General features: G+C 61.8%; 88 protein-coding genes, 1 tRNA gene and 2 pseudogenes. 52 read left to right on the forward strand and 39 right to left on the reverse strand.

Going from position 1 to position 106,251, the window contains the following annotated elements; translation table 11 throughout:
• From ILT44_RS14655 to lpxB, 16 genes and pseudogenes are all read left to right on the forward strand, one after another.
• Positions 1-219: pseudogene (locus ILT44_RS14655) on the forward strand (hypothetical protein); the annotation flags it as partial.
• A 394-nt stretch (positions 220-613) separates the two neighbouring features.
• Positions 614-4,087, forward strand: coding sequence for a DNA polymerase III subunit alpha (gene dnaE / locus ILT44_RS14660; RefSeq protein ID WP_204240343.1), 3,474 nt, complete (start codon positions 614-616; stop codon positions 4,085-4,087).
• Positions 4,088-4,273: 186 nt separating this feature from the next.
• Positions 4,274-5,296, forward strand: a complete 1,023-nt coding sequence (locus tag ILT44_RS14665) for a 30S ribosomal protein S2 (protein ID WP_204240344.1) — start codon at positions 4,274-4,276, stop codon at positions 5,294-5,296.
• Between the two features lie 104 nt (positions 5,297-5,400).
• Complete coding sequence (gene tsf / locus ILT44_RS14670) at positions 5,401-6,330, forward strand: translation elongation factor Ts (protein WP_204240345.1); 930 nt, start codon at positions 5,401-5,403, stop codon at positions 6,328-6,330.
• 71 nt (positions 6,331-6,401) lie between these two features.
• On the forward strand, positions 6,402-7,115 hold the full coding sequence (gene pyrH / locus ILT44_RS14675) for a UMP kinase (protein ID WP_372441169.1): 714 nt from the start codon (positions 6,402-6,404) through the stop codon (positions 7,113-7,115).
• 71 nt (positions 7,116-7,186) lie between these two features.
• Positions 7,187-7,747: a ribosome recycling factor gene (gene frr / locus ILT44_RS14680; RefSeq protein WP_204240347.1), complete on the forward strand. Its 561-nt coding sequence runs from the start codon at positions 7,187-7,189 to the stop codon at positions 7,745-7,747.
• Between the two features lie 88 nt (positions 7,748-7,835).
• Positions 7,836-8,543: an isoprenyl transferase gene (locus ILT44_RS14685; RefSeq protein WP_239468262.1), complete on the forward strand. Its 708-nt coding sequence runs from the start codon at positions 7,836-7,838 to the stop codon at positions 8,541-8,543.
• A gap of 2 nt (positions 8,544-8,545) precedes the next feature.
• On the forward strand, positions 8,546-9,403 hold the full coding sequence (locus ILT44_RS14690) for a phosphatidate cytidylyltransferase (protein WP_204240349.1): 858 nt from the start codon (positions 8,546-8,548) through the stop codon (positions 9,401-9,403).
• Between the two features lie 6 nt (positions 9,404-9,409).
• On the forward strand, positions 9,410-10,591 hold the full coding sequence (gene dxr / locus ILT44_RS14695; protein ID WP_204240350.1) for a 1-deoxy-D-xylulose-5-phosphate reductoisomerase: 1,182 nt from the start codon (positions 9,410-9,412) through the stop codon (positions 10,589-10,591).
• A 21-nt stretch (positions 10,592-10,612) separates the two neighbouring features.
• Positions 10,613-11,776, forward strand: a complete 1,164-nt coding sequence (rseP, locus tag ILT44_RS14700; RefSeq protein WP_204240351.1) for an RIP metalloprotease RseP — start codon at positions 10,613-10,615, stop codon at positions 11,774-11,776.
• Between the two features lie 167 nt (positions 11,777-11,943).
• Positions 11,944-14,349, forward strand: coding sequence for an outer membrane protein assembly factor BamA (bamA, locus tag ILT44_RS14705; RefSeq protein ID WP_239468255.1), 2,406 nt, complete (start codon positions 11,944-11,946; stop codon positions 14,347-14,349).
• Positions 14,350-14,387: 38 nt separating this feature from the next.
• The gene (gene lpxD / locus ILT44_RS14710; protein WP_255549728.1) at positions 14,388-15,452 is read left to right on the forward strand and encodes a UDP-3-O-(3-hydroxymyristoyl)glucosamine N-acyltransferase; all 1,065 of its coding nucleotides are present in this window, start codon (positions 14,388-14,390) and stop codon (positions 15,450-15,452) included.
• A 40-nt stretch (positions 15,453-15,492) separates the two neighbouring features.
• Complete coding sequence (fabZ, locus tag ILT44_RS14715; protein ID WP_204240354.1) at positions 15,493-15,957, forward strand: 3-hydroxyacyl-ACP dehydratase FabZ; 465 nt, start codon at positions 15,493-15,495, stop codon at positions 15,955-15,957.
• Positions 15,954-16,766 (forward strand): acyl-ACP--UDP-N-acetylglucosamine O-acyltransferase, encoded by an 813-nt coding sequence (lpxA, locus tag ILT44_RS14720; RefSeq protein ID WP_372441166.1) that lies wholly within the window; start codon positions 15,954-15,956, stop codon positions 16,764-16,766. Before fabZ ends, lpxA begins: the two co-directional genes overlap by 4 nt.
• 2 nt (positions 16,767-16,768) lie before the next feature.
• Complete coding sequence (locus ILT44_RS14725) at positions 16,769-17,632, forward strand: LpxI family protein (RefSeq protein ID WP_239468264.1); 864 nt, start codon at positions 16,769-16,771, stop codon at positions 17,630-17,632.
• Positions 17,625-18,797: a lipid-A-disaccharide synthase gene (lpxB, locus tag ILT44_RS14730; RefSeq protein ID WP_204240357.1), complete on the forward strand. Its 1,173-nt coding sequence runs from the start codon at positions 17,625-17,627 to the stop codon at positions 18,795-18,797. Before ILT44_RS14725 ends, lpxB begins: the two co-directional genes overlap by 8 nt.
• Before the next feature lie 79 nt (positions 18,798-18,876).
• Here lpxB and gltA read toward each other — a convergent pair whose 3' ends face one another.
• Positions 18,877-20,169 (reverse strand): citrate synthase, encoded by a 1,293-nt coding sequence (gltA, locus tag ILT44_RS14735; RefSeq protein ID WP_204240358.1) that lies wholly within the window; start codon positions 20,167-20,169, stop codon positions 18,877-18,879.
• A 165-nt stretch (positions 20,170-20,334) separates the two neighbouring features.
• Positions 20,335-21,765 (reverse strand): glutamate--tRNA ligase, encoded by a 1,431-nt coding sequence (gene gltX, locus ILT44_RS14740; protein WP_204240359.1) that lies wholly within the window; start codon positions 21,763-21,765, stop codon positions 20,335-20,337.
• A 142-nt stretch (positions 21,766-21,907) separates the two neighbouring features.
• Here gltX and ILT44_RS14745 point away from each other — a divergent pair, with 142 nt between their 5' ends.
• Positions 21,908-24,190, forward strand: a complete 2,283-nt coding sequence (locus tag ILT44_RS14745; protein ID WP_204240360.1) for a ComEC/Rec2 family competence protein — start codon at positions 21,908-21,910, stop codon at positions 24,188-24,190.
• Here ILT44_RS14745 and lexA read toward each other — a convergent pair.
• Entirely contained in the window at positions 24,168-24,872 is a 705-nt protein-coding gene (lexA, locus tag ILT44_RS14750; protein ID WP_204240361.1) for a transcriptional repressor LexA, read from the reverse strand. The genes ILT44_RS14745 and lexA overlap by 23 nt on opposite strands.
• 656 nt (positions 24,873-25,528) lie before the next feature.
• On the opposite strand from lexA, the gene ILT44_RS31635 reads away from it, so the two are divergent.
• A complete protein-coding gene (locus ILT44_RS31635; protein ID WP_204240362.1) occupies positions 25,529-27,874 on the forward strand; it encodes a calcium-binding protein in 2,346 nt (781 codons plus the stop codon).
• Between the two features lie 69 nt (positions 27,875-27,943).
• On the forward strand, positions 27,944-31,306 hold the full coding sequence (locus ILT44_RS31640; RefSeq protein ID WP_204240363.1) for a hypothetical protein: 3,363 nt from the start codon (positions 27,944-27,946) through the stop codon (positions 31,304-31,306).
• Positions 31,307-31,944: 638 nt separating this feature from the next.
• Here ILT44_RS31640 and ILT44_RS14765 read toward each other — a convergent pair.
• The 8 genes from ILT44_RS14765 to ILT44_RS14800 form a co-directional block, all read right to left on the reverse strand.
• The gene (locus ILT44_RS14765) at positions 31,945-33,264 is read right to left on the reverse strand and encodes a calcium-binding protein (protein WP_204240364.1); all 1,320 of its coding nucleotides are present in this window, start codon (positions 33,262-33,264) and stop codon (positions 31,945-31,947) included.
• Positions 33,265-33,473: 209 nt separating this feature from the next.
• Entirely contained in the window at positions 33,474-34,724 is a 1,251-nt protein-coding gene (locus ILT44_RS14770; RefSeq protein ID WP_204240365.1) for a molybdopterin molybdotransferase MoeA, read from the reverse strand.
• Positions 34,721-35,197 carry a cyclic pyranopterin monophosphate synthase MoaC gene (gene moaC, locus ILT44_RS14775; RefSeq protein ID WP_204240366.1) on the reverse strand — a complete coding sequence of 159 codons (477 nt, stop codon included), beginning with the start codon at positions 35,195-35,197 and terminating at the stop codon, positions 34,721-34,723. Before moaC ends, ILT44_RS14770 begins: the two co-directional genes overlap by 4 nt.
• On the reverse strand, positions 35,194-35,994 hold the full coding sequence (gene trpC / locus ILT44_RS14780) for an indole-3-glycerol phosphate synthase TrpC (RefSeq protein WP_204240367.1): 801 nt from the start codon (positions 35,992-35,994) through the stop codon (positions 35,194-35,196). The genes moaC and trpC overlap by 4 nt, the downstream gene beginning before the upstream one ends.
• 9 nt (positions 35,995-36,003) lie before the next feature.
• Positions 36,004-37,017 carry an anthranilate phosphoribosyltransferase gene (trpD, locus tag ILT44_RS14785; RefSeq protein WP_204240368.1) on the reverse strand — a complete coding sequence of 338 codons (1,014 nt, stop codon included), beginning with the start codon at positions 37,015-37,017 and terminating at the stop codon, positions 36,004-36,006.
• A 5-nt stretch (positions 37,018-37,022) separates the two neighbouring features.
• Positions 37,023-37,652, reverse strand: coding sequence for an anthranilate synthase component II (locus ILT44_RS14790; RefSeq protein ID WP_204240369.1), 630 nt, complete (start codon positions 37,650-37,652; stop codon positions 37,023-37,025).
• Positions 37,653-37,710: 58 nt separating this feature from the next.
• On the reverse strand, positions 37,711-39,231 hold the full coding sequence (gene trpE, locus ILT44_RS14795) for an anthranilate synthase component I (RefSeq protein WP_204240370.1): 1,521 nt from the start codon (positions 39,229-39,231) through the stop codon (positions 37,711-37,713).
• Between the two features lie 3 nt (positions 39,232-39,234).
• Positions 39,235-41,130, reverse strand: a complete 1,896-nt coding sequence (locus tag ILT44_RS14800; protein WP_204240371.1) for a SurA N-terminal domain-containing protein — start codon at positions 41,128-41,130, stop codon at positions 39,235-39,237.
• 136 nt (positions 41,131-41,266) lie between these two features.
• Here ILT44_RS14800 and tpiA point away from each other — a divergent pair, with 136 nt between their 5' ends.
• From tpiA to ILT44_RS14825, 5 genes are all read left to right on the forward strand, one after another.
• Positions 41,267-42,034: a triose-phosphate isomerase gene (tpiA, locus tag ILT44_RS14805; protein WP_204240372.1), complete on the forward strand. Its 768-nt coding sequence runs from the start codon at positions 41,267-41,269 to the stop codon at positions 42,032-42,034.
• A gap of 119 nt (positions 42,035-42,153) precedes the next feature.
• The gene (gene secG / locus ILT44_RS14810; RefSeq protein WP_204240373.1) at positions 42,154-42,564 is read left to right on the forward strand and encodes a preprotein translocase subunit SecG; all 411 of its coding nucleotides are present in this window, start codon (positions 42,154-42,156) and stop codon (positions 42,562-42,564) included.
• Positions 42,565-42,669: 105 nt separating this feature from the next.
• Positions 42,670-44,298 (forward strand): CTP synthase, encoded by a 1,629-nt coding sequence (gene pyrG, locus ILT44_RS14815; RefSeq protein WP_204240374.1) that lies wholly within the window; start codon positions 42,670-42,672, stop codon positions 44,296-44,298.
• Positions 44,299-44,358: 60 nt separating this feature from the next.
• On the forward strand, positions 44,359-45,222 hold the full coding sequence (locus tag ILT44_RS14820) for a VOC family protein (RefSeq protein WP_204240375.1): 864 nt from the start codon (positions 44,359-44,361) through the stop codon (positions 45,220-45,222).
• Between the two features lie 54 nt (positions 45,223-45,276).
• On the forward strand, positions 45,277-45,678 hold the full coding sequence (locus ILT44_RS14825) for a DUF350 domain-containing protein (RefSeq protein ID WP_204240376.1): 402 nt from the start codon (positions 45,277-45,279) through the stop codon (positions 45,676-45,678).
• A gap of 32 nt (positions 45,679-45,710) precedes the next feature.
• Here the strand turns inward: ILT44_RS14825 and ILT44_RS14830 are convergent, their stop codons facing one another.
• Positions 45,711-45,980: a helix-turn-helix domain-containing protein gene (locus ILT44_RS14830; protein ID WP_204240377.1), complete on the reverse strand. Its 270-nt coding sequence runs from the start codon at positions 45,978-45,980 to the stop codon at positions 45,711-45,713.
• Positions 45,981-46,303: 323 nt separating this feature from the next.
• Between ILT44_RS14830 and kdsA the strand changes: the two genes are divergently transcribed.
• Both kdsA and ILT44_RS14840 read left to right on the forward strand, forming a co-directional pair.
• Positions 46,304-47,152 (forward strand): 3-deoxy-8-phosphooctulonate synthase, encoded by an 849-nt coding sequence (gene kdsA, locus ILT44_RS14835; protein ID WP_204240378.1) that lies wholly within the window; start codon positions 46,304-46,306, stop codon positions 47,150-47,152.
• A gap of 118 nt (positions 47,153-47,270) precedes the next feature.
• Complete coding sequence (locus ILT44_RS14840) at positions 47,271-48,440, forward strand: MFS transporter (protein ID WP_204240379.1); 1,170 nt, start codon at positions 47,271-47,273, stop codon at positions 48,438-48,440.
• Here the strand turns inward: ILT44_RS14840 and queF are convergent.
• Positions 48,425-48,874 carry a preQ(1) synthase gene (gene queF / locus ILT44_RS14845; protein WP_204240380.1) on the reverse strand — a complete coding sequence of 150 codons (450 nt, stop codon included), beginning with the start codon at positions 48,872-48,874 and terminating at the stop codon, positions 48,425-48,427. The genes ILT44_RS14840 and queF overlap by 16 nt on opposite strands.
• A gap of 147 nt (positions 48,875-49,021) precedes the next feature.
• On the opposite strand from queF, the gene eno reads away from it, so the two are divergent.
• The 8 genes from eno (at position 49,022) to ILT44_RS14885 (ending at position 57,625) form a co-directional block, all read left to right on the forward strand.
• On the forward strand, positions 49,022-50,305 hold the full coding sequence (gene eno / locus ILT44_RS14850) for a phosphopyruvate hydratase (protein ID WP_204240381.1): 1,284 nt from the start codon (positions 49,022-49,024) through the stop codon (positions 50,303-50,305).
• Positions 50,306-50,488: 183 nt separating this feature from the next.
• Positions 50,489-50,803, forward strand: a complete 315-nt coding sequence (locus ILT44_RS14855; RefSeq protein WP_204240382.1) for an FtsB family cell division protein — start codon at positions 50,489-50,491, stop codon at positions 50,801-50,803.
• A gap of 247 nt (positions 50,804-51,050) precedes the next feature.
• Positions 51,051-52,037: a pyruvate dehydrogenase (acetyl-transferring) E1 component subunit alpha gene (pdhA, locus tag ILT44_RS14860; protein WP_204240428.1), complete on the forward strand. Its 987-nt coding sequence runs from the start codon at positions 51,051-51,053 to the stop codon at positions 52,035-52,037.
• 63 nt (positions 52,038-52,100) lie between these two features.
• Entirely contained in the window at positions 52,101-53,552 is a 1,452-nt protein-coding gene (locus ILT44_RS14865; RefSeq protein WP_204240383.1) for a pyruvate dehydrogenase complex E1 component subunit beta, read from the forward strand.
• Positions 53,553-53,556: 4 nt separating this feature from the next.
• Entirely contained in the window at positions 53,557-53,853 is a 297-nt protein-coding gene (locus ILT44_RS14870) for a DUF5076 domain-containing protein (RefSeq protein ID WP_204240384.1), read from the forward strand.
• A gap of 27 nt (positions 53,854-53,880) precedes the next feature.
• Complete coding sequence (locus ILT44_RS14875) at positions 53,881-55,314, forward strand: pyruvate dehydrogenase complex dihydrolipoamide acetyltransferase (protein WP_204240385.1); 1,434 nt, start codon at positions 53,881-53,883, stop codon at positions 55,312-55,314.
• Between the two features lie 125 nt (positions 55,315-55,439).
• Positions 55,440-56,879 carry a dihydrolipoyl dehydrogenase gene (lpdA, locus tag ILT44_RS14880; protein ID WP_204240386.1) on the forward strand — a complete coding sequence of 480 codons (1,440 nt, stop codon included), beginning with the start codon at positions 55,440-55,442 and terminating at the stop codon, positions 56,877-56,879.
• Between the two features lie 290 nt (positions 56,880-57,169).
• Positions 57,170-57,625, forward strand: coding sequence for a GFA family protein (locus ILT44_RS14885; protein ID WP_239468267.1), 456 nt, complete (start codon positions 57,170-57,172; stop codon positions 57,623-57,625).
• A gap of 26 nt (positions 57,626-57,651) precedes the next feature.
• Here the strand turns inward: ILT44_RS14885 and ILT44_RS14890 are convergent, their stop codons facing one another.
• Positions 57,652-59,607 carry a PAS domain S-box protein gene (locus tag ILT44_RS14890; RefSeq protein WP_204240388.1) on the reverse strand — a complete coding sequence of 652 codons (1,956 nt, stop codon included), beginning with the start codon at positions 59,605-59,607 and terminating at the stop codon, positions 57,652-57,654.
• Between the two features lie 298 nt (positions 59,608-59,905).
• Between ILT44_RS14890 and lipA the strand changes: the two genes are divergently transcribed.
• Genes lipA through ILT44_RS14905 form a run of 3 tightly spaced genes read left to right on the forward strand, consistent with a single transcriptional unit; the run spans position 59,906 to position 61,876 of the window.
• Positions 59,906-60,865: a lipoyl synthase gene (gene lipA / locus ILT44_RS14895; protein WP_204240389.1), complete on the forward strand. Its 960-nt coding sequence runs from the start codon at positions 59,906-59,908 to the stop codon at positions 60,863-60,865.
• Between the two features lie 15 nt (positions 60,866-60,880).
• Entirely contained in the window at positions 60,881-61,405 is a 525-nt protein-coding gene (locus ILT44_RS14900) for an AAA family ATPase (RefSeq protein WP_204240390.1), read from the forward strand.
• A gap of 3 nt (positions 61,406-61,408) precedes the next feature.
• The gene (locus ILT44_RS14905; RefSeq protein ID WP_204240391.1) at positions 61,409-61,876 is read left to right on the forward strand and encodes a type II toxin-antitoxin system RatA family toxin; all 468 of its coding nucleotides are present in this window, start codon (positions 61,409-61,411) and stop codon (positions 61,874-61,876) included.
• Here the strand turns inward: ILT44_RS14905 and ILT44_RS14910 are convergent, their stop codons facing one another.
• Together ILT44_RS14910 and ILT44_RS14915 are read right to left on the reverse strand one after the other, a co-directional pair.
• Complete coding sequence (locus ILT44_RS14910; RefSeq protein WP_239468257.1) at positions 61,877-62,365, reverse strand: CinA family protein; 489 nt, start codon at positions 62,363-62,365, stop codon at positions 61,877-61,879.
• Complete coding sequence (locus ILT44_RS14915; RefSeq protein WP_204240392.1) at positions 62,362-63,555, reverse strand: bifunctional 2-C-methyl-D-erythritol 4-phosphate cytidylyltransferase/2-C-methyl-D-erythritol 2,4-cyclodiphosphate synthase; 1,194 nt, start codon at positions 63,553-63,555, stop codon at positions 62,362-62,364. Before ILT44_RS14915 ends, ILT44_RS14910 begins: the two co-directional genes overlap by 4 nt.
• A gap of 112 nt (positions 63,556-63,667) precedes the next feature.
• Here ILT44_RS14915 and dusB point away from each other — a divergent pair, with 112 nt between their 5' ends.
• The 7 genes from dusB to hflX all read left to right on the forward strand — a co-directional run bounded on the left by dusB (position 63,668) and on the right by hflX (position 72,872).
• A complete protein-coding gene (dusB, locus tag ILT44_RS14920; protein ID WP_204240393.1) occupies positions 63,668-64,687 on the forward strand; it encodes a tRNA dihydrouridine synthase DusB in 1,020 nt (339 codons plus the stop codon).
• The gene (locus ILT44_RS14925) at positions 64,684-65,787 is read left to right on the forward strand and encodes a two-component system sensor histidine kinase NtrB (protein WP_204240394.1); all 1,104 of its coding nucleotides are present in this window, start codon (positions 64,684-64,686) and stop codon (positions 65,785-65,787) included. The genes dusB and ILT44_RS14925 overlap by 4 nt, the downstream gene beginning before the upstream one ends.
• 10 nt (positions 65,788-65,797) lie before the next feature.
• Complete coding sequence (gene ntrC / locus ILT44_RS14930; RefSeq protein ID WP_204240395.1) at positions 65,798-67,264, forward strand: nitrogen regulation protein NR(I); 1,467 nt, start codon at positions 65,798-65,800, stop codon at positions 67,262-67,264.
• A gap of 99 nt (positions 67,265-67,363) precedes the next feature.
• Positions 67,364-69,619, forward strand: a complete 2,256-nt coding sequence (locus ILT44_RS14935; protein WP_204240396.1) for a sensor histidine kinase NtrY-like — start codon at positions 67,364-67,366, stop codon at positions 69,617-69,619.
• Positions 69,616-70,986 carry a nitrogen assimilation response regulator NtrX gene (gene ntrX / locus ILT44_RS14940; RefSeq protein ID WP_204240397.1) on the forward strand — a complete coding sequence of 457 codons (1,371 nt, stop codon included), beginning with the start codon at positions 69,616-69,618 and terminating at the stop codon, positions 70,984-70,986. The genes ILT44_RS14935 and ntrX overlap by 4 nt, the downstream gene beginning before the upstream one ends.
• A gap of 235 nt (positions 70,987-71,221) precedes the next feature.
• A complete protein-coding gene (gene hfq, locus ILT44_RS14945; RefSeq protein WP_009491222.1) occupies positions 71,222-71,476 on the forward strand; it encodes an RNA chaperone Hfq in 255 nt (84 codons plus the stop codon).
• 1 nt (position 71,477) lies between these two features.
• Entirely contained in the window at positions 71,478-72,872 is a 1,395-nt protein-coding gene (hflX, locus tag ILT44_RS14950) for a GTPase HflX (protein WP_204240398.1), read from the forward strand.
• A gap of 113 nt (positions 72,873-72,985) precedes the next feature.
• On the opposite strand, the gene ILT44_RS14955 is transcribed toward hflX, so the two are convergent.
• Together ILT44_RS14955 and mazG are read right to left on the reverse strand one after the other, a co-directional pair.
• Positions 72,986-75,970: a hypothetical protein gene (locus ILT44_RS14955; RefSeq protein WP_204240399.1), complete on the reverse strand. Its 2,985-nt coding sequence runs from the start codon at positions 75,968-75,970 to the stop codon at positions 72,986-72,988.
• Between the two features lie 536 nt (positions 75,971-76,506).
• Entirely contained in the window at positions 76,507-77,337 is an 831-nt protein-coding gene (mazG, locus tag ILT44_RS14960; RefSeq protein ID WP_204240400.1) for a nucleoside triphosphate pyrophosphohydrolase, read from the reverse strand.
• Positions 77,338-77,563: 226 nt separating this feature from the next.
• Between mazG and ILT44_RS14965 the strand changes: the two genes are divergently transcribed.
• Positions 77,564-78,004 (forward strand): OsmC family protein, encoded by a 441-nt coding sequence (locus tag ILT44_RS14965; RefSeq protein WP_204240401.1) that lies wholly within the window; start codon positions 77,564-77,566, stop codon positions 78,002-78,004.
• A 584-nt stretch (positions 78,005-78,588) separates the two neighbouring features.
• Here the strand turns inward: ILT44_RS14965 and ILT44_RS14970 are convergent.
• From ILT44_RS14970 to ILT44_RS15005, 8 genes are all read right to left on the reverse strand, one after another.
• Positions 78,589-79,389: an MBL fold metallo-hydrolase gene (locus ILT44_RS14970; RefSeq protein ID WP_204240402.1), complete on the reverse strand. Its 801-nt coding sequence runs from the start codon at positions 79,387-79,389 to the stop codon at positions 78,589-78,591.
• Entirely contained in the window at positions 79,386-80,195 is an 810-nt protein-coding gene (locus ILT44_RS14975; protein WP_204240403.1) for a TatD family hydrolase, read from the reverse strand. The genes ILT44_RS14970 and ILT44_RS14975 overlap by 4 nt, the downstream gene beginning before the upstream one ends.
• Positions 80,196-80,258: 63 nt before the next feature.
• Positions 80,259-81,590, reverse strand: coding sequence for a family 1 glycosylhydrolase (locus ILT44_RS14980; protein ID WP_204240404.1), 1,332 nt, complete (start codon positions 81,588-81,590; stop codon positions 80,259-80,261).
• A gap of 48 nt (positions 81,591-81,638) precedes the next feature.
• A complete protein-coding gene (gene metG / locus ILT44_RS14985) occupies positions 81,639-83,189 on the reverse strand; it encodes a methionine--tRNA ligase (protein ID WP_204240405.1) in 1,551 nt (516 codons plus the stop codon).
• 58 nt (positions 83,190-83,247) lie between these two features.
• Positions 83,248-84,312 carry a DNA polymerase III subunit delta' gene (locus ILT44_RS14990; protein WP_204240406.1) on the reverse strand — a complete coding sequence of 355 codons (1,065 nt, stop codon included), beginning with the start codon at positions 84,310-84,312 and terminating at the stop codon, positions 83,248-83,250.
• Positions 84,302-84,991, reverse strand: a complete 690-nt coding sequence (gene tmk, locus ILT44_RS14995; protein ID WP_204240407.1) for a dTMP kinase — start codon at positions 84,989-84,991, stop codon at positions 84,302-84,304. The genes ILT44_RS14990 and tmk overlap by 11 nt, the downstream gene beginning before the upstream one ends.
• Positions 84,991-86,202 carry a D-alanyl-D-alanine carboxypeptidase family protein gene (locus ILT44_RS15000; RefSeq protein ID WP_372441167.1) on the reverse strand — a complete coding sequence of 404 codons (1,212 nt, stop codon included), beginning with the start codon at positions 86,200-86,202 and terminating at the stop codon, positions 84,991-84,993. Before ILT44_RS15000 ends, tmk begins: the two co-directional genes overlap by 1 nt.
• A 126-nt stretch (positions 86,203-86,328) precedes the next feature.
• Positions 86,329-87,345: a septal ring lytic transglycosylase RlpA family protein gene (locus ILT44_RS15005; protein WP_239468260.1), complete on the reverse strand. Its 1,017-nt coding sequence runs from the start codon at positions 87,343-87,345 to the stop codon at positions 86,329-86,331.
• A 536-nt stretch (positions 87,346-87,881) separates the two neighbouring features.
• Between ILT44_RS15005 and ILT44_RS15010 the strand changes: the two genes are divergently transcribed.
• Positions 87,882-87,971, forward strand: a tRNA-Ser gene (locus ILT44_RS15010).
• A gap of 221 nt (positions 87,972-88,192) precedes the next feature.
• Here ILT44_RS15010 and ILT44_RS15015 read toward each other — a convergent pair.
• The gene (locus ILT44_RS15015; protein WP_204240409.1) at positions 88,193-88,390 is read right to left on the reverse strand and encodes a hypothetical protein; all 198 of its coding nucleotides are present in this window, start codon (positions 88,388-88,390) and stop codon (positions 88,193-88,195) included.
• Between the two features lie 270 nt (positions 88,391-88,660).
• Between ILT44_RS15015 and ILT44_RS15020 the strand changes: the two genes are divergently transcribed.
• The 4 genes from ILT44_RS15020 (at position 88,661) to ILT44_RS15035 (ending at position 91,328) form a co-directional block, all read left to right on the forward strand.
• Entirely contained in the window at positions 88,661-88,942 is a 282-nt protein-coding gene (locus ILT44_RS15020; protein ID WP_204240410.1) for a hypothetical protein, read from the forward strand.
• Positions 88,943-88,951: 9 nt separating this feature from the next.
• Complete coding sequence (locus tag ILT44_RS15025) at positions 88,952-89,935, forward strand: zinc-dependent alcohol dehydrogenase family protein (protein WP_204240411.1); 984 nt, start codon at positions 88,952-88,954, stop codon at positions 89,933-89,935.
• 64 nt (positions 89,936-89,999) lie between these two features.
• Positions 90,000-90,842: a universal stress protein gene (locus tag ILT44_RS15030; RefSeq protein ID WP_204240412.1), complete on the forward strand. Its 843-nt coding sequence runs from the start codon at positions 90,000-90,002 to the stop codon at positions 90,840-90,842.
• A gap of 48 nt (positions 90,843-90,890) precedes the next feature.
• The gene (locus tag ILT44_RS15035; RefSeq protein ID WP_204240413.1) at positions 90,891-91,328 is read left to right on the forward strand and encodes a universal stress protein; all 438 of its coding nucleotides are present in this window, start codon (positions 90,891-90,893) and stop codon (positions 91,326-91,328) included.
• 12 nt (positions 91,329-91,340) lie between these two features.
• Here ILT44_RS15035 and ILT44_RS15040 read toward each other — a convergent pair whose 3' ends face one another.
• From ILT44_RS15040 to ILT44_RS15050, 3 genes are all read right to left on the reverse strand, one after another.
• A complete protein-coding gene (locus ILT44_RS15040; protein WP_204240414.1) occupies positions 91,341-91,661 on the reverse strand; it encodes a c-type cytochrome in 321 nt (106 codons plus the stop codon).
• Positions 91,658-92,062: a hypothetical protein gene (locus ILT44_RS15045; RefSeq protein WP_204240415.1), complete on the reverse strand. Its 405-nt coding sequence runs from the start codon at positions 92,060-92,062 to the stop codon at positions 91,658-91,660. The genes ILT44_RS15040 and ILT44_RS15045 overlap by 4 nt, the downstream gene beginning before the upstream one ends.
• 133 nt (positions 92,063-92,195) lie before the next feature.
• Positions 92,196-93,734, reverse strand: coding sequence for an MBL fold metallo-hydrolase RNA specificity domain-containing protein (locus ILT44_RS15050; RefSeq protein WP_239468271.1), 1,539 nt, complete (start codon positions 93,732-93,734; stop codon positions 92,196-92,198).
• 164 nt (positions 93,735-93,898) lie between these two features.
• On the opposite strand from ILT44_RS15050, the gene ILT44_RS15055 reads away from it, so the two are divergent.
• Positions 93,899-94,594 (forward strand): DUF1003 domain-containing protein, encoded by a 696-nt coding sequence (locus ILT44_RS15055; protein ID WP_204240417.1) that lies wholly within the window; start codon positions 93,899-93,901, stop codon positions 94,592-94,594.
• A gap of 41 nt (positions 94,595-94,635) precedes the next feature.
• On the opposite strand, the gene ILT44_RS15060 is transcribed toward ILT44_RS15055, so the two are convergent.
• The 3 genes from ILT44_RS15060 to ILT44_RS15070 are packed head-to-tail and all read right to left on the reverse strand — an operon-like array spanning position 94,636 to position 98,307.
• A complete protein-coding gene (locus ILT44_RS15060; RefSeq protein ID WP_204240418.1) occupies positions 94,636-94,824 on the reverse strand; it encodes a hypothetical protein in 189 nt (62 codons plus the stop codon).
• Positions 94,825-94,848: 24 nt separating this feature from the next.
• Entirely contained in the window at positions 94,849-97,446 is a 2,598-nt protein-coding gene (locus tag ILT44_RS15065) for a cation-translocating P-type ATPase (protein ID WP_204240419.1), read from the reverse strand.
• 27 nt (positions 97,447-97,473) lie between these two features.
• On the reverse strand, positions 97,474-98,307 hold the full coding sequence (locus tag ILT44_RS15070; protein WP_204240420.1) for a universal stress protein: 834 nt from the start codon (positions 98,305-98,307) through the stop codon (positions 97,474-97,476).
• 175 nt (positions 98,308-98,482) lie between these two features.
• On the opposite strand from ILT44_RS15070, the gene ILT44_RS15075 reads away from it, so the two are divergent.
• A complete protein-coding gene (locus ILT44_RS15075; RefSeq protein ID WP_372441168.1) occupies positions 98,483-100,354 on the forward strand; it encodes a PHA/PHB synthase family protein in 1,872 nt (623 codons plus the stop codon).
• A 26-nt stretch (positions 100,355-100,380) separates the two neighbouring features.
• On the opposite strand, the gene ILT44_RS15080 is transcribed toward ILT44_RS15075, so the two are convergent.
• From ILT44_RS15080 to ILT44_RS15105, 6 genes and pseudogenes are all read right to left on the reverse strand, one after another.
• Positions 100,381-101,454, reverse strand: coding sequence for an NAD(P)-dependent alcohol dehydrogenase (locus ILT44_RS15080; RefSeq protein ID WP_204240422.1), 1,074 nt, complete (start codon positions 101,452-101,454; stop codon positions 100,381-100,383).
• A 148-nt stretch (positions 101,455-101,602) separates the two neighbouring features.
• Positions 101,603-102,007 (reverse strand): Hsp20/alpha crystallin family protein, encoded by a 405-nt coding sequence (locus tag ILT44_RS15085; protein ID WP_204240423.1) that lies wholly within the window; start codon positions 102,005-102,007, stop codon positions 101,603-101,605.
• A gap of 133 nt (positions 102,008-102,140) precedes the next feature.
• Positions 102,141-103,832 carry a methyl-accepting chemotaxis protein gene (locus tag ILT44_RS15090; RefSeq protein ID WP_204240424.1) on the reverse strand — a complete coding sequence of 564 codons (1,692 nt, stop codon included), beginning with the start codon at positions 103,830-103,832 and terminating at the stop codon, positions 102,141-102,143.
• Positions 103,833-103,965: 133 nt separating this feature from the next.
• On the reverse strand, positions 103,966-105,060 hold the full coding sequence (locus ILT44_RS15095; protein ID WP_204240425.1) for an MFS transporter: 1,095 nt from the start codon (positions 105,058-105,060) through the stop codon (positions 103,966-103,968).
• Between the two features lie 26 nt (positions 105,061-105,086).
• Positions 105,087-105,689 (reverse strand): annotated as a pseudogene (locus tag ILT44_RS15100) (TonB-dependent receptor domain-containing protein); the annotation flags it as partial.
• A 60-nt stretch (positions 105,690-105,749) separates the two neighbouring features.
• Positions 105,750-106,251: IS630 family transposase (locus ILT44_RS15105; protein WP_204240427.1), on the reverse strand; the 502-nt coding region annotated here is incomplete at its 5' end.

A 106,251-nucleotide genomic window follows, 5' to 3' on the forward strand; every position in this document is an offset into this window, starting at 1 on the left:
CCGATGGGGCGGCAGGTGCTCAAGAGCGGCGCATTCACGGTGGGCAGTGCGGCCACGAGCTGGGAGCACCGGATCGTCTACAACCAGGCCACGGGGGCCTTGTTCTACGATGCGGACGGCACCGGCAGCAGCACCGGCAATGTGGCGCAGATCCAGTTCGCGCAGCTGAAAGCCGGCACCGCCCTCTCCGCCGCCCACTTCCAGTTGTTCCCCCTGTAAGAGCCGGCCCGCAGGCCGCAACCGATGTGCACATGCGAAGAGCCGGTCCAATCAGGACCGGCTCCGCGCTTTTCAAGACTGTTAAGACTCTGTTGACTCCGTCCTGAGGGTGGCTTCTGCACACGCTTTACACAGAACATCCAATGAACAAATATGAACATATTGGGAACACGGAGATCAAACTATGCTTCGCTTCATCCTCGAGACCACCGCCGAGATCGCTTCACTCGCCATGTTCGGCTCGGCCGTGGCAATCTGGGCTCTAGTTCTTTCTCCCATCGCTTGATACCAGCCGTCCACAGGAGATCCTGTGGATTCACAGGAAGGAAGTCCTTCAATCCTTTCTTAGAAAAGAATCGTGCCACTATGCGTGCCATTGAGTGAGTAGAGTTTCATGGCGCGCATTCTTCAGGATATCAGCTTCGTTCATCTGCACGTGCATTCCTCGTATTCGCTGCTCGAGGGTGCCCTGAAGATCGCGCAACTGGCCAAACTCGCCGCCGTCGACAAGCAGCCGGCGCTGGCTCTCACCGACACCAACAACCTGTTCGGCGGCCTCGAATTCTCCGAGAAGATGGCAGGCTCCGGCATCCAGCCGATTGCCGGCGTCCAGCTCTCGGTCTGCTTCGAAGAGCCGGACCCCGTTGCCCGCATCGTGCCGCAGCCCGCCAGCGTCGTGCTGCTCGCGCAGAATGAGGAGGGCTATCGCAACCTCATGCGGCTCGTGAGTCATGCCTATTTCGGCGTGCCGCTCGGCGAGAATCCGCAGGTTGCAGCTTCCGTCCTGTCCTCTCACAATGAAGGGCTCATCGCGCTGACCGGCGGCTTTACAGGCCCCCTCGATAGAGCCCTGAGGGATGGCGGGCGCCAGGATCTGGCGCAGGCACGGCTTGATGTGCTCAAAAATGCTTTCGGCCACCAGCTCTATGTGGAGATCCAGCGTCACGGGCTGGAAGACGAGCGCCTGATCGAGGGTGAGCTGCTGGCGCTCGCGGATCGCAATGGCCTTCCCCTCGTGGCTGCCAACGAACCCTTCTTCTCCTCGGCGAAGGATTACGAGGCGCATGATGCGCTGCTCGCTATTGCGGAGGGGCAGATCGTCTCCAACCCCGATCGCCGCCGGCTCTCGCCCGAGCATCACTTCAAGACGCGCCAGCAGATGGTGGAGCTCTTCGCAGACCTGCCGGATGCGCTGCAGGCGAGCGTCGAGATCGCCATGCGCTGTGCGACGCGCGTGAAGACCCGCAAGCCCATCCTGCCGAATTTCGGAACGGGACCCGATGCGGCCAGTCTAGACGAAGGCGAGGAGCTGAAGCGGCAGGCGGAGGAGGGGCTTGTCAAGCGCCTCGCTGCGCACGGTCCGGCACCGGGCCTGACCGAGCAGGATTATCACGACCGCCTGGCCTATGAGGTCAACATCATCCGGAATATGAAGTTTCCGGGCTATTTCCTCATCGTGGCCGACTTCATCAAGTGGGCGAAGGATCATAACATCCCGGTTGGACCGGGCCGCGGTTCGGGTGCCGGCTCCCTCGTCGCCTATGCGCTGACCATCACCGACCTTGATCCTTTGCGCTTCGCGCTGCTCTTCGAGCGCTTCCTCAATCCGGAACGCGTGTCGATGCCGGACTTCGACATCGACTTCTGCGTCGAGGGCCGCGAACGCGTCATCCAGTATGTGCAGCAGCGGTATGGCGAAGAGCAGGTTGCGCAGATCATCACCTTCGGCACTCTGCTCGCCCGCGGCGTGCTGCGCGACGTCGGCCGTGTGCTCGAAATGCCCTACGGCCAAGTGGACAAGCTCACGAAGCTGGTGCCGCAGAACCCGGCCAATCCCGTGACACTCGCTCAGGCCATCGAAGGAGAGCCGAAGCTGCAGGCCGCGATCGAGGAGGAGCCTGTCGTCAAGCGTATGCTCGACATCGCGCAGAAGCTCGAAGGCCTCCACCGGCATGCGTCGACCCACGCGGCAGGCGTGGTGATCGGCGACCGACCGCTGCAGGAATTGGTGCCGCTCTACCGAGACCCGAAAACCGGCATGCGCGTGACCCAGTTCAACATGAAGTGGGTCGAGCAGGCGGGCCTCGTAAAGTTCGACTTCCTGGGCCTCAAGACTCTTACCGTTCTGCGCGCAGCGGTCGATCTGATCCGACGGAAAGGGATTGAAGTCGATCTATCGGCCTTGCCGCTCGACGACTATAAAACCTACGAGATGCTTCAGCGGGGCGAGACGGTCGGCGTGTTCCAGGTGGAATCGGCGGGCATGAGAAAAGCCCTCGTCGAAATGGAAGCCGACCGCTTCGAGGACATCATCGCCCTCGTCGCCCTCTATCGTCCCGGCCCGATGGCGAACATCCCGGTCTATTGCGCCCGGAAGCTCGGCAAGGACGAGCACAACAAGAAGGATTGGTATCCCCACGACAAGCTGGAGCCGATCCTGCGCGAGACCTTCGGCATCATCGTTTACCAGGAGCAGGTGATGGAGGTGGCGAAGGTCCTTTCCGGCTACTCGCTCGGCGACGCGGACCTTCTGCGTCGCGCCATGGGCAAGAAGATCAAGGCCGAGATGGATGCCCAGCGCGAGCGCTTCGTCTCCGGAGCCATCAAGGGCGGCCTCGATAAGGCGAAGGCCAACGAGATCTTCGACCTGCTCGCTAAGTTCGCGGATTACGGCTTCAACAAGAGCCACGCGGCTGCCTACGCGCTTGTCGCATTCCAGACCGCCTATCTGAAGGCGAATTACCCGGTCGAGTTCCTGGCGGCGTCCATGACGCTTGACCTGGACAACACGGACAAACTCTCAGAATTTCGCCGCGAGGCGCAGCGCCTCGGCTTCAAGGTTATTCCACCATCCATCAACCGCTCGGGCGTGGTGTTCGATGTGCAGTTTGACGCGGAAGGCAAGGGGCAGATTCTTTATGCGCTTGCCGCGGTCAAAGGCGTGGGCCGACAGGCTATCGAGAGCGTGATCGAAGTGCGCGGCGACAAGCCGTTCAAGGATCTCGCGGACTTCGCCCGGCGCATCAATCCACGCATGCTCAACAAGCGCACGCTGGAAAACCTCATCGCGGCCGGTGCCTTCGACGAGTTGGAGCCGGACCGGGCCAAGGCCTGCGCTTCCATCGACTCGATCATGAGCCTCGCCCAGCAATCCCACGAGGCCGCCAATGGCGGCATGATGGACATGTTCGGCGGCGTCGCATCGGCAGACGTGCAGTTCCGCATCGGACCCTACAACCCCTGGCCGGCGGCCGAGAGGCTGCAGCGGGAATACGATGCGGTGGGATTCTTCCTCTCGGGCCACCCATTGGATGAATACGGCGATCTCCTGAAGAAGCTGCGGGTTCAGACCTGGGTCGATTTCTGCCGCTCGGTAAAAGCGGGCAATTCGGTCGGTCGCGTGGCCGCTACGGTTCTCGACCGGCAGGAGCGCCGCACCAAGACCGGCAACAAGATGGGCATTCTCAGCCTCTCGGATCAGACCGGGCAGTTCGAGGCGATCATCTTCTCCGAAGGTCTCCAGCGCCTCCGCGATGTGCTCGAGCCTGGCGCCGCGGTCGTCCTGATGCTGCAGGCCGGCATTGAGGGCGAAGAGGTGAGAGCGCGGATCGGCATGGCCGAACCTCTGGAAGAGGCCCTCGCCAAGCACCAGAAGGGGATGCGAATCTTCCTGCGCGACGAACGGCCGATCTCGAGTGTCCAGGAGCGTCTGAGGGCCAGAGGTGAGGGCGAAGTATCGCTGGTTCTCATCCTCGACGACGGTGACCGGGAGGTCGAGGTCAAGCTCCCCGGGAAGTACATGGCCTCGCCTCAGATCGCCGGTGCTCTCCGAGCCGTGCCGGGGGTTGTGGACGTGCATATGAACTGAATCGCCTGGAAGCTTGACTTATCCAGGCAGGGGAATGTGCGTCATTCTTGGCTTGCATTCCAGGTCCTTTCCGCATATATGCGCCCCCATCCCACACGCGGAATCCCCTCATGAGCCCATGAGGATCCCCCGGTGGCCGGCAGGGCCGGTCCACTGTTCCGCGGAGGCTTAACCGGAGAATAAACTATGGCGCTTCCCGATTTCTCGATGCGCAGCCTGCTTGAAGCTGGCGCGCACTTTGGACACCAGTCCCACCGTTGGAACCCGAAGATGGGTCAATACATCTTCGGCACCCGCAACAACATCCACATCATCGACCTCGCCCAGACGGTTCCGATGCTGCACCGCGCCCTCCAGGCCGTCAGCGACACCGTGTCCAAGGGCGGACGCGTGCTTTTTGTTGGCACGAAGCGTCAGGCCGCTGACGCGGTCGCCGATGCGGCCAAGCGTTCGGCCCAGTACTACGTGAACTCGCGCTGGCTCGGCGGCATGCTGACCAACTGGAAGACGATCTCCGGCTCGATCTCGCGCCTGCGCAAGGTCGACGAGATCCTCGCCGGCGGCGGCCAGGGCCTCACGAAGAAGGAGCGCCTCATGCTCGCTCGTGAGAAGGAGAAGCTCGAGCGCGCTCTCGGCGGCATCAAGGACATGGGCGGCACGCCAGACCTGATCTTCGTCATCGACACCAACAAGGAGCAGCTGGCGATCCAGGAGGCCAAGCGCCTCGGCATCCCGGTGGCCGCCATCGTCGATACGAACTGTGATCCGGACGGCATCACCTTCCCGGTCCCGGCCAATGACGACGCCGGCCGCGCGATCTCGCTCTACTGCGATCTGGTTGCCCGCGCCGCCCTCGACGGCATCTCCCGCGGTGCTGGCGCCATGGGCATCGATATCGGCGAGTCCGAGAACCCGATGGCTGAAGAGCTCCCGGCGAACGATACGGCTGCTCCGGCCTATGAAGGCGAGCAGTTCGAGCGTCTGGCTGCTCCGCGCGGCGCTCCGGACGATCTGACCAAGCTCAACGGCGTTGGCCCGCAGCTCGAAAAGAAGCTGAACGAAGCCGGCATCTTCCACTATTGGCAGCTGGCCGCCATGCAGCCGGGCGACGTCTCCCAGCTCGACAAGGATCTGAAGCTGAACGGCCGCCTGGAGCGTGATGGCTGGATCAACCAGGCTCGCTCAATGATCGAAGCCGCTGCTGCGTAAGCCTTACGGCGCCGCGACATGCAGCGCCGCTTGAAGATTGATCGAGCCCGGCGTTCCACGAGCGCCGGGCTCCCTCTATGCATAAACCTTTGAAAGGAAAAGCCATGGCGAACATTACCGCTGCGATGGTGAAGGAGCTGCGCGAGACGACCAGCGCCGGCATGATGGACTGCAAGGCCGCTCTCGCCGAGACCAACGGCGACATGGAGGCCGCGATCGACTGGCTGCGCAAGAAGGGCCTCTCGAAAGCCGCCAAGAAGGCTGGCCGTGTGGCTGCCGAGGGCCTTGTGGCCGTCGAGTCGTCGGGCCACACCGCGACGATCCTCGAGGTGAATTCCGAGACCGACTTCGTTGCCCGCAACGACGGGTTCCAAGCCTTCGTCCGTGAAGCCGCCAAGATCGGCCTGATGGGCAACGGCACCATCGAGTCCCTCGAAGCTGCGACCTTCCCCGGCTCGTCCACGACCGTGAAGGACCGCCTGCAGGAGCTCATCGCCACCATCGGCGAGAACATGACCCTGCGTCGCGTCGCGAAGCTCGAGGTCTCCAAGGGCGTGATCGCGACCTATGTCCACAATGCCGTGACCGAAGGCCTCGGCAAGATCGGCGTGCTCGTGGCGCTCGAGTCCGAAGGTGACGTGACCGTTCTCGGTACCCTCGGCCGCCAGATCGCCATGCATGTGGCTGCCACCAACCCGGTGGCTCTCGATGCCTCCGGCGTCGACCAGGCGACCGTTGATCGCGAGACCGCGATCCTGCGCGACAAGAATGCCGGCAAGCCGGACAACGTCATGCAGAAGATCGTCGAGAGCGGCCTGAAGAGCTATTTCAAGGAAGTCACCCTTCTGGAGCAGCCCTTCGTGCACGATCCGTCCAAGACCGTGACCCAGGTGCTCAAGGAAGCCGAGGCCAAGGCCGGCAAGCCGGTGACCCTGAAAGCCTTCGTCCGCTATGCCCTCGGCGAGGGCATCGAGAAGGAGGAGGCTCCGGACTTTGCGGCGGAAGTCGCCGCCCAGGCCGGTCTGAAGGCCTAAATCGAACCTACGAGAACGGCGGCGCTTCAGCCGCCGTTTTCATGAGAGGATTCGAAAAGAGAGGTCTGATGATGGCAACGTTCCGGCGCATCCTGGTGAAGCTCTCCGGTGAGGCCTTGATGGCTCCCGATGGGTATTGGCTCGATCCTCAGATCCTGTCCTCCCTGGCAGAGGATTTGGCACAGGCCACCCGCGCCGGTTTCGAGATCGCCGTGGTCATTGGCGGCGGCAACATCATCCGTGGTGCCCGCATGAGCGCGGCCGGCTGGATCGACCGCCCCACCGCCGATTCCATGGGCATGCTGGGCACGGTGATGAACTCGCTCGCCATCGAAACGGCCCTGAACGCGGCCGGCGTTCCGGCCCGCACCATGTCGGCAGTCTCCATGCCGACCATCTGCGAGACCTATGCGCGCCAGCCCGCTCTGCATCACCTGGATAAGGGGCAGGTGGTGGTTCTGGCGGGAGGCACGGGCAATCCGTTCTTCACCACCGACACAGCCGCGGTCCTGCGTGCCGCCGAGCTGCGCTGTGACGCAGTGCTCAAGGCCACTCAGGTTGATGGCGTCTATTCGGCCGATCCGAAGAAGGATCCAAACGCGGTGCGATTCGACCGCCTCACCCATGACGAGGCCATCGCAAGGGATCTGAAGGTCATGGATACAGCCGCTTTCGCCCTTGCCCGCGAGAGCAGGCTCTCGATCATCGTCGGCTCGGTGCATGCTCCCAGCTCCGTAACCGCTCTTCTCCAGGGGAAAGTGCCCTCCACGGTCGTCGCCCCTTGATCCAAGGGCCTTGATGCTGGACCCTGAGGCGCTTAAGCCCATTTAGATAGTTCGCGTAAGGGACAAAACTGATGGCTACGACTTTTGATCTCGCCGATGTAAAGCGCCGCATGCAGGGCGCCATCACCGCTTTCAAGAACGATTTGGCCAGCCTTCGTACGGGGCGTGCCTCGCCGAATCTGCTTGATCCCATCCAAATCGACGCCTATGGCGCCGTGATGCCTATCTCTCAGGTTGCCACCGTCAACGTGCCGGAGCCGCGCCTGCTCAGCGTCCAGGTTTGGGACCGGGGCATGGTGGCTGCCGTCGAGAAGGCCATTCGCGAGTCGGATCTCGGCTTGAACCCGCAGACCGAGGGTCAGGTCATCCGCCTGCGTATTCCCGAGATGAACGAGCAGCGCCGCAAGGAAATGGTGAAGGTCGCCCACAAATACGCTGAAGAGGCAAAGATCGCTGTTCGGCACGTACGCCGAGACGGTCTCGATCTGCTCAAGAAGCTTGAGAAGGACAGCGCCATCAGCGAGGATGACGGGAAGCGTCACGCCGATCAGGTGCAGAAGACGACCGACCAGTTCGTCGCCGAGGTCGATTCCCTGCTCGTGGCCAAGGAAAAGGAAATCATGCACGTCTGATCCAGGGCGTGCATCGGAACAGATTATCATGAGCGGAGAAGCCAAACGGACGGCCCCGGACTTGGCCTGCAGGAATGCAGGCGAGGGGATGCCGGCCCATGTTGCCATCATCATGGATGGGAACGGCCGGTGGGCTGCTCAGAGAGGGCTGCCCCGCTTCGAAGGGCACCGGCGGGGAGTCGAGGCAATCCGCCGTGCCGTGCGAACCGCAACCGATCTGGGGATCCGCTATCTAACAGTCTACAGCTTTTCGGCGGAAAACTGGCGCCGCCCGGCCCAGGAGGTCTCCGATCTCATGGGACTGCTCAAGCGGTTTGTCAGGCACGATCTCGCCGAGCTCCATGCCAACAACATCCGGGTCCGGATCATCGGTGAGCGGGAAGGGCTGGCCTCCGATATCCGCCTCCTGCTGGACGAGGCCGAGCAGCTTACCCGTTCCAATACGGGTCTGTCCCTCGTGATCGCCTTCAACTATGGCGGCCGCCAGGAGATCGTGAGCGCCATGCGCGCGCTGGCCCGGAGGGTCAAGGAGGGGGGCCTCGATCCGGACGATATCGATATGGATACCGTTGGGGCAGCCCTCGATACCCATGATATACCGGATCCTGATCTGGTTATCCGCACCTCGGGCGAACAGCGGGTCTCCAACTTCCTGACCTGGCAGACGGCCTATTCGGAGTTCGTCTTCCTCCCCTGCTATTGGCCCGATTTCGACGAGACGACATTCAGGTCCGCCATTGACGAGTACTGCAGGCGCGACCGCCGCTTCGGCGGCCTGAGCGCTCGGGCTGTCTGACGATGGTTGCGGACGAAGGCTCCTCCCTACCCTCCAACCCCAAATCAGCTCCCCGCAAGGAACTGACGACCAGGATCTTCTCCGCCCTCGTCATGGTCGCTGCCGCGCTTCTGACGGCTTATATTGGCGGCTTGCCCTTTGCCCTGTTCTGGCTGGCAGCCGGCATCGCTACGATGGTCGAATGGACGGACATGACGAGGATTGAGCCCCGACGACCCGTACAGGTCATTCTCGGTCTCGGGCTCACTGCCCTGACATTCCTCTTCGTGCTGGACGTTGGATTCGGTCTCTTTCTCGCCGCCAGCCTTGCTGTTCTGGTGGTCGGTGTCGTCACTGTACGTGGCGCTGAAAACAAGCTCTGGGCGGCCTCCGGATTTATATATGCGTCCCTGATCGTCCTCGTTCCTCCGATCGTGCGTGAACACCCTGACCTTGGGATTCTGGGCCTGCTCTGGATGTTCGCAGTGGTATGGGCAACCGACATTGCAGCTTATTTCACGGGCCGGACTTTTGGCGGACCCAAGCTCTATCCGGCTATCAGCCCGAAGAAGACCTGGTCGGGCTTCATCGGCGGTGTCGTTGCCGCCGCCCTGGGTGGAGTTCTCGTGGCAATGGCCGGCCATCATTATGGTGCTGGCCTGCCTTTCGGCCTGCCAGGAACCATTGCTCTGTCCATCGTGGCATCCATTGCGAGCCAGATCGGAGATCTCGGGGAATCGGCTCTTAAGCGCCATTGCCAGGTCAAGGATTCAAGCCATCTCATCCCAGGCCATGGCGGCGTGATGGATCGGATCGACGGCTTCTGGGCGGTATGCCTCATCGTTGCTGTCGTTCTTCTGACCGTTCATTTGACCGCATAGGCATTGATGACCCGTTCCCTCACGATTCTCGGAGCCACCGGTTCGATTGGTCGCTCGACGGCAGATGTGGTGCTCGCCCATCAGGACGAGTTCCGGGTGGAGGCCGTCGTGGGTGGCCGCAATGCCCTGGCCTTGGCCGAGGTCGCCCGGCGGCTCGGCGCAAAATTCGCGGCCCTTGCAGAAGAGGGTGAAAATGAGGCCCTCGCACAGGCGCTCTCCGGGACTGGGATCGAAAGCGGCGCAGGACAGACCGCTGTCTTTGAGGCCGTCGAGCGCGATGCCGATGTCGTCCTTGCCGCCATCAGCGGGACCGCAGGCTTGGCGCCGACCCATGCCGCGCTCAAACCGGGGAGGCGCATCGCCCTAGCCAACAAGGAAAGCCTCGTCTGCGCTGGCAACGCCTTCATGGCCGATGCACGCCGTCTCGGCGTCACGATCATGCCCGTCGATTCCGAGCACAATGCCCTGGACCATGCCCTGGCGGCCGGCCTCAACCGAGATGTGGAGAAGGCCGTGATTACCGCCTCCGGTGGCCCTTTCCGGACTTGGTCCCGGGAACGGATCGCGAAGGCCAACGCCAGGGAGGCATCGGCCCATCCGGTTTGGTCCATGGGATCGAAGATCAACATCGACTCGGCGACCTTGATGAACAAGGGGCTTGAGTTGATCGAGGCCCATCACCTGTTCGGCCTCGAGGCGGAACGCTTGGACGTGCTTGTTCATCCGGAAGCCGTCGTTCATGGCCTAGTTCAGTGGAAGGACGGGGCTGTGACTGCGGGGCTCGCCTTGCCTGACATGAAGGTCCCCATCGCCAATGCCCTTCGCAACGAAGGCCGCCTGAAGATGGATCTGCCGCGTCTCGATCTTGCCTCTATTGGCCGTTTAAGCTTTGATCGGCCCGATGAAGGACGGTTCCCGTGCCTATCCTTGGCTATAGCAGCGCTCAGGGCTGGAGGAGCGCTGCCTACGATTCTGAATGCCGCCAATGAGATTGCCGTCGAGGCCTACATGGCGGACATGATAGAATTTTATGATATTTCAGATATTGTTGAGAGCGTCTGCTCAACTTTTTCTGGAAGAAGAATTCCGGCACCGGCGACCGTTGTGGAAGCACTGGCCATCGATCAGGAAGCCCGGAAAACGGCGCGACGGCTCTTGCCGGGCCATGCTAAAGCAGCGCGGCTGTAACCGGGCGCGAAGGGAATTGTGATGGACTTCATATCTACAATTGGCGGTGCAACAGGCTCCCTGTTCCTGACCCTGATATCCTTCCTTGTGGTGCTCACAGTGGTAGTTTTTATCCACGAGTTCGGCCACTTCTGGGTCGGCCGGCTGTGCGGGGTTGGGGTCACTGCCTTCTCAATCGGCTTCGGACGCGAGCTCGTTGGCTGGACAGATAGGAAGGGAACGCGGTGGAAGATTTCCGCGATTCCTCTCGGTGGCTACGTGAAGTTCGTCGGCGATCTCAACGCCGCGAGCGTCCCGGACCAGGATCAGCTGGATCGAATGCCGGTTGATCAGCGGGCCATCAGCTTCCCGCATCAGAATGTGGCCAAGCGCGCCGCCATCGTTGCGGCAGGGCCGATCGCCAATTTCATCCTGGCGATCGCAATCTTTGCCGGCTTCAACTACTTCAACGGGCGCCAGGTGCTGGAACCGCGGATCGAGGCGGTTCAGTCCGGAAGCGCAGCCGAGAAGGCCGGGTTCCAGCCCAAGGATCTGATCCTGACCGTCGACGGACGGCGCATCGAGACCTTTGCCGACATGCAGCTGATCGTAAGTTCCAGTGCCGGCGAGCCCCTCACGTTTACGGTCGACCGCAAAGGCGAGATTGTTGCCCTAACGGCAACTCCGAACTTCGTCGAAAGGACCAGCCCCTTCGGCAAGCAGCGCATAGGACTGCTGGGTGTGGAAGCCTCCCGCGACCCTTCCGCGATCAAGCGCCTGACATATTCTCCCTGGGGAGCGGTCAAGGCGGCCGTGGTCGAGACTTGGAACCTCGTCGAGCGGACCCTTAATTTCATCCGACGCCTCGCGATGGGGTGGGAATCGACCGATCAGCTCTCGGGCCCGATAGGTATCGCCAGGGCCTCCGGTACGGCGTTCGATGTGGGAGGGGTCTACAGTCTCGTCAGCCTGATCGGCTTCATGTCGGTCTCTATCGGTCTCATTAACCTCTTTCCGATTCCCCTCTTGGACGGCGGGCATCTGCTGTTTTATGCCATTGAGGCCGTGCGCGGGCGCCCTTTGAGCGAGAAAGCCCAGGAAATCGGCTTCAGAATCGGCTTTGCCCTCGTGGCGATGCTCATGCTGTTTGCCACTTGGAATGATCTTGTTCACCTTGGCACCAGTTTTATGAGCCGGGGATCGTGACAAGGACGCCACGCAGGATAAAAATCGCCACTCCGTTGTGGAAGGGCCGTTTGCAATAGCGGCGAAAGTTTGTACAAGCGCTCCACACGGATAAGGTTGGGGACACTCGTCTTCCAACCTGCGGGGACACCTCCGCTTAGGACAAAAGATAAAGAACGGGCCAGTTGATGATGTCGACGACCACTCCCCGCCGGAAGAAACCGGCTACCACCGCCGTTATCGCAATCAGCGCGTTGATGGCCGGAATTACCGCCGCGGAGAGCGCCTTCGCGCAGCAGGTAGCCCCGAGGAATCGCCGCGCATCAGCTGTGCAGGGTCCCATCGTCAATCGGGTGGTGGTCGAAGGAAACAAGCGGGTCGAGAAGGCGCTCATCGAGGAACAGCTTCAGGCGCGCGCCTGGGCTCCCTACAATCAGGCTGCCGTGGACGCCGACGTCCAGCGCATCCTTGAGGTCTACCGCCGTTCCGGCCGGGGGCTGGCTCAGGTGACCCCGCGCCTGGTCGATCTGCCCAACGGAACGGTGGACGTCGTCTACACAATCGTCGAAGGCGACAAGACCGGCGTCAAGGAAATCCGCTTCGTCGGCAACAGCCAGGTTTCGTCCAGCCGCCTGCGCGGCGTCATGCAGACGACCGAGACGAATCTCCTGAGCTTCCTCAAGAGCACCGATGTCTATGACCCGGACCGTCTCTCGAACGATCTTGAGCTGATCCGCCGCTATTACCTGAAGAACGGCTATGCCGACTTCCGCTTGGTGTCCAGCGACGTCCAGTTCGACGCCAATGGCGGCGGCTACGTCATCACCATCGCCGTCGAGGAGGGTGAGCAGTACCGGTTCGGCAATGTGAGCGTCGATCCGCGGCTTCCAGGGGTGGACGCCGAGGCAATACGCCGGGGCGTCACGACTTCGGCCGGCTCCGTCTACAATGCCGAAGCGGTCGAGAGATCGGTCCAGGCTCTCACGACGAGCGCGGCCCGCCAGGGCAACCCGTTCGCCCTGGTTCGTCCGGTCGGCACCCGCGATCCATCGACCCGCACGGTCAATCTGGCTTACGTGGTCGAAGAAGCCCCGCGGATCTACATCGAGCGCATCAACGTGCGCGGCAACAGCCGCACCCGCGACTATGTCATCCGTCGCGAATTCGAGCTCGGTGAAGGTGATGCCTACAACCAGGTGCTCGTGGACCGTGCCGAGCGCCGCCTGAATAACCTTGGCTATTTCAAACGGGTCCGCATCTCGAACGAGCCCGGCTCCTCGGCCGACCGTGTCGTCGTGAACGTGGATGTCGAGGATCAATCCACTGGCTCGTTCGCGATCTCGGGCGGCTATTCGACGGCGGACGGCTTCATCGGCGAAGTCTCCGTCACCGAGACCAACTTCCTGGGGCGCGGCCAATTTGTGCGCTTGGCAGGCCAGCTCGGCCAGCGCAGCAACGGCATCGATTTCTCCTTCACCGAGCCGTATTTCCTCGGCTATCGCATGGCGGCGGGTATCGATCTGTTCTCGAAGTTCAGCGACCAGACCCGGTACTCCCGCTACGAGAACCGGATGACCGGCGGCACCCTCCGTCTCGGTCTGCCGATCACGGAAGATTTCACGATCACCGCGCGCTACTCGCTCTATCAGCAGGAGCTGGAGATCCCGAACGACGTCGAGCAGCCCTACAATGACTGCTCGGTTCCGATCCCTGGCTACACCCGCCTAGCCGGAGGAGGGGTTGCAAACGGTGCACCAGGCGAGATCCCGTCACGAGCCTTCTGTGAAGGCAATGGCGAAGCTTCGCTGGCTATCAAGCAGTCTCAGGGCGAGACACTGACCTCGCTCGCGGGTCTCACCTTCAACTATAACACCCTCGACAGCATCCGTGAGCCGCGCAATGGCTTCTATGCGGAAGTGAAAACGGACTTTGCCGGTCTCGGCGGTGACTCGCACTACTTCCGTGTGACCGGCGATGCCCGTTACTATCGTGAGCTGTTTGAGGATGTCATCGGTATCGCCCGCATCCAGGGTGGCCACATCATGGGCTTCGAGGGGGGCGACGATGGTGGCCTTAATGGCAATCTTCGCATCGTCGACCAATTCTTCATGGGTCCCTCCCTGGTTCGTGGATTTGCTCCCAACGGTATTGGCCCGCGTGACATCTCGAGCTTCGACAGCAATGCGAACGCCATCGGCGGCACCACCTATTTCGGCGGCTCGCTTGAGGTTCAGTTCCCGATCCCGCTCCTGCCGCGTGAGCTGGGCCTGAAGGGCGCCGTCTTTGCCGATGCCGGTACGCTCTACGGCTATGAAGGACCGACTGTCTTCAATACCGGCGGCAGCATCCTTGACCCGCTCGATGGAAACTGCAGGCCGGTCGGTGACAGGCCGCAGAACTGCATCGAAGTCCTCGACAGCAGTATAATTCGCTCGTCAGTCGGTGCCTCGCTCCTCTGGAGCTCGCCGCTCGGTCCGATCCGCTTCGACTATGCCTTCGCTCTCTCTAAGGAAGAAGGCGTGATCAGGGATGGTGTTCGGGTTGGCGGCGACCGCACTCAGGCGTTCCGCTTCACGGGCGGCACGCGCTTCTAACCGGGGAGGGCGCCTGACAGCGCCCTCACTTGTTCTTCATGGCTGAATCGAATTTTTTCCCGCAAAGCCAGACGTTGAACCTGCGTCAGGTGGCGGAGATGGCGAATGCAACGCTCCCCGACGGCACCGACGGGGAGTTTTTGCTTCGAGGGGTTGCTCCCCTCGAGAACGCCGGTCCGAGCGACCTCGTCTATATGGACAATCCTGCCTATGTCAGCGCATTGACTGCAACGCGGGCAGCAGCCTGTCTTGTGACACCGCGCTACGCAGCCAAGGTGCCTTCCCATACGGTGGCGCTCGTGACGCCGCAGGCCTACCGCGTCTTCGCTCAGATCCTTGCCGTCCTGTTTCCATCGGCGATGCGGCCGGAAACCTCCTTTGCCGCGACTGGCATTTCCCCAGGCTCATTCGTGCACCCCTCTGCGAGGCTGGAGCATGGGGTCAGGGTCGATCCCGGTGCCGTGATCGGGCCACATGCGGAAATCGGATCGGGATCCTTGATCGGAGCCCATTCGGTCATTGGCCCCAATGTCAGGATCGGGCGGGACTGCTCCATCGCGGCGAACGTGACCGTTACCCACGCCTATCTCGGCAACCGGGTCATTCTTCATCCCGGTGTGAGGATCGGCCAGGACGGCTTCGGGTTCGCCATGGGACCGCAGGGACACCTGAAAGTGCCGCAGGTCGGCCGTGTCATCATCCAGGACGACGTGGAGATCGGGGCCAACACGACTGTGGACCGGGGCGCCAGCCGCGACACCGTGATCGGAGAAGGCACGAAGATCGACAACCTCGTTCAGATCGCCCACAACGTGGTGATCGGGCGCCATTGCGTAATCGTGGCTCAGGTCGGCATCGCCGGCTCCACCACAATCGAGGATTATGTGGCCATCGGTGGCCAGGTGGCCGTGAAGGGCCATGTCCGCATTGGGATGGGGGCACAGATTGCAGCCACCAGCGGCGTCAACGGCGATGTTCCGCCGGGTGCCCGCTGGGGGGGAATTCCGGCGCGCCCCATGCGCGAGTGGTTCCGCGAGATCACAGCTCTGAAAAAGCTTGCATCCCAGGGCGATTCCGCCAAAGACGACGACGCGTCTTCATAACGTTCGTTGAAGGCATTCACTACCGTTCGGAGTTCCCATCATGTCCGAAGCGCCCACCACGCTTCAAACCGCCGATATCATGGAGATCCTGGAGCTGCTGCCCCACCGGTATCCGTTCCTCCTGGTCGACAAGATCATTGAGATCGATGGGGACAATTCCTGCATCGGCATCAAGAATGTCACCTTCAATGAGCCACAATTCACGGGCCATTTCCCCTCGCGCCCGATCTTTCCGGGCGTGTTCCTGATCGAGGCGATGGCTCAGACGGCGGGGGCCATCTGCGTGAAGGCCAAGATGGCGCAGCAGGCCAAGCCTAAGCAGGTGTTCTTCATGACGATCGACAAGGTGAAGTTCCGCAAGCCGGTGGAGCCAGGCGACCGAGTGGAGTTTCACATGCGCAAGCTGAACAACCGCCGCAATATGTGGTGGTACAAGGGTGAGGCGAAGGTGGATGGCATCCTCGTCTGCGAGGCCGAAGTCAGCGCCATGTTGGTGAGCGATTGATGGAAACGATGATTCACCCCTCTGCCATCATCGAAGATGGGGCAAAGATCGGCGCCGGCGTGAAGATCGGCCCATTCTGCACGGTTGGCCCTGAGGTCGAGCTAGGCGAGGGCTGTCAGCTCATCAGCCATGTGGCTGTCGCCGGACGCACCACCATCGGCCCTCGGACACGAATTTTTCCATTCGCCTCCATCGGCCATATCCCCCAGGATCTGAAGTACAAGGGCGAGGCCTCGACGCTTGAAATCGGCGCCGAATGCATGATCCGCGAAGGCGTGACCATGAATCCCGGCACCGAGGGCGGCGGCCTGCGCACCGTGATCGGCGATCGCTGCGCCTTCTTGGCCAATTCGCACGTGGGCCACGACACCAAGGTCGGCAACGACTGCATCCTCTCCAACAATGTGATGCTGGCAGGCCATGTCACCGTTGGCGATTTCGTAATCTTCGGCGGCGGCTCTGCCGTGATCCAGTTTGCTCGGGTCGGCTCTCATGCCTTCGTGGGCGGCATGTCGGGACTGGAGAACGACCTCATCCCCTATGGCATGGCCATGGGCAACCGGGCGCATCTTGCCGGTCTCAACATCATCGGCCTGCGCCGCCGCGGTTTCACCCGCGAGCAGATCCACGACATCCGGCGCGCTTATCGCCTGCTGTTTGCGGATGAGGGCACCCTATCCGAGCGGGTCGATGACGTGGCCGGCGAGTTCGACAGCCATCCCTTCGTGCACGAGATCCTCGACTTCATCCGTGAAGGCAAGGATCGCGCGATCTGCACGCCGCGGGACCCCGTCAGCACGGCCGGGTGACGATGCCAAAGGGCCCCATCGCGATCCTCGCCGGGGCCGGGCAACTTCCCATCCAGCTCTTGAGCCATCTCGAGCGGACGGGGCAGGAGGTCCGGGTGCTGGCGTTCCGCGGCTTTGCGGAAGCCGAACTGCAGCGCCGCGCCAACGCCACCGTCGATCTTCTCGACCTCAAGACCATCATGAGCACCCTCGAGGAATGGCGGCCGCAGGCCGTTTCTCTCGTCGGCGCCGTGCGCCGGCCCGGCTTTTCAGCGCTTCTCAGTGCGTATTCTCTCCTGCGCAACATGCATGAGGTGAAGGATGTCATCGCCCGGGGGGATGATCAGGTGCTGCGCGGCGCCGTGATGCTCCTCGAGGAGCGAGGGCATCGGGTCGTCGGCGCCCATGAGCTGGCTCCGAACCTCGTCGCAGACCGCGCCCTGACAGGCAACCTGCAGCCCGGAGCCGATGACCGTGAGGCTATCGCCGTTGGGCTTGAACTCCTCGCATCGCTGTCCGCCTTCGACATCGGGCAGGGAGCTGTCATCGCCCGCAGGCATGTTCTGGCGATTGAGGGGCCCGAGGGCACGGACAGGATGATGCGGCGGGTGAGATGGCTGCGCCAATCCTGGTTCGGCCTGCGCCGCCGTGAGGAAGGCGGCGTGCTGATCAAGGCTGCCAAGCGCGGTCAGGATCTGCGGGTCGACATGCCAACCGTTGGTCCCCGTACCGTCATCGAAGCGGCCAAAGCCGGCCTTTCCGGGATCGCCATTGGAGCAGGCTCAACCTTCTTGCTCGAACAGGAGAATACCTTGCGTACGGCTGACCGCCTCGGCCTTTTCGTCGTCGCTGTCGATCTGCCGTGGATGGAGATTCCCATTGGCTGAGAGCAAGGCGCTGACGATCTGGATCGTGTCCGGAGAGGAATCGGGCGACCAGCTCGGTGCGAAGCTGATGCGGTCGCTCAAGGCGCGCCTCGGAGCCGACCGCGTGAGCTTTGGCGGTGTGGGTGGCCACGCGATGGCCAAGGAAGGCCTGAGCAGCCTGTTTCCACTCGAAGAGATCGCGGTGATGGGGATTTCCGCGGTGATCGCCCGGCTGCCTTCGATCCTCAAGCGCATTCGGTTCACCGCCGATGCCGTAGTTGCGGCAAACCCTGACATGCTGGTCATCATCGACAGCCCGGATTTTACGCACCGCGTGGCCAAGGCGGTGCGGCAGCGTGCGCCGCAAATCCCGATCATCGACTATGTCAGCCCTTCCGTCTGGGCCTGGCGGCCAGGCCGCGCTCCGAAGATGCGCGCCTATGTGGATCACGTTCTGGCCTTGCTGCCCTTCGAGCCTGAGGCGCATCGGCGTCTGGGTGGGCCACCGACGACTTATGTCGGCCATCCGCTGATCGAGCGCCTCGGCGAGATCCGGCCGGCTCCCAGAGAGCGCAATCTCGGGGACGGCCAGCCCATCAAGCTGCTCGTCCTGCCCGGAAGCCGTCGCTCGGAAGTCAGTCGCCTCATGGAGTCCTTCGGGGCAGCTTTGGCATTGCTGAAGGAACGTTCTACGCATCCCTTCGAAGTGACGATTCCAGCCGTTTCGCATCTCGTGCAGGAAATCAGGGCTCGGGCTGAGACCTGGAATGTGAAACCCCGCATCGTGGAGGGTGAGGCCGCCAAATGGGCAGCTTTCCGTCAGGCGGATGCCGCTCTTGCCGCTTCCGGCACAGTGACACTCGAACTCGGACTGTCCGGTGTGCCGATGGTTGTAGCGTACCGGGTCTCGAAGATGGAAGAGGTGCTGAAATATCTCATCAAGGCACCCTCCATCGTGCTGACCAATCTTGTTCTCGGTGAAAACATCATTCCGGAGCTGATCCAATGGGACTGCACGCCCGAGAAGCTAGCCGAGGCGCTCCTGCCGCTTCTCACCGATACCCCTGAGCGTCAAAAGCAGATCGAAGCCTTCGATAAACTCGACGCTCTCATGAAAATTGGCGACGAGGCACCGAGCGAGCGGTCCGCACGGATCGTGGAAGAGGTGCTGGCGGCTCGCACCTGAGTGCCGCGCTGTTACACCCGGCAGCAGATACAAAAAGGGGCCGAAAGGCCCCTTTTAACTTGCAGCGTTTCCGCTTGTCTTATCCGCGCTGGGCGACCGTCACGTAGTCACGCTCGGCGAAGCCGGTGTAGAGCTGGCGCGGGCGGCCGATGCGCTGGGACGGGTCCTCGATCATCTCGCTCCACTGGGCGATCCAACCGACCGTGCGGGCCAGCGCGAACAGCACCGTGAACATGGAGGTCGGGAAGCCCATCGCCTTCAGCGTGATGCCCGAATAGAAGTCGATGTTCGGGTAGAGCTTCTTCTCGACGAAATACTCGTCCTTGAGCGCGATCTGCTCGAGTTCCACGGCCACGTCGAGGAGCGGATCGTCCTTGATGCCGAGTTCGTTGAGAACCTCGTGGGTGGTCTTCTGCATAATGCGCGCGCGCGGGTCGTAGTTCTTGTAGACCCGGTGCCCAAAGCCCATGAGGCGGAACGGATCGTTCTTGTCCTTGGCCTTGGCAATGTATTCCGGAATGCGATCCGGCGTACCGATCTCTTCCAGCATCTTCAGAGCCGCTTCATTCGCGCCACCATGGGCAGGTCCCCATAGGCAGGCAATGCCGGCGGCGATGCAGGCGAAGGGATTGGCACCCGACGAACCGGCGAGACGCACCGTAGAGGTCGAGGCGTTCTGCTCGTGATCAGCGTGCAGAATGAAGATCCGGTCCAGCGCGCGAGAAAGCACCGGGTTGACCTTGTACTCTTCGGCCGGAACCGCGAAGCACATGCGCAGGAAGTTGGAGGTGTAGTCCAGATCGTTCTGCGGGTACACGAAGGGCTGGCCGATGGAGTACTTGTAGGCCATCGCCGCAAGCGTCGGCATCTTCGCGATCATGCGCATGGAGGCGATCATGCGCTGGTGCGGATCCGAGATGTCTGTGGAGTCGTGATAGAAGGCCGAGAGGGCTCCGACGGAGGCGACCATGATCGCCATGGGGTGGGCATCGCGACGGAATCCGGTGAAGAACCGGTTCATCTGGTCGTGCACCATGGTGTGCCGCGTGACGCGATAGTCGAAATCGGCCTTCTGGGCCGCAGTCGGCAGTTCCCCATAGAGGAGCAGGTAGCAGGTCTCGAGGAAGTCGCCATGCTCGGCGAGCTGGTCGATCGGGTAACCGCGGTAGAGCAGGATGCCCTTGTCGCCGTCAATATAGGTGATCTTCGACTCGGTGGCTGCCGTCGAGGTAAATCCGGGGTCGTAGGTGAACATCCCAGTCTGGCCATAGAGCTTCGAAATGTCGACGACGCTCGGGCCGATCGTGCCTTCTTTGACCGGCAGCTCCACGGTCTTCCCGTCGACTGAAATGGTGCTGGTGCTGGAACTCATGCGTCATGGCCCTTTCAAAAGGAGGCCGGGCAGAACCTAGAGCAACCAGGGGAGCGGAGTAGGCCCTCGGGGCTGCGAAACCAGGGTTTGCCGGTCGGTTTATGGCGCCTTCGGTAGCTTATCCGTAGGGAGGGAGCAAGCACGTCTAAAGGCGAGATTCACTCACTATGCAGCGGGCGCATCCTTGATCTGGTCGCGCAGCCGCAACAGGGTTTCGTCCTTGCCGAGAACCGCCATCACGTCGAAAAGCCCGGGCGATGTCGCCCGGCCGGTGAGAGCCGCGCGGAGGGGCTGCGCCACCTGGCCGAGTTTCGCCCCGATGGTTTCCGCATGCTGACGCACAACGGCTTCGACGCTCTGCGCCGACCAGTCAGAAACAGCTTCGAGCTTCTCGGCAATGCCGACAAGGCGAGGCCTTCCATCTGCCATCAGGCTGGCGGCCTTCTCGTCGAGATGCAGCGGGCGCTGGGCATAGAGGTAATAGGCGCTGTCGAGGAGCTCCACCAAGGTCTTGGCTCGCTCCTTCAGGCCCGGCATGGCGGACGTCAGCTTCTGACGCAGGGCCGGTTTGAAGGTGCGACCGAGATGGTGCTCATCCTTGTCCAGTTCCGGCAGCAGATCCTCCAAAGCCTGCACCAGCCGCTCGTCGTCGGTCTGGCGCATGTAATGCCCATTGAGGTTCTCAAGCTTCGCGAAGTCAAACCGGGCCGGTGAGCGGCCGATACTCCCGAGATCGAACGCATCGATCATCTCCTGAGTGGAGAAGATCTCCTGGTCGCCATGGCTCCAGCCTAGGCGCACCAGATAGTTTCGAAGAGCCTCCGGCAAATAGCCCATGCTGCGATAAGCCTCGACACCCAAGGCGCCATGACGCTTGGAGAGCTTGGCGCCATCCGGTCCATGAATAAGGGGAATATGCGCCATCTTCGGCACATTCCAGCCGAGTGCCTGATAGATCTGGGTCTGTCGCGCGGCATTGGTGAGGTGGTCGTCGCCGCGGATGACATGCGTTACATCCATATCGTGATCATCCACCACCACGGCCAGCATATAGGTCGGCGTGCCGTCGGAGCGCAGGAGCACGAGATCGTCGAGGTCCTTGTTCTGCCAGACGACGCGGCCTTGGACCTCGTCCTCGACCACTGTCTCGCCCTCGGCCGGCGCCTTCAGACGGATCACCGGCTTCACACCGGCCGGCGCCTCGGAGGGGTCGCGGTCACGCCAGCGCCCGTCATAGCGCAGGGGACGACCTTCCTTGCGGGCGGTCTCGCGCATCTCCTCCAGTTCCTGCTGGGAGGCATAGCAATAATAGGCGCGGCCTTGCGCAAGGAGGCTCTCGGCCACCTCCTTGTGACGGCCCGCGCGGGAGAACTGATAGACCACGTCACCGTCCCAATCGAGACCGAGCCATTTCAAGCCGTCAAGAATGGCGGCGATGGCCGCATCCGTCGAACGCTCCCGATCCGTGTCCTCGATGCGCAGAAGCATCTTGCCCCCATGCCGCTTGGCATAAAGCCAGTTGAACAGGGCCGTGCGTCCTCCTCCGATGTGCAGGAAGCCGGTGGGAGAGGGGGCGAAGCGGGTGACGACGGTCATCGCAGGGGAACCTTGACTAAAAAAACTTTGGGCCGTGCGGCTTCAAATCCGCAGCATCATCCGACTCAATCCACAGGGCGGTTTGGGCCGGAGCGTGCGGTCGTCTAGCATGCAACGGAACCCGCGTTAAGCCGAAGCCACGATGCAGGACAACCAAGAAGTGCCCCGCAGGATCCCGCGCCGCGCTGCGCGGGTTATGGCTTTGCCTTGGTCCTCAGGCATCAGCATCGCATGGAGGCTCGGGGATGGCCGAGGCTGGGTTTCCCGATGCATTGCCCGCGAGATCGAGCAGCGCCGGCTATTCCCCTGGATCGCCGTGTGCTTTGGCAGCGGCATCCTCCTGTTCTTCCAGGCCGACGGGGAACCCGCTCTCTGGGCGCCGCTGGGAGCCTTCGGCCTTTGCTCTGCGGCAGGCATTGCACTGCGCAGGAACATGCCTGTTCTGACGGCGCTGATTGCCTTTGCGGCCCTTTTCGCGGGCTTCTCGGCAGGTGTGATCCGCGCCCGGAGCGTGGCGGCTCCAGCTTTGAGCCGCATCACCATCACAACCATCGCGGGCTTTATCGAGGCGGTCGAGGACCGGGAAGAAGGGCAGCGGCTTCTCATTCGGGTCGCGGAGATGAAGGACGTGGCAGTGACCGAACGTCCACGTCTCGTGCGTGCTTCCGTGCGCAACGGGGCAGGGCTGGGGGCTGGGCAGTTCATCACCGGTACAGCCCGCCTGCTGCCGCCCCCTGAAGCGGCGTGGCCCGGCGGCTACGACTTCGCCCGCGACGCCTATTACAAAGGCATCGGCGCCGTGGGCTCCATGGTCGGGCCTGTACGGCGCCTTGATCCGCCGCCGCAACAGGATTGGTCCCTGTGGCTGGGGGCTCGTGTGGACGAAGCTCGCAATGCACTGACCCAACGCATCGCTTCGTCGATCGGCGGCGCGGCCGGTGCCGTTGGCGCTGCGCTTGTAACAGGCAAGCGCGGGCTCATTCCGGAGGCCACGAACGATGTCCTGCGCGGAGCGGGGATTTATCACATCGTATCGATCTCCGGACTGCACATGGTGCTGGCGGCCGGCACCTTCTTCTGGCTCGTGCGGGCACTACTGGCTTTGGCGCCGAGTGTCGCGCTGCTCTGGCCGGTCAAGAAGATCGCCGCTGTAGCAGCCATGATCGGAGCGACGATCTACTGCGTCTTTTCAGGCTCCGATGTTGCCACCGAGCGCTCGCTCATCATGACGCTCGTGATGTTCGGCGCGGTGCTGGTCGACCGTCCTGCCCTGAGCATCCGCAATCTCTCGATCGCTGCCCTCATCGTGCTCGCCCGCGAGCCAGAGGCGCTTTTGGGTCCAAGCTTCCAGATGTCGTTCGGAGCTGTCGCCGCCATGATGGCCCTCGTGCCGCTGATGCATCGGAGGCGAGCGGAAAGGGGCTCCGTCGCCCTTGTGGAAAGAGGCCTGCACTGGGCTGGTCAGGCAATGCTCGGGCTCGTGACGACGACGCTGGTCGCGAGCATCGCCACCGCTCCCTTTGCCGCCTACCACTTCCAGTCGCTCAACCCTTATGGCCTGATCGGCAACGCGCTCGCTCTGCCGCTTGTCTCGCTGGTGGTCATGCCTTCAGCCGTTCTCGGCGTGCTGGCCTATCCATTTGGCCTCGACCGCCCGGTCTGGCAGGTGATGGGCGCTGCAGTCGAGCAAGTGCTTGAGGTCTCAGCCTGGGTCGGTGGCTTCAGCGGCTCGACAATCGTGGTGCCTGCGCTAGGTGTCGGCGCTCTGGCCTTTCTGAGCCTCGGCCTGCTCGTTCTGACCATCCCGGCCTCCGCCCTCCGCTGGTTGGCCGTCTTTCCTGCTGGTGCAGGACTTGCCTTTGCCGCCGTGCCGCATCGATATGACATCTTTATCGATCGAGAGGGAGCCGGTGCTGCCGTTCGCAGCGGCAACGGGCGGCTTGCCCTCGTGGGACGCCCATCCGATTTCGTGGTCGAGCAATGGCTGCGTGCCGATGGCGATGGCAGAAATACCGACGATTCCAGCCTGAGACGGGAGACCCGATGCGACAGCGCCGGATGCGTTGTCCTCACAGGACATAGATGGCCTGTCGCCTTCGTCCAGGATTATGCGGCGTTCGAGGAGGATTGTCGTCGGGTCAGTGTGATCATCACGCGCCTGCAGGCCCCGTCGACATGCCGGCCCCCATTCTTGCTGGACAGGGAAGCCTTGAGCGCGCGCGGGGCGACCACACTTCACTTCGGGCCTCAAGGCATCGAGGTCATGTCCGTGCGGAAGGGGCGGGAGGTGATGACTTGGTCCGGCATCCCGTCAACCCATGCCAGGCAGGCCGAAGGATTGCCTGCTCAGGGGAGAAGGTCGGCAAGACCAGTCCCTGAGCAGGATCTTCCTGAAGACGACGTCAGTAGCGACGAACCAGACTGACGAGCTTGCCCTGGATCTTGACCCGGTCAGGGCCGAGCACGCGAGTTTCGTAGGCTTGGTTGGCCGCTTCCAGCGCGATGGAGGAGCCTCGGCGCCGGAACCGCTTCAGGGTTGCTTCCTCGTCGTCAATCAGCGCGACGATGATGTCACCTGTGTTGGCATTGTCCTGCCGGCGGATCACGACGAGGTCGCCGTCGAGGATGCCTGCCTCGACCATGGAATCACCCCGCACTTCAAGCGCGAAATGATCGCCCTGGGCCAGGAAGTCGCCCGAGAGGGTGATCGAATGACTGCGGGTCTGGATCGCGGAGATCGGTACGCCGGCGGCGATCCGGCCCATGACCGGGATCGACATTTCACGGTCGCGCTGTTCGGAAGCAGGCGGGGGAGCGGCCTTCGCTTTTCCGGCCAGACCGCCTTCCACCACGCTTGGCGTGAAGCGCCTTTGGCTGCCGGCACCGCTGGTGCTCTCGGGAAGGCGGATGACTTCCAGCGCCCTCGCACGGTTCGGCAAACGGCGGATGAAGCCGCGCTCCTCGAGCGCCGTAATCAGGCGGTGGATGCCGGACTTCGATTTGAGATCGAGCGCGTCCTTCATCTCGTCGAAGGACGGCGGGACCCCGGTTTCACGCAGCCGCTCATGAATGAAGCGGAGCAATTCGTGCTGTTTACGCGTCAGCATGGCTGGCCCTTACTGCTCCTCAGAGGAGCGATTCTGAAACAAATCGAGAACAAGGTAGCCGTTCTTGCTGTGTTCCGCAAGAGTGTGGTTAAGGTTGTTGCTATTTGTCAGTTGGATAGAGGATGGATTGCACCTTAGGGGGCCCTTGCGGCCCGCCCAGCCTAATCCCGCATAAGCACGATGCTCAGGCTAATTGAGTGCCTTATCCAGTCCTATTGGCGGTGGGGCCGATGCAGGAGCAGGAGTTCCAAAACCCGTCGCACCTGCCATACATCTCAGCAAGGCATCGGAGCGTGCAACCTAGTTTCAAAGTTGAAGTCTCCAGAAGCGGAATTCATAATGCCTAGAGAAGAATTTAAAGGCCACGTTTGAAAGCATTACTAATGCAATGAACAATTAAAAATCAGTTAAATACCATCTAGTATGTTGAATAATACAGATATCAGAACCACAAAACTTAATCGTTAACCATATTCTCTCTATAACATTCAAATTTTTTTTAGGGTGGTTTCTTGATAGATCCCCCTGAATTACGGCTTGAGCAGTGCCGTAAACCAACATTGATCCTTTGATGAGGAGAGGGTTGCCTTTCGCTCGGGTTTGATGCCATAAACGCTGTAATATTACATTAAGTAAGATTGCGAGTGGAGAGCGACATGGCTGGTGGGGTAGCAACTTCTTGGAACGAGGCAACCCTCGTTTCGTTCACGCTCTCAAGTCAAGCTCATCCGAGCACTGCCGTGCAGAACGCGGACGGCACCTACACTACCGTGTGGATGGAATATGATCCTGTTCTCGCGCGAACCGTGATCAAGGCGAAGCTTACATCCTTCGACGGGGAAGTCATTCGGGATACCTTCGTCCTTAGCAGTACAGCTGCTTCGGGCGGCGGCTTAGGCAATCCTACTGTGACAACCCTGCCGGATGGACGCTTCATTGTCAGCTATTCATCATCTGATGGGCGGATTTATACGAGCCTCCTGAGCCCCCAAGGTTTCCCCCTCGGTGAAACTCAAGTCAATGCAATCATCACGGGATCGCCTCAGAATCCGGAGGTTGTTCCGATTGCCACAGGCGCATCGGCCGGTGGCTATATGGTCGTTTGGGAAGGCAATGGGGATATCAAAGCCCAGATATACAACGCCAGCGGCCAAAAGGTTGGGGGTGAGTTCCGCTTCAACACTCCTGCGAGTCCTCCTGGTGGAAGAGTTGTCGAGAGTGGAGTTCAAACCGCTACCCTCACAGATGGCCGAAGTGTTGTTGTCTATAAGCAATTTAGCGAAGGTGTTGATCCGGAAACAGGGGATGACTATTCGGTCCTCTTCTTAAGATACCGGATCATCAACCAAGACGGTTCTATCGGTGCAGAAATCAATCTGCCAACTGCAACAGAGAGCACTGACGTAAATGTCTCCGCGCTTGCAGGTGGTCGGTATCTGATTACGTGGGTAGAGGGCCCAAGAACCCGTGCGCTGGTTTACAATTCAAACGGGTCTATCGCGAACGACTATTTCATAAGCCCTGAAAACACAGGTACTGAGCAAAAGCCCATCACAGCCGTCCTCCCCGGTGACTTCATAGCCGTGGCTTGGCTGGACTATAATGGTAGCAGTTTCACACTGCGCGCTAAGGTGCTGAATATCGACGGCTCGACACATAGACTTGAATTCGTCGTCGCAACAGGCGTCGGCGATTTTGCGCCTGAAGTCATTTCTCACAATGACGGCCGGTTCACGATTACTTGGCGCACCGACTCTGGTGCTCTCTATACGCAAACCTGGGATACCCGCAGGACGGGCTCCGATGGGTGGTTCAACTGGAGCGGCAGCGACGCTGCAAACGACAGCTATGTCGGGACAACAAACTCGGATCGCCTTTCCGGCGGAGGTGGTCACGACCGCTTGTCCGGCTACACCGGCAATGACTCGCTGACCGGCGGAGCCGGGAACGACACTCTCAAGGGCGGAAGCGGTCACGATACCCTGAATGGCGATGATGGCAACGACATTCTCTACGGAGATTCCGATGCATCCGATGTGCTCCGTGGTGGAGCGGGCGATGACACCTATTACATCCATTATCGCGGCATAGAAGCGGGTCACCAAATAGAAGAAGATCTGAATCAGCAAATTGGTGGCACGGATAAGGCGTACATCTACAGAGGAGACTTCGCCACTGTAGACGACATTAAGTCATATAGAGCTTTCTTGACGCTTCGAGGAATTGAGAGCGTCATCGTTGCTGACAACAACGACCCAACGAATATTCAATTCTCCGACAGTTTCGTTCGCGAGCACCTTGGCTCAGAACTTAATGTTGGTGTTCTCTCGGCACTAGACACTGACGGAGATACTCTAACCTGGCAACTGATCGACGATGCGAATGGCATTGTTTATCTCGAAGGGGCCGAGATCAAGGTTAAGGACCATACAAAGCTTGACTTCGAGCAGTTGGAAACACGCGACTTTACCTTTACGGTCAGAGTTACTGATGGTTTAGGAAACTCTTTTGAGAAGTCCTTTACCGTTGCTGTCGAAAATATCGTTACAGAGCGTGTAACTGGGACCAGCGGGAACGACGCCATCAAAGGTGGTGGCGGCAAAGATCGGCTTACTGGTGGTGATGGTAATGATACCCTATCAGGTGGAGCAGAGACGGACACACTAACTGGGGGTGCGGGCGAAGACGTCTTCCTCTTCGACTCGCGCTTTGCAAGTTCGAATATAGACACCATTTCGAACTTCGAAGTTTCTGCTGACAAGATCCACTTGGAACGAGACATTTTCACAGCATTTGCTGAAAGCGACGTCGGCAAAAACCTCGACATCAATGCCTTCGTCATCGGAACGACAGCTCTTAGTACTGAGGATCGTATTATCTATGACCCACAGTCAGGAAAGCTGTTCTACGACAGTGATGGAAGCGGTGGCGTTGCAGCGCGGCACTTTGCTACTCTCGGGCTAAATCTCAACCTGAATAACGGCCATTTCTTCATAGTGTAACTCTTTGCCAAAGGCTGATCGGCTCTGCCCGTGCTAAGAGAAACATGATAACGTAAGGAAAATCACAAGATGCCTCAGAATCTTACAATCCAAGCTGTCACTACCGATGGTGGTCGGCAGAGCGGCAATTTCGGTGTTTATATCAATGAGAACATTTCTTCTGGCACTAAGATTGGCAAGCTAATTGGCATTGACTTTCCAAATACTAATTTCACCATCGTTGCTGAGAACGATTATGGAGGACGCTTTGGAATCATTAAGGAAGGTTCCGATTACTTTCTGATCGCCTTGAACGGTGGGAGTGTTAATTTCGACTTTGAGGACCCCCAATTCGAGGCATTCTTCAGTCAGGTAACGTTCAAGATGTACAACGGTACGACACTTGCACATCAGGTAGTCGTTGATGTTGAGCTAAATGACATTGTCAATGAAACGCCAACCAACACACAGCCAACCACGCCGGTTGTTCAAGGAACCGTAGCAACAATCGACGAGAACATCGATGGTACTCCCACTACACTTGTCGCTCGTGTGCAGTCGACCGACGATGGCGTCGGAGGCACATCCTTGCGTTATGCACTGGTCAGTAATCCTGGAAATCTATTTTCGATTGATCAAGCCACGGGTGAGATCAGGTTCACAGGAGGTCGGCAAGACTACGAGACCAATGCAAATCTTCAGGTCGAGAATGCCGGGACGCCACAGGAGCGCAAGTTTTTCAACGTGACCGTCAAGGCTTTCGAGAGTGGCACAGGCGGCTTGGAGTCCGGCACCACTCAGGTGAAGGTCTACCTGAATAATGTGAATGAGGCTCCGAGAGCATGGTTAAGCACCGAAGGCAACAATCAAGTTACAATTCAAGAGAACCGACCTCCAAACTTCCAGATTGCTCAACTAGGAGCTACTGATCCTGAAGGGAATCATCCGCAATGGAGCGGTCCATTCACTTATCGGATCGACATAACCGATCCGACCACCCCCTACGCATCGCTGTACGACATCATTAACATCGGAACCGCACAAGCGCCTGTCTGGACCCTAGTGGTTAAAGGAACGATCGATTACGACTCGCTCCCTGCTGGCGAGAAGCGCCATACGATTAAGGTTATTGCAAGAGACAGCGCGGGTGCAGAAGGCGGCCAATACTTTATCATCAACCTTACAAATGACCCGAGTGACGATCAGCCGGCTAACACTGCTCCAACGGCACCTTCTATCGTCAACAACACGGTCCTCGAACTGACTGAACAGCAAGCCGGCGCTGTGAATGTGGCGACGGTTCAATCGACCGACGACAATGTGGGTGGCACAACGCTGCAATACGAACTTGTCAACACAATCAACGGTCTGTTCTCGATCAACCAGACAACAGGTGTCATCACCTTCAATGGTACAGCCTATAACTACGAGACGGGCGCCAACCTGCAGGTTGAGAATGCCGGCACTATGCAGGAGCGCAAGTTCTTCGAGGTGCAGGTGCGTGCGCGCGAAAGCGGCACCGGCGGTCTGACCTCAAACGTGACCACCGTGAAGGTCTACCTCAATGATGTGAACGAGGCGGTCAGCGATGCCACTTACGCACCTAACACCATGAACGAGGCCGCGCAGGCTGGAACGGTGGTTGCAGGCTCTCCAACTGTAATTGACCCGGATACGGCTCCCGTCAATCGTAATTTCCGCTATATAATGGTTGATGAAAATGGCAATGAGATTCAAGGTCCATCGAACTTTGCTGTAGACGCTATCACAGGCGTTATCACGGTCGGTGCACTCGGTCTGCCCAACGTGAGCCAGCCGACGGACGTTCAGGTGCGTGTGCGGATCAGGGACCACGGCGGTGATGGCTTCTCTCACACTGAAGTTGTCACTGTCAGGGTCAACCCTGCCGATGTGAACTCACCGCCGACCGCGCCCACAATCGTGAATGGGACACTGCAGGAACTCACCGAGAACGCGGCTGGCAATGTTGTCGTGGCTCGGGTTCAGTCCAGTGACGATGGTGTCGGTGGCACCACCTTCAGTTATCAACTTGCCAACAATCCAGGTGGTTTCTTCTCGATCGACGCAACGACCGGCGAGATCACTTTCATTGGAGGGGCCCAAAACTATGAGACCAATGGGAGCCTTCAGGTTGAGAATGCCGGCACTCCACAGGAGCGCAAGTTCTTCAATGTGACCGTCAGGGCTGTTGAGAATGGCACCGGTGGCTTGTCTTCCAATACAACACAGGTGAAAGTTTATCTGAATGATCTAAACGAAGCGATCACCGACGCTACCTATATCGTGAATGCGATGACCGAGAATGCTGCGGTTGGCGCATTGGTAGGGACGCTCCAGTCAGTGGTCGACCCGGATACGGTCGCGACGAACCGCAATTTCCGCTATGCGCTTGTGGACGGGAACGGCAATGAAATCCAAGGGCTGTCTAACTTCGCCGTGAATGCCACTACGGGGGAGATCACGGTGGGCCAACTTGGTCTGCCTGACGTGAACCAGCCGACGGATGTTCAGGTGCGGGTGCGGATCACCGACAAAGGCGGCGTAGGCTTCTCCCATACCGAGGTTGTCACCGTACAAGTAAACCCGGCGACAGTTCCCCAGAACCAGGCTCCCAGCGACATCGTCGTTCTCAGCGGTGGCACTGTTCAGGAGCTTGCTGGAATTGGCTCCACAGCGGCCGTGCTGGGCACCCAAGATCCAGACGATACGAGCGGCTTCCTATACTCAATCGTCAATCCTGATGGGCGCTTCGCGATCAGCGGCAATCAGATTGTGGTTGCCAACGGCGTGATGCTTGATGCTGAACAGAGCGCTTCGCATGTTGTCAGAGTGCGTGTGACAGACAAGTCTGGGACGGGGCGCTCATATGAGGAAAACATCACCATCAATGTCGCCGATCTTAATCCTGAGACGATGACGGTTGGGAGCGCTAGCGCGCTCAACGACATCATCAAAGGCAGCAAAACCGGCAACTTCAAGGATACGTTCTTTGGTGGCGCCGGCGATGACAAGCTCTGGGGCGGGTATGGCAACGACACGCTTTGGGGTGGCACCGGCAAGGACGTGTTTGTCTTCGATGGCAGGCTTGGTACGGCCAGTACGGATCGGCGTGTGAATTACGATACGATCAAGGACTACAGCGTCAAGGACGACTCGATCTGGCTCGACAACGACCTGTTCAAGTCGAACAAGAAGCTCTATGCCTCGATCAAAAAGGGTACGGAGAATGCGCCCTTGAAGATGGCAAGCAAGTTCTTCACCGTGGGCGACAAGGCCAAGCAGGCGGACGACTACTTCGTGTATGACGCCAAAAAGCGTGTCCTCTACTACGACGCCGATGGCTCCGGTTCGAAGGCCGCCATCGAGATGGCAACCTTCACCAACAACAAGGCCTTGAAAGCATTCACGGTGAAGGAGCTGTTCTTCATATAACCTGCGACAGCAACGTTACATCGGCCGACCCCGGCCCTCCTGAGGAGGGCCGGGGTCAATCTTTCTTGAATTCTGGCGGCTTCAGTATGAGTTTTGTCGGCTTTGTGCACAGGACGTCAGATCGAAGCATTAAAGATTTTTCGTTGAGGTCGACTAGGTAAGACGTTCAAAAGCGCGCTAGGAGAGAACGACAGTTGATACCCCGTAACCGCGTACACCTTCAAAGCACGGCCTTTAAGCGGACGCACCCTGGGTGACTGACGCTTCTCTCTTTAAGCGACACGTGTCAGGTGCGAACCAAAGATTCCCCGCAGGGAAAAAGTCTGTTTCTTCATTTTTTCACGATGTGCCGGACAACGCGTCCCGAGCGATGCCGATTTCTGATGTATTCTTCCCATGAATCTTGAATGTGTAATCAGTTCGGAAAGAAAGCCTCGTTTCGAAGTGCGCAGAACGCTGCTGGATATAGGATGTATTCCAGCTGAGGATGTAGAGCCGTCTTGCACCTGATAAGGCCACGGGGCTCATGGAGCGGGATAAACTCGACTCTGATCAGTGCAGGGGTCGAGAATTACTTCGCCCATGTAAAAACCCGCCTTGAGGTCAACCAAGGCGGGTTTTCAGAAGTTCAATAATGTTTAGACGATGAGGAAATCCGCGGCCGCCAGCTTCAGATTCTTGTCCAGCGTCGCGAATTTGATAGCCGCAGCCGCCGCTCCAATGCCGTCCGCATCATAGGAGAGGGCGCCGGTGGTCTTGTTGTAGATGATCCGGTCGTCCGCGTCTTTCGCCGCTGTACCTGTGACGAAGTAACTGAAAGGAAGTTTACCAGCACCCAGAGCGGTGAAAACGAACTTGTCGAGCACGATGGTATCATCTTTTACCGAGAAGCCGGCGATCTTGTCGATACCAGAGCCCAAGACTGAGTCGAAAACAAAGGCATCACGCCCGGCATCACCCTCAAGAACATCGCTGCCTAAGCCACCGCTCAGCCGGTCATTGCCTGCGCCGCCCAGAAGCTTGTCGTTGCCGCCGCGCCCCTCGAGGAGGTCATTGCCCGCAAGTCCATCGAGCGTATTCTTGCCCGAATGACCAAGGAGCACATTGGCCTTCGCTGTGCCTTTGAGGTTCACGGTCTTGCTGGCTTTCAGGGTCTCATCGGCAGCAAGGCCTTCGAAAAGCCTGTCGCTGGATGACAAGGTGGTGGTCTTCGAGACGACGCGGCTGTCAAGACCACCGGAATCGATGATGATGTCGACTTTTTCCTTGAACTTGTAGACGTCGTTGCCCTTGCCACCCTTCAGGATGTTCGGCCCGTCGCGGCCGCGGTCATCGCCGCCGATGAGTGTGTCGTTGCCGTCACCGCCATCGAGCACGTCGATGCCTTCGCCACCGTCGAGATAATCGTTACCCGCATTGCCATAGAGCAGATCGCGGCCCACGCCTGCCGTGACGCGCTCGCCGGCCGCGCTGCCGACGAAACGGTCGTCATTAATCCTGGTGGCATCCGAGTTCATCTCAACCAGAATGGTTTGGTTGGCCCGTCCCCAGTTTGCAAATACTGTCTTTGAGAGGTCGAGATCGACTTGTTCCGGGGCACTGCTGAAATGGATTGTGTCGGCACCGAAGGTGGAACCGTTAACCTGGGAGACACCAAATGAGCTATTGGCATTGTAGCTGAGAGTTGTTGCTGAAGCCGGAGACAAAAACGATAAGACGTCAATTCCAACAATGGAATTAAGGTGGGCAGAGCCAAGGAGGTTGATGAAATCCAACTGTTGGTCCGCGAAGTCACCTGCACCGTTCGTGCCGTAGATGCTGGTTCGCGCTACGCCCTCATTGACAACGAATACATCGTTGCCACCCAACCCATTGTAGATCAGGCTGTCACCTGGGAGAGGGCCAGTAACATTGAACTGATCGCCGCTCTCGCTGCCGTTGATAATATGAACCGCCATATTTTGCCCCTTCTGCCTGTATAAGGCTTGGTTATGCTGTATATATAACGTTGCATAATTTGCGTTGCCGAGCAATTCCACATTGCCGTCGCAGCAAAAGAGCCTGCAAATGCGAGTCCATTCAGCTGTTCAGAAGCGTGGCTTTTCGAAATTAAAGTTAAAGTATTCTGGGGCAGGTACGATCTCGATAGATCATTGCAATCCTAGCCCTAGCAAAATCTTTCCAGCCGGATGATCCGGCAAGGCTCGCCCGTTGAGGCCGCTGGCGCGTGGGGTGGGCGGACGAGCAGGGCGTCCGAACGTTCAAGAATGCTCAGCATCGAAGAATCTTGGAGGAGATGTGGCATCGCGACTGGTAGCATGAGCCGCGTGGGGCCTTGAGCGAGGCTCAACGGCAAGTCCTGCAAGGTCAGAGATGCGCGCATGTAATCCTGGCGTTCCCGGTTGGGCGGGAGGTCGGCGCCCAGGATCGCATCCTCGGTAGGGTCGACGGCCGCATTCTGGTCGCCGAGGAGGGCGCGAATCGCTGGAATCAGGAACAGAACGGCGCAGACGAGGGACGAGACCGGGTTACCGGGGAGGCCCAGCAGCAGGGTCGAACCGAGGCGTCCGTGCATGAGCGGCTTTCCAGGCCGCAGGGCCACGCGCCAGAAGCCGAGATTCATACCCTGGCGGATCAGGGCTTTCTGCACGAGGTCGTGCTCGCCCACCGAGGCTCCACCCAGGGTGACAAGGATGTCGGCATCTCGGGCAGCTTGAATTCGCTCCTCGAGCACCTCAAGATTGTCACGAGCAATCCCGAGATCGATAGCCTCGGCACCGGCCTTCTCGGCCATCAAAATCGTAGCCGGAAGGCTGGAGGCCGTGATTTGATCCGGGCCTACCAGCTCACCCGCCCGTACGAGCTCGTCACCAGTGGCGAGAATGGCGACCTTTGGCCTGCGGTGGACGGGCAGCGTCCCGTACCCCATGGCAGCGGCGAGGGCGATGTGGCGGGAATCGAGGCGCAGGCCTGCCTGCAGAAGAATGTCGCCGGCGCGGAAATCCAGGCCGGCTGGCCGGATGTGGCGGTTGGGGCGGGCTGCCTCCTTCACCACGACCAGATCGCCAGCGCGATCTGTGTCCTCCTGCAGCACCACGGCATCGGCACCGTCCGGAACGGGTGCACCGGTGAAAATCCGAACTCCCTGCATGGCCCCGACAGTGCCGGAGAAGCGGGATCCGGCCGCGCTCGTGCCGATCACACGGAGCCTAGAGGGAGCTTGGGCAACGTCAGCGCTGCGCACTGCATAACCGTCCATGGCAGAAGCCGGGAAGGGTGGCTGGTCACGCCGGGCGCTGACATCATCAGCGAGGGTCCGGCCAGCGCAGGCGGTGAGGGGCACATGCTCGGTCGCGAGCGGCTTCTCGACGCTTGCCAGCACCCGGGACAGGGCATCCTCGACCGAGATCAGGCTCATGGTGCCTCAAAGTCTCCTGACCGGCCGCCGCTTTTCCGGCGCAGGCGGATGTTCTCGATCCGCATGGCCTTATCGGCCGCCTTCACCATGTCGTAAATCGTGAGGCATGCGACGGAAACAGCGGTCAGTGCCTCCATCTCGACGCCGGTCTGGCCTGATACCTTCACTTCGGCGCTCACGCGCACCCCGGGGAGGCTCTCGTCGAGGGTACAATCCACCTTGACCTTGGAGATGAGAAGGGGGTGGCAGAGGGGAATGAGCTCGTGGGTTCGCTTGGAGGCCATGATGCCGGCAAGCCGCGCGGTTCCGAGCACGTCTCCCTTCTTGGCATCTCCCTGGCGGATCAGGGCCACCGTTTCCGGCAGCATGACCACGCATCCCTCAGCAATGGCGGTGCGGCTCGTGACATCCTTGTCCGAAACGTCGACCATGTTGGCCTCGCCCGCCGCATCGAGATGCGTGAGCTTTGTCATGCAGCCTCGCCGAACAGGAGTTTGCGGGTCGCCGCTGCCACATCCGCCTGCCGCATTAGGCTCTCGCCCACGAGGAAGGTACGGATGCCGACCCTGGTCAGGCGCGTGATGTCTTCGAGCGTGAAGATACCGCTCTCGCCGACGATGATACGGTCGGGCGGAATCAGAGGCGCCAGTTCCTCGCTGACGCCCAGCGAGACCTCAAACGTGCGAAGATTCCGGTTGTTGATGCCAATAAGCCTTGTGCCGAGGGGCAGGGCGCGTTCGAGTTCAGCCCGGTCATGCACTTCGACCAATACGTCCATGCCTAGATCATGGGCGGTGTCGATCAGAGCCCGCGCCTGCTCGTCCGTGACACTCGCCATGATCACGAGGATGCAGTCGGCGCCCCACGCCCGCGCCTCGTAGACCTGATAGGGTTCGAACAGGAAGTCTTTGCGCAGAGCCGGCAGACCGGAGGCTTCGCGGGCTTGAGCCAGATACTCGGGTTTGCCCTGGAAAGACGGCTCGTCGGTGAGGACGGACAAGCAGGTCGCCCCGCCTTCGGCATAGGCGCGGGCGAGACTTGGCGGATCGAAATCCGCCCGGATCAAGCCTTTTGAGGGACTTGCCTTCTTCACCTCGGCAATAAGAGCAGGACGCCCCTCGGCGAGATGGCACGCGATGGCCTCGGCAAAGCCACGAGGCGGCGAGGCTTCATGGGCCTGGCGCTCCATCTCGGTCTGTGGAACGGCAGCCTTGGCGGCCGCGATCTCCTGGCGCTTATAGGCTTCAATCCGGCTGAGAACGTCGCTCATTGGCTTTTCTCAGCTGTTCGAGACTTTGACGAGCCGCTCGAGAGTCGCCTTCGAAGCGCCGCTGTCGAGAGCCCGGGATGCCCGCTCAAGGCCATCGCGGAGGTTGGCCGCCTCGTCTGCCACGACAAGGGATGCGGCTGCATTGAGCAGGGCGACATCCCGATAGGGAATGCGGGCGCCATCCAGCACAGCGCGCAACTGGGCCGCATTGTGCTCCGGATCACCACCCCTAAGGTCATCCAGGGAAGCGGTCGGAAGGCCAACCTCCTCGGGCGTGACCGTGAAGCGCCGGATGGCGCCGCTCTCCAGGGCGGCTACGAAGGTCGGGCCTGTGGTCGTCATCTCGTCGAGCCCATCCGAACCATGCACGGTCCAGACCTTTTGGGAGCCGAGCTCCTTGAGAACATGCGTGAGCGGCTCGAGCCAAGCCTCTGAGAAGACGCCGAGAAGCTGACGTTTGGCGCCGGCAGGATTCGCGAGGGGCCCGAGCAGGTTGAAAATGGTGCGTGTCCCGAGCTCGACGCGGACCGGCGCAACATGGCGCATGGCAGCGTGATGGGTCTGAGCGAACATGAAGCAGAGCTTCGTTTCCGCAAGGCACCGCTTCAGTCCCTCCGGATCGAGCCCAAGCTTCACGCCGAGCGCCGAGAGCACATCCGCAGTGCCCGACTTGGAAGAAGCCGCCCGGTTGCCGTGCTTGGCGACGGGAACCCCGCAGGAGGCGACGATGATGGAGGCAAGCGTCGAGATGTTGTAGCTGCCTTTGTGGTCGCCGCCGGTGCCGACGATGTCGATGGCCTTTTCCGGAGCGTTGACCCGGAGCATGCGCCCGCGCATGGCCGTGACCGCGCCGACAATCTCTTCGAGAGCCTCGCCACGGACGCGCAGGGCCATCAGGAAGGCGCCACCCTGGGCTGGCGTCACCTCGCCGGAGAGCAGGTCGTCAAAGGCATCCCGCGCCTCGTCGCGCGTCAGCGACGCACCCGTGGCAACCTTGGCGAGATAGGATTTGAAGGATTCCATCGGGTTCACCGTCCTGCTGGTGCGGCTATGCCGCCGGTCGCGCGGTGCTTGGCATTCCAATCCGCCGCGAGTTCGAAGAAGTTGCGCATGATCGTCACCCCATGTTCCGACAGGATGCTCTCGGGGTGGAACTGCACGCCGTGGATCGGCAGCGAGCGGTGTGACAGGCCCATAACGAGACCGTCCGAGGTCTCGGCCGTCACGAGCAGATCGTCTGGGCAGGTTTCGCGATCCACGATCAGTGAATGGTAGCGGGTCGCCTTAAACGAGCCGTTGATGCCCCGGAAGACGGCTTTCCCCGTATGTTCGACATCCGACACCTTACCATGCATCGGCAGAGGGGCTCGCGAGACCGTGCCGCCGAAGACTTGGCCGATGGCCTGCAGGCCCAGACACACGCCGAAGGTCGGAATCTCGGGCGATGCACGTTTCACGAGATCGAGGCAGATTCCCGCCTCGTTGGGCGTGCAGGGACCGGGGGACAGCACAATTGCATCGGGCGGATTGGCGAGCACTTCGTCGGTTGTGATCGCATCATTGCGCACCACGTCGACGGAAGTCGCAAGGGGACCGAGCAGATGCACCAGGTTCCAGGTGAAGCTGTCGTAATTGTCGATGACGAGAACGCGGGTCATGGCGCGCCGACGTTCGCGTAAGCGGCGGTTCCGGTCAAGGGAAGCCTTGAAACCGAACTCATTGTCCGACCCTCGCCTGGCTGGCGAAGCGCACGGCCTCTTCGGCTGCGCGGAACAACGCCTTCGACTTGTTGATGCACTCCTGCTGTTCGGAGGCCGGATCGGAATCGTAGACGATCCCGGCTCCCGCCTGAACCGCCATGCGGCCTTCCTTCACCACGGCTGTGCGCAGCACGATGCAGGTGTCCATCTCGCCGTTGGCGCCGAAATAGCCGATGCAGCCGGCATAAGGACCGCGCTTGTCCTTCTCCAGCTCGTCGATGATCTGCATGGCACGCACCTTCGGCGCTCCCGAGACCGTGCCGGCTGGAAAACCCGCGATGAGCGCGTCGAGGGCATCGAAGCTCGGGTCGAGCCGTCCTTCCACGTTCGAAACGATGTGCATCACTTGGCTGTAATATTCGAGGAAGAAGGAATCCGTGACCTGCACGGAGCCCATCTCTGCCACGCGACCGACATCGTTGCGCCCGAGATCGAGCAGCATCAGGTGCTCGGCGCGCTCCTTCTGGTCGGCGAGCAGGCTTTCCGCATGGGCCCGGTCCTCGGCCGCCGTGGCGCCGCGCGGGCGGGTGCCAGCAATAGGGCGGATCGTGACCTTGCCGTCGCGCACGCGGACAAGGATTTCCGGCGACGAGCAGACGATCTGGAAGTCTTCGAAGTCAAGATAGCAGAGGAAGGGAGCCGGATTGACCCGCCGCAAGGACCGGTAGAGCGCGAAGGCGGGCAGGGGGAAGGCCGACTCGAAGCGCTGGGACAGTACCACCTGGAAAATGTCGCCGGCGCGGATGTAGTCTTTCGCTCTCGCGACCATCGCTTCGAACTCTTCCGGGGTCGTGTTCGAGACCGGAGGGTCGAAATGGATCCGTGTCGGATCGCTGCGGTCGTCCATCGGCAGTGGGCGCTCGAGGGTGGCCGTCACCTCGTCGAGGCGCGAGAGCGCGGTCTCGTAGGCCGCCATGGCCGAGACGCCTCCTTGCGGGCGCACGGGCGTAATGAGGGAAATCTCGTCCCTCACCGCGTCGAACACCACCATCACGGTGGGACGGATCAGGATCGCGTCCGGGACTTCCAGCACGTCCCGATTGGGCTCGGGCAGGCGCTCCATGAGGCGCACCATGTCATAGCCCAGATAGCCGAAGAGGCCGGCCGCCATGGGCGGCAGATCTTCGGAGAGGGGTAGAGCGCTTTCCTGGATCAGCGCGCGCAAGCTCTCCAGGGGCGGGCGTTCCTCGATGCGGAATTCCTGCATGCGGCTCAAGGCACCCCGATCGATGGAGGCCACACCGTCCTGACAGCGCCAGACGAGATCGGGATCAAGCCCGATCATGGAGAAGCGGCCGCGGGTCGCTCCTCCTTCGACCGATTCCAGCAGAAAAGCCGATCCCTTCCGCTCATGCCGCAGTTTCAGGAAAGCCGCGACAGGAGTCAGCAAATCACCCACAAGGGTGGCACGCAGGACGCCGGCCTCGCCAGCTTCGTAGGCTGTGACGAACGTCTCGAAGTCGGGCGTCACCGTCATGGCTTACAATTCGCCGCCCGTCGCCTGACGCAACGCCTGCTGGTTGATGGTGACCCCGAGGTCCTGACGGACTTGGGCGATGTATTCGCTGATCAGATCGTCCCCTAAGCTGTTCCGGAGCTGGTTCTCCGTGTTCTGAGCCTGCTGGGTCGTGGTGACCAGGGGTGGCACGGTGGCCGAGGTCACTTTGAACACGGCGCGGCCCTCCGTTCCGCTGGCCGCATGGCCCGCCTTGCCGACCGGCACGGCAAAGATGCGGTTGACCGTCTCGGCGGCGAGATCGTCCTTGGCGGCGCTACGGGCGAGATCGTCTGCATTCTTGACCAGCGCACCGGCTTCCTGTGCCAAGGCTTCGATGGTCTCGTTCTTTTCCAGACGCTCCACCATCTGGCGAGCCTTCTCCGTAAGACGCTGAGCGACCTGATCCTCGCGCCACTGGGCGGCGACCTGATCACGGACTTCGTCGAGGTTCTTCTGTCGGGAAGCCTCGATGCCGGTGACATCATACCAGACGTAACCGGTGGCGGTGCGCAGCGCCTCGTTGTCGACACCGATGTCAGACGCAAAGGCCGCCTTCACGACCGCGTCCTTCTCCGGGACGCTGACGGGGCTGCCAGCCTTGTCGAGACCGTTGGCATCCACCGCCGGGACCTGAGCCAGAGCCAAGCCCTTCTCCTTGGCAATGTCCGCAAGAGGCTTGGCACCCGCGCGCAGGTCCTCGATCTCATCATGGATCCGTTCGATCTGGGCCTGGGCGCGCTCCACCGCGATAGCCTGGCGCAGCTCCGCCGACACCTCCTCGAAAGGCCTCACAGCCTCCGGCTGGATCTGCGTTACCCGCACCAGCACCGGGCCGAACCGGCCGGCGATGGGTGCGCTGACCGCGCCCTGATCGAGGCTGAAGGTCGCCTCGGCCACCGCCTGATCGAGCATTTCGGCCTTGGTGAAGGTGCCGAGCTCCAAGTCCTGCGGGGAGACGTTGCGCTCCGTCGCGATGGCCTCGAAAGTCGCGCCTTCCTTGATCTTGGTGGCTGCAGCCTCGGCTTCGGCCTGGGATGGGAAGGTAATCTGCTGGATCGTCCGGCGCTCGGGACTTCCATACCTCGCCTTCTGTTGCTCATAGCGCTGGCGGGCATCCGCCTCAGACACGGTGTCCGGCTTCGCGAGGGCCGCCGCATCGAGGGCCATGACGGACACGGCGCGATATTCTGGGGCCACAAAGACGTTCCGGCGCTCGTTGAAGAAGGCCTGAAGCTGCTCTGCGCTGGGGGTGGGGATCTCGCCGGCCATAGCCGGCGTCAGGAGGGCATAGGTTGCCGCACGCCGCTCGCTGGCATAACGATGCAGAGCCTCTTTTGCCGCCGTCGGCACGTGAACGTCTCCGGCGAGGGCCTCCGCCAGGTGAAGGCGAGCCATGGCAGCGCGCTGCTCCTGCACGAAGCCGGCCTCGGAGAGGTTCACATTGCGCAGGGCTTGGTCGAAAAGGGCGCGATTGAACTGGCCATCGGCTCCCTTGAAGGCCGGGTTGTTCATGATCGAGGCCGCGACGAGCTGGTCTGAGACGGAGAGGCCCATCTCCCTGGCTTTCTCGGCCATGACGGCTTCGGTCACTAGGTTGTTGACCACCTGCTGGTCGAGACCGAAGGTGCGAGCCTGCTCTGGGCTGATGACGGTGCGGAACTGGCGCCCGAGCCGCTGCAGCTCGTTGGTATAGGCATTGCGGACCTGCTCGACCGAGATTGTCGTGTCGCCGACCGCAGCCACGGTGGAAGCAGGTGTTGCACGAAAGATGTCGCCGATGCCCCAGATGGCGAAGCTGACGATCAAGGCGCCGAAAAAGATGGTGGCGATGGCTTTGCCGACTACAGTCTGCCCAGCCTTGCGCATGTTCCGAAGCATCGTGAACCCGTTTCCTGAAAACTCGTTAAACCTGCCGATAACCGATCAGGGGCTCTACGAAAAGGGCAAGTCTGGTTGAAAGAAGGCTTAAGCCTCTGCTAGTGCCAAGTTATCAAGCGTGACAGGAGTGCCTTACATGAGCGTCGATAGGCCGCGCCCGCTGGTTGCGGGTAACTGGAAGATGAACGGGTCGAGAACCTCGGCCAGGGTGCTGGAGGAGATTCATGCCGGCTACACTCCGGGTCTCAAGGCCAAGGTCGAGCTGGCCGTCTGCCCGCCTGCAACCCTTATCGCTCCCTTCGCAAAGCGCTCCATAGGCTCCCGGGTCGCAATCGGCGGCCAGGACTGTCACGCCAAAGAGTCCGGCGCCTTCACGGGCGACCTTTCAGCCGAGATGCTTGCCGATGCCGGGGCGACCTACGTGATTGTCGGCCATTCCGAGCGCCGGCAGTACCAAAAGGAAAAGGATGCGGATGTCTGCGCCAAGGCGGTTGCCGCCCATCGGGCAGGGTTGACCGCCATCGTCTGCGTCGGCGAGACCCGTGACGAGCGCGAATCCGGCAAGACCCTCGCTGTGGTCAAGAAGCAGTTACGCGGCTCGATCCCGGTCGATTCGAACAGCCATAACATCGTCGTCGCCTATGAGCCGGTCTGGGCCATCGGCACAGGTCTGACCCCAACGACGGCCGACGTGGCGGAGGTTCATGCCCTGATCCGCGACGAGCTGCGCCGCCTCGTCGGCAAGGCGGATGCGCCGAAGGTCCGCATCCTCTATGGTGGCTCGGTGAAGCCGTCTAACGCCGTCGAACTGATGGCCGTCGAGAATGTCAACGGCGCGCTGGTGGGCGGCGCAAGCCTCGTCGCCGCCGATTTTCTGGCGATCGCAGGGGCTTATCTCGGGTAAGGTCGAAAAGGCGGCTTGCGGGTCTTTGATCCTGCGCCCACCTATGCTACAGGCCGCCGCAACGAACGGATTGCGAGCGGCTGTCGCCCTGTGCGCAGCCGCTTGAGGTTTTTGAAACGATGCAAACAGTTCTCATCATCATCCACCTGATCATCGTGCTGGCACTGATCGGCGTGGTTCTCCTGCAGCGCTCCGAGGGCGGCGGCATGGGTCTCGGCGGCGGTGGAGGCGGAGGCGTCTCCGGCTTCATGACCGGGCGTGGACAGGCCAATGCGCTTACCCGGGCGACGGCGATCCTCGCCGGTCTATTCTTTGTCACCAGCATCGCATTGACGATCATGGCGACCACGACGAGGGCGCCGCGCTCGATTCTCGACGGCGCCGCTCCGGCTGCGCCAGGCCAGCAGGCTCCGGCCGGCGGGCAGGGCGGCGGCAATGTGCTCGAGCAGTTGCAGCGCCTCCAGGGCGATCAGCCGGCCAATCCGGCTCCTGCCCCCAGCGCTCCGGCACCGGCAGCGCCTCAGCAGTAAACGAAGCCAGGGCCGGACCTTCCGGCCCTCTCTTTTTGTGGATGGATTTCGGGTTGCCCGGTTCGCGATTGCGAATCGGCGCCTGATGTTTATGGATAGGGGTCCATGACGCGGTACGTATTCATCACCGGCGGCGTGGTGTCTTCGCTCGGCAAGGGTCTGGCTTCGGCAGCCCTCGGAGCACTTCTCCAAGCACGCGGTTATAAGGTTCGGCTTCGCAAGCTCGATCCATATCTCAACGTCGATCCGGGGACGATGAGTCCCTACCAGCACGGCGAGGTCTTCGTGACCGACGACGGCGCTGAGACCGATCTGGATCTCGGACATTACGAGCGCTTCACCGGGGTGCCGGCCACCAAGGCCGACAACATCACCACCGGGCGCATCTATCTCGACATCATCACCAAAGAGCGGCGCGGCGACTACCTCGGCGCCACCATCCAGGTGATCCCGCATGTCACCAACGCCATCAAGGACTTCGTGCTCACAGGCAACGAGGGCTTCGATTTCGTCCTCGTCGAGATCGGCGGCACAGTCGGCGACATCGAGGGCCTGCCGTTTTTCGAGGCCATCCGTCAGCTCGGCAACGATCTGGAGCGCGGGCAGGCGATCTATGTCCACCTGACCCTGCTGCCGTTCATCCCGTCCGCCGGCGAGCTGAAGACGAAGCCGACTCAGCATTCCGTTGCGGAACTGCGCTCGATCGGCATCCAGCCCGACATCCTGCTGTGCCGCACGGACCGCGAGATCCCGAAGGACGAGCGCCGCAAGCTTGCCCTTTTCTGCAACGTGCGCGAGACGGCGGTCATCGAGGCGCGGGACGCCCGCTCCATCTACGACGTGCCGCTGGCCTATCACGAGGCCGGACTCGACAGTGAGGTTCTGGCGGCTTTCGGCCTGGACACCGCCAAAACCCCCAATCTCTCCCGCTGGACCACGATCTCGGATCGTGTCCATAACCCTGAGGGCGAGGTCACCATTGCCGTGGTGGGCAAGTATACCGGCCTCAAGGATGCCTATAAGTCGCTCATCGAGGCGCTTCACCACGGCGGCATCGCCAATCAGGTGAAGGTGAACCTCGAATGGATCGAGAGCGAGATCTTCGAGAATGAGGATCCGGCCCCGTTCCTAGAAGGCATTCACGGCATCATGGTGCCCGGCGGCTTCGGCCAGCGCGGCGCCGAGGGCAAGATCCGGGCGGCCCGCTTTGCCCGTGAGCGCAAGGTGCCGTATTTCGGCATCTGCTTCGGCATGCAGATGGCTGTCATCGAGGCGGCGCGGTCTCTCGCTGGGATCAAGGACGCCAGCTCCACCGAGTTCGGCCCGGCCTCGGAACCCGTCGTCGGCCTGATGACCGAGTGGCTGCGCGGCAACGAGCTCGAGAAGCGCACGGCGAGCGGTGATCTTGGCGGCACGATGCGGCTCGGTGCCTACCAGGCCTCTCTCAAGCCCGGCAGCAAAGTGGCAGAGATATATGGCGGCACGGAAATCTCCGAGCGTCACAGGCACCGCTACGAGGTGAACATGTCCTATCGTGACCAGCTCGAGGCAAAGGGCCTGCGCTTCTCGGGCGTGTCACCTGACGGAATCCTGCCCGAGATCGTGGAATACGATGACCATCCCTGGTTCATCGGCGTTCAATACCATCCCGAGCTGAAGTCGCGCCCGTTCGACCCGCACCCGCTCTTCAAGAGCTTCATTCACGCGGCCGTGGAGCAAAGTCGGCTTGTTTGATGTTAACCTGAGCCGTCGCGCCCGAATTCTTTACGGGCGCGACCGACAGGGAAGAGCATGATGACCCGCCGGATCGACCATCTCGTCGTTGCCGTCCAAGACCTCGACCAAGCTGGGCATGTCTATCAGCGCCTCGGTTTTCAGGTTGGCGCGCGCAATCGCCACCCCTGGGGCACCGAGAACCGGATCGTCCAGTTCTCCGATTCCTTTATCGAGCTGATCACTGTAGGCGAGGGCGCTGCCATTGCGCCCCATCAGGCGAGCGCCTTCAGCTTCGGCACCTTCGTCAAGGATTACCTGCGGGATCGGGAGGGCATGGCCATGCTCGTTCTTGACAGCCAGGACGCCAAGACGGATGCAGCTCTCTTCGCCGAGAAGGGGATCGGATTCTTCGAGCCGTTCCATTTCGAGCGCACCGGGCGCCGAGCCGACGGCAGCGAGACCAAGGTTGCCTTTACCCTGGCCTTTGCATCGGCCGAGAACTCCCCCAAGGCTGGGTTCTTCGTCTGCCAGCAGCACTATCCTGAAAACTTCTGGAACCCAGAGTTCCAGCACCACGACAACCAAGCCACGCGGATTTCGTCCGTCACCCTGTCAGCTCCCGAGCCTGAGAGGCTCCGTGCCTTCCTGGCGGCGTTCACGGACGTGCAGCCAAGGAGCCCCGACGGCGACGACCTGTCCTTCCGCTTGGGCGAGAGCCACATCGACGTCCTGACCCCCGATGATGCTGCTGAAATCTACGGCTCCATCGAAGCCGAACTTGACCAGCCGTCCTTCGTGGCCTTCGCCATCCGCGTCGAGGATATCCAGCGCCAGGCAAGATGGCTCGATGCGGCGGAGATTCCTTACCAGCACATCGGCAGCCGCCTCATCGTACCCGCCAGTGCCGCCTTCGGCGTCGCGATCGCATTCGAGCCAACCTAATATTAACCATGTTCCCTTAAGCGGTTGTAAGATCAACTGGTAGGGGACTGACCCTTGGCTTCTTCTCTCGCGGGCTTGCCCGACTTCCTGATCTTCTTCGTGCTCGCTGTCGCTCTGGTGGGGCTGTATCTGGCCATTTACACGCTTGCGACCATGCATAACGAGTTCGCCCTGATCCGCGAGAACGTGATCTCCGCGGCGACTGCCCTCGGCTTCAGCCTTGTGGGGTTTGCCCTGCCGCTCGCCAGCGCCATCGTTCACGCACAGACGATTATCGACTGCCTCGTCTGGGGTCTCGTCGCGCTGGCCGTACAGATCGTCGTCTACTGGCTCGTAAGGATCGTCATGCCGAACCTTTCCCAGCGCATCGCGGCTGGGGAGATGGCCGCAGCCCTGTTCCTCGGAGCATCATCCCTCTCGGCCGGGATCATCAATGCGGCCGCGATGACGTTCTGAGATTCGGAATGCGTGGGGAAGCTTCTCTTCGTTCAGGAGCCGGCCTCTACCATTCTTGCGAATTGCATGGCCTCCGCGCGCATGGAAGGCGGCACCAGCATCGGGTCCTGATGGCGGACCGCATAGAGCATCGCGATCCGTTCGATGGCTCTGAGATAGATATCCGGGATCTCGGCCTCGCCCCATTCGAAAGCCTGGTAGTCACGCAGACTCATGTCGATTTCATGCGCCATTCTGCTCTGGGTGAAACCAAGAGCCGTGCGGATCGCAATGAGCTCCTGCATCTTTTCACGTTCTGACATCAGAGCGCCTCCCGCGCGCTTTGCACTGAATTGTTGGTTTTCTTGTTCATTGTGTGCAGGCAAATTTTCTTATTGTTTGCTGGCCTATACATAATGTTCAGCTAATTACCTAAAGTAAAGTTACCTTGGGTCTAAGGATAAGCTCTCTTCGACACTTTGGTTAAATTTGAGCATTGCCGACAAACCAAAAGGGAGATCTCTGTTTCTGTTGCAGATGCAGGAGATGACCCGTCGCACCCGAAAATGGTAGGACATTGCACATCAGCGATAGGCAGGTCACATCGCCGCTTTGCCTTCGGCGCCAAAAAGGCTAGTGACGGCTCATGACTGATACCAGACAACATCCCGCCGTAGTCGAAGCTGGCTCTGTCCGTTTCGGAAACCATCTGCCGCTCAGCATCATCGCCGGGCCATGCGCCATGGAGAGCCGCGATCATGCTATGGAAATGGCGTCCGCCCTCAAGGAGATTGCGGACAGGTTAGGTCTGGGCCTCGTCTACAAGTCGTCCTTCGACAAAGCCAATCGCACCGCGATCTCCAGCGCCCGCGGCATCGGGCTGGACAAGGCGCTCGCCATCTTCGCCGAGATCAAGGAGAGGTTTGGTCTGCCGGTGCTCACCGACGTGCATGAGAACGACCAATGCGCTCCCGTCGGCGAGGTTGTGGACATTCTCCAGATTCCGGCCTTTCTCTGCCGCCAGACCGATCTCCTGATCGCGGCGGCCAAAACCGGCCGGGTGGTCAATGTGAAAAAGGGGCAGTTCCTGGCGCCATGGGACATGGCGAACGTCGCCGCGAAGGTAACGGCCGCCGGCAATCCGAACGTGATGCTCACCGAGCGCGGCGCCTCCTTCGGCTACAACACCCTCGTCTCCGACATGCGCTCCCTGCCGATCATGGCCGAGACGGGCGCGCCGGTGATCTTTGACGCAACCCATTCCGTGCAACAGCCCGGAGGGAAGGGCACAACCTCCGGCGGACAGCGGGAATACGTTCCCGTTCTCGCCCGCGCAGCGGTGGCGGTCGGTGTGGCCGGCGTCTTCATCGAGACCCACCAGGATCCGGACAAGGCTCCCTCGGACGGTCCCAACATGGTGCCGCTCAAGGAGCTCGAGGCCCTGCTTGCCCGGCTCAAGGGCTTCGATGAGCTAGCCAAGAACCGGCAGGCTTGAGAGCCGGCCTGTTCCATGTTCTCCCGGGAGGGCAGGCCTGCATTCCTGCGACTCCCGGAACGGTAAGCCCGTGATAGGAAGCCAAGGCTCTTTTCACGGTATTGTCCGTTAGGCTCCCATGTCGTCCCGCAACCTGATCCTGATCCTTGCCACCAGCGGTTTCGCCAGCACCTTCTCCGGCCGTGCGGTCGAGCCCATGGTCGGGGTCATTGCCCGGGATCTGAGTTCCACGCCCCAGACCATCGCGCTGCTCTCCGCCGCCTTCGCGCTGCCCTATGCCTTCATCCAGCCGATCCTCGGTCCGATTGGCGATGCGCTGGGCAAAGAACGAGTCATGAAGGTGTCACTGGCGTTGCTCTTCCTGGCTCTGGCCTGCTCCGTCTTTGCGCCGAACGCGGCGACATTGTTCACTCTTCGCATCATCGCCGGAGCTGCCGCAGGCGGAGCGGTGCCGCTCTCCATTGCACTGATCGGTGACCGTGTGGACATGGCCCATCGCCAGGTGGCCCTGAGCCGCTACCTCGTGGCCGTCATTATCGGCCAGTTGGCGGGATCCTCTTTGGCAGGATTGCTCGCAGAGCTGATCGGTTGGCGTGGCGTCTTTACCCTCTCCACCATCATGGTCGGGCTGGCCTTCGCCGCTACAGCAATCGGTTTCAGGGGAGCGCTGCCGGGTGGGCGGTTCGATCTGGAAAACGCACTCCGGCGCTACCAGGATATCCTCTCCAATCCCCGAGCCTTGACCCTCTTCAGCCTCGTCTTCGTCGAGGCCATCGCCATTTTCGGCATCTTTCCCTATGTGGCGCCGCTCCTCGAGGAGCGCGGCGGGGGTGGGCCGACCGAGGCCGGCTTCGCCATCGGGGGCTTTGCCCTTGGCGGCTTGGTCTACTCCGCCCTTGTGACCTGGATGCTGAAGCGCCTCGGCATCGGCCGAATCCTCTTAGGAGGTGGTCTCTTTGCCGGTGCCGCCCTGATCGTTCTCGGGCTGGGCGGGGACTGGAAGCTCGATGCCGTGGCCCTGCTGCTCATGGGCCTTGGCTTCTACATGCTCCACAACACCTTCCAGGCCCAGGTGACGGAGGTGGCGCCGGGCGCGCGTGCCTCCGCGGTCGCGCTCCATGCGTTTTCGTTTTTCTGCGGTCAGGCGCTGGGCGTCGTCCTCATGGGGCTTGGTCTGCGCAATATCGGGCTGAGCGGAGCCACCACGATAGCAGCTCTTGTCATTGTGGGTGTCGGCCTGACCGCATCTTTCCTGCTGACCCGGCCGACCGCTCAGCGGGCCCGGTAGGGCGCCACGCCTTGATCAGGCAGCCACAGGTTTTTCGGAAGATCTCCCGTCTGCCAGAACACGTCGATCGGAATGCCGCCACGGGGATACCAATAGCCGCCGATACGGAGATAGCGGGGCTCAAGGAGATCGGCCAAGCGCTTGCCGATGGCGACCGTGCAATCCTCATGGAATGCGCCATGGTTGCGGAAGCTGTGCATGTAGAGTTTCAACGACTTGGACTCCACGAGCCAGGGACCCGGGACGTAATCGATTACCAGAATCGCGAAGTCGGGCTGTCCCGTAACCGGGCAGAGCGAGGTGAATTCCGGCACCGTGAAGCGGGCCAGGTAATCGGTGTTGGGATGCGGGTTCGGCACCCGGTCGAGCTGGGCAGCTTCCGGGGAAAGGGGCAGGGCGCTCGCCTGGCCGAGCTGGGGAGTGGTTTCCGTCATTTGGAATTGACCTTGAATTGACACGGGGAAAGCTCTTGCCGTCCTTGCTCACCTCGTCATTTCGGTCAATAAGCCAATCCATGACTTGAGGCCGCACCCGTTCCCCGGGTCACGCCGGCCGCACTTCAGCCAGCAGGAGCCTGCTCTATGACAGCGATCATCGATGTTTTCGCCCGCCAGATCCTCGACAGCCGAGGCAACCCCACCGTCGAGGTGGACGTCACCCTCGAAGACGGCTCCATGGGTCGTGCCGCAGTTCCTTCCGGCGCCTCAACCGGGGCACACGAGGCGGTCGAACTCCGCGACGGCGACAAGTCGGTCTATCTCGGCAAGGGAGTGCTCAAGGCCGTCGATGCGGTCAACAACGAGATCCTCGACGCCATCGGCGGCATGGATGCCGAAGAGCAGGTCGCCATCGACGAGACCATGATCGAGCTCGATGGCACCCCGAACAAGGCGCGACTTGGCGCAAACGCCATCCTTGGCGTCTCGCTCGCTGTTGCCAAGGCTGCGGCCGATGCGGCAGCGCTGCCGCTCTACCGCTATGTGGGCGGTACCCAGGCCCGCATTCTCCCCGTTCCGATGATGAACATCATCAATGGCGGCGCCCATGCGGACAACCCCATCGACTTCCAGGAATTCATGATCCTGCCCGTCGGCGCCCCGAACCTCGCGGAAGCCGTGCGCATGGGTGCCGAGGTGTTCCACACCCTCAAGAAGGCGCTGAAGGATGCCGGCCACAACACGAATGTGGGCGACGAAGGCGGCTTTGCTCCGAACCTACCCTCCGCCGAGGCGGCTCTCGACTTCATCATGAAGTCCATCGAGCAGGCCGGCTACAAGCCGGGCAAGGATATGGTGATCGGCCTCGACTGCGCCGCTACCGAGTTCTTCAAGGGCGGCGCCTATCGTTACGAAGGCACAGGCCAGAAGCTGAACCCGCAGCAGCAGGCCGAATACCTCGCGAAGCTCGTCTCCGCCTATCCCATTGCCACCATCGAGGACGGCATGTCCGAGGACGATTGGGAAGGTTGGAAGGCCGTGACCGACCTGATCGGCTCCAAATGCCAGCTCGTGGGCGACGACCTCTTCGTTACCAACGTCGAACGTCTCTCGCAGGGCATCAAGAGGGGGGTCGCCAACTCCCTTCTCGTGAAGGTGAACCAGATCGGCTCGCTCACCGAGACGCTCGCCGCCGTCGACATGGCCCACCGCGCCGGCTACACCGCCGTCATGTCCCATCGCTCGGGGGAGACGGAGGATTCCACCATTGCGGATCTCGCGGTCGCCACCAATTGCGGACAGATCAAGACCGGCTCGCTTGCCCGCTCGGACCGGCTGGCCAAGTACAACCAGCTCATCCGCATCGAGGAGGAGTTGGGCTCCCAGGCGCGCTATGCGGGTCGGGCGGCGCTGAAGGCGCTGGCTTGATCTGATCATAGCAGCAGATTTTCACTCTACGTCATGGCCGGGCTTGTCCCGGCCATCCACGTTTTAGGGGCCTGCAGACGTGGAAACCCGGCACGAGGCCGGGCATGATGCTGACGATAACAGCCGCCTCGCGCCCGCAATCCTCAATATCTCCTTAACCATGCCGTTGTAAGACTCACTCGTATGGTGATCCGCAGACGCGCAAGACGATTCCTGATTCCGCTGATGCTCTACAGCGTCTCGGCGGCCGTGGCTGGTTATTTCGTTCATCATGCTCATAGCGGCGCGCGTGGTATCGAAGCCCGACAAAAGTATGAAACCCAGGTCGCTGAACTTTCCGATGAGCTTGCGGGTTTAAAAACTCAGCGCTCCGACTGGGAGCGTCGCATCGCGCTGTTGCGCAGCGATCAGATTGACCGTGATCTGCTCGAGGAAAGAGCACGCGTAATGTTAGGACGTGTGCATAAGAATGACCTCATCATCATAACGGGCCCATGATCGGGCATAACTCTAAAGTTCTGCTTAACTGAATTCGAGTTAATCGTGGAATAGTCAAATATTACAGGTACTTGCACGATTCATTGTGCACCGCAAAACTGCATTTAGGCCACTCGATTTCCGGTTTCGACTGCGCTACAACTTTCGTCGAGGAAACCCTTCGGAGGACCCGATGGCTGTTGCTGCCCGCAAGGCGGGCCGTGTCGGTACAGGCGCGGCTAACAAGACCACTTCCACCAAAGGCTCCATGCGCGGAGCCACTTCCAATTCCCCACAATTCGACAAGAACCAGGACCTTTCGGCCTACAATGAAATGCTTCTGATCCGGCGCTTCGAGGAGAAGTCCGGCCAGATGTACGGCATGGGCCTGATCGGTGGTTTCTGCCATCTCTATATCGGCCAGGAGGCCGTCGTCGTCGGCATGCAGATGGCGACGAAAGAGGGCGACCAAGTGATCACCGGCTACCGGGATCACGGTCACATGCTCGCCTGCGGCATGGATGCGAAAGGCGTCATGGCCGAGTTGACCGGACGCCGCGGCGGCCTGTCGAAGGGCAAGGGCGGCTCCATGCACATGTTCTCCAAGGAGAAGCATTTCTATGGCGGCCACGGCATCGTCGGCGCACAGGTGTCGCTCGGCACCGGCATCGCCTTCGCGAACCATTATCGCGAGAACGGCAATGTCTGCCTGACCTATTTCGGCGACGGTGCGGCTAACCAGGGCCAGGTCTACGAGAGCTTCAACATGGCGCAGCTCTGGAAGCTGCCTGTGGTCTATGTGATCGAGAACAACCGCTACGCCATGGGAACGTCTGTGAGCCGCGCCTCGGCGCAGACCGATTTCTCGAAGCGCGGCGTGTCCTTCGGCATTCCCGGCGAGCAGGTGGACGGCATGGATATCCGCGCCGTCTACGCGGCCGGCCAGCGAGCTGTCGAGCATGCCCGCACCGGCAAGGGCCCCTACATCCTCGAGATGCAGACCTATCGCTATCGCGGCCACTCCATGTCCGATCCGGCGAAATACCGCACGAAGGACGAGGTGGCCCGCATGCGCGAGGAGCACGACCCGATCGAGCAGGTGCGCCGCCGTCTGCTGGAGAGCTGGAAGTTGTCGGAAGACGAGCTGAAGGCTATCGACAGCCGGGTGCGCGAGATCGTCAACGAGGCAGCCGAGTTCGCCACGCACGATCCGGAGCCCGATCCGTCCGAGCTCTACACCGACATCCTGCTCTAAGCGGCGCGCTCGCGCCGCTTCTCCCCGAATCTCGCCGCTGCGACAATCAAAACAGGTCTTTTAATGGCGATCGATATTCTCATGCCTGCTCTCTCGCCGACCATGGAGCAGGGCAAACTGGCCAAGTGGCTTAAGAAGGAAGGCGATCAGGTCAAGCCCGGAGACGTGCTGGCCGAGATCGAGACCGACAAGGCGACCATGGAGGTCGAGGCAATCGACGAAGGCGTCCTCGCCAAGATCCTGGTCTCCGACGGCACCGACAATGTGGCCGTGAACACCCCCATCGCGATTCTCGCGGGCGAGGGTGAGGACGTGTCGTCGGCCGCTTCGTCGGCAAGGGCTCCCGCCGCCCCGGCACAGGAGGCTCAAGCGGCACCGACGCCTGACATGCAGCGGGAAGGAATGGCAGACCGGCCTTCTCCTGACTCCATCCCCGGCACCGATACGAGTCCGGTCGCGGAGCCTGCCGCTCCCTCCGTCATCACGAACCGCACCAGCTACAACGCCATGGCGGAAATCCCCGAGGGCACGGAGCTGGTCAACATGACCGTTCGCGAGGCTCTTCGTGACGCCATGGCCGAAGAGATGCGCAAGGACCAGAACGTTCTTGTCATGGGTGAAGAGGTGGCTGAGTATCAGGGCGCGTACAAGGTCACGCAAGGCCTGCTGCAGGAATTCGGCGCCAAGCGCGTGATCGACACGCCGATCACCGAGCACGGTTTTGCCGGCGTCGGCGTCGGTGCGGCCTTCACGGGCCTGCGTCCCATCGTCGAGTTCATGACCTTCAACTTCGCCATGCAGGCGATCGACCACATCATCAACTCGGCGGCTAAGACGCTCTATATGTCCGGCGGCCAGCTCGGTGCTCCCATCGTGTTCCGCGGCCCTAACGGCGCAGCGGCCCGTGTCGGCGCGCAACACAGCCATGACTATGCGGCCTGGTACTCGAACGTGCCTGGTCTCAAGGTCATCGCGCCTTATACGGCATCCGACGCGAAGGGTCTGCTCAAGAGCGCCATTCGCGATCCGAACCCGATCATCTTCCTGGAGAACGAGATTCTCTACGGCCAATCCTTCCCGGTGCCGAAGCTCGACGATTTCACGGTGCCGATCGGCAAGGCGCGCATCCATCGCGAAGGCAAGGACGTGACCATCGTGTCCTTCTCGATCGGCATGACCTACGCGCTGAAAGCCGCGCAGGAACTGGAAAAGGAAGGCATCGACGCCGAGGTCATCGACCTGCGCACGATCCGCCCCATGGACACGGACACCATCGTCGCCTCGGTGATGAAGACGGGCCGCTGCGTCACCGTGGAGGAGGGCTTCCCGCAATCGGGCATCGGCGCCGAGATCGCCATGCGCATCATGGAAAACGCGTTCGACTACCTCGACGCACCCGTAGCCCGCGTGACCGGCAAGGACGTGCCCATGCCGTATGCGGCCAACCTCGAGAAGCTCGCGCTGCCCAACGTGGCCGAAGTGGTGCAGGCGGCGAAGGCCGTTTGCTACAGGTGACCTCATGACTGGACGGAAGTTCGAAGCCCTCAACGTTCCGCCTGACGTGCTCGAAAAGGGTGGCGTCGAGATCCTGAGGGCTTCGGTGGTCGATGGAGCGGTGAGCATCGCGCTGCGCCGCGCCTTCGACGATCCGTTCACCTGGGGCGTGCTCCTGGTGGATCTCGCCCGACACGCCGCGCGCGTCTACGCCATGGAAACGGAGTTCTCCGAAGAGGAGGCTCTTGCCGAGATCACGGCGGGCATCCAGGCCGAGCTGGACGATCCGTCGGACCCTGGCTCGACGCAGGCTATCAACTGAACCTTTTGATCAGGATCCATAAACGCCATGCCCATCAATATCCTGATGCCCGCCCTGTCACCCACGATGGAAAAGGGCAACCTTGCCAAGTGGCTGAAGAAGGAAGGCGACACGGTGAAATCCGGCGACGTCATCGCTGAGATCGAGACCGACAAGGCCACCATGGAAGTGGAGGCTGTGGACGAAGGCATTCTTGCCAAGATCGTCGTGCCGGAAGGCACGGCGGACGTTCCTGTCAACGAGCTTATCGCGCTGATTGCCGGCGAGGGCGAGGATCCGAAGAGCGTCAGCGCTCCGGCTGCTGGCGGTGGTGCTCCGCCCCCGGCTCCGAAGGCAGAGGCCGCACCTGCCCCGGCCGCGCCAACAGCAGCGCCTCAACCGCAGGCCAATACCGTTCAGGGTGATCCCAACGCCCATATGTCATACGCCCGTGTCGACCAGGCTCCTCAAGGCCCGGCGCAGGCCGCCAAGCCCAATGGGGCAGGGCAGCCGCAAACAGGCGGAACCCGGATCTTCGCCTCGCCGCTCGCCAAGCGCATCGCGCGTGAGGCCGGGATCGACATCGGATCGATCCAGGGCTCCGGCCCGCATGGCCGTGTCGTCGAGAAAGATGTGCGCGCAGCCCTCCAAGGCGGCGGTGCGAAGCCTGCTCCTGCTCTGGCGGCCACCGGAGCCCCCGCACCGGCCGCCAAGCCGGCTGCGCCGCAGCTTGCTCCGAGCATGGGGGCCGATCAGGTCAAGGCCATGTTCGAGGCCGGCTCCTACGAGGAAGTGCCCCTCGACGGCATGCGCAAGACCATCGCCAAGCGCCTCGTCGAATCGAAGCAGACGGTGCCGCATTTCTACCTGTCTCTGGATTGCGAGCTCGACGCGCTCATGGCGCTGCGCGAGCAGATCAATGCGGCCGCCGGCAAGGACAAGGACGGCAAGCCCGCCTACAAGCTCTCCGTCAACGACTTCGTCATCAAGGCGCTCGCCATCGCACTCCAGCGTGTGCCGGCTGCCAATGCGGTCTGGGCCGAGGATCGCATCCTGAAGATGAAGCACTCGGACGTGGGCGTGGCCGTCGCCATCGAAGGCGGACTGTTCACGCCGGTGGTGCGCAAAGCGGAGCAGAAGACGCTTACGGCCATTTCGGCCGAGGTGAAGGACATGGCGGGCCGCGCCCGCACCCGACGCCTGAAGCCGGAGGAATATCAGGGTGGCTCCACGGCTGTCTCAAATCTCGGCATGTTCGGCATCAAGAACTTCCAGGCTGTCATCAATCCGCCCCAGGGCACGATCCTTGCGGTCGGCGCCGGTGAGCAGCGGGTCGTGGTGAAGAACGGCGCTCCCGCCGTCATCCAAGCCATGACCGTAACGCTCTCTTGCGACCACCGCGTGGTCGACGGTGCGCTGGGCGCGGAGCTCCTAGCGGCCTTCAAGCAGCTCATCGAGAGCCCGATGGGGATGCTGGTTTAGTAAAGAACGTCATCCCGGTTTCTGCTGCGCAGCAGAAACCGGGATCGTACGACGAGAATAGCGCCTTATCCTGATAGCGATCCCGGCTCTCGCTCTGCTCGGCCGGGATGACGAGTAGGAAGACCATGGCAAACCAATACGACATCATCGTCATCGGCGGCGGGCCTGGGGGCTATGTGGCCGCGATCCGTGCGGCGCAGCTCGGGTTCAAGACCGCGGTCGTGGAGCGCGAGCATCTCGGCGGCATCTGCCTCAACTGGGGCTGCATCCCGACCAAGGCGCTGCTGCGCTCGGCCGAGATCTTCCACTACATGGAGCATGCCAAGGATTACGGCCTGTCGGCGCAAGGCATCGGTTTTGACGCCGCCGCCATCGTGCAGCGGTCGCGCGGCGTCTCCGGCCGCCTCAACGGCGGCGTCGGCATGCTGCTGAAGAAGAACAAGGTCGATGTGATCTGGGGCGAGGCTGCCATCGCCAAGCCCGGAGAGGTCGTGGTCACGGCGCCGAAGAAGCCCGCCATGCAGCCGCAGAACCCGGTGCCGAAGGGTGTGCTGGAGCCCGGCACCTATCAGGCCAAGAACATCATCGTCGCGACGGGCGCACGTCCCCGCGCGCTGCCCGGAATCGAGCCGGACGGCAAGCTGATCTGGACCTATTTCGAGGCCATGGTGCCGCCGGCCATGCCCAAATCCCTCATCGTCATGGGCTCCGGTGCCATCGGCATCGAGTTCGCCTCCTTCTACCGCACCATGGGCGTGGAGGTGACGGTGGTCGAGGTGATGCCGCAGATCCTGCCCGTCGAGGATGCCGAGATCGCAAGTTTGGCCCGCAAGCGCTTCGAGAAGCAGGGCATGAAGATCCTCTCGGGCGCCAAGGTCACGAAGGTGGAAAAGGGCGCCAACTCCATCACCGCCACCATCGACGACGGCAAGGGCGGCACGCAGACGATCACCGCAGAGCGGATGATCTCGGCCGTCGGCGTGGTCGGCAACATCGAGAATCTCGGTCTCGAGAAGCTTGGGGTGAAGATCGAGCGCGGCGTCGTGGTGACGGACGGCCTTGGGCGCACTAACGTGCCCGGCATCTACGCCATCGGTGACGTGGCCGGCCCGCCCATGCTGGCGCACAAGGCGGAGCACGAGGGCGTCATCTGCGTCGAGACCATCAAGGGCCTGCACACGCATGCCATGGACAAGGCGAAGATCCCAGGCTGCACCTACTGCAATCCGCAGATCGCCTCGGTGGGCCTCACGGAAGCCAAGGCGAAGGAGCAGGGTTACGACATCCGCGTCGGCCGCTTCCCCTTCATCGGCAACGGCAAGGCCATCGCGCTGGGCGAGCCGGACGGCCTCGTCAAAACGATCTTCGACAAGAAGACCGGTCAGTTGCTGGGCGCCCACATGGTCGGTGCAGAAGTGACCGAACTGATTCAGGGCTATGTGATCGCCATGAACCTGGAGACGACGGAAGAAGACCTGATCCACGCCGTCTTCCCGCACCCGACCCTCTCCGAGACCATGCACGAGAGCGTCATGGACGCTTATGGACGGGTGATCCACATCTGAGTGCAGATCCTTATCTTCCTATCCAGCTCCTCCGCGGCTGCAACGACGCTCTCGGGCTCTAAGAAGCTCAACCGGCCTTACTGCTGGCTGAGCTTTTTGTCCGCCTCCTTGCTGTCGCCGGCAGCGTTCCGCTTGGCTGATTGCCGCGTTCGAACTCCTCACGTGCGGGAGAGAGGTTACAGGCAGAAGGAATCTTCCCAGGCAGGATCGATTATCTAACACTCCCGTGCATTGACACCTCCAAAGGAGAGGCGGCAGGCTTGCTCACCGAAGGGCAGGGGGAGGGAGCAATGGGGAATCCTGATCAGGTGCACAAAGGCGAGTGCCGATGCGGGCAGGTGCGGTTCCAGGTTCGCGGCAAGCCGATTGTCACGATGGCCTGCCATTGCACGGGCTGCCAACGCATGACCGCCAGCGCCTTTTCCCTGAGCGCTCTCTATCCGAGTTCGAGCCTAGAAATCATGCAGGGCGAACCGGTGATCGGCGGGCTTCACGGCGCAACGCGGCACTTCTTCTGTCCGCATTGCATGAGCTGGCTCTTTACCCGACCGGAGGGGCTCGACGAATTCGTCAATGTCCGGGCCACGATGTTGGACAATGCAGAAGACTTCATTCCATTCATCGAGTTCTACACCAGCGAGGCGCTGCCTTGGGCCAGAACCCCGGCAGCTCACAGCTTCGAAACCGATCCTTCGGATGAGCAATTTGCGGAGCTGGTCGAGGAGTTCGCGCGGCGATCCAGCTAACGTGATGAAGGTAGCGCTCGGCCCGCTCAATACTCGGGCACGAGCCGATGTGCGATCAGAGGCAGCTGTACCTCGTACTGAAGCCCTGCCGGATCGAAGCTGAGACGCGCCTGTCCCTGGCACTGGGTGGGGAGGACGCGGTCGAGTAGCGCTCTTCCGAAGCCGCTATGCCCCGGCTTCTCGACAGGGGGGCCACTCCGCTCCGCCCATCTGAGGTGAAGCTCACGCCTGCCGTCTATGACAGAAAGGTCCCAGGTGACGAAGACGCATCCCTTGCGCACGGACAGCGCTCCATACCGAGCCGCATTGGCCGTCAATTCGTGAAGCGCCATGCTCAGCGGGATGGCGAGGTCGGCTGCGAGGCTCACCTCTGGGCCTTCCAGCCTGAAGCGCTCCCGTCGTCCCTCGCCGAACGGCCGGAGCTCGCACAGCAGCATCTCGCGCAGGGATGCCGTCTGCCAGTAGTCGTCGGTGAGGAGCGCCTGCGTCTTGGCAAGAGCCTCGATCCGCGACGAGAAGGAGCGGTTGAATTCCCGGATGCTCGTCGTCGTGCGTGTTGTCGCGCTCGCGAGAGCCTGGACGATCGCAAGGGTGTTGCGGACGCGATGATGCAGTTCGCGAACCAGCAAAGCCTGACGCTGTTCGAACCGCTTCCTCTCATCGATATCCTGAATGACTCGTACGCTGTATTGAAATTTGCTCTGCTCGTCGAAGACCGCCGTCGACGAGACATTCAGCCAGGCGCTGGATCCGTCCTTGCGGATATAGCGCTTCTCCAAGCTATACGTTTTCAGCTCGCCCGCGATCTGTCGTTCGTAAAGGGCACGTTCAGCCTCCGTATTGTCCGGGTGGGTCAGATCGAAGATGCTCGAGTTCAACAGCTCATTTCGTGAATAGCCGGTGATGGTCAAAAGACCCTTGTTCACGGTCAGAAATCTTCCGGCTGCATTGGTCTCGGCTATTCCGATGCTGGCGTGCTCATGGGTCGCCCAGAGGCGCTCTCGGCTTTCCCGTTCCGCTCTCGCTTGAGCGGCATTCTCAACACAGACCGAGGCGATCTGGGCAAGCTGGATGAGAATGGCCTCGTCGTTGGATGTGAACTCGCTGCCTTGTTTGTCCGACAGCATCATCACGCCCAGCGTGCCACCTTGCGGGCCTGTGACCGGCACGGCGAGCACGCCCTGGGTCACCAGGAAGTCATCCTCCGCCGTGCGGACGCCCTGCAGGTCTGAATGCGAATTCAGCTCAGCCTCGTTCAAACGAAGTGGGCAGCCCGACTGAAGGACATGGGTATAAATGCCGGCACCACTCCTCTCGAGAGCCGATAAGGAATAGCCGCGGTATTTCTCCGAAACCGAAACGACGACAGGATTATTCGGCCACAGGGCGTAGGGAACAGTGTGTGTTGCTGCCCAATGGGCTCCGACGATCAGCCGGGCCTGTTCCGTGATGTCTTGGAAGATGACTTCAGGTGTATCCGCCGCTGCTATCCTTGTGGACACGGTTGCCAGCGCCTTCAGCTGCTCCTGGTACCAGTGCGCCTTGGCCAAAAGCCCTTGCCGCTCCTGCTCGATCAAGATCCGATTCGTAATGTCATTGTGCCTCACGACGGCATAGGCGGCTCCCTGATGGACCAAGCGGGAGGCGCGAAGCTGAAACCATCTCTGCTCTGTCGGAGAGTGGCAGGCGTAGTCGAGCGAGAAGGCGGGCTGACCTGACAAGACAGACCGAATGCCTGCCGCAGCAGCCCTGGCACAAGCCGCATCTACGCCGCTGACACGATCACAGATGTCGAGATAGTTCGCTCCAATATGGTCCTCGCCCCCGGCCTGGTTGGCCTGCCCGAACTCATGCCAGGCCCGGTTGACGGCGATGATGGTGCCAGCTTGATCAAGGACGGCAACCGGACCGGCCAAGGCGTCCAGGATGCACTGGGCAGGAGGAGCCGCCACGAACCCGTTCTGCTCCGACGTCCGGTTCATCAATTTCGTTCCAACACCTTGATGTGAATAGGTTAGTAACGGGTATCGGCGCGATCAGTTCAGGCAGGGTTCGAAGGTCCTTGTGCTGACATTCTGCGCAGCATCCTTCGGCCGTGGACGGGTGATCGCGGCAGGTTGAGGTGCCGAGCCTCCCGGGTCCGGGCTGGAGAGCTGACAAAGATCCCAGAACGAAAAGCAGCCCTGCCCTCTGAGCATTTGCGATTGAGCGCCGAAAGCCTTAAATCAGGCGCACGTCAGGAAGGGGCGGGGTCCCTTCGCCCCAAAAGGTTCAAGCTTCATGGCCGTCGTTCTCGACCTACTGAACAAGGATCAGCGTCCTCGCCACCCGGAGAAGGCGCACCGGCCGGACCAGCCGGTTCAGCAGCGCAAGCCCGAATGGATCCGCGTGAAGGCTCCGGGCTCGCCAAAATGGGCCGAGACGAACCGAATCGTGCGCGAGAACAAGCTCGTGACGGTCTGCGAGGAGGCGGGCTGCCCCAATATCGGCGAGTGCTGGGAGAAGAAGCACGCCACTTTCATGATCATGGGCGACACCTGCACCCGCGCCTGCGCCTTCTGCAACGTGAAGACCGGCCTGCCCCAGGCGCTCGACCCGCACGAGCCCGAAAATGTGGCCAAGGCGGTAGAGAAGCTCGGCCTGGAGCATGTGGTCATCACCTCCGTGGATCGGGACGACCTAACCGACGGCGGCGCTCGGCACTTTGCTGACGTCATCCATGCCATCCGCGCCCGTTCGCCCAAGACCACCATCGAAATCCTCACCCCCGACTTCCTCAGGAAACCGGGCGCGTTGGAGGTCGTGGTTGCGGCCAAGCCCGACGTGTTCAACCACAATCTCGAGACGGTGCCGTCGAAATACCTGAAGGTGCGCCCCGGCGCCCGCTATTTCCACTCCATCCGCCTGCTGCAGCAGGTGAAGGAGCTCGATCCAACCATCTTCACCAAGTCCGGCATCATGGTGGGTCTTGGCGAGGAGCGGAACGAGGTGCTCCAGCTCATGGACGACCTGCGCTCGGCGGATGTGGATTTCATGACCATCGGCCAGTACCTGCAGCCGACGAAGAAGCACCATCAGGTAATCCGCTTCGTCACGCCGGATGAGTTCAAGGCTTATGAAACCACGGCCTATGCCAAGGGTTTTCTCCTGGTCTCCTCGACCCCGCTGACGCGATCCTCGCATCATGCGGGCGAGGATTTCGCCAAGCTGAAGGCGGCCCGTCTCGCGAAGCTCGGCTAACGAACCGGACGAGGCATGCAGCGCATTCTGGTCATCGGCAGCCCGGGCGCGGGCAAGAGCACCCTGGCGAGCCGCATCGCCGAGCGCCTTGGCCTGCCGCTGATCCATCTCGACCATGAGTACTTCGGCCCCGGCTGGACGACTCCGACGAAGCCCGAGTGGCGGGAGCGCGTGAAGGCGCTCGCCGCGCACCCGACCTGGGTCATGGAAGGGAACTATGCCAGCACCTTCGACATCCGCGTGCCCCGAGCTACCATAATCGTCTGGCTCGACCTGCCGCGCTGGCGCTGCCTCAGCAGCGTGCTGTGGCGGGTTGCAAAGAACTATGGTCAACAGCGCTCGGACCTGGGGCCTGCCTGCGTCGAGCGCTTCGACTGGTCCTTCATGCGCTCGATCTGGTCCTATCCGAACAAGATGCGTTCAAAGACCGCCCGCATGCTGGAGCGTCTGCGCCCGGATCAGCGCGTTTACGTGCTGCGCTCCCGATCGGAGATCCCGGCTCTGACAGCCGAGCTTTCAACCTTCAAAGAGGCTGCCTGAGCCATGCCGACCTTCCGCACCATCCGGACCGTGAAGCATACGCCGGCTCAGATGTTTGCCCTCGTGGCCGATGTCGAGCGCTATCCGGAGTTCCTGCCCCTCTGTGAGGACCTGCGGGTGATGCGGCGGGTCCAGAGCGGGGAGGGGATCGAGACCCTCGTGGCCATGATGTCGGTGGGCTACAAGGCCATCAAGGAAAGCTTCACGACGCGGGTGACTCTGGACGATCCCCGCCGGAAAATCGCGGTCGAGTATGTGGATGGTCCGTTCAAATACCTGGAAAATCGTTGGACCTTCCGCGAGACGCCCACCGGCTGCGACGTGGAGTTCTACATAAACTACGAGTTCAAGAGCTTCGCCCTCGGCCTCCTCATGGGCAGTGTCTTCGACAAGGCCTTCCGCAAGTTCACGGAGGCTTTTGAGGAGCGGGCGGACGAGATCTACGGCGTGCCCTCCAGCGCGCGGGTCTGATCAGCGGATCGCCTGCTCCAGAAGCGACAGGGCATCCTCCACAGCCCGACGGCGGACGCTCTCCCGCCCCAGGTCGCCATAGCGCCGTTCGAGATGAACTGTCTCGGCTCCTTTTCGAGCCAGACCGAAATGGACGAGGCCTACAGGCTTCTTCGCCGTTCCGCCGGTTGGACCCGCCACTCCGGTGATACCTACCGCGACATCGGCGTAGGAATGAGCCAGCGCCCCCTCGGCCATGGCGCGGGCGACGGGCTCACTCACGGCCCCATGGGCGGCGATGAGGTCCGACGGCACACCGACCAGCTCCGTCTTGGCCTCGTTGGAATAGGTGACGAAGCCGCGCTCCACCACGGCCGAGGAGCCGGAGATTTCGGTCAGCAGCGCGGCCACCAGCCCTCCGGTGCAGGACTCGACTGTGGCGATCTTCAGGCCCTTGTGCCGATAGGCATCGAGGAGGGAGGCCGCACGGTCCTTGAGATCAGTCATCATGCGTTCTTCTCCGGCAGGCGGATGGTTGCGGCGGCTTGAGCGGCGATGCCCTCGCCACGGCCGGTGAAACCGAGCTTCTCGGTCGTGGTCGCCTTGAGCGAGATCTGATCGAGGCGCAGACCCGCGATCTCCGCGATCCGCTGGCGCATGGCCTCCCGATACGGCCCGAGCCGCGGCTTTTCGCAGAGCAGGGTGGTATCGAGATGGTCGACGGTGCCGCCGCGCTCTCGCACCAGGTTTACGGCATGCGCCAGAAAGCGGTCTGAGGAGGCGCCGCGCCATTGCGGATCGCTCGGCGGGAAATGAGTGCCGATGTCCCCGTCGGCGAGGGCCCCTAGGATCGCATCGGTGAGAGCATGGAGGATTACATCGCCGTCCGAATGAGCGACCACGCCCCGGTCGTGGGAAACCCTGATCCCGCCAAGCCACACATGGTCACCTTCGCCGAAGGCATGAACGTCGAAGCCGGTGCCCAGTTTGGTTATGTAAGTCATTGATCCACTTTTCAAACGCCGCTCGGCGTCCAGGAAGTCGGCTGGATGGGTGAGCTTGATGTTGCCGCTCTCGCCCTCGAACACATGAACCGGCAGCCCGGCCCATTCCGCAAGAGCTCCGTCGTCGGTGAATTCATGGAGGTTCGCCCCGGCAGCTTTGCGATGCGCGTCCAGCAGCAGAGAGAACCGGAAGGCCTGCGGCGTCTGGATGGCTCTCAACGATGCCCGGTCCGGTGTCGAAACCACCTCGGATTGGCCCCCGATCACCTTGATGGTATCGGTCACAGGTACCCCCGGAACGGCAGCGCCCCATCGTCCGGCCGCCTCTATCGCTCTGTCGATGAGCTGCGGGCCCACAAAGGGGCGGGCTGCGTCATGAACGAGAACGAGACCGGGATCTGAATCGCTCAAGGCCTCAAGCCCGTTCCGCACCGAATCCTGCCGCGTCTCGCCCCCGTCGATGCATGGCAGAAGTGCCGCTGAGATGGGTGCAATGGACCTGACGCTTGCCTCATAAAGGCCTCTGTCGTCGGGGTGGATCACCACGAGCGTATGGCCGATTCCGGGATGGGCCAGGAAGCCGGCGAGGGTTCGAGCCAGGACAGGCTGCCCCTGTAGAAGCCGGTATTGCTTCGGGACTCCTTCGCCCGCTCTTGATCCGCGTCCTGCGGCAACGATAAGGGCGGCGATTGACATTTTAAGAAGGCTCTCCGCAACGGGCTTTCTCCTTACCGTGACGGGGAAAGGAGGCCAATCCCTTCACGGGGGGTCTTGCACCCGATCTCAAAATGGCTATTGATTAGGCACAATGGAATTTGATCAAAAAATAGGCGCAGACGGCTTCAGCGTTGGGTCGGTGCAGGTCCGATCCGCTGCCATCCTCGCCCCTCTATCAGGGGTGACGGATGTTGCCTTTCGGCGCATTGCCAAGAGCCTGGGAGCCGGTCTCGTCGTCTCTGAGATGGTGGCGTCAGACGAACTCGTTCAGGGTTCAGAGGAGGCGCAGCTGCGCGCGGAGGGCAGCGGAATTGAGCCGCACGTGGTCCAGCTGGCCGGCTGTGAGCCCCACTGGATGGCGGAGGCCGCCCGGGTGGCCGAAGGGGCAGGGGCGCGCATCATCGACATCAACATGGGGTGTCCGGCGAAGCGGGTGATCGGCGGCTATGCGGGCTCCGCGCTCATGCGCGATCTCGACCACGCTGCCCGCCTCATCGAGGCGACCGTGCGGGCAGCGAGCATCCCCGTGACCGTCAAGATGCGGCTCGGCTGGGATCATGACACGATCAATGCAGCGGAACTCGCCCGGAGGGCGGAAGCCCTCGGCGTGAAAGCCGTGACGGTGCATGGCCGCACTCGGCAGCAATTCTATAAAGGGCAGGCCGATTGGAACGCCATTGCCCCGGTCGTCCAGGGTGTCAGCATCCCGGTGATCGCCAATGGGGATATCGGCTCGCTGGAGGAGGCAAGGCGCTGTCTTGCCGCCTCCGGTGCCGCTGCTGTGATGATCGGCCGCTCGGCGGTCGGGCGCCCATGGCTCGTCGGCCAGATCGGTGCGGCGCTTCAGGGCCGAACGATCCCCGATCCGTCTGCTGACGAGATGACGGCAATCGCCATCGAGCATTACGAGGGCCTCCTGTCCCTCTATGGCGAGAAGACAGGGCTCCGCCATGCCCGCAAGCACCTTGCAGCTTATGCGGATGTGGCCGTCCAATCCGGCTTCGATGTTGCGCCAGGCGTTCGGATGGCCCTTGTCACATCGGAGGAGCCTCGGGCTGTGATCGCCCTGCTGCGCTCCCTCTACAATCGACGGGAGCGGGAGGCGGCATGACGGCCCTGCCCATCAACGACCTGATCATGAACGCCCTGCCGATTCCGGTGCTGACCATCGGGCCGGAGCATCGGATCGTCCATGCCAATGCGGCGGCCGAGTCGTTCTTCGAGATGAGCCTGCGCATGATGCAGCGCCAGAAGCTGAGCGACCTTCTGCCCTTCGGCTCTCCGGTCATGGCGCTGGTCGAGGACGTTCGACAACGAGGCTCCAGCGTCAGCGAGCATCGGGTGGATATCGGCAGCCCGCGCCTCGGTGCCGAGCGCATCGTGGATGTCTCGGCCTGCCCTTTGGGCGATGACAGCGACAATGTCATCGTCATGCTGCAGGAGCGGACCATCGCCGACAAGATGAACCGGCAGCTGACCCATCGCGGGGCCGCCCGTTCGATTACGGCTCTTGGCGCACTGCTGGCCCACGAGATCAAGAACCCGCTCTCCGGCATCCGCGGCGCCGCGCAACTCCTTGAGCAATCCGCCAATGAGGACGACCGTCTCCTGACGCGGCTCATCTGCGACGAGACCGACCGTATCGTGAAGCTCGTGGAGCGCATGGAGGTCTTTGGCGAGGAACGGCCGGCGGAGCGGGGACCCGTCAACATCCATGGCGTGCTCGATCACGTGAAGCGCCTGGCGCAGTCGGGGTTTGCCCGCCACATCCGCTTCGCCGAGAACTATGATCCGTCACTTCCGCCGGTGCTCGGCAATCGGGATCAGCTGATCCAGGTCATCCTGAACCTCGTCAAGAATGCCGCCGAGGCGGTTGGCATCGATGCATCGGATGGCGAGATCATTCTCTCGACGGCCTTCCGCACGGGCGTTCGGCTCCAGGTGCCCGGGTCCCAGGAGCGGGTGAGCCTGCCGATCGAGCTGAGCGTCATGGACAACGGCCCCGGCATTCCGCCTGAGCTGATGAGCGATCTCTTCGATCCCTTCGTGACCACGAAGGTCCAGGGCAGCGGCCTGGGCCTCGCCCTTGTCGCGAAGATCGTGGGCGACCACGGCGGCATCGTGGAATGCGAGCCGGCGCCGCGGCGGACTACCTTTCGAATTCTCCTACCCATGCACCGCGCCAACGACGGCCGCGGGGCCGATCTATGAGGCTTAGACGATGCCGAGCGGACACATCCTTCTCGCCGATGACGATGCCGCCATCCGGACCGTCCTCAACCAAGCCCTCTCGCGGGCCGGATACGAGGTCCGCTCCACGAGCAACGCCGCTACGCTCTGGCGCTGGGTGTCTCAGGGGGAGGGAGACCTCGTCATCACGGATGTGATGATGCCTGACGAGAATGCCTTCGATCTCCTGCCCCGCATCAAGAAGGTTCGCCCCGAGCTGCCGATCATCGTCATGAGCGCCCAGAACACCTTCATGACGGCCATCAAGGCCTCCGAGCGCGGCGCCTATGAGTATCTGCCCAAGCCGTTCGACCTGAAGGAGCTGGTGGCCGTCGTCGGCCGTGCCCTTGCCCGTCCGCGGTCTGCGCCTTCCGGCGCGAGCCCGTCACCCGAAAACGAGGAGATCCCGCTCGTCGGCCGCTCGCAGGCGATGCAGGAGATCTACCGGGCTCTGGCGCGGCTCATGCCGACCGATCTGACCGTGATGATCACAGGCGAGTCCGGTACGGGCAAGGAGCTCGTCGCAAAGGCGCTCCACGACTACGGCAAGCGGCGGCAGGGCCCATTCGTGGCCGTCAACATGGCGGCGATCCCGCGGGAGCTCATCGAGTCGGAGCTTTTCGGTCACGAGAAGGGCGCCTTCACCGGCGCGACCGCTCGCAATACCGGCCGGTTCGAACAGGCTGAGGGCGGAACGCTCTTCCTCGATGAGATCGGCGACATGCCCATGGAGGCCCAGACCCGCCTCCTGCGCGTCCTGCAACAGGGGGAATACACGACCGTCGGTGGTCGCGTGCCGATCAAGACCAATGTCCGCATCGTGGCCGCCACGAACAAGGACCTGCGCGTCCTGATCCAGCAGGGGCTCTTCCGCGAGGACCTCTATTTCCGACTCAACGTGGTGCCCTTGCGGATTCCGCCCCTGCGGGAGCGGGTCGAAGACATTCCGGATCTCGTCCGCCACTTCTTCGTACTGGTGGAGAAGGAAGGCCTCGCACGCAAGCAGCTCGATGTGGAGGCGATGGACCGGCTGAAGCGCTACCGCTGGCCAGGCAATGTTCGCGAGCTTGAAAACCTGGTGCGGCGCTTGGCTGCACTCTATCCCCAGGACACGATCACCGGCGCGATCATCGATTCCGAGCTCGATTCCCAACCCCTGCTGCCCCCACAGCCAGCCGGGAAGGCGTCACAGGGGGGGCAGCAGGCCTCCGAAGGCCTGTCCGACGCTGTTGAAAGGCACCTGAACGAGTACTTCTCCGGGTTCAGGGATACGCTTCCTCCACCCGGCCTGTATCACAGAGTGCTGCGCGAGATCGAAGGGCCACTGATCGGGGCCGCCCTGGCGGCTACCAGGGGCAATCAGATCCGCGCGGCGGAGCTTCTCGGGGTCAACCGCAATACCCTGCGCAAGAAGGTGCGGGATCTGGAGCTCATGGTGGTGCGATCCAATCGGGCATAGTTCCGCGGATCTGTAATAATTTGACCACAGTGTTGTGTTGGTGCATCACCCCACGACAGGGTGCGTTCCCAAAGCACCTGATTTTGCGGGGCCTCGATCTTGATCGAACAGGACAGCATTGCACAACGTCAAGCAGCCGAGCCGTCCCAGAGCGGTCTCGGATGGCTGGGCTACGGGGCGGTCCTGTCGGCCCTGGCATCGGCTCTCGCCACGTTCCTGATCCTCGCCGGCGCCACCCCCATTCTGCCGACGCATAACGTCGTTGTATGGGTGTTCCTGCTGAACGGTCTCCTCATCGCCCTGCTTCTCGGCATCGTTGCCTGGCAGGCGCGGAAACTGGTGCGGGAGCGGAGGGCAGGGGCCGCGGCAGCCGGGCTCCATGTGCGGATCGTCGGCCTGTTCAGCCTCGTAGCCGTTTTGCCGGCCATCCTGGTGGCGGGTGTCGCGACGGTCACTCTCGAACGGGGCCTCGATCCCTGGTTCACGGGAACCCTCAAGAATCTGATGACCAATACGGTCTCCATTGCCCGCTCCTACCGTGAGTTGCAGTGCAGGAGTCTCGCCCGCGAGACGCAGCTGATGGCGGCGGACCTCAACCGCGCCAAGATTCTCTACGACGCTGACCGTAATCTCTTCCGGGAGTTCATGAGTTCTCGTGCGGTCTTCCTGGGTTTTCCCCTCGCCATGATCGTCGATCCCGACGGTACAGTCGTCGAGCGGATCGAAGTGAAGAAGCTCGACAACGTCCCACAGCTGACGCAGGCGGATCTTCAGGAGGCGAGTTCGCAGGAGGCTCTTTGTCTTTTCACGCGAGCAGGCGGCAACATCTTCCGGTCGGCCTTGAAGCTCGATGCACATGGAGGACGTGTCCTCTACGTGGCCCGCGAGGTGGATCCTCGATCCTTCGAATTCCCGCAGGAGGCCGAGGCAGGCGTGGCCATCTACGAGGCGCTCGACCAGAAGAAGGCCGGCATCCAGATCGCCTTTGCGTCGATGTTTGCCCTCATCGCCCTGATCGTGCTGCTATCGGCGGTCTGGTTCGGGCTGAATTTCGCGAACCGCCTCGTCACCCCGGTCCGGCGCCTCATCCATGCAACCGACCAGGTGGCGACCGGCAATTTCTACGTTCAGGTTCCCGTCAAGCGGGGCGAGGGGGATCTCGGTCATCTCGGCGAGACCTTTAACAAGATGACCTCGGAGCTGCGGCGTCAGCATGATGGCCTCACCACAGCCAGCGAGCTGATGGATCGTCGGCGGCGCTTCACGGAAGCTGTTCTGGCCGGTGTCTCCGCCGGTGTTATCGGCGTGAACGCCCGGGGGCTGATCACGATCATCAATCCGTCCACGGAGGACCTGCTCGGAACATCGCGTGAAGAGCTGCTCGGCAAGCCTATCAACCTGGTTTTGCCGGAGGTTGCTCCATTGGTCGAAGAGATGAGCCATGGACGTCAGCGGCTGATGCAGCAGCAGATCCATATCGCGCGCAAGGGCAGGGAGCGAACGATCAACGTCCGCGTGACCAGCGAGCAGACCCGCAGCGAAAAGCGGGACCTGGTGATCACCCTCGACGACATCACGGATCTCGTGCTGGCGCAGCGGACCGCGGCCTGGGCGGATGTGGCGCGCCGCATCGCCCACGAGATCAAAAATCCCCTGACGCCGATCCAGCTCTCCGCGGAGCGCATCCGCCGCAAGTACGGCAAGGTCATCACCACAGACCGGGAAGTGTTCGATCAATGCACGGATACCATCGTCCGGCAGGTCGATGACATCAAGCGGATGGTCGACGAGTTCTCGTCCTTCGCCCGCATGCCGAAGCCGACCATCGGCGACGAGGATCTGGCTGAGACGATCCGACAGGTGGTCTTCATGATGAAGATCGCGCATCCCGAGATCGAGTTCATCGATCAGATCCCACCCGGATCGCTCGTCGCGCCATTCGACCGCCGGCTTGTCTCCCAAGCCGTCACCAACATCGTGAAGAATGCGACAGAGGCTATTACGGCGGTGCCCGAATCCGAACGGGGGCAGGGGCAGATCGCTGTTCTTCTGGACGACACGCATCCGGAGTATGTGATCTTGGCCGTGACGGACAATGGCAAGGGTTTTCCGGTTGAAGGACGGCAGCGCCTTCTGGAACCCTATATGACGACCCGCGAGGGGGGAACCGGCCTGGGATTGCCGATCGTCGCAAAGATTCTGGAAGACCATGGGGGCGGAATGGAACTCGCGGATAATCCCGCTGGAAGGGGTGGACAGGTTCGCATGTGGATCCCCAAGACGAAGCAAGTTGCATCGGAAGAGACATCATCGGCCGCTTCCAGCCGAAATGACTCTCGCAGGGCAAGCCTATGAGCGCTGATATTCTCGTAGTCGACGACGAGGTCGACATCCGTGAGCTCGTGGCCGGCATCCTTGAGGATGAAGGACACCGCACACGCACCGCAGGGACGTCCGACGAGGCTTTGGCCGCCATCGAGACGCGGCGTCCTCACCTCGTGTTCCTGGACATCTGGCTGCAGGGAAGCCGGCTGGACGGCCTCCAGGTGCTGGAGATCATCAAGAGCCAGCACCCCGACCTGCCTGTGGTGATGATCTCGGGCCATGGCAACATCGAGACGGCCGTTTCGGCCATCAAGACCGGCGCCTACGACTTCATCGAAAAACCGTTCAAGGCGGATCGACTCGTGCTGGTGGCGGAGCGCGCCCTGGAGGCTTCACGCCTGAAGCGTGAGGTGCGCGACCTGCGCTCCCGCTCCGTCCAGGCGAGCCGCATTGCCGGCAGGTCCATCGTGATCAACCAGCTTCGCCAGGCGGTCGAGCGCGCGGCGCCGACCAACGCCCGCATCCTGATCACCGGTTCACCCGGCTCGGGCAAGGAACTGACCGCGCGGACCATTCATAGCCTCTCTACACGTGCCAACGGCTCCTTCGTGGTGCTCTCGGCGGCGACCATCACACCGGACACCATGGAGGCTGAACTTTTCGGCACGGAAAGCGGTGCAGGCGGGGGGCGTCGCGTCGGCGCCCTGGAGGAAGCCCATGGCGGCACCCTCTATATCGATGAAATCGCCGACATGCCGCGGGAGACGCAGAACCGGATCCTGCGGGTTCTGGTGGACCAGAACTTCCAGCGCGTCGGCGGGACGACCCGCGTGCATGTGGATGTTCGCATCGTCTCCTCGTCGAGCCGTGACCTGCCGGCTGAAATCGCCGCCGGGCGATTCCGCGAGGATCTGTTTCATCGTCTGGGCGTGATCCCGATCCGGGTGCCATCCCTGGCCGAACGCCGGGAGGATGTGCCGGAGCTGATCGAGTTCTTCATGGAGCAGATCTCGTCGACCACGGGACTGCCCAAGCGTCGCATCGCGGAAGACGCCATGGCAGTGCTCCAGTCGCACGACTGGCCCGGCAACGTGCGCCAGTTGAGGAACAACGTCGAGCGCCTGATGATCCTCACTTCAGGCGACCCCGATGCCGAGGTCACGGCCGACATGCTGCCCTCGGAGATCGGTGCGCTGGTTCCGAGCACGCCGGGTGGGGCAGGGGGCGAAAAGCTCATGAGCCTTCCTCTTCGGGAGGCGCGTGAGATCTTCGAGCGTGAATACCTCCTGGCGCAGATTGCCCGCTTCAGCGGTAACATCTCCAGAACGGCGGAGTTCATCGGAATGGAGCGCTCTGCTCTTCACCGGAAGCTGAAATCCCTGGGCATCGGTGGTTGATGGCCTTTCGCCGATGTTCCCGAGCGACAGGAGCTTCCTGAGGGGCGGGAACTAAAACCTACCAATCCACGGGAAAATTCGCTCCGAGGGGGTAGAACCGTTGCGCCCCCCTTGCCGAACGCGGCTGTTCGCCCTGTAATAGGAAGGCCGGTCACCGACCGCACGAAAGCGGACAATCATATCCAGGCGGCCCCATAGCCAAGACCGGCGGCGATGGGCTGGCGAGGCAACTTCAATGGCGGGCGATCGCGCGCAGAATCTTCAGGACACTTTTCTGAACTATGTCCGGAAGCAAAAAATACCCCTCACGATCTTTCTCGTGAATGGAGTGAAACTTCAGGGGGTTGTCACCTGGTTCGACAATTTCTGCGTCCTGCTACGCAGGGATGGTCACTCCCAACTGGTTTACAAACACGCCATTTCCACCATCATGCCAGGACAGCCTGTCCAATTGTTCGATCAGATCGACGAGGCTGGCGAGAAGGCTTGAGGTGACGGAACGGCGTACTCCGGGGGAAGAACGTCTCGCTCAGCTTGCGGAACCTGAAAAAGAGGTTGCGGCAGGGACTCGGACACTTGTGGTCGGGCCATACCTGACGCGGAAGCGGCGCATTTCCACGGATTCTGAAGGCGAGGGGGGAAACCCGCGCCCTCCGGAGGCGCGTCTCGACGAGATCACGGGTCTTTCCCTCGCCATTGATCTGACCATTGCCCGTTCGCTCATCGCGCCTTTGTCCTCGCCACGACCGGCCACCTTCATCGGAAGCGGCAAGGTCGAGGAACTGGCCGGCTTCATCCGGGCGGAGGAGGTCGGGCTTGTCGTCATGGATTGTGCGCTGAGCCCCGTGCAGCAGCGCAACCTCGAAAAAGCCTGGGGTGCCAAGGTCATCGACCGGACGGGGCTGATCCTCGAAATTTTCGGTCGGCGCGCCCGGACGAAGGAGGGCACCCTTCAGGTCGAACTGGCGCATCTGTCCTACCAGAAGGGTCGGCTGGTCCGCTCGTGGACGCACCTCGAGCGCCAGCGCGGCGGCTTCGGCTTTCTTGGTGGCCCTGGCGAAACCCAGATTGAGGCTGACCGACGCCTGATCCAGGAACGCATGAACCGGATCGAGCGGGATCTGGAAGGCGTCGTGAAAACGCGCTCCCTGCACCGGACGAGCCGCCGGCGGGTGCCCTATCCGATCATAGCCCTCGTCGGCTACACCAATGCGGGCAAGTCGACCCTATTCAACCGCATGACGCAGGCCGATGTCCTGGCCGAGAACATGCTGTTTGCGACCCTCGACCCCACGTCCCGGGCTATCGAGCTGCCTCATGGCGAGAAGGCCATTCTGTCGGATACGGTCGGCTTCATCTCGGACCTGCCGACCATGCTGGTCGCAGCCTTCCGGGCCACCCTGGAGGATGTCGTCGAAGCCGACGTGCTGCTGCATGTGCGCGACGTCTCCCATGGGGAGACGGAGGCTCAGGCGGGCGACGTTGCCGTGGTCTTGCGGGAGCTCGGGATCGATCCGGACGATACCAGGCGCATCGTCGAGGTCTGGAACAAGGCCGACCTGCTCTCCAACGAGGATCGTGAGCGGCTTTCCGCCACCTCACAGCGAACCGGGGAGGAGAGGCGGCCAATCCTCATCTCGGCCCTGACCGGCGATGGCATTCCTGAGTTGCTGGCTACCATTGAGCAGCATTTGGCCATGGGGCGGCCGACCTACGAGGTCGATGTCGCGCCCGAGGATGGGCAGGGACTCGCCTGGCTGCACGAGAACACAGAGATTCTGGACCGCCAGGCAACCGAGAATGGACACACGATCCTTCAGGTCCGCCTGGTCTCCGGCAAGGAGCCCCGGTTCCTGAACCGCTTCCCCGATGCCAAGGTCGTATGAGAACAGGCCGGTCTCGCGCTCGGCCTTTTTTCACGGATAAGGGGCGAGGGTGTGAAAAGGCGCCGCTGCGGGAAGCCTGTTGCGTCCCGCTGACCTACCCGCAGGTCCCACGATCAGATGATCATGAAATCCTTCTCGGTCACCGCGCCGCTCTTGTTTGTCGTGGCAAACACTATCGGCGCGAGCGCGCCGTTGCCGTCGGGATCATACAAGAACTTCTTGTCCTTATAGCCGATATAGTCATCCTTATCCTTGGCCTCGCCAAGAAAGAAGAACTTCTTGTTCAGCTTGATCGGCTTGTTGAAGGAGGCCTTGCCCAGTTTCTTGAAGATGAGATCATCGAGATAGATCGTGTCGTCCTTCGCATAAAAGTCTGTCTTGTCGATGTTCTTCTTCAAGGGTGCCCTGAACACGAAGAAATCCTTGCCCTTGCCGCCGGTCAGAACGTCGTTGCCCACGCCGCCATCGAGCGTGTCGTTGCCTGCGCCGCCGGCGACCTTGTCCTTCCCTAAGCCGCCTCTGAAGTGGTCATGGTCGGCCGAGCCCGCTGTTACTTCCGGCACCATGTCAAGGATGTTGATATTGAACGCCTTTTCGAAAGTTCTCCCACCTTTGTCCGTGGTTTTGATCCTCACGAGATGCACAGGCATCTGCTCGGTATCGAGCCTGAAGCCGTTCGCCACCTGGAGCTGGTTGCCGACAATCTTGAATCGGCCGTCGCCATCGACGATCGAGTAGGTATGCTCGTCACCCGGAGTGTCTGTGGTTCCGAGAACGCCCACAACCGTGCCGTTGCGGGAAAGCTCGTGAACGGACCGGGTGCTTAAAGAGATATCGGTCGGCGCAGGGTTGGCAGGTGCCTTATCCACGATCGTCGTGACGACCTTGACTTCGTCGTTGCTGACAAAGTCATTGTTTATATCCTTCACCTTGATGGTGAAGTGCGTCGTGATGGGAGCGCCGAATTCGTTACGGTTGGTCGGATCGAAGGTCGTGGCCAGCATGGCGGCGTTGATCTGGTCTGCCGTCCCGGTGAACGTGTGGACCCGCGTGCCGTCCTCCCGAAGGATCGAGCTGTCGCTCCTGCTCTGCAGAACCCCGTCGGCATCCTTGAACGAGATCTCGACCGTCAGCGTGTCGTTCTCCGCGTCATCGATGGTGACGCCCCTGAATGCGAAGACGGCAGGGCCCGTGTCGGTGGCTTGGGTTACCGCCTTGTCATCGGCAACATCCACAGTCGGAGCCTCATTGTCCGGAGGCGGCTCGACGATCTCTGTCCTGACCTGTACCCCCTCGCTTCCTACCACCTCCTGTCCATCGTTCAGTAGAATGCTGAAGGCCGTGGTGATCACTTGACTCACCTCACCCGGCGGGTTCGCGTCGAAGGTCAAAGCGTCGAGGATGGTGTTGAGCTGGTCCTGGGTTCCTTCGAAGACATACTCGATCCACCCTTCAGACAGTTCCTGGCCTGCGACGTCGGTTCCTCCCAGCTGCCCGTGAGCGGCCAGGAACGCGATCCTCAGGGTCAGGACGTCGTTGGGATTGGGATCGGCCACCGTGACGGACGTGAAGGGGTTGACCGGGTCAGAGTGGTTCGTGGTGTTCGTCACGACATGACCGCCCGGCACGTCGATGGTCGGCGGCAGGTTCGCCGGCGACATCGTCGTCGTCACCGTCACGGTGCCGTCGATGGGCGTGGGTGTGGTGTGCCCGACATCGGCTATGGCGAACGAGAAAACCGTATCGCCGGCGACATTGGTCGGATCGAAGGCGAGGTCGTCCAGAAAGGCGTTCAGAGCGGTCTCGGTGCCCGTGAACGTATAGCTCCGCACCGTGCCGTTCACATGAGGCCCCGTGGCCGTTATCCCGGAAGGAAGGCCGCTCGTCGAGATCGTGCCCTTGCCTTCCTCGAACGAGATGGTCAGCGTGACCAGTTCCAGGGAAGGAGTGTCTCCATCCGACACGGTCACCCCACCGAACGGCTTGACCGCGACTCCCTCGGCGGACGTCGCCGTTCCCGACGCAGTGGCGCTCGGCGGGGCATTCGTCGTCGTAACCGTCACGTTGCCCGTGCCGGCTGTTGGCGTCGTGTACCTGAGATCAGTCACCGCAAACGAGAAGGTTGTAGTGCCGGCCGCATCCATGGGATCAAAGGTAAGGCTGTCCAGAAAGGCGTTCAGCGTGCCTTCCGTGCCCGTGAAAGTGTAGCTCCGCGTACCGCCATTCACGTGAGGGCCGGTTGCCGTCACGCCGGCAGGAAGGTTGTTCGTGGAGATCGTGCCTTTTCCGTCCGCGAACGAGATGGTTAGCGTCACCGGCTCGCGCGTATCCGTGTCGCCGTCTGACACCGTCACGTTGCCGAAAGGGGTGACGGGTGCGCCGCCTGCGGACGTTGTCGTTCCCGATGCGGATACGCTCGGAGGATTGGGGTTTGCGGCGGGAGCCACGAACACAGAGAAGTTGCCGGATACAGCCGTTTGGTTCCCTGAATCCGTCACGTAAAATGCCAAGTTGGCCCCGAATGGATTCAGCAACGTGAATTCCAGGTTGTCCAGATAAGCATTCAGAGCGGCTTCGGTCCCCGTGAAGCTGTAGTGAGAAAGCCCGTCGGAGCCCTCGCCGTAACCCGTCGTCACCCCATCCCTTTCGACCGCGTTGATAGTACCCGTGGTTCTCTGAAAATAGATCGTCAACGTGACCTGTTCATCGCTCCATGTATTGTCGCCATCCGACACAATTATTCCGCCGAAGGGCTTGGCGGGGGTCCCTGCGAAATAAGGGACGACAGCGTTCTCCCCGCTCACAATGGGCGCATTGTTCGTTGGTACGCGGTACACTCGTAAAATGTCGCCATTGGGACCGGTGCCGGGAATTGGCGTAGGGTCCGAGTCGGATATCTCGAAGCGGAAAACAGAAGTTGCATCTGTTGTATTGTCCGGCAGATCCAGCACTAGGCTGTCCAGATAAGCGTTCAAGGCGCTTTCGGTGCCCGAAAGGCGGTACTGCACGCTCCCACCGAGCGTGGTCATCCGCGCCGTCACCCCGTTTGGAGGGCTGCTGATGTCGATATTGGCCCCGAATTCGGCGTAGATGGTCAAGTGCAGATTCGATTGGTTTTGGGCCTCATACCCGTCCGAAACAAAGACTTGGCTAAACGGTCGAACCGGAGCGCCGCCGGGCGACCTAGAGACACCCATGACGAACACGCTTGGCTTGTTGGCTCCCGCATCAGCCGATGCCATACTCGTCACAGGTTCTGCCGAAGGCTGGACGCCATGAAGCATATCGCCATCATGCCCGTACAAACCCTGATCTGCGGGGCCGAAACCATCCTGATAGCCTAGAGGACGGATGCCTATGCTTCCCAATTTGTCGACATAGACGGGGAGGCGGCCCTGCAAGGCAACGTGCGGCTCCCAATGGAATGCTGTGTTTGAGATGGGCGAAAGTCCGTCATACCAGACAGCCTGCCCGCGCCTGCCCCCGCCACTCATTACCGCCCTCCAAGACGAAATGAGTTTATATATCAGTGCTTGTTAGGACTATTGTCAATGAAATCTGCCACATTCTCCACCTTCAACTATCGCGAGATAGAGAATTCGAACCGTGGGCAGCAGATTCACGATTCACCCGTTCAAGGCCGCTCCGCGTTCTTTGCGGCAACCCAAAGCTCCTCCATCTCCTCGAGCGATGCCTCGTTAAGGCTCCGGTCCTGCTTCCCAAGCGCCTCTTCGACAGCCCTGAAGCGGCGCTCGAACTTGGCATTGGTGCGCCTCATGGCCCGCTCCGGATCGATTCCGTAATGACGGGCGAGATTGGTAACGGAAAAGAGCAGATCACCGATCTCATCCTCGATCCTCTCTCTTCTTCCAGTTGAGGATGCTTCTTTAACCTCCTCCAGCTCCTCGTGAATCTTGTCGATGACCTGCGAAGGCTCGGGCCAGTCGAAACCGACCTTCGCGGCTTTGGCCGTCAGCTTCTGGGCTCGCGTCAAAGCGGGCAGGGCCGTCGGAATTCCTCCGAGGAAACCGGCTTCATGAGCCTCTGGTGGCAGCCCCATCTTTTCCCGCGTTGCGCGCCGGTCCGCCTTTTCCTGGCTTTTGATCGAATCCCAGAGGCTTTTCACTTCCTCTGGCGAAAGAATCTTGGTGCTGCCGAACACATGCGGGTGCCGCCGGATGAGCTTTTTCGTGATCGCCTCAACTATGTCTCCGAAGGCGAATGCGCCCTGTTCCTCGGCCATGCGGGCGTGGAAAACCACCTGAAGCAGCAAATCGCCGAGTTCATCCCGCAGATCCGCCAGGTCGCCGCGCTCGATAGCATCCACGACCTCATAGGCCTCCTCGAGCGTGTAAGGCGCAATCGACGCGAAATTCTGTTCGAGATCCCAAGGACAGCCGGTTCCGGGAGTGCGCAGGGCCGCCATGATCTCCAAGAGGCGTGTGATGTCATTGGATGGCTTCATGGTGAAATCCCGCTCGCTGAGCCTGTCTCATAGCGCATCATGCGGAAAAGTGGATCTGGTTTTCATTGGCGTGGCCCTTTGGGTCGCTGACGCGGACCTCCGGTTCCGGTCATACGATGCGCTCGCCTGAGGACAAAACTCGCGGCCAGCTCGATATGCGCCATTTCCTTCTAGAAACGGTATATGAATCGAATGGAATCCCTTGGAAAGGCTGAGGAAGAATACGATGAGAGCGCGGGTCAAATTGGTCGATGGCATGATGTTCGTAGGCGAATCCGGGAGCGGCCATGCCGTGGTGATGGATGGAGCTCCTGAATATGGCGGACGCAACCTCGGCATCCGTCCCATGGAAATGCTCCTCATAGGCCTTGGCGGCTGTACGGCCTTTGACGTGGTTCAGATACTCAGGAAAGGCCGTGAGAAGGTCGTTGATTGCGAGGTTGAAGTCACCGCTGAGCGCACAGAGACCGATCCGAAGGTCTTCACGAAGATCCACCTTGAATATCAAGTGACGGGCGAAAACTTAGCACCAGCCAAGGTGGAGCGGGCGATCCAGCTTTCCAAGGAAAAATACTGCTCGGCCTCGATCATGCTCGGCGCCGTGGCCGAGATCACCCATAGCTGGACGGCTCTCGACAGAGCAGCAGAGCCGGCGGCTGCATCCTAGAATATTGAGCCTGGACTGCCGTGCAGTCCAGGCTTCGCAGCATCCGTCAGCGCTGACACAAGCCGAGCGATGATCAATTTGGGGCGATCATCGCAGGCCAGAAATTTCAAAGACCTCACGAGCTCATCCATTCCACGTGAGCGGGGGAGAGCCCGCAACCCTCAACATCAAATTCGCATAAGATATATTATGGAACATAAATATACATATCACTCAGCCACCTCCGCTACCGTTGGTTCGCTAGCGCTGGGTGTGTGGTTTCGCGCAAAGGGAGAAAAACCATTCGGCATACGGCGTATCCCTTGCCAGCTGCCGATTGTAATCCGGCGCGCCGTCACTCCACCAAACCGGACCACGTTCACCGAGAGCCCGCTTAGCCGCATCAACTCGCCTACGAATTCCAGCCAGGGCCTCCGGATCGTCCCTGGCGCTGCGGACTGCCCGACGCGCTGCCATCAGCTCCTTTACGAGGCGCTCACGCTCTTGAGGCTCAAGAGCTGGATTGCTCAGGCGCCACAAACGACCGCGAACTACAAAATAGCGACCATCCGGTGTATGCGGGTGCTGGTCGGTACGTCGCCTCATCATGGTGCTTCAATCTGAAGCCCGTCATAGGCCGGCTCGATATGCGGCGGCAGCTCGCTGCGAAGCACCTCGTAATCGAGATCCGTGTGCAGGTTTGTGAGAATGGCGCGCTTCGGCTTGACCTTCTCGATGAAGTCCAGAGCCTCCGACACGGAGAAATGCGTCGGATGCGGCGTGTAGCGCAGGGCGTCGAGGATAAGAACGTCCAAGCCCTCCAGATAGCGCAGGCTCTCCTCGGGCATCTCGCTCACGTCTGGCGCATAGGCGATGCTCCCGAACCGGAATCCTAAGGTGTCGATGTCCCCGTGGACCATTCTGAACGGCACAGCCTCGACGATGCCGCCAGGCCCTGGCACCGAGGTCATCACGCCGGGCCGCAGATGGTTCATCTTCAGGATTGGCGGATAGCTGCTTCCGGCCGGCGTGTCGAAGCAGTAACCGAACCGCATCAGCAGCAGTTCGCTGGTCATCCGGTCGGCATAGACCGGGATCCGGTGGCGCTGGACGATGGCGAGCGGGCGCAGGTCGTCAATCCCGTGAATGTGGTCGGCATGCTCGTGGGTGTAGAGAACGGCGTCCAGGCGGCGAACATTGGCTTCGAGCAGCTGGTCGCGCACATCCGGGCCGGTATCGACCAGCACGGTCGTAGCAGCGCCGCTTGAGCCGATCCGCTCCACGAGCACGGAACAGCGCCGGCGCCGGTTCTTCGGGTTGGCCGGATCGCAGGCGCCCCAGCCCACCCCGACGCGCGGCACGCCGGCGGAGGATGCGCAGCCGAGAATCGTCAATCTCAAGGTCATGATGCGAGCGCCTGCCTGTACTCAGCGTCGGCAGCCGCGGCCTTGGCGAAGAGCCGGTAAAAATTGGCCGTTGTGATCTCAGCAACCGTTTCATCGGACACGCCTATCACCTCGGCGAGTACATGGGCCGTATGGGCAACGAAGGCCGGCTCGTTGGTTTTTCCGCGGTGGGGGACGGGAGCCAGGTATGGTGCATCCGTCTCGACCAGCAGACGATCATGCGGCACGGCGGCCGCGATCCGGCGAATCTCCTCCGAGTTCCGGAACGTCAGAATGCCTGAGAAGGACACGTAGAAGCCCAACTCGACGCCAGTTTGGGCGAGCTTCTCGCCGGACGAGAAGCAATGGAGAACCGCATCGAAGCGCCCTCGCCCCATCTCCTCGGACAGGATCCGGATCATGTCCTCGTCGGCATTGCGGGCGTGGATGACAAGGGGCAGCCCCGTTTCGCGGGCGGCCTCGATATGAGTGAGAAAGACCCGTTGCTGAACGTCCCGAGGGCTCTTGTCGTAGTGATAGTCGAGACCGGCTTCACCGATAGCGACGCAGCGAGGATGGCGTGAGAGCTCGACGAGACGCTGAGCAGGGACATCCGGCTCTACCGCCGCATTGTGAGGATGGGTGCCGATTGTGCAGAAAACGCTCTCATGCGCCTCGGCCAGAGCCCGATAAGTGTCGAAGCGCGCCACATGGGTTGAGATGGTCACTATCCGACCGACGCCAGCCGCTGAGGCGGCAGCCAGAACCTCGGGAAGGTGGCTCTGAAAATCCGGAAAATCCAAGTGGCAATGGCTGTCGACCAACATCGGTGAAGGCGCCCTCCTCTACGGCTAGCGGCACGGCTGCATAGATCGGATCGATGCCCTCGTCTAGCGATGCCCGCCCTGGGCCGTTGCCACTGGCTCGTCGTCCTCTCTCGTTTCCTTGCGCAGCATCTTGCGCAGCCGTTCCTGGTGCCTGCGGACTTGGGTTTCGTCGTGCTCCTGCGGCCGGACGACAGGAACGGTGAGGCACACGCTCTGGGCTGGCAGAACATCGCACCAAGCATGGATCAGCTGCTTGTAGCAGCGCCCCACGGGACGGATATTGCGGTCAAGATCGTAGAGGCCCACGGGCGTGACGCGGTTGTTCTCTTCCCGGAGAGCCACGTCCCAATCCACCTGGTCGGTGAGTGAGTACCACGTGAAGCCCACAATCGGCACGCCGGTATTGCGCACGTGAAGCACGTTGGCCCATTGCTTCCAGAGCCAGTCCACGGCTTCCTCGCCCGTAGGCCCCTCCATGAGATTCGTCTCGGTATGCATGACCGGTAGCTTGTAACGATCGTAGTATTGCCGGGTGATCTCGTCGTAGCCGAACACGTCTCCGGCCGCCTTCGTCAACCCGTCCGCTGCGACCCTGTGCTCGTTGGTGACGTAATAGTCGTTTCCCATGATGCAGTGGTGACGGAGCGACGAACGGCTCAGGAAGAAGTGGTACTCGTCCCGCGTCATCCCATTATCCATCAGGAATTCGTACATCTCGGAGTCGAGCCGCCGGCCATAGTTCAGGTCGAGAGACAGGAAGCGGCGGGCATTCATGATCTCGGCGGGCTTAATGGCAGCCGGGTTCTCCGCGTGGAAATACTCTGATGACTCACTCTGGATGAAGAGGGCATCCGGGCGAACCTTCAGGATCCTTTCCATGGCCAGGACATTGGCCTTCACGATGTGCTTGAGCGCCGTCACGAAGGCCTGATCGCTGCGCATCTGCTCGTTCCACCACCCATAGGCAGCCGAGAACTGGGCACAGATGAACATCTCGTTGATCGGCGTATAGAGCTGAACCCAGGGAAAGCGGCGTGCGAAGTCTTCCGCGTAAGCCGCGAAAAGGTTTGGGAAATCTGGGTTCTGGAAGTTCCCGATCCAGTCGGGGACGCCGAAATGGCAGAGGTCGACGATCGGAATGAGGTTGCGGCGATGGATCTCGCCGAAGGTCATGTCCGCAAAGGACCAATCATAGCGGCCGGGACCAAGAAAGCTTGTGTGAAGCGGCGGCCCGTAGCGCAGGACCTGGATGTCGAGCTCGTCAAGGAGATCGAAGTCGGTCCGCCAGTGCTTGTAGTGGCCGCACTTCTCCATCTGATCGATACGAGTGCGGCCATTGTTGATCGTCGGGATGCTGTTCTCGATCCCAGTGGCGAACATGAAGGTGGTGTACATCGAACGCTTCCGCTTGGGGCCCTTATCAGGCCGATCAAAGCGGACGCGTCAGGACGCCTCCGCTTCGAGATAACGCGGGAAAATCGGAGCCGGTTGCGGAAGGGCCGTCCCGGCTGCCAGACGGTGCTCCGGCCCGATCGCAGCAATTCCCCTGCCCTCCGGCGCAACCGCCAGCAGATCGAGAAGCTTGGCCGCGGCGCTCGGCACGAAGGGCTGCGCCAGGATGCCCACCGCGCGCAGAACCTCGGCCGTTACATAAAGGACGGTGTTCATGCGCGCAGGATCGGTCTTGCGCAGCACCCAAGGCTCCTGGGACGCGAAATAGCGGTTCGCCTCCGCCACCACCGCCCAGATTTCGGACAAGGTGGTATGGACGGCGAAGTCCTTCATGGCCGCCCTCGCCTTCACCGGCAAGGCATCGGCCAGCCAGAGCATATCTTGGTCGGCCTGGGTGAATTCGCCCGGCTGCGGCACCGAAGCGTCGCAGTTCTTGGCGATCATGGATAGGGAGCGCTGCGCCAGGTTGCCGAGATCGTTTGCCAGATCCGCGTTGATACGGGTGACGATGGCCTCATGGGAGTAGTTGCCGTCCTGCCCGAAGGGCACCTCGCGCATGAAGAAGTAGCGCAGCTGATCGACGCCGTAGATATCGGCCAGATCGAACGGATCGATCACGTTACCGACGGACTTCGACATCTTCTCGCCCTTGTTGAAAAGGAAGCCGTGGCCGAAGACCCGCTTCGGCAAGGGCAGATCGGCCGACATCAGGAAGGCCGGCCAATAGACCGTATGAAAGCGCACGATGTCCTTGCCGATGATGTGAACGTCCGCCGGCCAATAGCTCCAGCGGGGATCGCTCTCATTCGGGAAGCCGCAGCCGGTCACATAGTTGTTCAGCGCGTCGATCCACACATACATGACGTGCTTCGGATCGCCCGGCACCGGCAGGCCCCAGTTGAAGGTCGTGCGGCTGATCGACAGATCCTGCAGGCCGGACCGGACGAAGCTGGTGATCTCGTTACGGCGGGTTTCCGGGCTGATGAAGTCCGGTTGGGCCTCATAGAGCGCAAGCAGCCGGTCCTGATAGGCGGAGAGGCGGAAGAAATAGCTCTCCTCCTCGATCCATTCGACCGGCGTCCCCGTCGGCGCGCGCCAGCTGCCATCGGGCTGCTTCGTCAGCTCGCTCTCGTCGTAATAGGCCTCGTCCCGGACCGAGTACCAGCCGGAATACTTGGAGAGATAGATGTCGCCCTTCTCCTGCATCCGGCGCCAGAGCTCCTGGGTCGAGGGCAGGTGATCGGCGTCTGTGGTGCGGATGAAGCGGTCGTAGGAGCAGTCGAGCCTGTCCGCCATGGCGCGGAACTTCGTCGCCATCTCATCGACGAAGGCTTTCGGCGTCGTGCCGTTCTTGTCCGCCGTCTGCTGGATCTTGAGGCCGTGCTCGTCCGTGCCGGTCATGAAGAAGACGTCATAGCCGTCGATGCGCTTGAACCGCGCGATCGCGTCGGAGGCGACGATTTCATAGGCGTGGCCTATATGAGGAGCCCCATTCGGATACGAGATAGCCGTGGTGATGTAGAATTTCTGCTTGTCGGCCATGTCGAATCCCCGGTCCTGAACTTCTAAACCTCTTCGGCTCCTGCGGTCGGCGGAGGCTTCAGGCCGCTCGCCGAACGGCGTCGGCAAGATCGTCGAACATCGTCAGGATGAAGGGCCGGCGATCGAGGTTGAACACGTCGATCTCGCGCGCCGAACGGCCGATCTTCTCACATACCTCCACCAAAGGCGCAAGGCGGGAGGCGCCGAGACCCGCCTGCTCCCGGAGCCGCTCGGATACCCAACGCTGGACGGTTTCCAGGGCCAGATCATAGCTGTCGTCCGCGTCCCGCCGAGCGAGAGCCTCCGCAAGGGCAAGGACCTGTTTCGTGTCGGTTCTCGGCAGGCTGTCCAGGAGCCTCGTGACCTGATCGATGAAGGCCACCTTCTCCGCATCGAGCAGCTCGAGGGTGCGGCGCACCGAGCCCTCTCCATAGCGCAGGGCCTGAGCGACGACGTCGTCAGGGATATCCGACCACGGCGACCCGAGCGAGGCGATAGCTGCCCGGATCTCTTGGCTCTCCAGGGGACGTAGCAACAGGCGCCGGCAACGGGAGCGAATGGTCGGGAGAACCCGCTGAGGAGCATGGCTGACGATCAGGAAGAGCGAGCGGGGCGGCGGCTCCTCGATCACCTTGAGAAGCGCGTTGGCACTCGAGATCGTGAGATCCTCGGCACTGTCGACGATGGAGACCCGATAGCCTCCATCAGCCGCGGTGGAGCCGAACATGGTGAGCGCCCGCCTGACGGCATCGACGGGGATCGTCGTCGAGGCCGCCTTCTTGTCCGTCGGCGGAGACCGTCTCAGCACGGCGAGGTTGGGATGGGACAAAGCCGCTACTTGCCGTGCAGCCCGAGAATCGGCCGGCACGTCCAGACTGGCAATACCCCTGTCGTTCGCCGTCAGAGGGTCGAGAACGGCGCGAGCGACCCGGTAGGCAAGGGTTGCCTTGCCAATCCCTTGAGCGCCGCCGATCAGCCAGGCATGGTGCAGGCGGCCGCTGCGGAGCCCCTCCAGGAAAGCCTCCTCGCCTTCCTGATGGCCGAAAAAGGCAAACTGTTCTCGCGGGTGGGGAGCTCCCTCGAAACCATCGGGCTCGACCACATCCTGATCGTCACGCGACATCGAGCGGCCTCACTGCATCCTCGGACAGCCGGCTCCGGGTGATCTGGGGCAGCCTCGCGCGCAGGGCAGCCCAGATCGCCGCCTCGACCTCGTCGGGCTCCTGATCCGCATTGATCACCACGCACCTTTTCGGCTCGCTGCGGGCAATGGACAGAAAGGCTTGGCGCAGAGAGTGGTGGAAGGAGGCTTCTTCCCCCTCGAACCGATCGGCTCCTTCCCCCCTGCCCGCGCGCCGCTCCCCGGCCCGAGCGAGGCCGACTTCGGCAGGCAGATCGAGGATGAAGGTCAAGTCAGGCCTGGTACCCCGGAGCGTCACCCGCTCGAGCTGATCGATCAGCTCCTTGTCGATATTTCCGGCGGAGCCCTGGTAAGCCCTGGTCGAATCCGCGAAGCGGTCACAAAGGACATGAGTGCCGCGCTTGAGAGCCGGAACAATAGTCTTATCCAAGTGGTCGATGCGGGCTGCTGCGAACAGAAGAGCCTCCGCAAAAGGCCCGAGATGCTTGGCACGACCGCCTAAAATGAAAGCGCGGATCTCCTCCGCATGGGGAGATCCGCCCGGTTCGCGGGTCACGAGAGCCGGCTGGGCAAGCTCTCCCAGACGACGCTTGAGCCTTTCGATCTGTGTCGACTTGCCCGCGCCCTCCCCGCCTTCGAAGGTAATGAAGCAACCCGCCATCAAATGCTTTCGGCGAGGCTCGTGAATGCGCGGCGGACCCAACCCGTGCTGAATTCCAGCAGGCCGTCGAGGGCTCGCTGGCTCAGCGTGCCCTGCTGGACGTCCTCATTGGCATAGAGCGGCATATCGAGAGCCTGCATATCACCACGACTGACTTGAAGTCGGGCCACCTCGGCCCCTTTCTGGATCGGAGCCTTCAGAGGACCGGTATAGACGATACGAGCCGTCACCCGTTCGCCGTCTCCACGGGGCACAAGTACACGAACAGGCCTCTTGGAGACAAGCGGCAGCGACCGCATGTTCCCACCGAAAACCTGAGCCTCACCAACAACCTGGCCTTCCGTAAAGAGCTGCTGGGTCTCGAAGGCCCTGAAGCCCCAGTCCAGGAGTTTCCGGGACTCGGCCGCCCGGTCCTTTGCCGTCTTCAACCCGTTCATGACCACGATCAGGCGCTGATCGTTCTGAACGGCCGAACCGATAAGGCCAAAGCCGGATTCATCGATATTGCCCGTCTTCAGTCCGTCCGCTCCAATATCGGCGAAAAGCAGCGGGTTGCGGTTTTGCTGGCGGATCTTGTTCCAGGTGAACTCCCGCTCCCCGAAGATCTTGTAGAGGTCCGGATAGGTTTCGATGACGTACAGAGCGAGCTTGGCCAGATCGCGCACGGTGACCTTCTGCTCGGGATGCCCGTAGCCCGTCGCGTTACGGAAGGTGGACTTGGTGAGGCCGACCTGCTTGGCCCGCTCGTTCATCATGCGGGCGAAGTTCTCCTCGGTTCCGGCAATTCCTTCGGCAAGAGCGATGGCGGCATCGTTGCCGGATTGCACGATCAGGCCGCGCACCAGATCTTCCAGCCGGATCGGGGTGTTTACCTTGGCGAACATGGAGGAACCGCCCGAACCGCTCCCGCCTTTCCGCCAAGCGTTTTCGGAGATCGTGAACTCGCTGTCGAAATTCAGTCGGCCGTTCTTGATCTCGTTGAAGACCACCTCGGCTGTCATGACCTTCGCCATGCTGGCAGGCGCCGTCAACTCGTCCGCATTCTTCTCGAAAAGAACCGCATGGCTTGCAGCATCCATCAGGATGGCCGTGGGCGCCATCGTCTGGAAGCCCTGCGCCTGGGCCTCCTGCAACCACGAGGGCGCAAGTGACAAACCGCTGAACATAAAGGTGATTGCCGCCATCATCTTGGCGGCTTGAAGGTGACGCATCGCAAGCATTCTCCAGGCTCTTCCCCTAGGAGACCCCGAATCTGTGGCGCGTCAATAACAAATCAACATCCAGCTACGCTGACCTGTGTGCGATATCACGTAGCCCGTAAAGGATGGTGCCAAATTCTACCGGAGCACAAACTTCTGTGAGGCTGGAGCGGTGAATGAGCCGTTTCTCTGGAAACCACCCTGGGACGTGCCAGCAGGCGTTTCGTAGAGGCTGGCGACCACCGGCCGGGAGACTGGGACCTGGCCAGGAGCCACCGAACTGACACGGGCCACAGGGCTTGCTGCTCCCGGGATCGTTCCAAGATCGAAGGGACGCTCAGGTGGGAGAGGGATATTGCTAGCAAGGGTGCCGGATGCGGCATTGGATTGGGATGCCCGTGCGGGAGCCGGATAGGCGTCGCTGTCAGGCTCAAAGGTGCGCAGTGCAATAGCCTGCCGCGGAGCGCTCGGCTGCGGAGCAGCCTGGGCAATCATGGTCGGAGCCGTATTGGTCAGGCTGGCCGGTTGACCGTCCGTCCTGAGGCTCGCCAGAAGGATCCGGTCGTCGCTGCCATTGGTGGAGGCACGGCCCACATACTCGACCTTCACCCGTGCCGTGCCCTGCTGCCGGAAGCCGAGAGCCATGGCAGCCCGCTCGGAAACGTCGATCACCCGGTTGCCATGGAATGGCCCGCGATCGTTGACGCGGACGATCATGGAGTGACCGTTCTGAAGGTTTGTGACGCGGGCATAGCTCGGCAGCGGCATCGTCGTATGCGCAGCCGCGATCGAATCGCGATCGAACACCTCGCCGTTCGCGGTCATGCGCCCGTGGAAATTAGATCCATACCAAGAGGCGAGCCCCTCTGCCGGGCGCGAGGTTTCGTTCGGAACATAGGTGCGGCCGGCAACCATGTAAGGCTTGCCGACCATCTCCCGTCCGCCGCCCTTCGGAACCGGCTGCCCGTCAGCAACCACCTTCGGGCTCGGAGCAACGCCGTACTTGGGATCGATTCCACCCCTGACGTTAGAGGAGCAATTGGCGACCATCAAGGCTATGGCGGTCACGCCGGCAACGCGCAGCAGAGTCCATTGATCGAAGGATGGGATGATCCCCTTCAGACCGGTTTTCTCTTCAGCGCGGTTACAAAGCATGTCGTCTCGTATCCTGTTATACGCACGGAGCATGGCTTCGTCCCCTGTGCCCGGACTCAAGCCAAAGTGCTTTTATTGCCCTTAAAGGAAGGTTAAACGGCCGCGCTTGTCAATGGCAAAGCTGACGAGCTGCAGATGTCAGGCTCGAACCATGGAAAACATAATGATAACAAATAGATGGCGCGGATGAGCGAGTTCGATCTTTGAAGAGCGCTCTTGAGGAGACGCTTTGATCCCTGTCTTCCTATTCCGCGAGCAGCGAGGCCGAAGCCGCGTAGGCCTCAATATATTCATTAGTCTTGTCAGACACTTAATCACCCTTTCTCTTCTTAAATCACCTCCTCTCCCTTGCAGAAGGCCTTGGCAGGCTCATCAAACGCGTCCTGGAGCCTGCAAGATACGACGTGGTTAATGAAATCGTTTCTGCATCAGGCTTTCAGCGGCTTTCGCTGATGACGGGACAGATCTGGCGAGTTGACGGCCAAGGGGTGACGGCCTTACAGAATGACGCACGTCAAGGTCCGCCTTGGATGCAAGGAGGGGTGGCCGAGTGGTTTAAGGCAGCGGTCTTGAAAACCGCCGTGGGTGCAAGCCCACCGTGGGTTCGAATCCCACCCCCTCCGCCATTGTTCTGCTCCGGCCAGGTAGAGCGTAAGCGACGAGCCGACGGGTTCTTGGATCAAGCGCGCGACGTTGATACCGCCGCCCGGTTCGTAGCGCTCGTTGGATGTGCTCATCTGGTGAATGGGGCGCGCTGCTTCGGTCTCGCTGGATCCATCGATTGCTGGATTGAGGGTCAGGGTTACGATCGGCTTCATATTGCAACCGTCCCGCTGGATCCTGGCTTCTATCGCGATCTGCGAGAGAGATTTCTGCTGATGGTCCATTGCGATGGCCAGAATGCCAGGATGGCGACCACGGCCGTGATCAACAGAAGAGTCACCATCACCTGTGCAATACCGAAGATAGAAGCATCGCGCGCGACGAACCAACTTGTCACAAGACCTGCGGCGATCAGAAAAACCCGGACAATCCAGCTCAGCATGGCGTCCTCCGTTTCCTTTGCCGATCCTGTCCCTCGGTCGAGAGCCGGGGACTGATCAATCCAGGGGACAGGATCGGACCGTTTTTGTCGGGGCACTTTGATGCAGATCAAGGCTGATCACGGCCGGGAGACCGACGATGCCCCCGAAGTTGCTCCCGATGACGGCAACTGAGACCGCCAAGCTGCCCCGCGCCCACCAAAGTGCTCTGCTCAACTGTAGGCACGGGTAGACGGTTCGAGAAGCAGCCATGATGACGAGCGGAGGGCTCCATGACAGCCAATGTCGAGCATTCCCATGGCCCAGATGTGCCAAGCCCGGAACTGGTCTATGCACCAGACATTCTTCCAAGGCTCCAATTCTTGCTGGCCGCTCTGGCCGATATCGATGTGGTCCATGAAAGAAGCCTGGAGACAATCAAAAACACTCCAGCCGATGATAACCGCAAGGATGAGATAATCTCTGCCCTTCGGCGGGCCCATCGCGAGCAGCGCTCCTCTTATGTCCAGGAACTCCTCGCGCTGAGGGAGCGGATGGACACCGCGTTTCATTGAGGCAATGCCATGAAGGCAATGGTCCTCCACAAGGTCCGCACGCCGCTCATCATGGAAGAGCGGTCGTTCCTGTCGCCCGCGCCGAACGAGATCCGCGTGCTGGTAGAAGCCTGTGCAGTGTGCCGCACCGATCTCCATGTGGTCGACGGCGACCTGCCGTACCCCAAGCTTCCCGTCATTCCCGGCCATGAGATCGTGGGACGGGTGGAGGCGATCGGATCCGGAGTCCGCAACCATAAGCTGGGGGAGCGCGTGGGCATTCCCTGGCTCGGCCATACCTGCGGACACTGCCCCTTCTGCATCTCCGGACGTGAGAACCTCTGCGACGAGCCGCTGTTCACTGGCTATACCCGGGATGGGGGCTTTGCGTCCCATGCAGTCGCCGAAGCAGCCTACGCCTTCCTCTTGCCGGATGACGACAATCCCGTTGCCTTGGCTCCGCTCCTCTGTGCTGGCCTGATTGGTTGGCGTTCACTCTTGGCCGCCGGTCCCGGTGAGAGGATCGGCATCTACGGCTTCGGTGCGGCGGCTCACGTCATCACCCAAGTCTGCATCTGGCAGGGACGGCGCGTCCTTGCCTTTACGCGTCCGGAGGATGTCGCCGCGCAGGATTTCGCCCGCTCGCTCGGCGCTGTATGGGCCGGTGGCTCGGACGAGGCGCCGCCTGAGCGCCTCGACGCGGCGATCATCTTCGCGCCCGTGGGCGATCTCGTGCCTCTGGCGCTCCGCGCTGTGCGAAAGGGCGGCCGCGTCGTCTGCGGCGGCATCCACATGAGCGACATTCCGCAATTCCCCTATCGGCTTCTCTGGGAGGAGCGGCAGATCGCATCCGTCGCCAACCTGACCCGTCAGGATGCCTTGGATTTCCTGGCGATCGCTCCCAAAGCCCGGATCAGAACAACGACCGTGCGCTATCCGCTGGAGGCCGCCAATGAAGCCTTGGACGACCTGCGGTCAGGACGGCTCCAAGGGGCTGCGGTCCTGATCCCCTGATGCAGGACAAAAGCAGATGTCATCGGATTCAAAGCCAGAACGACACGTTGAGAGGGAGGAATCCATGCTCCAGAACATTCGCAGCATCCTGATCGGGATTACGGAGGAAGGGGATGCGGAGGAACGCTCGTCCGCCCTGGCCTACGGGCTTTCGCTCGCCCGGCAGGCGAACGCCCATGTCACCGTCCAGGCTGCCTCCCTGAAGCTCACGCTGACCCATGCCTTCGTCAGCGCCTTCGCGGAAGGGCTGGTGGCCGCCGAGAACCGCCGGCTGGATGCGCTTGCGCGCGCGGCCGCCGACTCGTCGCAACGGGCCGCCGCCGCATCGGGAGTGACCTGCACCACACAGGCGCCGCAGCTTGCCTATCCGGACCTCATCAGGAGTTTCAGCTCCCTTGCCCGCGCCCATGATATGACGGTTCTCGACGCGGAGCCGATTGCCCTGGCCGTCGACCGCGGACTGATCGAGGCCGTGCTCATGGACAGCGGTCGGCCCCTCATCGTCGTGCCGCAGGGTCGCGAAGCCTTCGCAGGAGGCAGGATCGTCGTGGCGTGGGACGGCAGCGCCAAGGCGGCGCGGGCCCTCAACGACGCCCTGCCGTTTCTGCGGGCCGCCACGCAGGTCGAGCTGGTCAGCGTCACGGGCGAGAAGGATCTGGCGCACACGCAGCCGGGCGCGGAGATCGCTCCGCATCTTACCCGCCATGGCATCACGGTCGATGTCCTGGCGCTGCCGGCCATGGACGGGGACGTGGCCGAAACCTTACGCAACCATGCCCACCTGACCCGTGCCGACATGATCGTCATGGGCGCCTATGTCCATTCACGCCTGCGCGAAATGGTGCTCGGCGGCACGACCCAGTCACTGCTCAGGAACACCCCGGTGCCTCTGTTCCTCTCCTATTAAAGGCAGAGGCCCGATATTCGCGCACGCTCTTCACCGAGGGAGGTCCGCATGTACAAGAACATCCTGATTGCCACCGACGGCTCGTCCCTGGCGAAACGTGCCGTCGAACACGGGGTCAACCTCGGCAAGGCGCTGGATGCCAAGGTCCTGCTCCTGACGGTCACCGAGCGCTTCCATGTCTTCGCGCTCGAAGCCGATCAGATAGAGGAAACATCGGACTCGTTCAGGGAGCATATGCAGAAGCAGGCGGAGCGCACTCTGTCGGAAGCGTCCGGGATCGCGCGCGACCTGGGTGTCGAGGCCACGACGCTTCAAATGGAGGACGACGCGCCCTATCGGGCGATTATCCGCATGGCCGAGGATCACGTCTGCAACCTGATCGTCATGGCTTCGCATGGACGCGGCGGGGTCTCGGCTCTCCTTCTCGGGAGCGAGACCATGAAGGTCCTTGCCCACTCGAACATCCCGGTCCTGGTCGTGCGGTGACGAGGCTAGGCCCTAGCCTTGGACGGAATTCAGGTAGGCAAGCAGGTCGTTGATTTGGGCCGGATCGAGCTGGAACTGGGGCATGGAGGGGTGGCCTGTCGTGATGCCCTCGGCAAAGGCCTCCGCGAGGTCCTCGACGGGATAGCGGGTGTGCAGGGTCCGGAAAGGCGGCGCTTCCGGGATGGGACTCTCGCCGACACGGCCGATGGCATGACATTGGGAGCAGTTCGTCTGCGCGAACGTGAACCCGCGCTGCACCCGTCCCGACTGAGCTATGGCGACCGACGAGGCGAAAGCGAGGAAAAGACCTAAAAGCGTGAGGCGCCTCATCATCGATGCTCCCCTGCCCTGCCGGGTTCCGCCGGCGTCACCGAGACGACCTGGAACGTATAGGGCTTCCCATCTTCGTCCTCGATGGTGATGTATTCGCCTTCGGCAAAACGGTGCTGATGCAGGCGATAGCCCGCCTCCTCGTCGCCGGGACGATCCTGGTTGTAGTCGATCATCCAGGTCGCTCCGCCGGCTCCGCCGGGCCTATGGACCAGGACACCCTGACGCTCGCCCTCACTGGCCCAGAAGCGGCGGACCCGGCAGTGATCCCGTTTCACTGCCCATTCGTCCTGATCGAGATGCCCTTGCCGATCGAGCGGCGCGGTGATGTCGTAGCCGTAACGGGAACTTCCCTCGGGGAACTGCTTGCTGCGGGCCAGGTGTAGCGTGACGTGATGGAGCATCGGTCCCTCCCCGGTATGGCCGCGTCTTTCAATAAGACATGCCATTGTGGCAGAGCTTAGGGAGGCCGTCGCTCTGCCACCTTGATCCTGATCAACAAGCAGCAGTACCGGGAACACGAAAGCCGATCCGAGGCTATTCGCGGGCTCCATGCTTCAGGGCATCCCTGATGCGCCGGATGATGACTCCCTTCGCGTTCCGGCCGGCTGCTGCCTCCATGGCGTCATTGATCTCGAGAAGCAGCTCCGCGTAGTCGTTGTGCCAGTCCCGGTGCCCAGCACTCGCGCTCGGCAGGCGCTCCTCATGGCGTTCGATCCTGACAGCCCGGTCGCCAGCCAGATCATAGACGTCATCGATCTCCGGTATGATCGCGCCGGGCACATGGTCGAGTTCGGCGAGGGACGATTGCAGCGCCTTGAGCGGCGCATCTTCCCCATGCACGAGGAAGACCCCGCGTCGGACCGGAAGGCGCTCGACCAGCCAGGCCTTCAGCTCGGGCCTGTCCGCATGCCCTGAGTAGAGGTCGAGCGTCCGCATGCGAGCACGGACCTTGACCTCCTCACCGTGGATCCGGACCTTCGAGGCGCCGTCCTGCAAGATCCTCCCGAGCGTTCCCTGCGCCTGGAAGCCGACGAAGAGAACGGTGGCTTCGTCCCGCCACAGCCACGCCTTCAGGTGATGCCGGATGCGGCCCGCCTCGCACATGCCGCTGGCCGCAATGATGATGTGGAAGCTGTGAATGCGATCGATGGCCTTGCTCTGCTCGACGGTCTCCGTGAAGCGGACCCATCGGGATTCGAGCGCCTGCACCAGGTCGGAGCCGTTCCTGAGTTCCCCGGCATGCCTCTTGAAGATGCTGCTGGCCTTCGAGGCCAGCGGCGAGTCGATAAAGATCGGAATGTCCGGCAGTTCGCCCGATTCCATCAGTTCCATGAGATCGACGAGAAGCTCTTGCGTCCTCTCGACCGCGAAAGACGGAATGAGCAATACCCCGCTCGGATGCATCGCCGCGCGGACATCGTCGCGCAGCATCCGGCGGCGGTGTTCGATGGTGGTGCCGGCCCGGTCCGTATCGCCATAGGTTGACTCGAGGAGGACGTAATCGAGGTCCCTCGGGCCGTCCGGGTCCGGTTGCAGGAGCTTGTGGTCAGGGCCGATATCGCCGGAGAACAGCAGGCGCGTCGGCCTCTCGTCACCGCCATGCGTCACCTCCATCTCGATGGAGGCCGAGCCCAGAAGATGACCCGCATTCCAGTAGCGGGCCCGGAAACCGGGAGCGACATCCTGCCATTGGCCGTAAGCCACTGGCCGGAACTGCGTGAGGGACGCGACGGCATCCTCTTCCGTGTAGATCGGGGACACCGTCTCTCGCCCGCGGCGGCGGTTGCGGCGGTTGAGTTGGTCCACCTCCATTTCCTGGATGTAGCCGGAATCCGGCAGCATGATGGACGCAAGATCGGCCGTTCCGGCCGTTGCGTAGATCGGGCCGTCAAAGCCTGCTTTCACGAGCTTCGGCACGAGGCCGCTGTGGTCGATGTGGGCATGGGTGAGGCACAGGGCGCTGATGCCGGCAGCGCGGAACGGGAAGTGCTGATAATTGAGTTCCCTCTCCTCCTTTGAGCCTTGAAACATTCCGCAATCGACAAGGACGTGGGCTGCTTCCGTCTCGAGCATGAAGCAAGAGCCGGTCACGGTTCGGGCGGCGCCGTGGAAGTGAAGGCGAAGCGACAAGGGAACCTCCTGAATGCAAGGAAGCGTCAGCTTAGAAGAATCGCACCTTGGTACACCCTCGTCGAGCCGCTAGGTTTGATCCATGCCAAACCAGCGGAACGGCGATCATGACCTCTCAAGCAGCGTCATCCAACGACATCTGCTCCATCACAGGCAAGACGTACCCCCGAAGAGACTTTCTCCTCCTCGATCACTTACATCCGGCTCTCGCCGAGAGGATCCGCCAGGATCATCCGGCTCTGGCTGCCGACAGTCGCATAAGCCGGGCAGCGGTGGACCAATACCGCCTACGCTATGTTGAAGAACTGCTCCGCCAGGAACGCGGCGAATTGACCAAGCTCGACAGCGAGGTCGCCCGCAGCCTTGCCGAAGGCAGCATGGTCTCGGCGAATGTCGAGGAGAGCTACGATGAGCGCCGCACGCTTGGCGAGCGCCTGTCAGACGGGCTTGCCTCTTTCGGCGGCAGTTGGCCGTTTCTCATCTTCTTCGCCATATCGCTTGGCGTGTGGATCATCATCAATGTCGCACGTGGTCAACAGGCCTTCGATCCTTACCCCTACATCCTCCTGAACCTGCTTCTGTCCTGCCTCGCGGCCGTTCAGGCCCCGATCATCATGATGAGCCAGAGGCGCCAGGAATCGAAGGACCGGCTGCGCTCCCTCAACGACTACCGGGTCAATCTGAAGGCGGAGCTCGAAATCCGGCACCTGCACGAGAAGATCGACCATCTGACCACGCGGCAATGGGAGCGGCTCGCGGAAATCCAGGAACTCCAGATCGAGCTCTTGCAGGAGCGCCGCTGAGCATGGATCGGGGCCACGATGGCTGCGGGGCTCCTCGAGCGCTACCTCGCCTTCTTGCCGAGGCGGCGCATGGCCTCGATCCATGCTGCCCGTTTGCCGTCACCCATGCCCTCGATCATGCCGATCAGCGTATGCCGGCTCGGACCGATGCCGACCAGTGACAGGATGCTGCGCTTGAGGCTCTTGAGACTGTGCGCCCCTAAGTACCATCGGAAGACGAAGGCGGGCATGCCCGTGGATGATGGCGATGCGTGTCATGCCGCTGGCCGCTGCGTAGTGCCGAGCGTCAATGGGAGCCGGAACCGCTTGGCGAATCCGTACCAGCCGCCAGCCATGAGCGCGATTGGCAGAGTGATCGCCAACCACGAGAGAGTCGGCGGCGAGAGACGGAGGATGGTGGCAAGCTGTGGAATGTAAAGAACCGCGGTGACGATGACGGCGGCCCCAGCTCCAATCCCCCAGAAGGCAAGCCTCCTCCTGTCGAAGAAGGAAGTGCCCGGCTCTGCCGCGTCGGCGAAGGCGAGGACGAGGTTGCCGAGCACCAGGGCAGCGAAAGCCGCAGCCCGCGCCTGCGTCTCGGGAACGCCGGCATTCAATGCCCAGACATAAAGGCCGAGGACCGCCCCGAGAACGACAGTCCCCTGGAGGAACCCGAAGGCGATCTGGGAGGTGCCGAACAACGGCTCGGCAGCAGGCCGCGGCGGCTTCTCCATCGCGTGCCGCTCGCTGGGCTCCCCCTCGAAGACAAGCGAGCAGACCGGATCAATCACAAGCTCCAGCAAGATCACGTGCATCGGATACAGGATCGGCGGCAGGCCCATGAGCAACGGCAGAAGGGCTAGCCCGGCGATGGGCACGTGAACTGCCGTCACGTAGGTGAGCGCCTTGCGCAGGTTCGTGAAGATGCGCCGCCCGAGGCGCACGCCGCCGATGATCGACACGAAACGGTCGTCGAGGAGGACAAGGTCCGCGGCCTCCCGCGCCACGTCGGTGCCGCGCTGCCCCATGGCAATGCCGATGTGGGCGGCTTCGAGCGCCGGCGCATCGTTGACGCCGTCCCCGGTCATGGCGACGACCTCACCGTTGGCCTTCAACGCCTCGACCAGGGCGAGCTTCTGCTCCGGCATGATGCGGGCAAAGACCCGGATCCGCCGCACCCGTTCACGCAGCCCTTCCGGATCGAGTTCGGCCACCTCCCTGCCGGTGAGCACGCCGGCGCTCACGTCGATCCCCGCCCGGCGGGCGATCTCCAGGGCCGTGGCCGGGTAGTCGCCCGTGATCATCGCAACCGTGATCCCGGCCCGTTTCGCCTCGGCGACGGCCTGGGGAACATCGGATCGAACCGCATCCTCAAACCCGATCAGGCCCTCGAACCGGAACGCCAGATCCACTGGAGCCCGCGCGTGGTCCCTTTCATCGCGGGCGGATGCCACGCCCAGAACCCGCAGGCCGCGGCTCGCCAGTCCTGCGACCACGGCATCCATCGCGGCCCGTTCGTCATCGCCCATGCGGCAGAGACGGAAAATCGCCTCCGGCGCTCCTTTTGCGGCATACAGAACGCCACCCGAGGGGTTCAGCCAAACCTGGATGAACGCCAGCAACTCGGGACGGAGCGGATAGGTGCGCAGCGGGGTCTCGGCCCAAACCGATTCAGGGAGAACCCGCATTCCCAGTATGCGGACAGCCCTGTCCATGGGATCGACCGGGCGGGCGGCGGATGCAAGCAATGCCGTCCGGAGCGGCTCGGCGGCAGCGCCGGAAAGCCTGGCATGGCCCCGCAGATCCTGCACCTCTCCGCCCCGCCAAGCCGTGGTGAGCACCATCCGGTTCTCGGTCAACGTCCCGGTCTTGTCGACGCACAGGAACGTGGCGGCTCCGAGCGTCTCGATGACCGCGGCGCGGCGCACGAGCACCTTGTGCCGGGCGAGGCGGAAGGCCCCGAGCGCCATGAAGATCGCCAGCACCATCGGGAACTCCTCCGGCAGCAGCGCGATGGCCAGCGTGATGCCGGACAATGTGCCGCCGATCCAGTCGTCCCGCAGCACCCCGTACGCCACGGCGACGATGGCGCAGAATGCGAGCGCGAGGATCCCGAGTTTGGCGACGAGCGCGCCGGTCGTCTTCTGGAGCAGCGTCGGCTCATCCTCGATGGCGGCCAGCGAGGCGCCGATGCGCCCCAGCCGCGTCGAGGGACCGGTGTGCAGGATATGAACCGTGCCCTGCCCGCGTACGTTCAGGGTCCCGCCGAACAGGTAAGGCGTGTCGTCTCCCCCCGGCTCGGGATCGCCAGCCTGGTCCGTATCGGCCGCTGCCGGACGTTTGGACACCGGAACCGACTCGCCGGTGAGGGTCGACTCGTCGACCGTCAGCGCGTCTCCCGCGATCAGGAGACCATCGGCGGGCAGACGTTCGCCCTCACCGACCAAGACAAGATCGCCCGGCACGAGGTCGCGGGCCGGGACGCGCCGCTCGGTCCCACCGCGGATCACCCGGGCGAAGGGTTCGGCCAGTTCGCGCAGGGCCGCCAGGGCTTGCTCGCTCCTGGCCTCTTGCAGCACCACCAGGCCGATCGTCACGACGGCACCGGCCGTCATGAACAGGCCCTCTCCAATGTCGCCTAGCACCAGGTAGAGCCCGGCCGCGGCCAGCAGAAGCAGGAACATCGGCTCGCGCAGGATCCCGCGGACGATGTCAACCAAGCCGCGGGAACGCTTGCCTGTGATCGCGTTGGGACCATGCTGCGCGAGGCGGCGCTGCGCCTCGGCCTCGTCGAGGCCCGTCAAACCCGTAGTTACGACCACCGCGCCGTCCGCATCATGGCCGCCCGGCGCGGTTTGAGCATCCACGGCCATGTGCGCCTCCGGTTGGCACGGTCCGCCTCAATGGGCCACCAGGATCGGGCTTTCGGAGGCGGTGAGCATGTCCCGCGTCGCGCCGCCAAACACCTGCTCCCTCAGGCGGGTGTGGCCATAGGCTCCCATGATGACGAGATCCGCGGAAATGCGGCGCGCCTCCTCGAGGATGACTTCGGCGACAGCGCGGTCCCGGCTGTCAGCGGTGACGACCTCCGCGACGACATTATGGTGGGCGACATGGGCCTTCACCTCCGCATATGACCTCGTATCCGCCGGAGGATCCACGACCAGGACGACCACTCGGGCTGCCTGCTCGACGAAGTCCAGCCCCTCGCGGAGGGCGCGCGCCGCCTCGCGGCTGCCGTTCCAGGCAACCAACACGGTTTGGATCGGCCCCTGCCGGTGGCGACCGGGCGGCACGAGGAGAAGCGCGCGTCCACTGCCGAAGAGCACTGCTTCCACCAGGTCCGGCCAGACCGCTGTCTCGGCCCCGCCATAGGGACGCGTGGCAATAAAGAGATCGGCGCAACGGGCCTGGTCCACGACCTTCCCGGACAACGCACCGAACGTCTCGTCGAATCGGCGCAGCTCGCCCGTCACCTGAAGGCCGGCCAGTCGCTCCGTCAGCCGCTTGGCCGTGGCATCGCCCTCTTTCAGGGCTTGGTCCTGGAGCTCGGTCAGAACCTGGATCGCGGCCGCTCCGCCATCCATGGGAATGGCGACCGTGAGGTCAGGAAGTTGGTTGGTAAAGAGCCCGATCAGATGAGCCCGCCCGGGCGATGCGAGGGCTTGTCCATGTTCCAACCGGATCTCGTCTTCGGGGCTTCCATCGAGATGCACCATGATGTCCTTGATCATCGCTCTCTCCCTCTGCGTGCCCGGACACAGCCGTTGTGCCGCAGCGACTATCGATCATCATGTGGTCGAAATCGGGATGGATGCTTTGATCTGACGCAATTCGCCTGAGAACGCCCCGGAATAATGTCGAGTGATCCACCGACCTCGGCATGCGGGGTTAAGCCCGGAGGCTGCAATGCCGTCCCATACGTCTGGTGCACTTACAAGCGGTCACGCGCCAAAGGCCCAAGCCGCCCCACTTCCCCAGCGGAGGCCAGATCGGCTTCCTGAACGAACCGTGCCTTCGCCCACCCTTCAGTCCCAACCGTCCGATGATGCCGAACTCCATCGGATCCGGGATGCTCTCGATCATGCCGCCCATGCGAGCCTGGCGCGACTCACTGGCGGCCTGTCGCCGGCCGCAGTCGTCGACGCCTACATGGACTGGGCCGTCAATCTCGCCATCTCGCCGGGCAAGCAAGTTGAACTCGCGGTGAAGGCAGCCCGCAAATGGGCGCGGCTGACCCAGTTTGCCTCACGCTGCGCCAGTGGCGGAGGCACATGCGAGCCGTGCATCGAGCCGCTGCCCCAGGACAAACGCTTTGCCGGAGCCGACTGGCAGAAATGGCCTTTCAATCTCATTCAACAAGGCTTCCTGCTCCAGCAGCAGTGGTGGGACAACGCGACAACCGGGATCGACGGCGTCACCAAGCAGCATCAGGCTGTGGTCGAGTTCATCTCTCGCCAGATCCTCGATATGGCATCACCTTCGAATTTCATCGCGACGAACCCGGTCGTGCAGCGGCGTATCCTGGAAACGGGTGGCCAGAACCTCGTGCAGGGCTTTCGCAACTTCCTGGACGATTGGGAGAGGATTGCCCGCTCGAAGCCTCCCGCAGGCGTGGAGGCCTTCCAGGTGGGACGGGATGTAGCCGTCACGCCAGGCAAGGTGATCTACCGCAACCGTCTTATCGAGCTGATCCAGTACGCACCGACCACCGCAAAGGTTCGCCCGGAGCCGATCCTGATCGTGCCCGCCTGGATCATGAAGTACTACATCCTGGACCTCTCACCCCAGAACTCCCTCGTCCGCTACCTCACGGACCAGGGCTTCACAGTGTTCATCATCTCCTGGAAGAACCCGACCGCGGAAGATCGGGACCTCGGCATGGACGATTACCGAGCGCTTGGCGTGATGGCGGCGCTGGATGCCGTGGACGCGGTCGTTCCTGGTCATAAGGTTCATGCGGCCGGTTACTGCCTTGGCGGCACTCTTCTCTCCATTGCCGCCGCCGCGATGGCACGCGACGGGGACAAACGACTGGAAACCCTATCCCTGCTTGCTGCGCAGGCCGACTTTCGGGAGGCCGGAGAGCTCACCTTGTTCATCAACGAGAGTCAGGTCCACTTCCTTGAAGACCTGATGCGCAGCCAAGGCTATCTCGACACCCGGCAGATGGCCGGGGCTTTCCAGCTGCTGCGCTCGAACGACCTGATCTGGTCGAGGCTCGTGCGGCACTACCTCATGGGCGAGAGGACGCCCCTGAACGATCTCATGGCCTGGAATGCCGATGCAACCCGCATGCCATACCGTATGCATGCGGATTACCTGAGGCAGCTTTTCCTGGACAACGACCTCGCCGAAGGACGTTTTCAGGTCGACGGCCGTCCCATCGCCATCAGCGACATCCGGGCGCCGATCTTTGCTGTCGGCACCAAGAGCGATCACGTGGCGCCCTGGCGCTCCACGTTCAAGATCCATCTGCTCGCCGATACCGACGTGACATTCCTTCTCACGACGAGCGGCCACAACGCCGGCATCGTGGCCGGACCGGACAACGCGAAGGGGAGCTTCCAGATACTGACAAGATCCGCTACGGGCCAGTTTCTGGATCCCGACACATGGACCAGGATCGCACCTCGCTTCGAGGGTTCCTGGTGGCCGGAATGGGCGCGCTGGCTCGCCTTACATTCCGGAGAGCTTACGGATCCACCTGCATTGGGCGCACCCGCACATGGCTATCCTGCCCTGTGCGATGCACCTGGCACCTACGTGATGCAGGCCTGATCGGAAGCTTTGACATCTCCCCAACCCTATGGGGTGACCGCCACCTTCAGCACGCCGTCACGCTGGTGGGCGAAGAGGTCGTAAGCCTCCTCGATCTGATCGAGCTTGAAGCGATGCGTCACAAGAGGACGCGTGTCGACGCGCCCCGACGCGATGGCAGCCATGAGCCGTCGCATGCGCTCCTTGCCGCCGGGGCAGAGAGTCGTCCGGATGGTGTGGTCGCCCAGGCCTGCCAGGAAGCCGTCGAGCGGGATCCTGAGATCGCCCGAATAGACTCCGAGCGACGACAGCGTGCCGCCGGGGCGGAGCACCCGCAGCGACGCCTCGAAGGTCTCCTGCCTTCCAAGCGCCTCGATGGAAACGTCGACGCCCCGTCCGTCGGTGAGACGCCTGACTTCTTCCACCGGGTCGACCTTGGTGAAATCGACCACATGGTCCGCACCCATCCGGCGCGCCATCTCCATGCGCTCCGGCACACTCTCGACCGCGATGATCGTGGTCGCACCCATCAGCCGGGCGCCGGCCGTGGCGCACAGCCCGATCGGTCCTTGCGCAAACACAGCCACGATGTCGCCAATGCGGATCCGGCCGCTCTCCGCGCCGGAAAAGCCCGTCGACATGATGTCGGGGCACATCAGCACCTGCTCGTCGGTGAGCCCGTCCGGTACCGGAGCGAGGTTGGCCATGGCGTCGGGCACCCGCACGTACTCGGCCTGGCATCCGTCGATGGTGTTGCCGAAGCGCCAGCCGCCCAGCGGCTTCCACCCGTGCTTGGTGCCGGCCCCATCCTGGGAATGGCAGCCGCACAGGCAAGCCTCGCTTTGCCCGCTCGGCGTGATCGCGCCGGCGATGACCCTTTGGCCTTCCCGGTAGCCCTGCACGGCCGAGCCGAGCTTCTCGATCACGCCGACAGGCTCATGGCCGATGGTCAGCCCTCGGGCTACCGGATATTCGCCCTTGAGGATGTGGACGTCCGTGCCGCAGATCGTGGTGGTGGTGATGCGGATGAGCGCATCGAGCGGACCGATATCCGGGATCGGCTTCTCGTCGAGGACGATGCGGCCGGGCTCGACGAAGACGGCTACTTTCATCTTGGGCATGATCATCTCTCCCAAGTCTGGTCCTCGTTGATCATAGCACCTTTAGCGCTGGGACTCCCATCCGCGGCCTGTCGGGCCGCCGGCCGGGGATGGCCGATCACTGGCTTTGCTTCATGGGCGCGGCATCCCCGATCGCGCGGGCCAACCTTCAGCCGGATTTCGTGTCGTCGGGTTGGCCCGACATATCGTTTGCCTGCCGTCCTCCCTTTCCGCCAGCAGCGCCTTGACCGCTTGCGCCCCGCTCTTGAACCTGGATGCGTCGGGAGCGCTCCTGCCGTCCGGTCTTCGGCACGGTCACGGTCAGGGCGCCATTCTCGAAGCTGGCCTGGACCTGCTCTGAGGCGACGGCATAGGGCAGCCGCAGCGAGCGCTGGAAGGTGCCGTAGGAGCGCTCGACGAAGTGAAAGTTCTCCTGCTCGTTCTTGCGCTCGAATTTCTTCTCGCCCCGGATGGTGAGCACGTCGTCATCGAGACTGACATCGATGTCCTGCTCGCTGACGCCGGGCAGTTCCGCCGTGATGCGGATCTCCTTGTCCGTCTCCGACACGTTCATGCTGGCGTTGACGAAGGTGCCGACATCACCTTGGCCCTGGCTGCCGCAGACCCTCAGATTCTGGCTATTCTTTGAGATGTGCGGCGCCGATTAGATCGACGCCGCACATTGAATATTACAACGAAATTTCGGCCTAAGCCGCTTTCACTCCAGCCAAGAAGGCATTGACCTCGCGACCAAGGTTGGTCGAGTGGCGGGCAAGCTCCTGGGCCGATCCGAGCACCTGGGACGCGGCTGCCCCTGTTTCTCCAGCACCCTGCCGGACATTCACGATATTGCCCGTGACCAGCTCGGTGCCGCGGGCGGCCTCCTGAACATTCCGCGCGATCTCCGAGGTTGCGGCGCCCTGCTCTTCCATGGCTGCCGCGATGGAGACCGAGATCTGCGACATCTCCGTGATTGTCTGAGCGATGCTCTGGATGGCAGCAACGGCCTGCTGGGTTGCCTGCTGGACGGAATGAACCTGGAGCGAAATCTCTTCGGTGGCACGGGAGGTCTGGTTCGCCAGTTCCTTCACTTCCGAAGCGACAACGGCAAAGCCCTTGCCCGCCTCGCCGGCACGGGCAGCCTCGATCGTAGCGTTCAGCGCCAGCAGATTCGTCTGGCCCGCGATGGTGTTGATCAGGGCGACAACATTGCCGATCTTGTCGGCCGAGGCGGCGAGGTCCTGAACCGTCGCATTCGTGCGCTGCGCATCCCCCACAGCCCGGTCTGCGATCTGGGACGAGGCGGCCACCTGGCTTGTAATCTCTCGGATGGAGATGGATAGTTCCTCGGTCGCGGCCGCGACGGTCTGCACGTTGGCCGATGTCTGCTCGGCCGCAGAGGCTACGGTGACGGATTGAGACGTCGTCTCGTCGGCAATGGATGTCATCGACTGCGCTGTCATCTCCATCTGTGAGGCGGCGGACGAAAGCCCCTGCGTCAGAGCCGACACATTGGCCTCGAACTGCTTCGTGAGATGATCGAGGGCCTCGGCGCGGCGGGCCTTGGCGTCGGCCTCCTGCGCAGCGGTTGCATCAGCCTCCTGTTTTGCGATCAGCGCTTCCTTGAACACCTGCACGGTCCGCGCCATGGCTCCGATCTCATCCCGGCGAATGGTGCCTTCAATGCTTGTCCGCAGGTCGCCTGCCGCAAGGTTGCTCATCGCTGCGGACAGCTTTTTGACGGCAATGGAGACGCCTCTGCCCAGGAAGAAGCCTGCGACAGCCAATCCAAGAGTCGCGAGCCCGGCGAACATGAGAAATGCATTGCGCTCCTTTGCAACGAGCGCATCCAGATGATCGACGAAGACCCCCGTTCCAATGGCCCAGCTCCAGGCGTGGAAGCCAGCGGCATAGGCCACCTTCGGGTACTGCTCGGCATCACCCGGCTTCTTGGGCCAATCGTATTCGAAGAAGCCGCCGCCGGACTTGGCGACCTTCACCAGCTCGATCACGATGGAGCGGCCGGAGACATCCTTGAGGCCCGATTGATCCTTGCCCTGCATGGCAGGATTGATCGGGTGCATCACGGTGACGGCGTCATAGCCGTGGATGAAGACGTATTCCGATCCTGCATAGCGAATGGCCCGGAGAGCATCCGCTGCCCGCGCCTTTGCGTCGGGCTCACTCATCTCTCCGCGCTGCGCCCTCGTGTGAAAATCGGCTACGATTGCGTAGGCGCTCTCCGTGAGATGTTTCAGCTCCTCGAATTTGCGCTCACGGAGAAGGTTCGAAATGGCGTTCGAGCCGAACAGCGCGAGTCCAATCAGCGCGACGAAGGAGAGAGCGATTGCAACATAGAAGCGCCCTCCGACAGTTAAGGCAAGTTTCCTAGTAATCACAGCGTTATGCCCCCGGAATGAAGCGGGGCTTTTACAAATTAACCTTCTAAGGAAAAATTAAAACAGCGACTTCCTCTTGGTTATCTGAAAGATGGATCTGCACCCGACTCTCAGAACTGTCGGGCCGCCGGCATCATAGGGCGGTCATTCCACCGTCCAAGTCAGCCTGACCATCGAATTCGGTCTTCAAGCCTTTTGCAGGCGGAGAGGGACACAGGCTGCCGCAGCATTCGACGTCAGGCAGAAGATAGCGGAGGCAGCAGAGCTTCCGCTGACGGACAGTATGCTCGCCTTGCGGCAGGTAACGCACCAGATCGAACATGGGATTCGGCCGACCGTTTCCGCCAAGCCGGGTCTCCAAAAGACTGCGGCCCTCACTGAGCGCATCCGGACGCGCACCCCAGAACCTGACACAGGCCCCTCCCAGGAGCGCGCAGGCAACGCCGAGAATCATCCCTCCCAGCCCGTTGATCACTCCAAGCGAAGCGAGGTCGAGACCGGCATCGACAAGGAAGGGTCCGAGCATGACAAGCCCCCATTTCTGTGTTGCTGCATACAGGGCCGCAAGGGCAAAGCCCTTGCGCATCTCAAGGCGACCGAGAGCCTCACGCAGGGAGGGCTGATGCGTACGCATTGCCTCCGGTTTCGAGGCAGGCGACAACAGAAAGGGCAGTCCGAGCAGGCCGAGGAGCACAGCCATCACGAGCATCGCTCCCATCCAATCGACCTGCGCGACAAGCACGAGGAAGAGCCCGGATCCAATGGCCGCCCCGAGATAGGCTCCGCCCACCTGCGCGGCATTGCCCCAGCCATGATGCTGCTGGGAGAGGCTCTCCACCGCATGGCCGTCGCAGGCAATGTCGACCGTCGATGCAGTAAAGGCGATCATCATGAAGGTGGCCATGATCGGCCAGACGTTCACCGGGCCGACAATGCCAGCCAGAACCAGCCCCGCAGCAGAGATCAGGCCGCCGACGAGGACGATCGAGCGTGAACGGCTCGGACCGATTCGCGGCAGCCGATAGCGTTCGAGGGCCGGTGCCCACAGGAACTTCAGAACCCAGGGCACGACTGCCAGATAGGTCAGGCCGATATGATCGAGCGATATCCCCCGCTCGCGCAGAACGCTCGGGAGAGCGCTGAACGTCACTCCCCCGATGATGCTCTGCCCCACATACAACCCGCCAATTGTCAGGACGATCGCGACGGGTGAATCGAGGCGGCGCATGAGATGCTCATAAACTGCCACTTCGGTCACCACCTGTAACGGAGGCTCGCAAGGACCTCTCGGCCCTCGTCGAAGTAGCAGTAGTTGGAGGTGCAGACCTGACCGTCCTCGTCGAGCAGGTTGTTTGCATTGACCTGAAGCTGCAGGCCCTTGAGGCTTGGATCGATGTTGTCAAGATCGTAGCGGAGCGACGCGTCGAGATAGCTGCGGGGATCGTTCTCGATCACAGAGCGGTTGAGATTGTCGCCGAAGCTTGAGCCGACATAGCGAACGCCACCGCCAATCCCTAGTCCCCGCGCCGGCCCGTCCTGAACCGTATAATCGAGCCAGAGCGAAGCCATGTGGTAGGGCACGCTCGTCAGCCGGTTGCCCTCCGTTTCAGGGGTCAGCTTCAGGATGCGCGCATCGGTATAGGAGTAGGAAGCCTGGACACTGAGTCCTTGGGCCAGTGAAGCGACACCTTCCAGCTCGAAGCCCCGCGAGCGGAGGTCGAGCTGGACCTGCCGGTTCGTGGCATCGACGACCTGATAGATGACGGCGTTGTCCTGACGGAGATCGAAGCCGGCGGCCCGGAGCGACGCATTCAGCCCCGGCAGGTCATATTTCACACCGGCTTCGATCTGCTCGCCTGTTGTCGGTTCGGCTACACCGCCATCGAGAACAGTGCCGGGATTAGAGCGCTTTTGGGCTCACTGTAGGGCATAGCCGGCGTGCCTGATCCAGCCTCGGGCATCCTTTGCGGTGATGGTGTCGAGGGCTGGTTTGAGTTCTGCCTCCAAGGCTTCGAGAGTACGTGGCGCTTTCGCCTTGAGCCGCTCTTTCATCTTGCCCCAGGCGGGCTCGATCGGATTGAACTCGGGCGAGTAGCGCGGCAGGTACAGCAGTCCGATCCCGGCTCGGGCGAGCAGCTCCCGCACTTGTGTGGCGTGATGCGGGCGCAGGTTGTCCATGACCAGGATTGCATCCGGCTTCACCTGCTGGAGCTTGGGCACCAGCACCTGTTCGAGATAGGCCAGCAGCACCGGCGTGGAGGTGGACGCCTCGATGCTCATCGTGGCGACCAAGCCCTCACAGGCGAGTGCTCCTAACACCGTCAGGCGCTGCCACGAGCCAAGGGGAATGGAGCCATAGGCGCGCTGCCCGCGCGGCGCCCGCGCATGGGTGCGGGCCATCTTGGTGGTGACCCCGCTT

Origin of the sequence: Microvirga arvi (genome assembly GCF_016892765.1) — a bacterium.
Taxonomy (GTDB): domain Bacteria; phylum Pseudomonadota; class Alphaproteobacteria; order Rhizobiales; family Beijerinckiaceae; genus Microvirga; species Microvirga arvi.

What these genes read in the sequence shown, in the direction of transcription:
- dnaE (WP_204240343.1), top strand. Translation starts at nt 614, where the DNA reads ATGGCGCGCATTCTTCAGGATATCAGCTTCGTTCATCTGCACGTGCAT.
- ILT44_RS14665 (WP_204240344.1), top strand. Translation starts at nt 4,274, where the DNA reads ATGGCGCTTCCCGATTTCTCGATGCGCAGCCTGCTTGAAGCTGGCGCG.
- tsf (WP_204240345.1), top strand. Translation starts at nt 5,401, where the DNA reads ATGGCGAACATTACCGCTGCGATGGTGAAGGAGCTGCGCGAGACGACC.
- pyrH (WP_372441169.1), top strand. Translation starts at nt 6,402, where the DNA reads ATGGCAACGTTCCGGCGCATCCTGGTGAAGCTCTCCGGTGAGGCCTTG.
- frr (WP_204240347.1), top strand. Translation starts at nt 7,187, where the DNA reads ATGGCTACGACTTTTGATCTCGCCGATGTAAAGCGCCGCATGCAGGGC.
- ILT44_RS14685 (WP_239468262.1), top strand. Translation starts at nt 7,836, where the DNA reads ATGCCGGCCCATGTTGCCATCATCATGGATGGGAACGGCCGGTGGGCT.
- ILT44_RS14690 (WP_204240349.1), top strand. Translation starts at nt 8,546, where the DNA reads ATGGTTGCGGACGAAGGCTCCTCCCTACCCTCCAACCCCAAATCAGCT.
- dxr (WP_204240350.1), top strand. Translation starts at nt 9,410, where the DNA reads ATGACCCGTTCCCTCACGATTCTCGGAGCCACCGGTTCGATTGGTCGC.
- rseP (WP_204240351.1), top strand. Translation starts at nt 10,613, where the DNA reads ATGGACTTCATATCTACAATTGGCGGTGCAACAGGCTCCCTGTTCCTG.
- bamA (WP_239468255.1), top strand. Translation starts at nt 11,944, where the DNA reads ATGATGTCGACGACCACTCCCCGCCGGAAGAAACCGGCTACCACCGCC.
- lpxD (WP_255549728.1), top strand. Translation starts at nt 14,388, where the DNA reads ATGGCTGAATCGAATTTTTTCCCGCAAAGCCAGACGTTGAACCTGCGT.
- fabZ (WP_204240354.1), top strand. Translation starts at nt 15,493, where the DNA reads ATGTCCGAAGCGCCCACCACGCTTCAAACCGCCGATATCATGGAGATC.
- ILT44_RS14725 (WP_239468264.1), top strand. Translation starts at nt 16,769, where the DNA reads ATGCCAAAGGGCCCCATCGCGATCCTCGCCGGGGCCGGGCAACTTCCC.
- gltA (WP_204240358.1), bottom strand. Translation starts at nt 20,169, where the DNA reads ATGAGTTCCAGCACCAGCACCATTTCAGTCGACGGGAAGACCGTGGAG.
- gltX (WP_204240359.1), bottom strand. Translation starts at nt 21,765, where the DNA reads ATGACCGTCGTCACCCGCTTCGCCCCCTCTCCCACCGGCTTCCTGCAC.
- ILT44_RS14745 (WP_204240360.1), top strand. Translation starts at nt 21,908, where the DNA reads ATGCAGGACAACCAAGAAGTGCCCCGCAGGATCCCGCGCCGCGCTGCG.
- lexA (WP_204240361.1), bottom strand. Translation starts at nt 24,872, where the DNA reads ATGCTGACGCGTAAACAGCACGAATTGCTCCGCTTCATTCATGAGCGG.
- ILT44_RS31635 (WP_204240362.1), top strand. Translation starts at nt 25,529, where the DNA reads ATGGCTGGTGGGGTAGCAACTTCTTGGAACGAGGCAACCCTCGTTTCG.
- ILT44_RS31640 (WP_204240363.1), top strand. Translation starts at nt 27,944, where the DNA reads ATGCCTCAGAATCTTACAATCCAAGCTGTCACTACCGATGGTGGTCGG.
- ILT44_RS14765 (WP_204240364.1), bottom strand. Translation starts at nt 33,264, where the DNA reads ATGGCGGTTCATATTATCAACGGCAGCGAGAGCGGCGATCAGTTCAAT.
- ILT44_RS14770 (WP_204240365.1), bottom strand. Translation starts at nt 34,724, where the DNA reads ATGAGCCTGATCTCGGTCGAGGATGCCCTGTCCCGGGTGCTGGCAAGC.
- moaC (WP_204240366.1), bottom strand. Translation starts at nt 35,197, where the DNA reads ATGACAAAGCTCACGCATCTCGATGCGGCGGGCGAGGCCAACATGGTC.
- trpC (WP_204240367.1), bottom strand. Translation starts at nt 35,994, where the DNA reads ATGAGCGACGTTCTCAGCCGGATTGAAGCCTATAAGCGCCAGGAGATC.
- trpD (WP_204240368.1), bottom strand. Translation starts at nt 37,017, where the DNA reads ATGGAATCCTTCAAATCCTATCTCGCCAAGGTTGCCACGGGTGCGTCG.
- ILT44_RS14790 (WP_204240369.1), bottom strand. Translation starts at nt 37,652, where the DNA reads ATGACCCGCGTTCTCGTCATCGACAATTACGACAGCTTCACCTGGAAC.
- trpE (WP_204240370.1), bottom strand. Translation starts at nt 39,231, where the DNA reads ATGACGGTGACGCCCGACTTCGAGACGTTCGTCACAGCCTACGAAGCT.
- ILT44_RS14800 (WP_204240371.1), bottom strand. Translation starts at nt 41,130, where the DNA reads ATGCTTCGGAACATGCGCAAGGCTGGGCAGACTGTAGTCGGCAAAGCC.
- tpiA (WP_204240372.1), top strand. Translation starts at nt 41,267, where the DNA reads ATGAGCGTCGATAGGCCGCGCCCGCTGGTTGCGGGTAACTGGAAGATG.
- secG (WP_204240373.1), top strand. Translation starts at nt 42,154, where the DNA reads ATGCAAACAGTTCTCATCATCATCCACCTGATCATCGTGCTGGCACTG.
- pyrG (WP_204240374.1), top strand. Translation starts at nt 42,670, where the DNA reads ATGACGCGGTACGTATTCATCACCGGCGGCGTGGTGTCTTCGCTCGGC.
- ILT44_RS14820 (WP_204240375.1), top strand. Translation starts at nt 44,359, where the DNA reads ATGACCCGCCGGATCGACCATCTCGTCGTTGCCGTCCAAGACCTCGAC.
- ILT44_RS14830 (WP_204240377.1), bottom strand. Translation starts at nt 45,980, where the DNA reads ATGTCAGAACGTGAAAAGATGCAGGAGCTCATTGCGATCCGCACGGCT.
- kdsA (WP_204240378.1), top strand. Translation starts at nt 46,304, where the DNA reads ATGACTGATACCAGACAACATCCCGCCGTAGTCGAAGCTGGCTCTGTC.
- ILT44_RS14840 (WP_204240379.1), top strand. Translation starts at nt 47,271, where the DNA reads ATGTCGTCCCGCAACCTGATCCTGATCCTTGCCACCAGCGGTTTCGCC.
- queF (WP_204240380.1), bottom strand. Translation starts at nt 48,874, where the DNA reads ATGACGGAAACCACTCCCCAGCTCGGCCAGGCGAGCGCCCTGCCCCTT.
- eno (WP_204240381.1), top strand. Translation starts at nt 49,022, where the DNA reads ATGACAGCGATCATCGATGTTTTCGCCCGCCAGATCCTCGACAGCCGA.
- ILT44_RS14855 (WP_204240382.1), top strand. Translation starts at nt 50,489, where the DNA reads ATGGTGATCCGCAGACGCGCAAGACGATTCCTGATTCCGCTGATGCTC.
- pdhA (WP_204240428.1), top strand. Translation starts at nt 51,051, where the DNA reads ATGCGCGGAGCCACTTCCAATTCCCCACAATTCGACAAGAACCAGGAC.
- ILT44_RS14865 (WP_204240383.1), top strand. Translation starts at nt 52,101, where the DNA reads ATGGCGATCGATATTCTCATGCCTGCTCTCTCGCCGACCATGGAGCAG.
- ILT44_RS14870 (WP_204240384.1), top strand. Translation starts at nt 53,557, where the DNA reads ATGACTGGACGGAAGTTCGAAGCCCTCAACGTTCCGCCTGACGTGCTC.
- ILT44_RS14875 (WP_204240385.1), top strand. Translation starts at nt 53,881, where the DNA reads ATGCCCATCAATATCCTGATGCCCGCCCTGTCACCCACGATGGAAAAG.
- lpdA (WP_204240386.1), top strand. Translation starts at nt 55,440, where the DNA reads ATGGCAAACCAATACGACATCATCGTCATCGGCGGCGGGCCTGGGGGC.
- ILT44_RS14885 (WP_239468267.1), top strand. Translation starts at nt 57,170, where the DNA reads ATGGGGAATCCTGATCAGGTGCACAAAGGCGAGTGCCGATGCGGGCAG.
- ILT44_RS14890 (WP_204240388.1), bottom strand. Translation starts at nt 59,607, where the DNA reads ATGAACCGGACGTCGGAGCAGAACGGGTTCGTGGCGGCTCCTCCTGCC.
- lipA (WP_204240389.1), top strand. Translation starts at nt 59,906, where the DNA reads ATGGCCGTCGTTCTCGACCTACTGAACAAGGATCAGCGTCCTCGCCAC.
- ILT44_RS14900 (WP_204240390.1), top strand. Translation starts at nt 60,881, where the DNA reads ATGCAGCGCATTCTGGTCATCGGCAGCCCGGGCGCGGGCAAGAGCACC.
- ILT44_RS14905 (WP_204240391.1), top strand. Translation starts at nt 61,409, where the DNA reads ATGCCGACCTTCCGCACCATCCGGACCGTGAAGCATACGCCGGCTCAG.
- ILT44_RS14910 (WP_239468257.1), bottom strand. Translation starts at nt 62,365, where the DNA reads ATGATGACTGATCTCAAGGACCGTGCGGCCTCCCTCCTCGATGCCTAT.
- ILT44_RS14915 (WP_204240392.1), bottom strand. Translation starts at nt 63,555, where the DNA reads ATGTCAATCGCCGCCCTTATCGTTGCCGCAGGACGCGGATCAAGAGCG.
- dusB (WP_204240393.1), top strand. Translation starts at nt 63,668, where the DNA reads ATGGAATTTGATCAAAAAATAGGCGCAGACGGCTTCAGCGTTGGGTCG.
- ILT44_RS14925 (WP_204240394.1), top strand. Translation starts at nt 64,684, where the DNA reads ATGACGGCCCTGCCCATCAACGACCTGATCATGAACGCCCTGCCGATT.
- ntrC (WP_204240395.1), top strand. Translation starts at nt 65,798, where the DNA reads ATGCCGAGCGGACACATCCTTCTCGCCGATGACGATGCCGCCATCCGG.
- ntrX (WP_204240397.1), top strand. Translation starts at nt 69,616, where the DNA reads ATGAGCGCTGATATTCTCGTAGTCGACGACGAGGTCGACATCCGTGAG.
- hfq (WP_009491222.1), top strand. Translation starts at nt 71,222, where the DNA reads ATGGCGGGCGATCGCGCGCAGAATCTTCAGGACACTTTTCTGAACTAT.
- mazG (WP_204240400.1), bottom strand. Translation starts at nt 77,337, where the DNA reads ATGAAGCCATCCAATGACATCACACGCCTCTTGGAGATCATGGCGGCC.
- ILT44_RS14965 (WP_204240401.1), top strand. Translation starts at nt 77,564, where the DNA reads ATGAGAGCGCGGGTCAAATTGGTCGATGGCATGATGTTCGTAGGCGAA.
- ILT44_RS14970 (WP_204240402.1), bottom strand. Translation starts at nt 79,389, where the DNA reads ATGACCTTGAGATTGACGATTCTCGGCTGCGCATCCTCCGCCGGCGTG.
- ILT44_RS14975 (WP_204240403.1), bottom strand. Translation starts at nt 80,195, where the DNA reads ATGTTGGTCGACAGCCATTGCCACTTGGATTTTCCGGATTTTCAGAGC.
- ILT44_RS14980 (WP_204240404.1), bottom strand. Translation starts at nt 81,590, where the DNA reads ATGTACACCACCTTCATGTTCGCCACTGGGATCGAGAACAGCATCCCG.
- metG (WP_204240405.1), bottom strand. Translation starts at nt 83,189, where the DNA reads ATGGCCGACAAGCAGAAATTCTACATCACCACGGCTATCTCGTATCCG.
- ILT44_RS14990 (WP_204240406.1), bottom strand. Translation starts at nt 84,312, where the DNA reads ATGTCGCGTGACGATCAGGATGTGGTCGAGCCCGATGGTTTCGAGGGA.
- tmk (WP_204240407.1), bottom strand. Translation starts at nt 84,991, where the DNA reads ATGGCGGGTTGCTTCATTACCTTCGAAGGCGGGGAGGGCGCGGGCAAG.
- ILT44_RS15000 (WP_372441167.1), bottom strand. Translation starts at nt 86,202, where the DNA reads ATGCGTCACCTTCAAGCCGCCAAGATGATGGCGGCAATCACCTTTATG.
- ILT44_RS15005 (WP_239468260.1), bottom strand. Translation starts at nt 87,345, where the DNA reads ATGCTTTGTAACCGCGCTGAAGAGAAAACCGGTCTGAAGGGGATCATC.
- ILT44_RS15015 (WP_204240409.1), bottom strand. Translation starts at nt 88,390, where the DNA reads ATGCTGAGCTGGATTGTCCGGGTTTTTCTGATCGCCGCAGGTCTTGTG.
- ILT44_RS15020 (WP_204240410.1), top strand. Translation starts at nt 88,661, where the DNA reads ATGACAGCCAATGTCGAGCATTCCCATGGCCCAGATGTGCCAAGCCCG.
- ILT44_RS15025 (WP_204240411.1), top strand. Translation starts at nt 88,952, where the DNA reads ATGAAGGCAATGGTCCTCCACAAGGTCCGCACGCCGCTCATCATGGAA.
- ILT44_RS15030 (WP_204240412.1), top strand. Translation starts at nt 90,000, where the DNA reads ATGCTCCAGAACATTCGCAGCATCCTGATCGGGATTACGGAGGAAGGG.
- ILT44_RS15035 (WP_204240413.1), top strand. Translation starts at nt 90,891, where the DNA reads ATGTACAAGAACATCCTGATTGCCACCGACGGCTCGTCCCTGGCGAAA.
- ILT44_RS15040 (WP_204240414.1), bottom strand. Translation starts at nt 91,661, where the DNA reads ATGATGAGGCGCCTCACGCTTTTAGGTCTTTTCCTCGCTTTCGCCTCG.
- ILT44_RS15045 (WP_204240415.1), bottom strand. Translation starts at nt 92,062, where the DNA reads ATGCTCCATCACGTCACGCTACACCTGGCCCGCAGCAAGCAGTTCCCC.
- ILT44_RS15050 (WP_239468271.1), bottom strand. Translation starts at nt 93,734, where the DNA reads ATGCTCGAGACGGAAGCAGCCCACGTCCTTGTCGATTGCGGAATGTTT.
- ILT44_RS15055 (WP_204240417.1), top strand. Translation starts at nt 93,899, where the DNA reads ATGACCTCTCAAGCAGCGTCATCCAACGACATCTGCTCCATCACAGGC.
- ILT44_RS15060 (WP_204240418.1), bottom strand. Translation starts at nt 94,824, where the DNA reads ATGCCCGCCTTCGTCTTCCGATGGTACTTAGGGGCGCACAGTCTCAAG.
- ILT44_RS15065 (WP_204240419.1), bottom strand. Translation starts at nt 97,446, where the DNA reads ATGGCCGTGGATGCTCAAACCGCGCCGGGCGGCCATGATGCGGACGGC.
- ILT44_RS15070 (WP_204240420.1), bottom strand. Translation starts at nt 98,307, where the DNA reads ATGATCAAGGACATCATGGTGCATCTCGATGGAAGCCCCGAAGACGAG.
- ILT44_RS15075 (WP_372441168.1), top strand. Translation starts at nt 98,483, where the DNA reads ATGCCGTCCCATACGTCTGGTGCACTTACAAGCGGTCACGCGCCAAAG.
- ILT44_RS15080 (WP_204240422.1), bottom strand. Translation starts at nt 101,454, where the DNA reads ATGCCCAAGATGAAAGTAGCCGTCTTCGTCGAGCCCGGCCGCATCGTC.
- ILT44_RS15085 (WP_204240423.1), bottom strand. Translation starts at nt 102,007, where the DNA reads ATGAACGTGTCGGAGACGGACAAGGAGATCCGCATCACGGCGGAACTG.
- ILT44_RS15095 (WP_204240425.1), bottom strand. Translation starts at nt 105,060, where the DNA reads ATGCGCCGCCTCGATTCACCCGTCGCGATCGTCCTGACAATTGGCGGG.